Origin of the sequence: Kitasatospora sp. NPDC051984 (assembly GCF_044593455.1) — a bacterium.
GTDB lineage: Bacteria > Actinomycetota > Actinomycetes > Streptomycetales > Streptomycetaceae > Kitasatospora.
Map to the genome: position 1 here is coordinate 51618 of NZ_JBIUCB010000001.1, position 113396 is coordinate 165013.

The following is a 113396-nucleotide window of genomic DNA, read 5'->3' on the forward strand; positions in this document are numbered from 1 at the left end:
CCCCGGGGGCGCGCGCGGCGAGGGGCCCGCGGGGCCCGCCCCCGCGCCCCCCCGGCGCCCCCCCCCCCCGGCCCCCCCCCCCCCGCGGGGGGGGGGGGGGGGGGGGGGCCCCCCCCCCCCGCCCCTGGTTGTGCTCTCCCTGGTTGTCTCTCCTCAGCATCGATAATGGGTCGTATGAGCGAAAACCTCCCTGGCCTGCCCGTCCTGGACCGTTGTGCGGTGATGGGGGTGGTGAATGTCACGCCGGATTCGTTCTCGGACGGGGGGATGTGGCTGGATCCGGCGAAGGCGATCGCGCATGGGCTGGAGCTGGTGGCGCAGGGGGCTGACCTGGTGGACGTGGGTGGGGAGTCGACCCGGCCGGGGGCGTTGCGGGTGACGGAGGAGGAGGAGCTGCGCCGGGTGGTGCCGGTGGTGGCCGAGCTGGCCCGGGCGGGGGTGGTGGTGTCGGTGGACACCATGCGGGCGGGGGTGGCGCGGGCCGCGGTGGAGGCGGGGGCGAAGATCGTCAACGACGTGTCCGGAGGACTCGCGGACGCGGAGATGGCCCGGGTGGTCGCCGAGACCGGCGCGCCGTTCGTGGTGATGCACTGGCGCGGGCAGTCGGCGGACATGGACGCGCTGGCGGTGTACGAGGACGTGGTCGCGGACGTGGTGCGGGAGCTGACCGTCCGGGTGGAGGACCTGCTCGCGGCGGGGGTGAAGGAGGATCAGCTGATCCTGGACCCGGGCCTGGGGTTCGCCAAGACCAGTGCGCACAACTGGGCGCTGCTGGGCCGGCTGGACGCGCTGACGGCGCTGGGGCGGCCGGTGCTGGTCGCGGCTTCGCGCAAGCGCTTCCTGGGTACGCTGCTGGCCAACCCGGAAACCGGGGAGCTGCGCCCGGCGCGGCAGCGGGACGACGCCACGGCGGCGGTCTCGGTGCTGTCGGCGAAGGCGGGTGCCTGGGCGGTCCGGGTGCATGACGTGTCCGGCACGGCTGACGCCGTACGAGTCGTCGCGGCCTGGGAGCAGGCGGAGCAGAGGGGGTAGGCGTGGCGGAGGCAGTGAGCGGCAACGACCGGGCAGCGGCGCTGGAACCGGACGAGGAGGCCGTGCTGGCGGCCAATCAGACGCTGTACGAGGCCCTGGAGAACGGGGACTTGGACGCCGTCGAGTCGATCTGGCTGGGGCCGGGCGAGGCGGACGACAAGGGCGGGGTGTTCTGCGTGCACCCGGGCTGGCCGATGCTGGTCGGCCGGGCCCAGGTGACGCGTTCGTACATGCTGATCATGGCGAACACCGAGTACATCCAGTTCTTCCTGACGGATGTGGAGGTGGACGTGCAGGGAGATGTGGCGCTCGTCACCTGCACGGAGAACATTCTGTCCGGCGGGGAGCCCGAGGAGGAGGGCGAACTGGGGCCGCTGGTCGGCGGAAAGGTCGTGTCGACGAACCTGTTCCGGCGTACTTCGGACGGCTGGAAGCTGTGGTCGCACCACGGTTCGCCGGTTCTCACCAGCGGCGACGACGAGGACGACGAGGAGGAGTGAGGGCCGTCCGTCAAGGGCCGCGGTGGCCGGTCCGATCGGGTGGGCAGCCGGGGAGGCGGTCCGGGGCGGTCAGCACTCGAAGGTAGATTCGAGGGGCGGCGGGCGACGGTGCCCGCCGGTCCCCGCCGCGGCGGGGCCGTCAGCTGGGAGCAGTGATTCTTTTGCTGGACCGCGTCACTCTGCGTGGGCTCCGTGCCCGCGGCCATCACGGCGTGTTCGAACGGGAGCGGATCGAGGGGCAGACCTTCGTCGTCGATCTGACGCTGTTCCTGGACACCCGTCCGGCCGCCGCGAGTGACGACCTGACCCGCACCGCGCACTACGGCGTGATCGCGGAGGAGGTCACCGCGGCGATCGCGGGCGACCCGGTCGACCTGATCGAGACGCTGGCCCAGCGGATCGCCGACCAGTGCCTGCGGCACGAGGTGGTCGAGGAGGTCGAGGTCGTCGTGCACAAGCCCGACGCCCCGATCGCCGTCCCGTTCGACGACGTCACCATCACGATCCGCCGGAGCCGCGCCTGATGGCGTCCGGTGGAGCCCGAGTGGAGGGAACTCCCATGGCCACCACAGACCCGACCGCCACGCGGACCACGTTCGACCTGCAGGGCAAGGTGGACCGCGTGGAGTCCACCCTGCACGAGTCGCGGACCGCCGCGGTCGCGCTCGGCAGCAACCTGGGCAACCGTCTGGAGACCCTGCAGGGCGCGGTCGACGCGCTGGAGGACACCCCCGGTGTCCGGGTGACCGCGCTGTCCGCGGTGTACGAGACCGACGCCGTGGGCGGGCCCGCCGGCCAGCCCAACTACTTCAACGCCGTCGCGGTGCTGCGCACCTCGCTGCCACCGCGGGACCTGCTGGAGCGGGCCAACGCCGTGGAGGACGCGTTCGGCCGGGAACGCACCGTCCGCTGGGGTTCCCGCACCCTGGACGTCGACATCCTCACCTACGAGGGCGTGCTCAGCGACGACCCGCAGCTGACCCTGCCGCACCCGCGCGCCCACGAGCGGGCGTTCGTGCTGGCGCCGTGGCAGGACGCCGACCCGCAGGCCGAGGTGCCCGGGCACGGGCCGGTCTCGGAGCTGCTGGCGGGCCTCGGCGGGGCCGAGGGCCAGGGCGTGCGGCTGCGCGCCGACCTGCAGCTGCGACTGCCGGAGTGAGCGGCCCGGGAACTTCCGGCGGGGTGCGGGCGTAGCTCCCTGCGGGTGCGGCCCGGCCGGTACGGTGGGCTGGTCGCCGTGACCCGCCGGACCTCCGGGCCGTGAAGAGGCCGGGACGAACCACTGGGAAGGAAGCCCGTCCGCGTGAAGCCGCTCCGTCTCCGCCTGCTGCTCGGCATCACCGCCATCACGGGGCTGCTGTCCTGGGGCGGCGCCCGGCTGTGGGACTCGCTGGGCACACTGCCCGGGGTACCCGCGTACGCGCCGTTCGTGCTGGCGGCGATCGCCGTGGTGCTGCTGGCCGTGGCGATCTCGCTGCGGTCGCGGCTGAAGGCGATCCGGGAGCGGCAGCCGGGCGCGAAGCGGGTCGATCCGCTGCACGCGGCGCGGGCGCTGGTGCTGGGCCAGGCCAGTGCGCTGGTGTCGGCGGTGGTGACCGGGGTGTACGCGGGCGTCGGGGTGTTCCTGCTCGGCTCGCTGGAGGTCGCCGCTCGCCGGGCGCAGGCCGCGACGGCGCTGTTCTCGGTGCTGGCCGGCGCGGCGGTGATCGCGGTGGCGCTGTGGCTGCAGCACATCTGCAAGCTTCCCGAGGACCACGACGACCCGGACCACCCGCGCGGCACGGCCGCGTCCTCGCGCTGATCTCCCCGCGGATCCGGTCGCGCTGCGTGGTGGGACGTACGCGGCCCGTGTTTCTGTCGGCGTGTCAAGGGCGGAATGGGGGCCGAGGCTGACAGCGCCTCGATTCGCACGCTAGTTTCTAGCCATGTCTCGCGGACGCCACCGTCATTCCTCCGTCCTTGGCCGGTCGCTGCCACCGGTCGCCTCCGGTGTGCTCGTGGTCGCGGCGGTGGCCGCGCTGGTGGCCAGTCCGGATCAGATCGTGGCCCGCTCGGTCGGGGTCGCCGCGGTGGTCGCGGTGGTCGGCCTGGCGCTGGTGCTGCGGCAGCGCGACCGGGCCGCCCGGAACGCCGCCGAGGTCGCCATGGTGCGCCGGCTGCGCGCCGAGGAGAGCTACGAGGAGCAGATCGCCGAGGCCGAGTACGCGGCCGAGGTCGCCGAGGAGCGGGCCACCCGCTTCGGGCGGCGCCTGACCGCGGAGAAGTCCCGGCTGGCGAAGGCGGAGACCGAGATCGCCCGGCTGCTGCGCGAGCGCGCCGTGCTGGTCGCCGAGCAGGCGCTGAAGGAGGCCGAGGCGGCCCGCCGGGCGCTCGAGGCGACCCGGCCCAAGAACCCGGCCACCCCGGCCGCGTTCGTCCGCGCACAGGCCGCGCTGCGGCACCTGGAGCGGCAGGCCGTGACGGCCGAGGCGCGTCGCGCGGTCGACGAGCGGGCCCAGGTCGAGCTGCGGCCGCGGATGCCCGAGCCGGTGCCGGCCACCGGTTCGGCGGCGCTGCGCCCGGTCGGCCCGGCGCTGCCCGCCCCGCGCCCGCAGGACGTCGAGCAGGCGGCCCCGGCGGCCCCGCAGCGGCCGCGGGCGGCGGCGTTCAGCTTCTTCGGCCGGCCGGGCGCCGGCCGGGCCGCGCTGCGGGCGGCCGCGCCGGCCCCGGCGGTCGGCGACCTGGCGGACGTGGTGGGCGACGAGGCGATGGCCGACAGCGAGCGCTACGCGGTGCTGGACGCCGCGCCGGTGGACGCCGCGCAGCCCGCGCACCGCGCGGTCGAGCAGCCGCCGAGCCACCAGCACGCGGAGTCCGACACCGAGCCCGTCGAGGTGGTCGACCTGACCGTGCACGACGAGACCGAGGTGCTGGAGCTGCCCGAGCTGCGGGCCGGCCGCTCCTAGGTCCGCCCCCTGACGACGCGAAAGGGCCCCCGCTCCGGACGGAGCGGGGGCCCTTTTCACGGGCCGGCGGCTGCTCAGACGTTGACGCCGAAGTCCTGGGCGATGCCGGCCAGGCCGGAGGCGTAGCCCTGGCCGATGGCGCGGAACTTCCACTCGGCGCCGTTGCGGTACAGCTCGCCGAAGACCATGGCGGTCTCGGTGGCGGCGTCCTCGGAGAGGTCGTAGCGGGCGATCTCGGCGCCGCCGGCCTGGTTGAGCACCCGGATGTAGGCGTTGCGGACCTGGCCGAAGCTCTGGCCGCGGGTGTTGCCGTCGTAGATCGACACCGGGAAGGCGATCCGGGTGACGTCGGCGGGCAGCGCGGCCAGGTTGACGTTGATCGACTCGTCGTCGCCCGCGCCCTCGCCGGTGCGGTTGTCGCCGGTGTGCACGACGGTGCTGTCCGGGGTGCTGGTGTTGTTGAAGAAGACGAAGTGGCGGTCGGAGTAGACCCGGCCCTCGCCGTTCAGCACGATCGCGCTGGCGTCCAGGTCGAACTCGGTGCCGGTGGTGGTGCGCACGTCCCAGCCGAGGCCGACGGTGACCGCGGTCAGGCCGGGGGCTTCCTTGGTCAGCGAGACGTTGCCACCCTTGGAGAGGCTCACGGGCATGGTCTGTGGTGTCCCTTCGGTCGGTTTTGACCGGAGAACGTGGGACGGGCGGCCGTTGGTTCCACCGCTCCGTGAACGGACGGATTTCTCCCCCGATCGGCCGCCCGGTGCCGGGTCAGATGCGCGGGTACCGGCCCTGCACGGTCCAGATGTTCGGATTGTCGGCCAGGTCCTCGTGCAGCTCGAACAGGTCGGCCAGCACGTCCTGCAGGAAGTCCCGGGCCTCCCGGCGCAGTTCGGCGTGCCGGACCACCAGCGGCTCGTCGTCCGGCCGCCAGGTGGCGGTGATCTCCACCCAGCCGAACCGGCGGGCGAAGCGCAGCAGTTCGGTGTTCTGGGTGAAGTCCAGGTCCTCGGTGCGCACCCGGGCCTCCCGGCTGCCGCGCGGGTCCTCGTCCAGGCGCTCGACGATGTCGCACAGCGCCCAGGCGAAGTCCAGCACCGGCACCCAGCTCCAGCGGGTCTCCACGCCGGCGCCGTCGTCGGTCTCCAGGTAGACGTCCCCGGCGAACAGGTCGTGCCGCAGCGCGCGGACCGGCGCGGTGCGGTAGTCGGTCTGCGGGGGGTCGGGGAAGCGGTTGGACAGGGAGTAGCCGAGCTCGATCACGCCCGCCATTGTGCCGGGTTAATCGGGTGACGGCCGCCGGGCCCGGGCGGGATGATGGCGGTATGACTGAGCCCGTGCGCGTACGGGGTTCGGTGGTCGTCCCCGACGCCGAGCTCGTCTGGCGCTTCTCCCGTTCCTCCGGCCCCGGCGGCCAGCACGTCAACACCTCGGACAGCAAGGTCGAGCTGCGCTGGGACCTGGCGGCCTCCGACGCGCTGCCGCAGGTGTGGAAGGACCGCGCCCTGGAGCGGCTGGCCTCCCGGCTGGTCGACGGGGTGCTGGTGGTGCGTGCCTCCGAGCACCGCTCGCAGTGGCGCAACCGCGAGATCGCGGCCGCCCGGCTGGCCTCGCTGCTCGGCGAGGCCACCGCGCCGCCGCCGAAGGCCCGGCGGGCCACCAAGCCGAGCCGGGGCATGGTCGAGCGGCGGCTGGAGAACAAGCGGCACCGCGCCACGCTGAAGCAGGGGCGGGGCCGGATCAAGCCGGAGTGACGGCCGGGGCCTGCCCCGGTCAGCCCAGGTGGCGGTAGCCGGCCCGGAAGTACACCAGCGGCTTCTCGGCGGGGGCGGGCACCCGGGCGGCCAGCACGCGGCCGAGCACCAGGGTGTGGTCGCCGGCCGGGATGCGCCGCTCGGTGCGGCACTCGACGGTGGCGAGCGCGCCGTCGATCAGCGGGGCGCCGGAGTGCGGGCCGCGCTGCCAGGCGGCGTCGGCGAACAGCAGGCGGTCGCTGAGCCGGCCCTTCATGGCGAACCGGGAGGCCAGCGTGCGGTGCTCCTCGCCGAGCAGCGACACCGCCCAGGTCTCGGCCCGGGTGAGCAGGTCGTCCATCCGGGAGTCCTCGCGCACCGAGATCAGCACCAGCGGTGGCTCCAGCGACACCGACAGGAACGAGGTGGCGGTCATGCCCGCGTCCTCGTCCTCCTCGGGGTCGTGCACGGTCACCAGCGAGACGCCGGCCGCCAGTTGGCCGAGGGCGGCGCGGAACTCCTCGGGAGTGGCGCCGGCATCCGCGACGGGGGCGGTGGGGGAGGTGGGGGACTGGGGGGAGCTGTACACGTACCGCACGGTAGTCGCCGGGCGGTCGTGCCGGTATCGGGCCCTGGTCGTAGGTCGGCTCGGTCGCTGGGCCGAGCGCACGGGAGGCGCGTCGCTGGAAGTCGCCTGGCGGGCGTCCTGTCGTTCCCTGCCGTTTCCGAATACGATCATCACTTCATCATTATGTGATTTGAGTCACACTGACAGCCTATTGCTGACCGAGCGTGCCTATCGGAGTGCTCGCTGTGATTCAGTTCTTCTGGCAATCGGACGACAACCTTTCAAGACCATCCGAAGCAGCCGGGGAGCCCCCGCATGGAAGCCGAGTCGGAGCCCTACGTCCGCCTCGCGACCCTCCGCACCTTGCACCGGGTCGTGGCGGACCTCAACGCTGCCCGGAGCCTGGCGGGAACCCTGCAGGCCGTCGTCGAGGGAGCGGTCCACGGACTCGGATTCGACGCCGCCGCGGTCAGCCTGGTGCGGCCCGACGGCGACCTGGTGATCGCCGCCGTCTGGGAGATCGAGGAGAGCACCTTCGGCGGCCCCGCCGTCCTGCTCGGCCAGGCCGCTTCCCGCGAATCCTGGGACCGGATGCTCCAGGTCGCCGACCACTGGGGCACCCTGCGCTTCCTCCCGCACGACCGCGGCTGGGCCATCGGCGCCGACATCCCCACCTGGATCGGCGACGGCCCGATGCCCGTCTACGACAACGACTGGCACCCCGCCGACGTCCTGCTCGCCCCCATGTACAGCGCCGGCGGCGACCTGCTCGGCATCCTCTCGGTGGACCGCCCGCGCAGCGGCAAACGCCCCGGCGCGTGGACCCGCGAAGCGCTGGAGATGTTCTCCCTCCAGGCCTCCATAGCCATCGGCAACGCCCGGCTGCGGGCCGAGATGCAGCGCGCCCTGGCCCGGCTGGAGAAGGAGCAGCAGGCCCTGCGGGCCAGCGAGGAATCCTTCCGGCAGGCCTTCGAGTACGCCCCCAGCGGCATGGCCATCACCGAACTGCACGGCGACGGCACCGGCCAGCTCACCCGCGTCAACGACGCCCTGTGCCGCCTGCTCGGCCGCCCCCGGGCCACCCTGCGCCAGCAGCGCTTCGTCGACCTGGTCCACCCCGACGACCTGGAGCTGCTGCTGCGCACCAGCGCCGAGGGCGGCCGGGCCGAACTGCGGCTGTCCCGGCGCGACGGCGGCTACCAGTGGGTGTGCCTGCGCAACTCGGTGGTCGCCGACGCCACCGAGGGGCCCAGCTTCCTGCTCACCCACGTCGAGGACATCGAGGACCGCAAGCGGCACGAGCTCCAGCTTGCCCACCGGGCCAGCCACGACGCCCTCACCGGCCTGCCCAACGGCGCCGAGCTGCGGGCCCGGCTGGCCCGCCGGCTCTGTTCCCGCCCCCCGCTGCCCGCCCCCGGCCCGCACGGACAGGCACTGCCGCCCGGCCACGCCCTCCAGGACGGCCCGCAGGTGCCCGCGGCCCCCGTCCCCCTCGCGCACGGCTACGCGCCGCCCGACGGCGCCCTGGACCGCGCCCGGCAGGCCTTCGCGGCCGGCGAGGCGTTCCACGAGGACGGCGCCCCCGCGCACCACGTGCACGCCGTCGTCCCCGCCGACCCGCCCGGCGGCGAACTCTGGCACGGCCACCGCCGCCCCGGCCCCGACAAGGGGCTCGCCGTCCTCTACTGCGACCTCGACGGCTTCAAGCTGGTCAACGACCGCTACGGCCACAACGCCGGCGACGCCGTGCTGATCGAGATCGCCCGCCGGCTCCAGCAGGTCGTCCGGGAGGGAGACACGGTGGCCCGGATGAGCGGCGACGAGTTCGTGGTGCTGGCCGACGCCATCGGCCGCGAGGAGGCCAAGGAGCTCGCCGGGCGGCTGCGCAGCGCCATCCTGCCGCCGATGCGGATCGACAACCGGGCCGTCCGGGTCGGCGTCAGCCTCGGCATCGGCTGGGCCGGCTGCGGCATGAGCATCGACGAGGTCCTGCACTCCGCGGACGAGCGGATGTACGACGAGAAGCGCACCCGCGGCGGCGCGGCCCGCGGCTCGCGCGGCGAGCGCTCGCACCGCCGGGCGGGCTGAACCGCTTACACCGTGTTCGAGCACGGCAGGTAGGGTGCCCTGGGTACGAGAGCATCCAGTCCTGGGGAGTTGACCGTGACGACGGCCGGCAGCAACGACGGCGCGGACGAGGACGACCCGTTCGCGTACCTCTACCGCCCCGCCGAGGGCGAGGAGCCCGCGCCCGAGCGGCCCCGGACCGGCTACAGCCGCCCGATGGAGGTCGGCCGCGCCAACTACGGCGAGCGCCCCGTCCACCCGCAGGCCCCGCCGCCCCCCGGCTACCCGCAGGCCGCGCCCGGGCAGGAGACCACCGCGCTGCCGCCGCAGCAGTCCCGGTACGCGGAGCGTTCCCGGCCCCGGCCCGGCGAGGACCGGCCGGCCGGCCGCGGCAAGGCCGCCGTGATCGGCGCCGTCGCGGTGGTCGCCGCGATCGCCATCGGCGCGGGCGTCGCGTTGTCCACCGGCGACCCGGACGGCGGCAAGAACCAGGCCGGCGGCGCCACGCACAGCCCGTCCGCCCCGGCCGAGCCCACCTCGTCGGCGCCGCCGTCCAGCGCGGCGCCCAGCCCGAGCACGCTCTCCGGCGGTACGGACGTCGTCGACGCCGCCGGCCTGAAGCTCAGCGGAGGCAGCACGGCCGCGAACCAGGTGGCGGGCGCGAAGGCGGCCGGCGGCAAGTACGTCGACGGCCTCGGCGCGGTCGGCGCGTCGGTCTCCTGGGACGTCGACATGCCCGCCGCCGGACAGTTCCAGATCTGGCTGCGCTTCAACAACAGCGGCCAGAACGCCACCGCGACGGTCGCGGTCGACGGCCAGCCCACCTACACCCCTATAAAGCTGAACAACTACAGCCCCGGCCTGCCGCCGGACAGCTCCTGGTACTCGTCCTGGGTCAGCGGAACGGTCGCCCAGCCCGGCCACCACACCATCTCGGTGTCCTGCCAGGCCGGCAACCAGTGCGGCTTCCTGCTCGACCAGATCGCCGTCACCCCGAACGGGACCTCCAAGCCCCAGGGCTGGTGATCCGGCCCGACCATGGGCCGGCCGCGGCCCGGGCCTCCGTGCAGGTCCGGGCCGCAGCGGGTGTCGTCAGGCCGAGGTGTCGACCACCCGGGCCAGTTGTTCGACGGTGCGGGTCATCGCGTCGCGGGCGGCGGTGAGGTACTTGCGGGGGTCGGTGACGGTGGGGTGGGCCGTCAGGTGTTCGCGGACGGCGGCGGTGTAGGACAGGTTGAGCGCCGTGCCGATGTTGATCTTCACCATGCCGGCCGCGACCGCCGCCGTGAGCTGCTCGTCGGGGACGCCGGAGCTGCCGTGCAGGACCAGCGGGACGGGGACGGCGGCGGCCAGCTCGCGGATCAGGGCGAGGTCGAGGTCGGCGGTGCGCGAGGTCATCGCGTGCGAGGAGCCGACGGCGACGGCCAGTGCGTCCACGGCGGTGTCGGCGACGTAGCGGGCGGCCTCCGCCGGGTCGGTGCGGGCGCCGGGGGCGTGCGCGGACAGCGGCGGTTCGCCGTCCTTGCCGCCGACCTTGCCGAGTTCGGCCTCCAGGTGCAAGCCGTGGCGGTGCGCCCAGGCGGCGGCCTCGGCGGTGGCCTTGACGTTCTCGTCGTGCGGCAGCGCGGAGGCGTCGAACATCGCCGAGGAGAAGCCGGCGGCGGGGGCCGCGCGCAGCAGGTCGAAGTCCTCGCAGTGGTCGAGGTGCAGCGAGACGGGGACGCGGGCGGCGGCGGCGATCTCCGCGCAGGCCCGGGCGATCGGCAGCAGGCGGCCGCCGCGGTAGGCGATCGCGTTCTGGCTGAGCTGGAGCACGACGGGCGTGCCGGCGGCTTCGGCGCCGGCGGCGATCGCCTCGGCGTGCTCCAGGGTGATCACGTTGAAGGCGGGCAGTCCGCGCCGGTCGGCGGCGGCGGAGGCGAGCAGGTCGGAGGTAGGGGCGAGCGGCAAGGGGGTCTCCCGGGTGGGGTGAGCAACGAGGCGCAGGTTCCGCTGCTCACCCTCCCCGTGGCGGGAGCGACCGGGGGCGAACCCCAGTCGGGTCAGGCCGGGTTGCCGGCCCTGGTGAAGCGGTCCGCGCCGACGATCCACTCACCGCGGCGCATCACCGCGGCGAGCTCGTAGGTGTCGGAGTCGAGGACGACCAGGTCGGCGTTCTTGCCTGCCTCCAGGGAGCCGAGGGTGTCGGCCAGGCCCATCAGCCGGGCCGGGACGGTGGACAGCGAGGTGACGGCCTGGTCCAGGGACAGGCCGAGCACGGTGACGGCGCGCCGGAAGGCGACGTCCAGGGTGAGGGTGGAGCCGGCGATGGAGCCGCCCTCGACGAGGCGGGCGACGCCGTTCTCGACCCGGACCTGGAGCGGGCCGAGCGGGTACATGCCGTCGCCCATGCCGGCCGCGCCCATCGCGTCGGTGATCAGCGCGACCCGCTCGGCACCGGCGGTGCCGTAGGCGAGTTCGAGCACCGAGGGGTGCAGGTGGATGCCGTCGTTGATCAGCTCGACGGTGACCCGCTCGTCCTCCAGCAGCGCGACGATCGGGCCGGGGGCGCGGTGCTGGATGCCCGGCATCGCGTTGAACAGGTGGGTGGCGACGGTGGCCCCGGCGTCGATCGCCTCCAGGGTGACCGCGTAGTCGGAGTCGGTGTGGCCGACGGCGGCGATGATGCCCCGGTCGGCGAGCATCCGGACGGACTCCAGGCCGCCGGGCAGCTCCGGGGCGAGGGTGAACATCTTCGCGTGGCCGCGGGCGGCGTCGGCGAGCTTGCGCACCAGCGCCGGGTCGGGGTCTCGCAGCAGGTCGGGGCGGTGGGCGCCGCACCGGTTGTGGGAGATGAACGGGCCCTCGAAGTGGATGCCGGCCAGGACGCCGTCCTCGACGAGTTCGGAGAGCACGGCCGCCTGGCGGCAGACCTCGTCGATCTCGCCGGTGACGGTGGAGGCCATCGTCGTGGTGGTGCCGTGTTCCAGGTGCGTGCGGGCGGCGGTGAGGGCTTCCTCGGCCACGCCGGACGCGTACGAGGCGCCGCCGCCGCCGTGCACGTGCAGGTCGACGAAGCCGGGGACGACGGTGTACCCGGTCAGGTCGAGGTCGCCGGGTGCCCGCTCGCCGCCGAGGTCCGCGATGCGCGGCCCCTCGACCGTGAGCCGGCCGCCTTCGATCACCCCGCCGGGAACGACGAGTCGGGCTCCGGCCAGTGCAGTACGGTCCGCGGTCACGCGGTCACCTCCATGGAGAGCAGATCCCAGGCGAGCAAACCGGCGCCCAGGGACGCGGCGGTGTCTTTGAGCATGGCCGGAACGACCTTCGGGGGCATCTGGAAGGTCAGGCGCTCGGTCACCGCCGCGCGCAGCGGCGTGAAGAGGGTGTCACCGGCCTCCGCCAGCCCGCCGCCGACGATCACCGTCGACGGGTCGAGCAGGCTCTGCGCGATCACGATGCCGTCGGCGAGCGCGTCCACCGCGTCCTGCCAGACCACCAGGGCCGCCGGGTCGCCGGCGTCGACGGCCAGCGCGCAGGCGGCGGCGTCGGCCTCGGGGTCGCCGGTGGCCTCGGCCCAGGCCCGGGACACCGCGGAGGCGGAGGCCAGGGTCTCCAGGCAGCCGCGGGCGCCGCAGCCGCACTGCGGGCCGCCGGGGCGGACCACCACGTGCCCGATCTCGCCGCCGTAGCCGTGGGCGCCGGCCTCGATCGTGCCGTGGATGCCGATCGCGCCGGCGATGCCGGTGCCGAGCGCGATGAACAGGAAGCGGTCGACTCCGCGCCCGGCCCCGATCCGGCCCTCGGCGAGCCCGCCGGAGCGGACGTCGTGGCCGAGGGCGACGGGAATGTTGCCGAGGCGCTCGCCGAGCAGCTTGCGCATCGGCAGGTCCCGCCAGCCGAGGTTGGCGGAGAAGACCGCGATCCCGTTCCTCTCGTCGATCGTTCCCGGCACGGCGACGCCTGCCGCGAGGGGGGCGGCACCGAAGCGGGTGCGGCCCTCCTGCGCCAGGTCGGCGGCGAAGTCGAGGATGGTGGCGACGACGGCGTCCGTGCCGTGCTCCCGCCCGGTCGGTCGGCGTGCCTCGTACAGCACGGAGCCGTCCTGGGCGACCAGCGCGGCCTTCATGCCGGTGCCGCCTACATCGAGTGCGATGACGTGCTTCACGGGGGACAGTTTCCCTTGGCCAGGTCGAAGAGGTCTAGTCCAGTTGCTCGATTGGTCTGGTCCTGAGAGGTGAGCTTTGTCGCTCTTTGCCGACTCCTGGGGGTTTTCGGGGGCTTGGCGGACGGTCAGGTCAGGATGATCGAACGGGTCAGGTTGCGCGGCTCGTCCGGGTTCAGACCGCGGTGCGCGGCCAGCGCGACGGCCAGCTTGTGCACCCGGACCAGGTCGGCCAGCGGGTCCAGACCGCCCGCGCCCGAGTCGGCCACCAGCCGGCCGCCGACCGCCGCCACCTCGTCCGCCAGACCGGCCGGCAGCGCGCCGAACGCCCAGGCGGCGCGGCCCGGAGCGGTGATCGAGATCGGGCCGTGCCGGTATTCCATCGCCGGGTACGCCTCGGTCCAGGCCAGCGCGGCCTCGCGCATCTTCAGACCGGCCTCCTGGGCCAGGCCGTTGGTCCAGCCCGCGCCGAGGAAGGAGATCTGCTCCAGCTCGACCAGCTCCTGCGGCACCTGCCAGGCGACGGCACGCTCGGCGTCCGCGGCGGCCTCGGCGACGGTGGCGACGCCCACCGGGCGGGCCTCCTCCAGCTCCAGGTGGGCGCGGAGCAGGGCCAGCACGGTGGTGGCGAAGCGGGTCTGCACCACCGAGCGCTCGTCGGCGAAGCCCAGGTCGATCAGGTGGCCGGCGTCCGCGGCCACCGGCTTGTCCGGGCAGGCGGTGATCGCGGTGCTCGGCAGGTCGGTGTCGGCGAGCAGCCGCAGCACCTCGGTGGTGGTGCCGGAGCGGGTGATCGCCAGCACCCGGTCGTAGCGGCGGCCGTGCGGGAACTCGGAGGCGGCGAAGGCGTCGGTCTCGCCGTGGCCGCCGGACTCGCGCAGCGTGGCGTAGGCCTGCGCCATGAACCACGAGGTGCCGCAGCCGACCACGGCCACGCGCTCGCCGCGCTGCGGCAGGCCGGCCGGGCCGCTCGCCGCCAGCGCCGCGGCGGTGCGCCAGTTCTCGGGCTGGGTGGCGATCTCCTCGCCGGTCAGGGACGGGTGCGGCATGGGTGCGGACTCCTTCGGCTGTCACCGGACGGCGGCGTTCCCGCGGCGCATTCCTGCGAGCGGGCGAGCTGTGCGCAAATCTGATTGTTTTATAGCTGTTTCGCGCAGCATTGCGCAATGCATCCGCCGTGACTGCGGTGTGCGAAGCTGTCCCGACCGAGCCGCGGGGCGCGCGGTGGCGAGCGCGGAAGGAGCGGAACGGTGTCCAGGTACGAACGGTGGAACGCGCTGCTGGAACTGCTGGCCGAGCACGGCAAGTTGGACGTCGAGGAGGCGGCCGGCGCGCTGAATGTCTCGGCCGCGACCATCCGGCGCGACCTCGACCAGCTGGCCCGCCAGCAGATGGTCACCCGCACCCGGGGCGGCGCGGTGGCGCACAGCGTCTCCTACGATCTGCCGCTGCGCTACAAGACCGCCCGCAACGCCGACGCCAAGCAGCGGATCGGCGCCCTGGTGGCCGGCCTGATCGCGCCCGGCGAAGTGGTCGGCCTGAACGGCGGCACCACCACCACCGAGGTGGCCCGCGCCCTCGCCGTCCGCCCCGACCTGGCCGAGCACCCCGAGAACGGGCAGAGCCTCACCGTGGTCACCAACGCGCTCAACATCGCCAACGAGCTGACGGTCCGCCCGCAGGTGAAGATCGTGGTCACCGGCGGCGTCGCCCGCCCACAGTCGTACGAGCTGATCGGCCCGCTGGCCGCCCAGGTGCTCGGCGAACTCACCCTGGACACCACGGTGCTGGGCGTGGACGCGATCGACGCCGAGCACGGCGCCACCGCCCACCACGAGGGCGAGGCGGCGGTCAACCGGCTGCTCGCCGAGCGGGCCCGCCGGGTGGTGGTGGCCGCCGACTCCTCCAAGCTGGGCCATCGCGCCTTCGCCCGGATCTGCGGCCTGGACCGGGTGGACATCCTGGTCACCGACGACCAGGTCCCCGACCCGGTGGCGGCCGCCTTCGCCGACGCAGGGGTCACCGTTCTGAAGGCGTGAACGTCCTATAATCGGACAGTTTCTGATGGTCCGTCACACTGAGCGCAACTGGATGTGACACTTCGTTAACTCCGTTCCGACAGGCCTGGACCGGGCCGTCGGACGCCTGTCAGGGTCACGCTGTAACCCTTACGAAGGCGGTCCATCCGTGAAGCGATCAGCGCTGCTCCCCCTGCCCATCGTCGGATCCCTGCTGCTCACCGGCTGCGGAGTCCTGGACATGTCGGGGGGTGTCACGCTCAACCTGGTCGCAGCCGACTACGGCGACAACGAGGCCAACTCCAGCTCGGTCTACTGGAACGACCTGGCCCGCCGCTTCGAGGCCGCCAACGCCGGCATCAAGGTCAAGGTCGACGTGGTCAGCTGGAACGACATCGACAAGCACCTCGCCGACCTGATCGCCAAGGGCAACACCCCCGACATCGCGCAGACCGGCGGCTACGCCGAGCAGGTCGCCGCCAACCGCCTCTACCCGGCCGGCGACGTGCTCTCCAACCGCACCCAGGTCAACCTGCTCGACTCCTTCGCCAAGGCCGGCCAGGTGCTCGGAAGCCAGTACGGCATCCCGTTCATCTCCTCCAGCCGGGTCTTCTTCTACAACAAGGACATCTTCGCCAAGGCCGGCATCGCCAACCCGCCCGTCACCTGGGACGACGTCCGCCGCGACGCCGAACTGATCAAGTCCAAGGTCCCCGGCGTCATCCCGTACGCGCTGCCGCTCGGCCCCGAGGAGGCCCAGGGCGAGGCGATGATCTGGACCATGAGCGGTGGCGGCGGACTCTCCGACGTCGCCGGCAACTACACCATCGACAGCCAGGCGAACCGCGCCACCTTCAACTGGCTGCGCACCAACCTGGTCGAGAAGCGCCTCACCTACGACGACCCGGCCAAGGTCGACCGCAAGGCCGCGTTCGCGGACTTCGGGGCCGGCAAGGCCGCCATGCTCAACGGCCACCCCGGGCTGATCAGCAAGGCCGTCGCGGGGAACATCCAGTACGGCACCGCGGTGATCCCGCGCAAGGACACCGGCGTCAAGCCCTCGACCCTCGGCGTCGCCGACTGGGTGATGGCGTTCAAGGCGAACGGCCACCGGGCGGAGATCAAGAAGTTCCTCGACTTCGCCTACACGAAGGAGAACACCATCAAGTTCGACGAGCAGTACAACATGCTGCCCGTCACCCAGGACACCCTCGAGGAGATGTCCGCCAACCCCGGGCACAAGGACCTCAACGAGTTCCTCAACGCGCTGCCGAGCGCCAACTTCTACCCGCTCGGCGACCCGTCCTGGGACAAGGTCTCCAGCATGCTCAAGCAGCGCATCGGCGAGGCCGTGCGGCCCGGCACGACGGACGTGCTCGGCGACCTCCAGTCCGCCGCCGCGGCCGAGGCGTCGCGGGCCCGCAAGGGCTGACGGCCGCGGCGCGGCGCCCGGCCGGGGGCTGACGGTCCTGGTGCTTAGCCTGGACGCATGGCCGAACTGACCGACCGCGACCGGGCGGTACTCGAACTGGAAGCACGCGGGTGGCGGACCGCCGGCGCCAAGGAGCAGGCGATCCGGCAGGAACTCGGCATCTCCGCCACCCGCTACTACCAGCTGCTCAACGCCCTGCTCGACCGGCCGGAGGCACTCGCCCACGCACCCGTCCTGGTCAACCGGCTGCGGCGGGTGCGGCAGGGGCGGCGTGACGCCCGGTAGTGACGCGATCAGGGCCCGCCGGGGGCCCCGGCCGGGTAGCGTCGGGGCCATGGGAATTGCTGAGCAGATCACGTCCCAGGCAGGGCGGACCGGACTGGCGGGCCTGCTCGCCGACCCGCGCTCCGCGGTCGTGGGACTCGACTTCGACGGCACGCTCGCCCCGATCGTGGCCGACCCCGAGAGGGCCCGCGCCCACCCCGGCGTCGTCCCCGCCCTCACCGCGCTCGCCCCGCTGGTCGGCTCGGTCGTCATCGTCACCGGTCGGCCCGCGGCGACCGCGGCCGCGTACGGCGGCTTCGGGGCTGTCGCCGGGCTCGAGCACCTCACCGTCCTCGGCCACTACGGCGCGGAACGCTGGGACGCGCGGACCGGTGCCGTCACGGCGGCGCCGGCGCCGCCGGGGGTTGCTGCCGTCCGGGGTGAACTGCCTTCGCTGCTGGGGGAGTTGAAGGCTGCCGGCGGCGTGTCCGTGGAGGACAAGGGACGGGCGCTGGCGGTGCACACCCGGCGGGCGGACGACCCCGACGGTGAACTCGCGCGCCTGCGCGCCCCGTTGGCCGAACTGGCCTCGCGGCACGGCCTGGTGGTCGAACCCGGCCGGATGGTCCTCGAACTGCGTCCGCCCGGCGTCGACAAGGGCGTCGCCCTGCGGAAGTTCCTCGCCGAACGGGAGGCCGGGCCGGTGCTGTTCGCGGGCGACGATCTCGGGGACGTCGCCGCGTACGAGGAGGTCGAGTCGCGCCGGAAGGACGGCCATCCCGGCCTGCTGGTGTGCAGCGGCCCCGTCACCGGCGAGGCCCCCGTCCGCGAGCTGGCCGATCGCGCGGACCTGGTGGTGGCGGGGCCGGCGGGGGTGGTGGACCTGCTCGGTGAGCTGGCGGAGCTGTTGGGCGCGTAAGCGGGGGTGTGACAAGCGCAAGCCCGCTTACGCGCCCAACCGCTCCTACAGCGCGTGGAGCTGGTCCAGGAACCACTGCTGCGGAGGCAGTGCCGTCGCCGCGGACGCCAGGCGCTTGGTGTGGTCGGCGCGGTCGGCGGGGGGCATGGTGAGGGCCTGGGCCAGGGCGTCGGCGGTGGCGATGACGTCGAAGGGGTTGATGGTGATCGCGTCGTCGGCGAGTTCCGCGTAGGCGCCGGCCTCGCGGGAGAGGACCAGGGCGCAGCCGTGGTCGGAGACGACGGGGACTTCCTTGGCGACCAGGTTCATGCCGTCGCGGACGGGGTTGACCAGGGCGACGTCGGCGAGCCGGTACGCGGCGAGGGAGCGCGGGAAGTCGTCGTCGACGTGCAGGATGAGCGGCTGCCAGTCGGCGGTGGCGAACTCGGCGTTGATCTCCTCGGCGAGCCGCTGCACTTCGGCGGTGTACTCGCGGTACTCGGCGAGGTCGGTGCGCGAGGGGTAGGCGAAGGCGATGTGGACGACCCGGTCGTGCCATTCGGGGCGGGCGCGCAGCAGGTGCCGGTAGGCGAGCAGGCCGCGGACGATGTTCTTGCTGAGTTCGGTGCGGTCGACCCGGACGATGGTGCGCCGGTCGCCGACGGCTTCGCGCAGGGCGGCGAGGCGTTCGTCGACGTCGGGCCGGTGGGCGCGTTCGCGCAGGAACTCGGCGTCGGCGCCGAGGCCGTGGACGCCGAGCCGGGTGGTGCGGCCGGCGTACGTGACGGCGAGGACATCGCGGTCGACGCTCGCGCCGAGGACGGCTTCGCAGCAGTCGGCGAAGGCGAGGGCCCAGCGGCGGGTGAGGAAGGCGGCGCGGTCGGCGCCGAGAATGCCGCGGAGGACTTCGGCGGCGACGTCGTCGGGCAGCAGCCGGTAGTACTCGGGCGGCGCCCAGGGGGTGTGCGAGAAGTGGCCGATGCGCAGGTCGGGGCGGAGTTCGCGGAGCAGCGCGGGGGTCAGTGAGAGGTGGTAGTCCTGCACCAGGACGGCGGCGCCGGGGGCGGCCTCGGCGGCGAGGGCCTCGGCGAAGGCGGTGTTGTAGGCCCGGTAGGCGGCCCATTCGGTGCGGAAGCCGGCGTCGAAGGCGGGTTTGGTGGGGATGTCGTACAGCAGGTGGTGGACGAACCACAGGGTGGAGTTGGCGACGCCGTTGTAGGCGAGGGCGAAGGTCTCCGGATCGATGTCCAGCATCCGGACGGCCTGTCCGCCGACGTCGTGGCCGGCCCGGTCGAGGCGCCCGTCGGGGGCCTGCCGGGCGGCGGTGCGGTCGGCGTCGGAGAGGGCGGCGCAGACCCAGACGGCGTTCGGGTCGTCGATCGCGGAGAGCCCGGAGACCAGGCCGCCGCCGCCTCTGCGGAGGCTCAGCGTGCCATCGTCCTCCGTGCGGAAGGACACCGGGCCGCGGTTGGAGGCCACCAGGATCGGGGCGGCTCCGGACTGCGTGGGGCGTTCGGACGCGTGATCGGCCATACAGCCAACCTTGCCGTGCGACCAGCCGACCAAACCACCCGGCGCGGCCCGCGACGGGTGAACAGCGGGCGTCAGCCGCGATGGTCGGTCGGCGGGCCGGAGTCGCGGGCGGGCAGGAAGTCGGGCAGCCACGGCGGGCGGCCGTCCGGGCACTTCCCGGGCAGGTACCACCCGCGCGGCGGGGTGAGGTTGTGCTCCAGGTCGACGGCGGCGACGGCGAGTGCGGTGAGCAGGGCGGCGAAGGCCGCGGCGAGCGCCCGGGTGAGCAGACCGGGGGAGCGGCGGGCGAGGTACAGGGCGAGCAGGACGGCGAGGGGCGGCAGGAACAGGTAGCTGCACTCGTACGAGTTGAGCAGGTTGAACCGGGCGTCGTCGGTCAGGTCGTAGGTGACCTGCCAGGCCATGTTCAGGCAGCCGGACCAGGTGTCCTCGATCAGCCGCAGCACCCGGGACTCGACCAGGAGGCCGAGGACGGGCGCGAGCAGCAGGGCGAGACAGCCGATGCCGACGTTGGCACCGGTGCTTCCGGGCGCGGGAGCGGACGCGGGGCCGGATCCGGCTTCGGCGTCGAGTCCGGCCTCGGCTTCGGCGTCGGGTCCGGCCTCGGCTTCGGCGTCGGGTCCGGCCTCGGCTTCGGCGTCGGGTTCGGCTTCCGGGGAGAGGGCCATGCCGGGACGGACGCGGGTCGTCGGTCAGCGGTTGCGGTACTCGGGGACGGTGATCATCGGGGGGCGTTCGGCGGCGGGGACGGGGTGGGTGCGGGGGGTGAAGCCGGTGGCGGTGCGGGTGTACTGGGTGAGCAGGGGGCGGACCAGGTCGGGGTCGGCCTTGAGGCGGTGGGCGCGGTCGAGGCGTTCCAGGGCGGTGCGGTAGATGGTGGCGGCCATCCGGCCGAGGGCCTGGCCGTCCTGGTGGCGGTGGTGCCGGACGCCGACGTCGACCTGGGCCAGCGCGTCGAGCCCGACCAGTTCCAACGCGTCGACCAGCAGGCCGAGTTCGACGCCGTAGCCGGTCGGGAAGGGCAGCTGTTCGAGCAGGCTGCGGCGGGCCGCGTACTCGCCGCCGAGCGGCTGGACGAAGCCGGCCAGCTGCGGCCAGTGCAGGTTGAGCAGGGGGCGGGCGACCAGTTCGGTGACCCGGCCGCCGCCGGCCGGGACGACGGCGCCGTCGGCCTCGAACGGGCGGTCGTACATGGCCTTGACCAGGTGCAGGTCGGGGTCGGTGAGCAGGGGGCCGATGATGCCGGAGACGAACGCCGGGTCGAATTCGCGCAGGTCGGCGTCGATGTAGCAGACGATCGCGCCGCTGCTGGCGAGCAGTGAGCGCCACAGCACCTCGCCCTTGCCGGGGGCGGCGGGCAGCCGGGGCAGGATGGCGTCGCGGTGCACCACCCGGGCGCCGGCGGCGGCCGCGGCGGCGGCGGTGCCGTCGACCGAGCCGGAGTCGACCACCAGCAGTTCGTCGACCAGCGGGACGCGTTCCATCAGTTCGGTGCGGATGGTGGTGACGATCTCGCCGACGGTGGGTTCCTCGTCCAGGGCGGGCAGCACCACGCTGACGGTGCCGGCCGGGCCGGCGGCGCGTTTGGCGGCGAGCAGCCGGTCGAGCGGCCGGTCGGTGGCCGTCCAGGACCGGCGGCGCAGCCAGTCGGCCACTTCCGGCAGTATCCCGGGCTCGGGCTGCTCGGCCAAGATCTCGCTCCCTGTCTCGCTCTGTCTCGGTTGTCGGACGGTGGGGTTCGACCGCACCGGCCTTCCGTTACAGTCTTCGTACTGCGCTCGGACCTTCGCACGCCGGGGTCGCTCGCAGCGTACGACCACAACTTCATACAGCTCATCCAGAGGGACTGAGGGAACGGCCCGTTGAAGTCCCGGCAACCCTCCCGCGCGGCCCAGCAGGCCCGGCGGGACAGGTGCCAATTCCGGCCCGGGCGCGACCGCGTCCCGGGGAAGATGAGGAGAAAGGGCCTCGCCATCATGGCTGTTGACACCCCCGCACCTGCCGCCGTAGACCTCGGTCCGGCCACCGCACTGTCCTGTCGCGAGTGCGGCACCCGCTTCCCGCTCGGCCCGAGCTTCGCGTGCCTGGAGTGCTTCGGCCCGCTGGAGATCGCCTACGACTACGCCGGCTACGACGCCGAGGAACTGCGCAAGCGGATCGAGGCCGGCCCGGCGTCGATCTGGCGCTACGCCCCGCTGCTGCCCGTCCCCGCCGACGTCGCGGGCAAGCCGAACCTGAACCCGGGCTGGACCCCGCTGGTGAAGGCCGACAACCTGGGCCGCGAGCTGGGCTTCACCGCGCAGCTGCACATCAAGGACGACTCCGGCAACCCCACCCACTCGTTCAAGGACCGGGTGGTGGCCTGCGCGATCGAGGCCGCCCGCGCCTTCGGGTTCACCACGCTGTCCTGCTCGTCCACCGGCAACCTGGCGGGCGCGGTGGGCGCCGCCGCGGCCCGGGCCGGCTTCAAGTCCTGTGTGTTCATCCCGCACGACCTGGAGCAGGGCAAGGTCGTGATGGCCGGGGTGTACGGCGGCGAGCTGGTCGGCATCGACGGCAACTACGACGACGTGAACCGGTTCTGCTCGGAGCTGATCGGCGACCCGGCCGGCGAGGGCTGGGGCTTCGTCAACGTCAACCTGCGCCCGTACTACGGCGAGGGCTCCAAGACCCTGGCGTACGAGATCTGCGAGCAGCTCGGCTGGCGGCTGCCCGAGCAGATCGTCATTCCGATCGCCTCCGGCTCCCAGCTCACCAAGATCGACAAGGGTCTGCAGGAGCTGATCAAGCTCGGCCTGGTCGAGGACCGCCCCTACAAGATCTTCGGCGCCCAGGCCGAGGGCTGCTCCCCGGTCTCCGCCGCCTTCAAGGCCGGCCGCGACGTGATCAAGCCGGTCAAGCCGGACACCATCGCCAAGTCGCTGGCGATCGGCAACCCCGCCGACGGCCCGTACGTGCTCGACATCGCCCGCCGCACCGGCGGTGCCGTCGAGGACGTCACCGACGCGCAGGTGGTCGAGGCGATCAAGCTGCTGGCCCGCACCGAGGGCATCTTCGCCGAGACCGCGGGCGGCGTCACCGTCGGCGTGCTGAAGAAGCTGGTCGAGACCGGGCAGCTCGACCCGAGCAAGGAGACCGTCGCGATCAACACCGGCGACGGCCTGAAGACCCTCGACGCGGTCGCCGACTCCGGCATGACCGCGGTGATCCGCCCGACGCTGGAGTCCTTCCGCGCCGCCGGTCTCGTCTCCGCCTGATCCCCCCAAAACTTTCTTCTAGGAGCACCCCCATGAGCGCCACCGTCCGCATCCCCACCATCCTCCGCACCTACACCGGCGGTGCCGCCGAGGTGACCGCCGAGGGCGCCACCCTGGCCGCCGTCATCGCCGACCTGGAGGCGAACCACGCCGGCATCGCCGCCCGCCTGCTGGACGACACCGGCAAGCTGCGCCGCTTCGTGAACGTGTACGTCAACGACGACGACGTGCGCTTCGCCGAGGGCCTGGAGACCGAGATCAAGGACGGCGCCTCGGTGTCGATCATTCCGGCGGTGGCCGGCGGCTGCTGAGGCAGCTCCGGGCGGCCGGTGGGGCCGCCCCGCGTATTCGTTCCGCCGCCGTCGGGCGCGGGCTCGGAATTCGATTTCCGAGCCGCCCGGCGGCGGCTTCGCACATCGGCCGGGCGCGCGGGCAGCGGTGATTCCGGCCTGGCGGGTCGCTGGAATTCCCGCGTTCGCGGGGGAGTAGAGTGCCGGTGGAGCCGTTCCCCGCCACGGCCCGTTCCAATCCTCGATTTTTCCCGCAGCGCACCTCGCGCCGGCGCCGTCCCGTCCCGCGCTCTGAGACATGCGCCGGACCGTTCACCGCCCGACCTGTCAGGCCGCCGTCAGAATTCTTTCGACGATTTGCGGCGACACGTCCGTTATGTCCGGTGGCAATTGTCGGGCCATACACCTTTCGACCCGTCATATCCGATGTGGGGTGCGGACTTTCCGCGAAATTAGGGCCTGTTGCAGAGGGCGCATATCCGGATACATTCAGCCGCGACACGAGGCTGCGCCGTGCGGGGGGGAGTCCCCACAGGCCGGCCTTCCAGACCTCCGGGTCCGCGTCCCGCGGATCTCTGAAGGGCCAGCACAGCACAAGGGGAGTTCGGAATGGCTCAGGGCACCGTCAAGTGGTTCAACGCCGAGAAGGGCTACGGCTTCATCGCGGTCGACGGTGGAGCGGACGTGTTCGTCCACTACAGCGCGATCCAGATGGACGGCTACCGCACCCTGGAAGAGGGCCAGCGGGTCGAGTTCGAGATCTCGCAGGGTCAGAAGGGTCCGCAGGCCGACATGGTCCGCGCCGCCGGCGCCTGACGGCCCGGTAGACCGCACACACCACAGCTATGACCCGGCAGGTCCGGCCCCGGCGCGACGCGTCCGGGTCCGGGCCTGTCGGCGTTCCCGGACCTGCCTGCGGGTTTCCCGGGAGGGGTATCGGAGCGCGGCGAATGGGCTTGCACTCGACACCCCCGAGTGCTAATCATTGGCGTTAGCACTCACAGCGTGAGAGTGACAACGGACCGGGCCGGTGAGGCCCCGGAAGCGGTAGGGGACGAGACCCCCGCTCTCCTGGGCCGTCCGTCGCGGGCACCCCCTTGGTCCGAGCAGTCGACCGTGTCCCGGAGGACCACTTCTAATGGCCAAGATCATCGCCTTTGACGAGGAAGCCCGCCGCGGCCTTGAGCGTGGCATGAACCAGCTTGCCGACGCCGTGAAGGTCACGCTCGGCCCCAAGGGTCGCAACGTCGTTCTGGAGAAGAAGTGGGGCGCCCCCACCATCACCAACGACGGTGTCTCCATCGCCAAGGAGATCGAGCTCGAGGACCCGTACGAGAAGATCGGTGCCGAGCTCGTCAAGGAGGTCGCCAAGAAGACCGACGACGTCGCGGGTGACGGCACCACCACCGCCACCGTGCTGGCCCAGGCGCTCGTCCGCGAGGGTCTGCGCAACGTCGCCGCCGGCGCCAACCCGATGGCCCTGAAGCGCGGTATCGAGAAGGCCGTCGCCGCCGTCTCCGACCAGCTGCTGGCCCAGGCCAAGGACGTGGAGACCAAGGAGCAGATCGCCTCCACCGCCTCCATCTCGGCCGCCGACACCCAGATCGGCGAGCTCATCGCCGAGGCCATGGACAAGGTCGGCAAGGAAGGCGTCATCACCGTCGAGGAGAGCAACACCTTCGGCCTGGAGCTCGAGCTCACCGAGGGCATGCGCTTCGACAAGGGCTACATCTCCGCCTACTTCGCCACCGACCTGGAGCGCATGGAGACGAGCTTCGAGGACCCGTACATCCTCATCGCCAACTCCAAGATCTCCTCGGTCAAGGACCTGCTCCCGCTGCTGGAGAAGGTCATGCAGAGCGGCAAGCCGCTCGTCATCATCGCCGAGGACGTCGAGGGCGAGGCCCTGTCGACCCTGGTCGTGAACAAGATCCGCGGCACCTTCAAGTCCGTCGCCGTCAAGGCCCCGGGCTTCGGCGACCGCCGCAAGGCCATGCTGGGCGACATCGCCATCCTGACCGGCGGCACCGTGATCTCCGAGGAGGTCGGCCTCAAGCTCGAGAACGCCGGCGTCGACCTGCTGGGCACCGCCCGCAAGGTCGTCATCACCAAGGACGAGACCACCATCGTCGACGGTGGCGGCGACAGCGACCAGGTTGCCGGTCGCGTCAACCAGATCCGCGCCGAGATCGAGAACTCCGACTCGGACTACGACCGCGAGAAGCTCCAGGAGCGCCTCGCCAAGCTGGCCGGCGGCGTGGCCGTCATCAAGGCCGGCGCGGCCACCGAGGTCGAGCTCAAGGAGCGCAAGCACCGCATCGAGGACGCGGTGCGCAACGCCAAGGCCGCCGTCGAGGAGGGCATCGTCGCCGGTGGTGGCGTCGCCCTGCTGCAGGCCGGTGTCGCGTTCGAGAAGCTGGAGCTGGACGGCGACGAGGCCACCGGTGCCAACATCGTCCGCGTGGCGCTCGAGGCCCCGATCAAGCAGATCGCCACCAACGCCGGCCTCGAGGGCGGCGTCGTGGTCGAGAAGGTTCGCAACCTGCCCGCCGGCCACGGCCTGAACGCCGCGACCAACGAGTACGTCGACCTGATCGCCTCCGGCATCATCGACCCCGCCAAGGTCACCCGCTCCGCCCTGCAGAACGCCGCCTCCATCGCGGCGCTGTTCCTCACCACCGAGGCCGTCATCGCCGACAAGCCGGAGAAGGCCTCCGCGGCCGCCGGCGGCGGCATGCCGGGCGGTGACATGGACTTCTGATCCGACCTCACCGGTTGGATCGGTCAGTCTCACGCCGTGAGGGCGGTCTCCTTCGGGAGGCCGCCCTTGCGGCGTTTCCGGGTTGTGGCGGCGGTTTGGGACAATGGGCGGATGTCCAGCAACGAGATCGAAGCCGCCCTGCACAGCGCCCGCGCGCTGATCCTCGCCGACCTCACCGCGCGGGACGTCGCCGACGCCGCGATCGTCTCGCTGGTCGAGGACGCCGTCACCCACCGTCGCTGGTGGCTCGAACAGTGGCCGGACGGCTGCGAGTTCGTGCTCGGGCTGATCGCGCAGGACGTGCAGGACGCGCTGCTGGAGTCGTACGGGCGGTGGCCGTTGTGCGCGGCTTGTGCGGCGGAGGACGACCCGCACGCGCTGGGCGTGGAGCCGGAGTTGGGGGCGGATCCGCACTGGGTGTGCGGCAAGAAGGGTCTGATCGTCGCGGCGGTGGGGGAGCTGGACTGACAGCAGGCGTTTCGCACCCGCTCGCGTCCCTGGTTGTGCTCTCTCCGGCCTCAGCCCCCGAGCTCGTTGAGCTCGTGCTGCATGTTCGCCCGCGCCTGCGCGTCGTAGCGGGCGTAGGCCTCGGGGGTGCGGTAGAGGGCGGGGAGGGCGAGGAGGTGGTGGAGGATCGCGGTGCGGCCCTCGCGGAAGGCGTTCGGGGGGACGAAGGAGTATTCGTCGCGGATGGCGGCGGTGTAGGCCGCGTAGCGGTCGGGGGGTGAGCCGAGGACGGCGAGGTCGGCGTCGCAGAGGACTTCGCCGTTGTGGTCGCCGGGCGCGGGGTGGTGGGTGACGGTGAGTCGGACCAGGCGGTCGACCTCGTGGACCAGGGGTTCGGGCAGGCCCGCCTCGCGCAGGGCGCGGCAGGCGAGGGCGGCGCTGCGTTCTTCGTTCTCGGAGCGGTCGGGCCGGTAGACGGCGTCGTGGAACCAGGCGGCCAGCCGGACGGCGTCCGGGTTCTCGGCGTGGTCGGCGAGTTCGTCGATCCGGTCCAGGACGGCCCGCAGGTGGTCGGTGGTGTGGTAGCGGCGCTGCGGTTCGGCCCAGCGGGCGAGCAGGTCGCGGGCGTAGGGCTCCGGGTCGACGGTGGCGCCGCAGCGCGTGAGCAGGGCGTGCCAGCGCTCGGACAGCGATGCGGTCATGACGGTCATTCTGCTCCCTGCCGGTGGTGCGGTGGCATGGTTCGGCCCGCGATGTGATCCAGACTATATGTAGTTCACCGACTTATGACGCAGACTTGAGTAGTCGTCGCTCGAAGGCTATACATACTCGGTATGCAAGACGTTCCGCTGTTCCGAGGGGGAGCCATGACCGGATCGAGCGCGCAGGCCGTGCTGCGCCTGGAGGGAGTCGGCCGGGTGCACGGCCGGGGCGAGGCCCAGGTGCACGCCCTGCACCCGATCGACCTGGAAGTGCGGGCCGGGGAGTTCCTGGCCGTGATGGGGCCGTCCGGCTCCGGGAAGTCCACGCTGCTCGCTCTGGCCGGCGGCCTGGACCGCCCGTCGGCCGGCCGGGTGCTGGTCGAGGGCACCCCGCTGGAGGGGCTGAGCCGGGCCAAGCTGGCCGATGTGCGTCGCCGCTCGGTCGGCTACGTGTTCCAGTCGTACAACCTGATTCCGTCGCTGACGGCGGCCGAGAACATCTCGCTGCCAAGGGAGTTGGACGGCGTCTCCGCCCGGACCGCCCGCGCGGAGGCACTGGTCGCGCTGGAGGAGCTGGGGATCGCCCAACTCGCCGACCGGTTCCCGGAGGACATGTCCGGCGGCCAGCAGCAGCGGGTCGCGATCGGCCGGGCGCTGGCGGGTGAGCGCCGGCTGGTGCTCGCCGACGAGCCGACCGGCGCGCTCGACTCGGCCACCGGCGAGGCCGTGCTGCAGGTGCTGCGTTCGCGCTGCGACGCCGGCGCCGCCGCCATGATGGTCACCCACGACCCCACGCATGCGGCCTGGGCGGACCGGGTGGTGTTCCTCCGGGACGGCCGGTACCTCCGCGAGGCGGCGCAGCGCACCGGGGCCGGCCGATGAGCGCCTGGCGGGCGGTGCTGCGGATGGCGCGCCGCGACGCCCTGCGGGCCAAGGGCCGCAGCGCCCTGGTGGTCGCGATGATCGCGCTGCCGGTGCTCGGCGCGACCGGCGTGGACGTGGTGCACCGCAGCGGGCAGCTCAGCGCCGCCGAGCGCTCCGACCGGCTGATGGGCCGTTCCGACGCGCTGATCGGCGCCTACGACCCGGGCCGGAGCATCGAGCAGGCGGTGTTTCCGGCCGACGGCGTCCGCACCCTGCCGGTGCGCCCGGACAACCAGACGCCCGAGCAGAAGCGCGCCGTCGGCACCGAACCGACCGTGCTGCTCGGCGAGTTGCTCCCGAAGGGCAGCACCCTGATCCCGGCCCGCACCGGCCCGGTGGCGTCCGTGCAGACCCACGACGGCCTGGCCCCCGTCGACACCTTCGAGGCCGATCTGACCGGCGAGCTCTGGCAGGGCCGGCTGAACCTGGTCTCCGGCCGGGCCCCCGCCGCCGCCCACGAGGCCGCCGCCACCCGGGCGTTCCTCACCGGCACCGGCCTGCGGATCGGCGACCGGGTCACCGTCCGCGGCCTGGAGTCCACCCCGTTCACGCTGACCGGCACCGTCGAACTCCCCGGTGACCTGAACAAGTCCGAACTGGTCGCCCGCCCCGGCGAGTTGTACCAGCAGCTGGACGCCGCGCAGGTCACCGCCGGACTCGCCCCGCAGAACCCGGGCGCCGAGCAGGCCGCCGCCAACAAGGCCGCCTGGCTGGTCCGGCTGCCCGCCGGGGCGAGCCTCGGCTGGGAGCAGGTCCGCGAACTCAACCGCTACGGCTACACCCTGGCGAGCCGCCAGGTCGCCGCCCACCCGCCGGCCGACGTGCCGGCCGTGGAGGAGGCCGTCGGCGCGCAGGACGCCCGCGAACGCCGGTTGATGACGGTCGCCACCACCGCCGCGATGGCCCTGTTGGAGGTCGCGCTGCTGGCCGGCCCCGCCTTCGCGGTCGGCGCCCGGCGCGCCCGCCGCCAGCTCGCCCTGTTCGGCGCGGCCGGCGGCCGCCCCGGACACGTCCGGGCCGTGGTGCTCGGCGGCGGACTGGTGCTCGGCGCGGCCGGCGCGGTGCTCGGCACCGTGGTCGGCGCCGCCCTGGTCGCCGTGCTGCGCACCCGGATCGAGGAGTGGGGCGGCAGCCGGTTCGGCGGGCTCACCCTGAACCCGTCCGACCTGCTGGGGATCGCCGCCGTCGGCATGGTCACCGCCCTGCTGGCCGCCCTGCTGCCCGCCCTGCAGGCCGGACGCCGCGAGGTGCTCGACGGCCTGACGGACCGTGACCCGGTGCGCCGCTCCGCCCGCTGGACGCCACTGCTCGGCCTGGCGGTCGTGCTGGCCGGCATCGGACTCGCGCTGTACGGCGCGGTGGCCGCCCCGACCGGCGGGATGCCGGTGGTCGCCGGACTGTCGACGCGCACCCTGTCGGTGCTGGGCGGCGCCACGCTCGCCGAACTAGGCCTGCTGCTGTTCACCCCGCTGCTGCTCGCCCTGCTCGGCAGGCTCGCCCGCCTGCTGCCCGTCGGCCCGCGGCTCGCGCTGCGCGACACCGCCCGGCACCGCTCCCGCACCGGGCCCGCGGTCGCCGCCGTGCTGGCCGCCGTCGCCGGAGCCGTCGCGGTCGGCGTGCACACCGCGGGTGCCGAGGCCCAGGACCGCGCCTCCTACCGGCTCGAACAGCCCGTCGGCGCCGTCAGGCTCACCCTGCACGGCGACGCCGACACCATGCCCCAGCTGCGCACCGCCATCGTCCAGGACCTGCCGGACCTCGGTGAACGCGCCGACCTGTACGAGGCCAACTACGTGTTCTGCGAGGGCTGCTCCAGCGTGGTGACCGCGGAGGGCGGGCAGCGCTACGGCCGGGACGTCACCAGGTCGGTCGTGGTCGGCGACGCCAAGGTGCTGCGCAACCTGCTGGCGGTGCGCGACCAGGCCGCCGAGACGGCGCTGCTCGACGGGAAGGCCGTGGTCACCGACCCGTCCTACCTGCACGACGGCAAGGCCGTGCTGCGGATGCTGGGCAACAACATGGAGCCCAAGGACGTCACCGTCGACGCCGTCCTGCTCGAACGGCCCGCCGCGCAGCGCTACGCACCGCTGGTGATCTCGCCCGACACGATCCGCGGACTCGGTCTGAAGGTCGTGCCGGCCGGGGCGATCTGGCTGCCCACCACGCCCGTCACCGACCGGGCCCAACAGCGGGCCGCCGCCACCGTCGCCCGACTCGCCCCGCACTCCGAGTTCGGCGTGGAACGCGGCTTCCGGCCGCAGAGCAGCGTGGTGCAGGTCGCGCTCAGCGGCTTCGCCGCCCTGGTGGTGCTCGGCGCGGCCGTGGTCTCCACCGCGCTGGCCGCCGACGACGCCCGCCGCGAACGCGTCCTGCTGTCCGCGATCGGCGCCCGGCCGCGCACCCGGCGCACCGTCGCCGGGCTCCAGGCCGGACTGATCTCGCTGCTCGGCGCCCTGCTCGGCACCATCAGCGGCTTCGTCCCCGCGTACGCCCTGCTGCGCTCCCGGGTGGCCGGGGAGATGGGCGCACCCCCCGTGCTGAACCCAGCCGACGTCCCGTGGGCCACCATCGCGCTGTTCGCCCTGGCGCTGCCGGTGCTGGCCGGCCTGCTCGGCGCGCTGCGCCGGGACGACCCCGCGGGATGGCGCGGATAGGCAGGTCGGCGATATATGTAGTCGTATGACTGAACGCGCCATGCAGGAACCCACCCTGCTGCTGCTCACCGCCCTCGCGGACGCCCCCCGGCACGGATACGCGCTGATCCAGGAAGTCGACGCGATCTCCGGGGGGCGGGTGAAGCTCCGCACCGGAACCCTGTACGGCGCCCTCGACCGGCTGCTCCAGCAGGGCCTGATCGAGGTCGCCGCCGAGGAGATCGTCGACGGCCGGGCCCGCCGCACCTACTCCCTCACCGAATCCGGCCGCGGCGTCCTGGCCACCGAGGCCGAACGGCTGCGCACCGTCGCCGCCGAGGCGCAGCGCCGCCTCGGCGGCGCCGTCCGTCCGCGGGGGGCGACCGCATGAACATGGCCCTGCGCACCGCCCTCGCGCTCTACCCCGCCCGCTACCGCCGCGACCGGGGCGCCGAACTCGCCGAGGTGTTCGCCGACACCACCGCCGGCTCCGGCCGCCTCGCCACCGCCCGCGAGGCCCTCGACCTCGCCACCTACGGCCTGCGGCTGCGCACCGGCCTGACCGAGACCGCGCTCCCCGGCCGCCTGCTGGTCGCCGCCGTCCCGCTGCTGGCCGGTACCGTGCTCGGCCTCGGCACCCTGCCCGGCACCGGCGACTGGCGGGAGTACGGGATCACCGGCGCCGCCCACGCCGGAACGGACCTCCCGTGGGCCCAACTGGTGGAGAACCTCGCCGTGCTGGGCCTCGTCGTCGTCCCGGTGCTGCTGGCCGCCGCCGCCGTGTTCGGCGCCTGGCGGGCCGTCCGACTGCTCGGCGCCGTGGTGGCGCTGCTCGGCACCGTCCGGATCGGGTACGCCGCGCTGGACCTGTTCGGCCCGCAACCCGGCATCGGATGGTTCTTCCTGTACTCCGCCACCGTCCTGCTGCCCTACCTGCTGGGCGGCCTGCTGCTGGCCGTCGCACCGACCGGCCCGGGCGACTCCCGCGGCCGGGCCGACCGGCTGCTGGTCCTGGCCGGCGCGGCCGCCGGATTCGCCCTGACCCGGGCCCAGGGCTACTACGACACCCGCTACCTGATGGACGGCTGGTGGCCGACCGCGCTGCTGCTGCTCCCGCTGCTGCTGATGCTGTTCGCCGCCCGCGACCGGCTGCTGCCCGCCGCGCTCGGCGTCGCGCTGCTGCCGCTGACCGCCGCGTTCAGCCTGTTCTCGCTCTGGGAGCAGCTCGGCGGAGTGTGGCGGGCCGCGCCCTACGCGCTCGCGACCGGGCTGGCGCTGCTGGCGGCGTTCCGACTGCTCGCCTCCACCCGTCCGACGGAGCGTCAGATCGCTGCCCCGCTGGGCTGAACGGGGGGGAAGCGGGCGAACGGGGCGCCGGCGGGGAGCGAACGGAGGAGGACGCGGGGCCGAACGGACGAGGGGGGTCGCCCGGGGCGGACCGATGTGGCAGGCTATCGGATATGTCTAGACCAATGTTCGAAGTGATCGCGCTGACCGCCCAGGACGCCAGGGCCGCCGAGTCGGGCGGCGCGGACCGCCTCGAACTGGTCACCGACATGGCCGCCGACGGGCTCACCCCCACCGTCCAGGACTTCGCCGCGATCCGCGCCGCCGTCTCGCTCCCGCTCCGGGTCATGCTCCGCATCCGCGACGGCTTCACCCCCGGCGACCTCGACCTGCTGCTGACCCGGACCGCCGCGCTGCGCGCCGAGGGCGCGGACGAGTTCGTCTTCGGCTTCCTCACCCCCGATGGTGCGGTGGATCTGGACGCGACCCGAACCGTCGCCGACGCCGTCACCGGCTGCCGCTGGACGTTCCACCGGGCCATCGACCACAGCACCGACCGCTCCGAGGTCCGCGCCGCCGTCGCCGACCTGCCCGGACTCGACACCTTCCTCACCTCCGGCGCCCCGGCGGGCGTCGACGCCGGGCGGGAAGTCCTCCTCGGCGAACTCGCCAAGTCCGGCAACCCCGGCTACCGCCAGCAGATCCTGGTCGGCGGCGGCCTCCGCGCCGAGCACGTTCCCGAACTGCGTGCGGCCGGCTTCGACGCGTTCCACATCGGTGGCGCGGCGCGAACTGGTGGCTGGGCGGGGGCGGTGGACGCGGCACGGGTCGCTGAATGGCGGGAGCTCATCGGGGAGTAGTGAGGTGCACAACCAGGGGCGCGGGGAACTGCGCGACAAGCGCAGGCCCGTCCGTAAGGTCGCGATCAAGTGCAGGTCACTGTCCTGCGTCGCGATCTTGCGGTTGTGGTCTTCCGCTTCGCGCAGTTCTCCCCCAGCCCTAGGGGGCTGGGAGGTGCCCCCACGCGCCCCTGTCTTCGTTTCCCTTATCCGAGCTCGTCGGGCATCGGGTCCGTGTGGAGCACCGTCAGCCCCGAGACCGCGCGCGTCAATGACACGTAGAGGCGGCGCAGCCCCGTGCGGTGGTCGGGTTCGCCGGCGATGATCGCGGTGGGTTCGTCGAGGACGACGTAGTCGTATTCGAGGCCCTTGGCGAGGGAGGCGGGGACGAGGGTCAGCCGGGCGTCGGCGGTGGTTTCGGTGCCGGGTTCCAGGCAGGGCAGCCCTGCGGCTCCGAGCATCTCGGTGAGGGCGGGGATGCGCGCGTCGGCGGCGATCAGGCCGACGGAGCCCTCGTGGCGGAGGGCGTCCTGGCAGGCGGCGAGGACGGCTTCGTCGCGCCCGGCGGGGACGTGGCGGATGGTGAGGGAGCCGGGGGTGTCGCGGACGGAGGTCGCGGGGGCCAGGCCGGGGGCGATCGCGGGGAGGAGGCGGGAGGCGTAGGCGATGACCTCGCCGGGGACGCGGAAGCCCTGGGTGAGTTCCTCGATGTGGGCGCCGTCCTTGCCGAGGTGGTGCAGGGCTTCCTGCCAGCTGTCGGTGGCCCAGGGGGTGGTGCCCTGGGCGAGGTCGCCGAGGACGGTCGCGGAGCCGGTGGTGCAGCGGCGGCCGACGGCCCGGTACTGCATGGGGGAGAGGTCCTGGGCCTCGTCGACGACCACGTGGCCGAGCGAGGCGGTGCGGTGGACGAGGTCGGTGGTCTCGTCGATCAGGACGGCGTCGGCGGCGGACCAGGGTGCGGTGCGGGCGGAGCGCGGCGCCTTGGCCCACAGGATGGTGGCCTGTTCGTCGGCGTCCAGGATGCCGTCTGCCGCGGCGGCCAGGAATTCGGCGTCGCTCAGCAGGCGGTGCACCAGTTTCACCGGGTCGACGGCGGGCCAGCTGGCTTTGACGACGGCCTTGACGGCGGTGTTGCGGGCCACCGCGTCCTGCACCCGGTCGTCGGGGGCCTCGCCGCCGTGTTCCATCTTGACCAGGACGGCGTGCGCGATCCGCTGCGGGAGGGCCTCGGCGGCAGCCCCGTAGCGGATGTCGCGGTCCATCAACTCGCGGACGATTTCCTCGAGTTCGTAGGCCGGCACGCGCCAGCGGCGGGAGCCGCGGACCACCACGCAGGGCTCGGTGGGGACGGTGATCCCGGCCCGGACGGCGTTGCGCAGGACCTGGGCCATTCGGGCGTCGCCCTTGATCCGGGCGGTGTCGGCGGTGTCGGTGCCGCGCACCTCGACGTGGCCGACGAGTTCCTGCACGGTGGCCTGGGCGACGTCCAACTCGCCGAGGGCGGGCAGGACTTGCTCGATGTACTGGAGGAAGGACCGGTTCGGGCCGACCACCAGGGTGCCGGTGCGGGCGAGCCGCTCGCGGTGCGCGTACAGCAGGTAGGCGACACGGTGCAGGCCGACGGCGGTCTTCCCGGTGCCGGGGGCGCCCTGGACGCAGACGGTGCCGGTGATGTCGGCGCGGACGATCTCGTCCTGCTCGGGCTGGATGGTGGCGACGATGTCGCGCATCGGGCCGACGCGGGGCTTCTCGATCTCCGCGGCGAGCAGCGCGGAGCGGGTGTCGCCCTCGTCGGGGTCGGACAGGTTCTCGTCCTCGTAGGCCGTCAACTCGCCACCGGTGTAACCGAATCGGCGGCGCTTGGCGACGTCCAGCGGGTCCTTGCGGCTGGCCCGGTAGAACGGCTGGGAGACCGGGGCGCGCCAGTCGATCACCATCGGGTCGCCGTCGGCGTCGTGGACGTGCCGGCGTCCGATGTAGAACTGCTCGCCGCCGCTGCCCTCGGACTCGGCCTCGCTGATCGCGTGCAGGTAGTCCAGCCGGCCGAAGAACAGCGGGGTGTGCGCGAGGTCGGCGAGCGCCTTGATGCGGTCGTCGATCTGCCTCTGCAGCACCCGCGCGGACACCCAGGTGCCGGTGACGTCACGCAGGTCGAGCGCCTCGACGTCCTCGCGCATCGCCTTCAGCGCGGCCCGGGAGGCGGCCAGGTGGGAGCGTTCGCGGCCCAGCGGGTCGGTGTCGGCGGCGAACGTGTCGGTGGGGGTGGGGGAGTGCACGGCGGACCTTCCCGGCCGCCCGGCATCCAGGGGCGGCGGACTCGTCTTGGCTCACGGTGAAGGACACCGGCCGGTTTCCGAGCGGCCGGCACCTCCCACGGCTGCCGACGCGGCACCACGGTTCGGGAGGGGCAGACGGACGATCCTAGACCCGCCGCTGCCCGGGAGCGAATCCGTTTTCTCAGGGACGACCCTCCCCCCACCCCTGGGGGATCACCCCCTGACAGGCGTAGGGGTCGGTCCACCTTCAGGACGACCAACCGCCCGCCAGGTACGGCCTTCCGGTTGATGCCCGCCGACCGCCCCCGGACCCACCATGGAGACATGACGAACGAACGAATGAACCCGCAGGTCAACGGCGCCCACAGTGCCTCGGAGCGCCGCCGGGGCCCGGTGGCCGCCGCCTTCCGCAACGTCGGCATCGTCCTCGACACCGCCGCGCGCGTCCTCTTCCTCGGGCGCGACGGCGTCAAGATGTAGCCCCTCGCCTACAGGTCGTCGGCGTCGACGATCCGGTACGCGTAGCCCTGCTCGGCGAGGAACCGCTGGCGGTGCGCCGCGAAGTCCTGGTCCACGGTGTCCCGGGCGACCACCGAGTAGAAGTGCGCCGCGTGCCCGTCCGCCTTCGGCCGCAGCACCCGGCCCAGCCGCTGCGCCTCCTCCTGGCGGGAGCCGAACGTGCCCGACACCTGGATGGCCACGGTGGCCTCCGGCAGGTCGATCGAGAAGTTCGCGACCTTGGAGACCACCAGCACACTGATCTCCTTCGACCGGAACGCCTCGAACAGCTTCTCGCGCTGCGCGTTCGAGGTCTCACCCTTGATCACCGGGGCGTTCAGCGCCTCGCCCAACTCGTCCAGCTGGTCGATGTACTGGCCGATGATCAGCGTCTGGTCGCCCTTGTGCTTCTCCACCAGCCGCTCCACCACCCGGCGCTTGGTCACCGTGGTCGAACAGAACCGGTACTTCTCCTCCGGCTCGGCGGTCGCGTACATCAGCCGCTCCGAGTCGGACAGCGTCACCCGCACCTCGCAGCAGTCGGCGGGCGCGATGTAGCCCTGCGCCTCGATCTCCTTCCACGGGGCGTCGAAGCGCTTCGGGCCGATCAGCGAGAACACGTCGCCCTCGCGGCCGTCCTCGCGCACCAGCGTCGCCGTCAGACCGAGCCGGCGGCGCGCCTGCAGGTCGGCGGTGAACTTGAACACCGGCGCGGGCAGCAGGTGCACCTCGTCGTACACCACCAGGCCCCAGTTGCGGGCGTCGAACAGCTCCAGGTGCGCGTACACGCCCTTCCGCTTGGTGGTCATCACCTGGTAGGTGGCGATGGTCACCGGGCGGATCTCCTTGCGGGCGCCGCTGTACTCGCCGATCTCGTCCTCGGTCAGCGAGGTCCGCTTGATCAGCTCGTGCTTCCACTGCCGGGCCGAGACGGTGTTGGTCACCAGGATCAGCGTCGTCGACTTGGCCTCCGCCATCGCCGCCGCACCCACCAGCGTCTTGCCGGCGCCGCACGGCAGCACCACGACGCCGGAGCCGCCGTGCCAGAACCCGTCCACCGCGTGCCGCTGGTACGGGCGCAGCTCCCAGCCGTCCTCCTCCAGGTGGATCGGGTGCGCCTCGCCGTCCACGTACCCGGCGTGGTCCTCGGCCGGCCAGCCCAGCTTCAGCAGCACCTGCTTGATCTGGCCGCGCTCCGACGGGTGCACCACCACCGTGTCCGGGTCCACCCGGGCCCCGACCAGCGGCGCGATCTTCTTCGACCGCAGCACCTCCTCCAGCACCGGCCGGTCCGTGGTGGACAGCACCAGCCCGTGCACCGGGTGCTTCTGCAACTGGAGCCGCCCGTACCGCGCCATGGTGTCCGCGACGTCCACCAGCAGCGCGTGCGGCACCGGGTAGCGCGAGTACGTCACCAGCGCGTCCACCACCTGCTCGGCGTCATGTCCCGCCGCCCGCGCGTTCCACAGCCCCAGCGGCGTCACCCGATAGGTGTGAATGTGCTCCGGCGCCCGCTCCAGCTCGGCGAACGGCGCGATCACCCGCCGGCACTCCGCCGCCTGCGGATGGTCGATCTCCAACAGCAGCGTCTTGTCGCTCTGCACGATCAGCGGTCCGTTCACGCCTGTGCATCCCTTCCGCGCGGGGCCAAACCTCCAGTGTGCCGCATCGGGTGAGGCTGGTCGTACGGATGATTCTCTGCGGATTTGTCAGCACTGAGTGTCCGCGTACGGGTGAACCCCCTAGAGATGCGCCCAGAGAGCTTGTATCGTCACTTTTTGACGTGAGAGGCATCTACAAAGCATGCCTGGATGCATGTGGAGGTTGTCGTGCTGCTTCGGTTTCGAGTGGCCAACCATGCTTCACTGCGTGATGAGCAAGAACTCTCCCTGATTGCGGCGGATCGTCACCCCGAACGGGCGGAGCGTGGCGTCGAAGGCGCGGGCGGTTTCCGGGTGGTTCCGGTGGCTGCCATCTACGGAACGAATGCTTCGGGCAAGTCGAACGTCATCGATGCCATCGGCTGGATGCGCTCGGCTGTCCTCTCGTCCTTCCGGAGCTGGGACCCGGAAGGCGGCGTTCCCCGTCGTCCTTTCGCCCTGCGTCCCGACACTGCGTCCTGGCCCTCGACCTTCAGCGTGGACTTTGTGGTGCACGGGGTTCGTCACGAGTTCGGCTTCTCCGTCGACGACGAGAAGATCCTGGAGGAGTGGCTCTACTACTACCCGGAGCGCAAGGCCAATCGCCTGTACGAACGCAAAGCGGACGGCACTGTCGTGTTCGGGCGTTCGCTTACCGGGCGAAAGAAGATCATCTCTGAGCTGTTGCGTCCGAACAGCCTCTACCTTTCCGTCGCTGCTGCCCAGAACCACTCCCAGCTCGGGGAGATCTTCCGGTGGTTCCGATCGGGTCTGCAACTGGCGACCGATGGAAACTATCGAGCGAGGATGGACAGCACCGTCCGGCTGCTACTCGATGATGAAGCGGGCGGCGGCACTTCGTCGCCCGTCATGCAACTGCTCAAGTATGCGGACCTCGGGGTCTCCGGACTCGCGGTCGAGGAACCCGACGAATCCGTGATGGACGAGTACCGGCGGCTCCGTCAGGTCATGCGGGACGTTCTGGGCGATCGGGTCCGGGTCGAGTCTCCGGGCCTGCACACGGTGCGTGTGGAGCACCGGACGGACGGCGGCGTCTTCCCGTTGGACCTGAACGAGGAGTCGAGCGGGACGAAGACCTGGATCGGGCTGATAGGGCCGATCCTCGGCGTCCTGTCCGCAGGATCGGTCCTCTGCGTGGACGAGCTCGACGCGCGCCTGCACCCGTACCTCGTGGACGCACTGGTGGGGATGTTCCAGTCACCCGAAGTGAACAGGACTGGGGCGCAGCTCATTTTCAGCACGCACGAGGCCGCGCTGCTGGGGAAGAACGTACGCACGGAGCTCTACCGCGATCAGGTCTGGTTCACCGAGAAGAGTCACGAAACGCTCTCGACCAGGATTTTCCCACTGACGGAATTTCATGTGCGGGACTCCATCGAAAATCTGGAGAAGCGCTATCTTTCCGGGCGATATGGTGCCGTTCCATCCCTGGACGACGAATTGTTGGGCAAAATTGGGCGAAGCATCGTCGTCGGCGGGAACGCATGAGGCGCGGCAAGTCGCTCCAGCGAGGGAAGAGCACGCGTGCCGAACAGCGCCGGTTCCTGATCTACTGCGAGGGCGAGTGCACGGAGTCCATTTACTTCAAGGGGCTCAGGAACGACCTCAAGTCCCTTCCTGTGACAATATGCCTGGGTGCGGACCACGGCGAGCCGAAGTCCTTAATCCGGGCGGCGATCAGCCACAAGGAGCGGGCCCCGTTCACAGCGGCCGACCGGCACACGGCCTACGACGAGGTCTGGTGTGTGGTGGACGTGGAGGCACCCAAAGCACACCCGTCCCTTGACGAGGCACTCGTGCTGGCCCGGCGAGCAGGCGTCAAGGTGGCCTTGACCAATCCGTGCTTCGAACTCTGGCTCTTGCTGCACCTCTGCAACTTGACGTCCTACCAGACGACCGCAGCCGCGCAGGCCGCCCTGGAAAAGGCCGGCACGTGCGGCTACAGCGCCCAGCGGAAACACCTGGACTACGTCGGCCTCCGGGGCCCGGACGACGAGCGGTATCTGAAGGCGCGGGAGCGTGCCGGCCTGCTTCGGGCACGTAGCGAGGACGCACATCGCACCAACCCGTGGACGAACGTCGACGAGTTGGTGGAACGACTGCGGGACGCGCGCGGCGTGTGACATTCCGGGACCTGAATCGGTCAGCCGAGGAAGAAGTTGTGGCCGACGTCCGGGGGGATGACCTCCTGGTACGGGGTGGAGCCGGGGCCGGGGAGGTGGGTGCCGGGGACAGGGTCAGTGCCGGTGTGCCGCAGCAGGGTGACGCCGTCCTGGTCGAACAGCTCCTGGTAGCCGTGGGCGAGCAGGAAGGCGCGGTAGGCGGCCTGGTCCGGGTCCTTCTGGAACGGGAAGGCGCGCTGGGTGTACCGCAGGATGACGTACTCCTGGCCGCGCGGGGTGCCGTCGGCCAGCATCACGTGGGTGCGGTTGGTCAGCCGCGGCGCGACCTGGTTGTCGGCCTCCACCGTGGCGCCGTCCGGGATCAGCTTCGCCGCCCGGGCCAACGCCGCCGTCGGGGCCTTCGGCTGCCACTCGTACGGGAGGACCAGGTGGTACAGGCCGAGGGCGCCGGATGCGGCGAGGGTCAGCACGGCGGCGGTGGCGCCCAGGCGGCGGGCCTGCCGGTGTCGGCCGCGGGCCCACAGAACGCCCAGGGTCTCGATCGCGGCGGTGACCAGGATCGGCCACAGGAACGCGTCGTAGTGCCGGGCGATCGACCAGTGGTTCGGATTGTCGGACAGGATCCGCTCCGCCAGCAGCGGCAACGCGACCAGCATGGTCGCCGAGCGGAACGGCAGAGCCGCCGTGGTGAGCACCAGCCAGCCGAGCAGCATCGGCTTCAGCGGACTGGAGAACGCCGACTCCACCAGCAGCCACGGATTGCCGAGCACGTGCCGCAGCGCCTCGCCGCCGTCCGCACCGAGCTGCCCGTAGTTCCAGTAGTAGCCCGGCTCGCCACCCATCGCCGGTATCACGTACGCGATCTCCACCGCCGCAGCCAGCGGACCGCACACCAGCAGCGACCAGCCCAGCACCTTCGCCCACCGGTCCGTGCCGCCGCGCTCACGCCACAGCAGCACCGCGCCGAACGCCCCGACCGCCAGCCCCAGGTCCTCCTTGGTCGCACACAGCAGCAGCGCCGCGAGCGCCGCCCACCCCCAGCGCCGCGCCCCCGCCCGTTCGAACAGCAGCAGGAACAGCGGGACGGCGAACCCCACCTCGTGGAACCCGCCGCGCGAGGAGATCAGCAGCGGCCAGCCCAGCCCGTACACCAGCGCCGCGACGTCCATCACCCGGGTACGGACCCGCGCGTCGGCGCCCGCGAACGCCCGGCTCGCGATCCGGCGCACCAGCGGAACACCCGCCGCGAACAGCGCCGCCTGCCCGACCAGCAGCATCCGCGGGTCGTCCCACACCCAGTACAGCGGCGCGAGCAGCGCCAGCACTGGCGAGAAGTGGTCGCCCAGCAACGAGAAGCCCGGCGGGAACTCGTGGTGCACGCTCTTCAACGTCGACACCGGCAGCCCGAAATGCGCGTAGCCGCGCACGCCCTGGTCGAAGATCCCCAGGTCGAAACCGCCCAGCTGGAGCGAGGTCCACTGCTGGACGCCCAGCGCCAGGCAGACCGCGAAACTCAGCAGGGTGAACAGGGCCGTCCGGCGCCGGCGGGTCAGCCGGACCCCGGACATGCGGCCGGTCGCCGCACGGGCGACCGAGGTCTGCAGAGCGGAGGAAATGGTTACGGCTCCGGTCCTGTCGGGGGCCGGCGAAGGCCCGGTTCCGGCGCGGGTGAACCCTCCCACCCCCGGCCGCTCCGCAGTCTAACGGCCACCCGTGAGACGCCCGGCGCAGATCGTCAAGCGGAGCCCGGCCCCCCACAACAGTGACCCGCACGCGGTCGGATCGTTGGGCAGGCCATGACCATGCGCAACCGATTCCTGGCCGGCCTGGCGCTCTCCGGCGCGGCCCTCGCCACCACCCTCGGGGCGGCCCCCGCGAGCGCCGCCGGCGAGTCCCCGGCCCTCGACCAGGTCGCCGACGTCGGCCAGCCCGGCGGCCTGCTCGGCACCCTCGCCTTCACCGGCACCGGCCTGCTCACAGGCGTGGAGCCGAAGATGCCGGACCCGCACGCGATCATGGAAGAGGCGAAGAAGCAGAAGGCGGACGAGGACGCGAAGCAGCACAGGTCGGCGGACGACGAGGCGAAGAAGCAGAAGGTGGAGGGGGACGTGGCGAAGCAGTACGTCTAGCTGGCTGGTAGGCGAGCGGGCGCGAAGCCGCGCGTCCGCGCAGTCTTCGCGCCCTTCAGTCGTCGACCTCGGCCACGCCGGTGATCCGGTGGAGGGCGAAGGTGCGGACCTCGTCGGAGAGGTGGTCGTAGGCGGTGACGAAGCCGCCCTCGACCTTGACGGGGTCGATGACGCGCTGGGAGGAGAGGCCTTCCGCGTTGAGGTAGCCGATCCACATGCGTTCGCCGAGGAGGACGGCGGTCTGCAGGGAGGCGAGGGTGTCGGCGGCGGCGGTGCGCGGGACGACCGCGTTCGCGGGGCCCGCGACAGCGTCCTTGCGGGGGGCGGTCGCGGCGCGGTCGCCGGCCCGGATGGCGCGGACGGCGGCGGTGAGCAGGGTGTCGTCGGGGCGGGCGGGGCCGTCGGGGACGGGCGTGGGCGCGGCACGTGGCGGGGTGCGGCGGGCATCGGGGCGGGTGATCACGACGTCGCCTTCGGCGGACTCTGCGGCGGGCGCGTAGCCCATGGTGCGCAGCACGGTGAGCAGGGTGTCCGGCGGGGCCTGGGCGGCGAGCACGGTGGGGGCGAGCAGGCGTAGGCGCAGCTCGGCGGCGCGCCGGTCGGCGAGGACTTCGCCGAGCAGTTGGGGGTCGTCGCAGCGCAGGTAGGAGGAGGCGGCGCCGACCCGCAGGACGCCGTGGCGGCGGGCGACGTCGTCGATCAGGTAGGCGAGCGGCTGCGGGACGGGCGTACGGGAGTGCCGGCCGAGGAAGCCTTGCAGGTCGGCGGCGGTGCGTCCGGCGTCGAGGGCGCGGCGGATCGTTTCGGGGGTGAAGCGGTAGACGGTCGCGCCGCCCTTGGACTCGATGTCGGCGCAGAGTGCGAGTGCCTGGGCGAGCGGGGTGAGCAGCGGGCCGGGGGCGATCGCGGTGAGGTCGGGCTGCAGGATGACGTGGTCGAGGGGTTCGGGCAGCAGCGGGGCGAGGACGGCGGTGGGATCTGCGCCGGCGAGCAGGGCGCGGGCGGGGGCGGCGAGCGCGCCGCGGCCGGTGATGCCGAGCAGTTCGGCCTCGTGCAGGGTCCAGCCGGTGAGGGTCTCGCGCAGGTCGTGGCCGTCGGGGCCGGTGGGGCCGCCGCGCAGGGGGCGGTGCCAGCGCAGGGCGGGCAGGACGGCGTCGGCGCCGGCGGCGGTGCCGGGGGGCTGTTCGGCGAGCCGGGTGAGGGTGGCGCGGCGGACGGACGGGGCGAGGGTGCGGTCGAGTTCGGGGCCGAGGGCGGCGCGCGGCCGGCCCTTGCTGTCGGGGGTGCCGGTCAGGCGGCCGACGCGGGTGGCGGTGAGCCAGGTGCGGGCGAGCAGGGTCCAGCGTTCGGCGGTGTCCTGCTGCGGCCACTGGTCGTACGCGGGGGTCGGCGCCCACACTTCGTCGATCTCGCCGTCGGGGGCCAACAGGCCTGCGGTGTAGGCGAGTTCGAGCCAGAACGCGGCGTCGGACTCGGAGCTTTCGAGCAGGGTCGCGGCGCGCTTGAGGTCGCGGATGCCGAGGCCGCCGGCCCGCAGGGTGGGCGGCGGGGTGACGCTCCAGGCTTCGAGGAGCTCTTCGAGGGTGCGGACGGCGGTGGCGGCCTGTCCGGCGGCGGTGCGGTCGACCATCGCGGGGTCGCGGGTGACGACGGGGGCGACGGCGGGCGGGGCGGGTTCGACGGTGCGGTGGGTGCGGCCGCCGCGCAGGTGCAGGGCGAGTTCGCGGGGCAGCACCACGGAAGTGGGGCTGGACGGCAGCAGCAGGCCGCGGGCGAGCAGCCATTCGACGGGGCCGCGCGCGTCGTCGGCGGTGACCTGCCGGGCGGCGTCCGGGACGGTGCCGGTGGGCGGCCCCCAGACCAGGCGTTCCAGCAGGCCGACGGCGGCGGGCGGGGCCTGGTCGAGCAGCGCGGTCAGGCGCTTGCGGTCGCCGAGCAGGGCGGTGAGCGCGGCGACGGCGGTGACCGGGTCGGGGGTGGGCGGCAGTCCGGCGCCGGCCAGCAGCTGCTGGAGGCGGGCGGGCGACATGCCGACGGTGGCCTCGGCGAGGGTCGGGCCGAGACCGGTGCGGCCCGGGTTGGCGGCGCTCGGGGCGAGTGCCTCGCGGACGGCGAGGACCAGCCGCAGTGACGAGTCCGGGCCCCAGATCAGGGCCTGTTCGCGCAGCCGGGCGAGCGCGCCGGGGAGCGCGGCGGTGACGGCGGCGCGGTCCACCGGCTCGGCGCCGGGGTGCGGCTTGACCCGGGCGGGCCCGGCCAGCAGGTTGCGCACCGCGGTCTCGGACGCGCCCTCTGGGGCGGCGGCCAGCGCCTCGACGGTCTGCAGGGTGAAGCGGTCGAGCCGTTCCAGCGCGCGCAGCACGGACGCCCGGCTGGAGAGCCGGGCGGACAGCTGGGTGAGGTCGGTCGGCACCGGGTTCAGCAGGTCGGGACGGGCCCGGAGCAGCGCGGCGACAGCGTCGTCCTCCCGGCCGCGGAGTTCCTCGGCCAGCGTGCGGGGGGCGCCTGTGCGGGCGGCGCGCGGTGCGGTCATCCGGTCCAGCCTAGTCAACGCCCCCGGCCGAGGCCCAGAACGGCGGAAGAACTCCCGGCGAAACCGGGGCAGTCCGGGCCCGACGGCCAGTGGAGCGGGCTCGCTTCGGGCGGCCGCGGGTGGGTACCGTCTCGATGCGGCGGGAAGTGCGACGTGAGGGCGGGTGGCGGGGCGATGGCGGGCGGCTCGTGGTGGCGCGAGGGCGGGTCGGCGGAGGGTTCGGACGGCGGGGACAGCGTGTACGTGCCCGCGCAGGCGGCGGAGCCGCCGCCGGTACCGGCCGTCCCGCCGATGCCTGCGGCACCCCCGCCGCGGCGCCCCGTCGAGTTCGACAAGCCGGTGCCGCCCCCCGTCGAGTTCGAGCTGCCGCCCGGGCCGTCCGCGGACGAGGTGGAGCGGGCCGCGCACTGGGCGGAGGGACGCGGCCGCGCCGACGTCACCTCGGTGTTCCCCGGCTGGACGGAGGTGTACTTCGACCTGCCGGCGGAGCCGGAACCCGAACCGGAGCCGAAGGCCACGCCCGAGCCGGAGCCCGAACCCGAACCCGAGCCCCCGGCCGAACCGCACCCGGGGCTGGCGATGCGTGCCCTGCGCGCCCTGTTCGGCAAGCCGCAGCCCGCACCCGCGCCGGAGGCCGCCCCCGCCGAGGCCCCGGCGACGGGCGGCGGGGCCCGGCGGCCCGCGCCGCTGCTGGTGCTCGGCGCGGTGCTGCTGGTGGCCGGCGCCGTGACGGGTTCGCTGCTGGTGATGCTGGCGGGCTGGGGCGTGGCCTACCTGTCGAGCGGCCTGTCCGACCTGCTGAAGAAGTTCGCCGTCCTGGGCATCCCGCTGATCACGGTGACCGGTCTGACGATATGGAACTGGGGCCGCGAGAAGGGCCGTTGGGGCACCCCCCTGACCCCGGGCACCGACGCCGGCCACGCCACCTGGGCAGCCGCCCCGGACGTCCTGCGGGCGGCGGCGGTACTGACGGCGCTGTTCCTGCTGGCGGTGACGCTGCGCCGCCGCAAGGCCTAGCGGCGAGGTGCCCGCGCGGTGATCCGTCCGGGGTCCGACTGTCGTATCGGCCGGCAGGCGTCTCAGCTCGCGCCGAGCAGGTGGAGCAGTTCGGCGATCAGGAAGTGCGCACCGGTGTAGCCGATGCCCTGGAACCAGAGCTGGTCGTTCACCGGGAAGGCCCGGTGTGCGCGGACGGCGCCGAGGGACTGCCAGGCGGGGGAGGCGAGGGCGGCGCCCAGTCCGTTGCGGTCGGGGTGGCCGTAGCCGGAGTAGAACAGCAGGTCGCCGTCGGCGGCGGAGAGCTGGTCGGGGGCGGTCTCGACGGCGAACTGGTCGGTGTTCTGCGGGTCGGGCCGGGGCAGTCCGAGGTCGGTGAGGACGCTGCCGGGGAAGTTCTGCCGGGCGTACAGGCGGACGGTGGGGGAGTCCTCGACGAATCGGACCAGGCTGACGCGCTGCCCGGTGAGGCCGGCGGAGGCGAGCGCCCGGGTGGCCTGGTCGAGGTGGCGGGCGTAGGCGGCGACCACGGCGGCGGCCTGTTCGTGGCGGTAGAGGGCGGCGGCGTGCAGCTGGAAGTTCTCCTTCCAGGGCGCGCCGGTGGTCTGCGTGAGCACGGTCGGGGCGAGGCCGCGCAGGGTGTCGAGGTGGGCGGCGTCGCGGGTGCGGTTGGAGAGGATCAGCTGCGGGCGCAGCTGGGCGATGGCCGCCGGGACGGGCGGGTCGCCGATGTCGCCGACCACGGCGATCCGGGCCAGCCAGGAGGGCGGCCAGTAGTCGGGCAGGCCGGGGTCGAGCGGGGCCTTGGCGGCGCCGACGGGCGGGATGCCGAGGGTGATCGCGGAGTCCAGTTCGGCGGTGTCGAGGGCGATCACCCGGGTCGCCCCGCCGGGGACGGCGACCGCCCCGTCCGCGCCGTTGACGGTGACACTGGGCGTCGGGCTGGGCGTGGGCGAGGGCGGCGCGGAGCCGGTGGCGGTCTGCGGCGGCGGCCCGGCGGGCAGGGCGTGCGGGCCGCAGCCGGTGAGCAGGGCGGCGCCGAGCCCGGTGAGGGCGGCGCGGCGGGACAGGGGCGGCACCAGGGACCTCCGGTGGGGAGCTCGGCAGTATGTCCGCAATGTAGCCGTACATCCGGTTTTTCCGGCCGGAAGCGGCGGCTGGTTACGCTGGAGCGCATGGCTCTCACCGTCGGCTTCGACCTCGACATGACACTCCTCGACACCCGCCCGGGCATCAAGGACACCTACGACGTGCTCTCTGCCGAGACCGGCACCTTCATCGACTCCCGGCTGGCGGCGAGCCGGCTGGGTCCGCCGCTGGCGCAGGAGCTGGCGCACTGGTTCCCGGCGGAGCAGCTGGACGCGATGGTCGCCCGCTACCGGGAGCTGTACGTGGAGCACGCGGTGCCCGTGGCGCTGGAGCTGCCCGGCGCGCTGGCGGCGGTCGCGGCGGTGCGGGCGGTCGGCGGCCGGGTGCTGGTGATCACCGGCAAGTGGGAGCCGAACGCGCGCCGGCACCTGGACGGCATGGGGCTGGAGGTGGACGTGCTGCTCGGCGACCTGTGGGCGGAGGGCAAGGGCGAGGCGCTGCGCGCGCACGGCGCGAACGTCTACGTCGGCGACCACCTGGGCGACATCCGGGGCGCCCGGGCCGCCGAGGCCGTCGCGGTGGGCGTGGCCACCGGCCCGTACAGCGCCGCCGAACTGGCCGCGGCGGGCGCGGACGTGGTGCTGGGCGACCTCACCGAGTTCCCCGGCTGGCTGTCCGCGCACCTGGCCTGACGGGCCGGTCAGCGCGCGGCGGCGGCCTCCCGGGCGGCGCGGCGGCGGCGGGACTCGGCGCGGGCGGTGACGAACAGCCCGACCAGCGTCACCAGCAGCCCGAACGGCATCATCATGGACAGGCCCCAGGCGATGGACGGCAGGCGCGGCAGGTCCAGGACGTACGGCACGAAGGTGGCGATGACGGCGAGCATGCCGAGGACGAACACCACTCCGCCGACGCGGACCAGGGTGTCGCCGGCGTCGCGGGACTGACGGGTCACTTCTGCACTCCTTCGTGCGGTCTTTTGTGCCAGTTTCCCACGTTCGCCCCCGCCGATCGGCGGGGGCGTGACGGTTCGCGCTCCACCTGAACGCTCAGGGTTCCCAGGAAACTCTCAGGCATTCTGATCCTCCGGGGGGAAAACGGCGGGGAGCGAGGTCGCGCGCGGTTATGGGTCTTACCAGTCACAAGGTGCTTGCGCTGTCGGCACTTTTCTCCGCACTGATGATCGCGGGCACCGTCTGGTTGTGGCCCCGACTGGCCAAGAAGAGCTGGCAGGCGGTGCTGGGCCGGCTGGGCACCATCATCGGCACCCAGCTTGCCGTGATGTGCACCCTGGGTCTGGTGGCCAACAACTACTTCGCCTTCTACAGCAGCTGGGCCGACCTGCTGGGCACCAACGACGACGGCCCGGTGACCATCCAGAACCAGATGCTGGGCCGCACCAAGGGTGTGGAGAAGATCAGCTCGGAGAACGTCCGCGACACCGGCGCGATGGGCCGCGACCCGGCGCAGGTCGGCCGGCTGGAGAAGGTCCGGCTGCCCGGCGCGGCCACCGGCCTGTCCACCGAGGGCTACGTGTACCTGCCGCCGCAGTACTTCCAGCCCGCCTTCCGGGACAAGCACTTCCCGGCGGCGATCGCCATCACCGGCTTCCCCGGCGACGCCAAGAACCTGATCACCAAGCTGAACTACCCGGCGGTGCAGCTGAAGCTCAGCACCGAGGGCAAGGCCAAGCCGACGGTCCTGGTGCTGATGCGCCCGTCCCCGGCGATGCCCCGCGACACCGAGTGCGAGGACGTGCCGGGCGGCCCGCAGTCCGACCGCTACTTCAGCGCCGATGTGCCGGCCGCGCTGCGATCGTCGTACCGGATCGCGGAGGGCCCGGGCAGCCTGGGCGTGATCGGCAACTCCACCGGCGGGTACTGCGCGCTGAAGCTGGCGATGCGCCACCCGGAGGTGTTCTCCGCAGCGGTGTCGCTGTCCGGCTACTACAAGGCCGCCGACGACCCGACCACCGGCGACCTGTTCGGCGGCGACCAGCAGCGCCGCGAGGAGGCCGACCTGAACTGGCGCCTCGCGCACCTGCCCGCGCCGGGCACCGCGCTGCTGGTCGGCGGCAGCCGCGAGGGCGACGGCGACTACTTCTCCGAGACGGAGCGGTTCCGGGCCGCCGCCAAGGGCACCGCGACCACCGTCAGTGCGATCACGCTGGACACCGGCGGGCACAATTTCAACACCTGGTCGCGGATGCTCCCGGCCTCGCTCGGCTGGCTCGGCGACCACCTGGCCAACCCCTCCTGACCGGCCCGGCGTCACTGCGCGCAACTCGGTGCGCGCGAAGAGTTTCGACCCTCGTCGGGGCCGGGTATGCAGCCATCGCGCGGGCGGACCAGCGGCTGGTCCACGAGTAACCCGCCCGGAACCGATGGGGGGTGTGGACCGATGGAGGGCGCGACAGGCGCGAGGCACGGCCGCACCCCGGTCCGGAATCCCGTCGCCGCTGAGGCGCACGCTGAGGGATCATTGCCGCACTGAGTGGCACCGGCCGCCAGTCCCGGCAGCCGAGCCGCACATCCATCCGCGACCCGACGAGGTCGCTCGCACCCGACACCGAGGACTTTTCGAGATGCCCACCGGCCAGGTCAAGTGGTTCAACGAGACGAAGGGCTACGGCTTCCTGTCGCGCGACGACGGCGGCGAGGTCTTCGTCCACACCAAGGCGCTGCCCGCGGGCGTCACCACCCTGAGGCCGGGGCAGCGCGTCGAGTTCGGCATCGCCGCGGGGCACCGCGGCGACCAGGCGATGAGTGTGACGCTGCTGGACGCGCTGCCGTCGCTGGCCGTGGCCAACCGCAAGAGCGCCGACGACATGGCCCCGATCGTGCAGGACCTGATCACCAAGCTGGACAGCGTCCTGCCCGGCCTGCAGCGCGGCCGCTACCCCAGCAAGCCGGAGGGCCAGAAGATCGCCATGGTGCTGCGCGCGATCGCCGACCAGTTCGACGTGTGACGCAGGCTCAGGGGAACGCCAGCGCGCCCGGGTCGACGGCGGGGACGAGTCCCTGTTCGGCGGCCCGGGTGAGCAGGCCGCGCACCGCCGCGTAGCCGTCCTCGCCGAGGTCGGCGGTGAACTCGTTGACGTACAGGCCGATGTGCTGCTCGGCGACGGCCGGGTCCATCTCCTGGGCGTGCGCCAGCACGTACTCCCGGGAGGCCGCCGGGTCCGCCCAGGCCTGCCGGACCGAGGAGCGCACGGTGGCGGCGAGTTCGCGCAGCCGCTCGGCGCCCAGCGAGCGCCGGGCCACGATCGCGCCCAGCGGGATCGGCAGCCCGGTTGCCGCCTCCCACGCCTCGCCCATGTCGGCCAGGCAGTGCAGGCCGTACTGCTGGTACGTGAACCGGGCCTCGTGGATCACCAGCCCGGCGTCCACCCGGCCGTCCCGGACGGCCGGCATGATCTCGTGGAACGGCAGCACCACGATCTCGCCGAACCCGCCCGGCACCGCCTCGGCCGCCCACAGCCGGAACAGCAGGTACGCGGTCGAACGCTCGCTCGGCACCGCCACCCGCCGCCCGGCCAGCCCGGCCGCGTCGACGGGCCCGGCGGTCAGCACCAGCGGCCCGCAGCCCCGGCCGAGCGCCCCGCCGCACGGCAGCAGCGCGTACTCGTCCAGCACCCACGGCAGCTGGCCGTAGGAGATCTTCAGGACGTCCAGTTCGCCGCGCTCGGCCAGCCCGTTGGTGATGTCGATGTCCGCGAACCGCACCTCGGGGGCGTCCGCGCCGGCGACCTGGCCGTGCGCCCAGGCGTGGAAGACGAAGGTGTCGTTCGGGCAGGGCGAGTAGGCGACACTCAGCGGCTCGGCCATGGGGTCAGACCTCCTGGAGCAGACGGGACACCGGCAGCGCCGCGAAGGCCCGCTCCAGGGCCGCCAGCGCCTCACCGATCCGCCACGCCGCGCGGTCGCGCGGCCCGACGGCGTTGGACACGGCCCGCAGCTCCCCCGCCGCGAGCCCGAAACGGGCGGCCGCCTCGGCCACCCCGAACCCCTCCATGGCCTCGGCCAGCGCCCGCGGATGACGTGCCCTCAGCTGCTCGGCGCGCGCCGCCGAACCCGTCACCGTGGAGACCGTCAGCACCTCGCCGACCGCACCGCCGGTGGCCGCCGCGACCAGCTTCACCACACCGCCCGGAACCGCGTGCCGCACCGTGCCGAAGCCCAGCTCGGTGACGTCGGCGAAGCCGTCCGGCGTCTCGGCACCCAGATCGGCCGCCACCAGGGCGTCCGCCACCACCAGCGACCCGGTCGGCGCGGCGGGCGCGAAACCGCCCGCGATGCCCGCCGACAGCACCAGCCGGAACCGGCCGCGGGCCAGCGCCACCGCCGTACCGGCCGCCGCGGCGGCCGGGCCGACGCCCGCCGCCAGCACCTCGACCGGCGCGCTCTCGCCCAGCCCCCGGCGGACCGCCTCGGCCTCCGCGGGCACGGCAACAACGACGAGCAGTCCGGCGGCGGGGCCGGACTGCTCGTCGGGACGCTCAGCGGTCATCGACCGGAGATTCAGCTCTTCTGGTTGTTCATGTTGAAGAACCACACCGCGTAGTACTCGTTGGTGTCCTTGTCGACCGCGGCGACCGTCACCATGGTCGTCTCGTCGCTGGTCATCAGACCGGAGGCCGACACCGAACCGGAGTAGGTCCGGCCGCTGGCGTCGGTGATGATCGGGGCGCGGTTCTGGCCCGAGCCGGTGAACGCGTACCAGCCCTTGTCCGCCAGGTCCTTCGGCACGCCCACGCCGACGCGGTCGCTCGCGCGCACGTCCAGGCTGGTGAGCTTCTTCTGCTCGGAGTCCTTCGAGGCCTGCTGGGCACACTTGGCGAGGTCGGCGTCGGAGATCGCCTTGCCGCCGTTGTAGCAGGTCGGCTCCGCCCGGACCGACGAGGTGCCGACGACCAGCGTGGCCTCGTTCTTGGGCGGCTTGCCGTTGTCCACGGCCTGGTAGACGCCGAAACCGACGAGGCCGGCACCGACGACGGTGGCGGCTGCGAGTCCGGCGGTGACGCTGGTGCTGAGGCTCATGCGCAAGAGGCTACTCGCCTTCCGTGATCACGTAACAGCGGGGTGGCCGAGTCGCGCGAGGTTACGCCACGCGCGGACGGGCCGCCGACCGGTGCGGCCCGATCCGCAGCAGCGACCGGAACGTCCACAGCAGCATCGCCGCCGTCACCCCCGCCGCCAGCCACAGGCCCAGCTCCGCGTTCAACGGCAGCGAGATGCCCACCACGCCGCCCACCACCCAGCTCAGCTGAAGCGCCGTCTCCGAGCGGGCGAACGCCGACGTGCGCACCGCCTCCGGCACATCACGCTGGATCAGCGCGTCCAGCGCCAGCTTCGCCAGCGACGCCGCCATGCCCGCCGTCGCCGCCACCACCGTCACCGTCACGATGCCGTACCAGAGCGCCGCCGCACCCGCCGCCAGCGTCGCCAGCGCCAGCATCACCGTCACCGTCACCTCGGAACCGCGGGTGCGCAGCCACGAACCCAGCACCGAACCCAGCGCGTTGCCCAGACCCGCCGCCGCCGCGACCGCGCCCAGCGCCACCGTCTCCGGCAGCCCGCCCGGCGGGTTCTTGCGGATCAGGAACGCCAGGAACATCACCAGGAACCCGACCAGCCAGCGCAGCCCCGCCACCCCGCGCAGCGCCATGATCACCGACGGCCCGACCGCCCGCAGCACCCCCTTCGGACGCGGCTCGGACGGCTCCGCGAGCAACTCCGCCCGCTGCTCGCCCTTCGCCGAATCCACCTGGTGCGGCAGGTGAAACGCCATCAGGGTGCCGATCACGAACACCACGAACGCCCCGCGGAGCGGCCAGTCCGGCCCGATCAGGTGCAGCAGCCCGCCCACCCCGCCCGCCACCAGCGTCGCCACCAGACCCGCCAGCGTGACCCGCGAGTTCGCCTTCACCAACGACAACTGGGCCGGCAACAGCCGCGGCACCACCACGCTGCGCACCACCCCGTACGCCTTCGACGCCACCAGCACACCCAGCGCCGTCGGATACAGCGCCAGCCCGCCGCCGGGCACCAGACCCGCCATCACCCAGGCCAGCACCGCCCGGGCCAGCATCGCCATCGCCATCGCGGAACGCCGGCCGTTCGGCAACCGGTCCAGCAGCGGGCCGATCACCGGGGCCAGCACCGCGAACGGCGCCATCGTGATCACCAGGTAGAGCGCCACCCGGCCGCGGGCCTCGCCGGTCGGCACCGAGAAGAAGATGGTCGACGCCAACGCCACCGTGATCAGCATGTCGCCGAACGAATTCAGCGCGTGCAGCTCGATCAGCTTCGCCAGGCCCGACTCGCCCGCGCCCTCCGCCGACGTCGCCCGCCGGATCCGCCGCCCCGTGCCGTGCACCACCCGCCCCGTGCGCGCCCCCGCCGCCGACGCGCCACGCGCCCACACCCCGCGCGGCTTCACCGTCGGAGGTTCCTTCGCGTCCTCCTGGCGCGCGGTCGGGCGTGGCTCGTCCGCCTCCGGCTCGCCGGGGGCTACGGGATGCTGCCGCGGCGCGTTCGACGGCTCCGGCCGGCTCTCGTCCTGCCCGGGGCGCAGTCCGTGCTGCGGGGGGTTCTCCTCCGCCACAAGCCCATCCTGCCCGACAAACGCACGCCGTACGAGTGATTGCCACGGGCGCGGCGCGCCCGTCCCCGCGGCCCCGGACTGTGCTCCACCGCCGACCGGCGGGTAGCCTGCACTACGCGCCTGCCCGGCCTGCGCAGGGGGTGGCCGACCGGGGCGGCGCGGCCCGGCCACGGAGCGGTCCCCGGTCGAGCAGAATAGATCGGTCCCGCGTCAGCGGGGGTTGCTCTGGTGACGTGGCAGCGGCAACCGGCGCGAGCCCGCCCTGTGCGGGGGCCGTCTCGGGACAGACCGCAGGATGACAGGACTGGGAGAGAACCGACGCCGTGAGTGCTGCGATGCGAAGCCGTACCCCTGACCGGCTCTGTGCCGAGGCCGTCGAGCTCGCCCGCCAGGCAGCCGTGGAGAGCGTCGGAGAGTCCGTCGTCGGCTCCCACGTGAAGGCCAACGCCGACGCCGAGCGCCTGGTCACCCACACCTTCGAGTGCCTCGACCCCGCCTACCGGGGCTGGCACTGGGCGGTGACCGTGGCCCGCGCCCCGCGCGCCAAGAACGTCACGCTCGACGAGATCGCACTGCTGCCCGGCCCCGACGCCGTCCTCGCCCCCCAGTGGGTGCCGTGGAGCGAGCGCCTGCTGCCCGGCGACCTCGGCCCCGGCGACCTGCTGCCCACCGGCGCGGACGACCTGCGCCTGGAGCCCGGCTGGACCGGCGAGGACGAGCCCGCCCCGAACTCGGTGCTGGTCGAAGCCGCCGAGGACGACCTGGTGATCACCGAGGCCGGGATCCAGCCGCCGCCGGCCCGCGCCGAGATCGGTGCCGTGGCCGACGAGCTGGGCTTCGGCCGCCCCCGCGTGCTCTCCCGGAGGGGCCTGCACCAGGCCGCCGAACGCTGGGAGACCGCGTACGGACCGCAGACGCCGATGGCGCAGTCCGCACCCGCCTCCTGCAGCACCTGCGGCTTCCTGGTGCCGATCGGCGGCTCGCTCGGGCAGGCGTTCGGCGTCTGCGGCAACGAGTTCAGTCCTGCCGACGGCCAGGTCGTCTCGCTCGCGTACGGCTGCGGCGCGCACTCCGAGGCCGCGGTGCTGCCGGCTCCGCCGGTGCCGTCCGAGCTGATCCTCGACGAGACGGTGGTCGAGCCGCTGCACATCCACGCGGACCGCGACTCGGGCTCCGTCGAGCCGGACGCTCCCGCCGAGGAGCTCGGGCACTCGTAGCGGGCGCGAGAACCAGGGAGAGCACAACCGGGGGCGCGGGGAACTGCGCGAAGGGGAACGCACCCGACCGCAAGATCGCGGCGCAGGACGATGACTTGCACTTGATCGCGACCTAACGGACGTGGTGTGCGTTTGTCGCGCAGTTCCCCGCGCCCCTGGCTTGTCGCCTGGCCCTGGCAGAATGCCGAGTCGTTACGCAGACCACGCGAAGGGCGGCTCGGCACGTGGAGTCTCGGATCATCGGCAGCGCGGCGGCACCCGAGGGGCCGGATGTGTTCGACACGGCTCGGCTGCGGCACACCGTGGTGGCTGCGTGGACGGCCGCGCCGGCGAGATTCCGGGAGGATGCGAACGCCGAGGAGGAGCTGGCGCTCGGGGGGTACCGGGATCGGCTGGTCGTTGAGCTGGCGCAGAACGCCGCCGATGCGGCGGCCCGTGCGGGGGTGGCCGGGCGGCTTCGGCTGACGTTGCGGGACGGGGTGCTGGCGGCGGCCAACACGGGGGCGCCGCTGGACGCGGAGGCGGTGGAGTCGTTGTCCACGCTGCGGGCGTCCGCGAAGCGTGGGGACGAGCGGCCGGTGGTCGGGCGGTTCGGCGTGGGGTTCTCCGCGGTGCTCGCCGTCAGTGACGAGCCGGCGGTGCTGAGCCACTCCGGTGGGGTGCGCTGGTCGCTCGTCGAGGCGCGGGCGCTGGTCGCGCAACGGCCGGAGCTGGCCGAGGAGTTGACGCGGCGGGAAGGACACGTGCCGCTGTTGCGGCTGCCGTTCCCGGCGCAGGGGCAGGCCCCGGAGGGCTATGACACGGTGGTGGTGCTGCCGCTGCGCGACAGTGCCGCCGAGGACCTGACGGGCCGGCTGCTGGCGGCGATCGACGACGCGCTGCTGCTGACCCTGCCGGGCCTGGCCGAGGTGGTGGTGGAGACCGCCGAGGGCGTGCGGACGCTGACCCGCGGTGAGCGGGCGCCGCGGCCCGAGCAGCTGCCGGTCGTCACCGTCACCGACGGGGAGCGGAGCACCGGCTGGCAGATCGTCAGCGCGTCCGGGACGGCCTCGGCGGAGCTGCTGGCCGACCGCACCACCGAGGAGCGGGCCCGGCCGCAGTGGACGCTGACCTGGGCCGTCCCGGTGGACGGGCAGGGCCGGCCGCAGCGGCCCGGCACCGCGGCCGTGGTGCACGCCCCGACGCCGAGCGACGAGCCGCTCGGGGTGCCCGCGCTGCTGATCGCCTCGTTCCCGCTCGACCCGACCCGCCGGCACGTCGCGCCCGGCCCGCTGACCGACTTCCTGGTCGAGCGCGCCGCCGAGGCCTTCGTCGAGCTGCTGCGGGCCCGCGGCGCCGACGCGCACTCGCTGGACCTGGTGCCGTCCCCGCTCGGCGGGAGCGCGCTCGACAACGCGCTGCGCACCGCGATCCTGGACCGCCTGCCCGGCACGCCGTTCCTGCCGCACCCGCGCGGCACCGAGGAGGGCACCCCGGCACTGCGTCCGCGCGACGCGCTGGTGCTGGAGGGCGCCGACCACTCGGTGGTGGAGGCGCTCGCCCCGATCTTCCCCGGCCTGCTGCCGGCCGGCCTGGAGCGCCGCACCGAGCTGCGCACGCTGGGGGTGCGCCGGGTGCCGCTGGCCGAGGTGGTCGACCAGCTGGGCGGCCTGGAGCGGGATCCGGCCTGGTGGCGGAGCCTGTACGCGGCGCTGGCCGGCGCCGACCCGGAGGCGCTCGGCGCGCTGCCCGTCCCGCTGGCCGACGGCCGTACGGTGACCGGCCCGCGCCGGGTCCTGCTGCCGTCCGACGCCGCCGACTGGGCCGGCTTCGAGGGCTACCCCGAGTCGCTGGCCGAGGCCCTGGACCTGCTCGACCTGCGCCTCGCCCACCCCGAGGCCGCGCACCCGCTGCTGGCCAAGCTCGGCGCCGCCACCGCCACCCCCGGCGGCCTGCTGGAGACCCCCGAACTGCGCGCGGCCGTTGCTCGTTCGCTGGAGCTCGGCGAGGACGACTACGACGCCGCGGTGGACCTCGCGGACGCCGTGCTGGCCGTGGTGAAGGCCGCCGCGCCGGCCCCCGGCGAGTACCCGTGGCTGGCCCGGCTGGCGCTGCCCGACGACGAGGGCGAACTCGCCCGGGCTGGCGAACTGCTGCTCCCCGAAAGCCCGTTGGCGAACCTGGCGGGCGAGGACGACGCCGCGTTCGTGGACGAGGACCTGCTGGAGCGCTGGGGCCCGGAGGTGCTGGCCGCGGCCGGTGTGCTCACCACGTTCACCCTGGTGCGCGCCGAGGACGTCGTGCTCGACCCCGACGACCTGGAGCGCCTCGACCCCACCGCCCCCGCCGACCGCGCGGCCGGCGGCGCCCCCACCGGCCTGATCGACGAGGCCCCCGACGGCCTCGCCGACTGGTGCGAGGACGCCCTGGAGGCCCTGCACGCCGACGAGGCGGGCGAGTTGGGTGTCCCGCCGGTGGCCGCCGAACTGCTCGCCGTCCGCGACCTCGACCTGGTCGCCGACGACGCCTGGCCCGAGGCGCTCGCGCTGCTCGCCCGCCCCCCGTACCGGGACGCCGTCGTCACGCCGGTGCGCACCCTGCTGCCCGACGGCACCTACACCGACCTGCCGTCGTACACCGCCTGGTGGCTGCGCGACCACCCCGTGCTGGACGGCCGGGAGCCCGCCGGCCTGCGCGCGGCCGGCGCCGACCCGCTGCTGCGCGGCCTGTACGACGAGGCCCGGACGAGCCTGGACCCGCAGTTCCTGCACGCCCTCGGGGTGCGCACCACGCTGGCCGCGCTGCTCGCCGAACCGCACGGCCCCGAGGAACTGATCGACCGCCTCACCGACCCGCTGTCCGACGTCACCCACCGCCAACTGCACGGCGTCTACAGCGCGTTGGCGGCTCTTCCGGCCGAGCGGGTGGAGGGCCTGGACGTGGTGCGGGCACTGGCCCCGCTGGACGGCGGCACCGGCCGCCGGGACGACCGCACGGTGATCGTCGACGCCACCGCCGCGGTCGTCGCCGACGCCCCCGACCTGGTCGAGCTGCTGCACGACCACCCGGTGCTGCCCGTCCACCCCGCGCTCGCCCCCGCGCTCGCCGAGCGGCTGCACGTCTCGCTCGCCAGTGAGGTGGCCGGCGGCCGGGTGCTCTCCGAGGGCACCCTGCACCGCACCCCCGCCGTGGTCCGCGAACTGCTCCCCGGCTGCCCCGCCGTGTACGAGGAGCACGAGGAACTGCTGGTCGTCGGCCCCGACGGCGAGGACGCCCGGGTGGACTGGCGCTGGGACACCGACGCCACCGCCCCCGAGCTGCCCTACGACCCCGAGGACGCGGAGGAGGCCGACGAGAACGACGAGTTCGAGGTGCCGGCCGTGCCCGGACTGCTGCACGCCTCGACGCCCGAGGGCCTGGCCGCTGGCCTCGCCTGGTCCGTCCAGCAGTGGCACCGCCGGTTCGAGATCCTGGCCGCGCTCACCGAGCCCGACCGGGCGTACGAGCTGCTGGCGGCCCGCGACTACGAGTGACGCCCCGGGAGGAGGCCTACGCCGCGTGGGCCTCCTCCTTCTTCTTCTCGACGAACACCCGCGAGGTGATCTCCAGCAGACACCCGGCGACCGCCGCGATCGCGACGCCGATCAGGGGGTCGCGCCAGCCGACCAGCTGGAGCTGGAAGAAGTCGGACAGCCACGGCACCACCAGCACCAGCGCGAACGCGCCGGACATGGCGCCGATCAGCAGCAGCCGCCACCAGGTGTAGGGGCGGGCGACGATCGCCAGCACCCAGATCGCGGAGATGAACAGCGTCAGGGTGGCGACCGAGGTGTCCGCCTTCAGCTCGGTGGCGTGGTCGGCGCGGGCCAGCGCGTAGGCGACGAACGTGGCGGTGCCGCAGATGATGCCGCCCGGGATCGCCAGCCGCAGCACCCGTCGCACGAACCCGGTCCGGGCCCGCTCGTTGTTCGGGGCCAGGGCCAGGAAGAACGCCGGGATGCCGATGGTCAGCGAGGACAGCACCGTCGAGTGCCGGGGCAGGAACGGGTACGGGACCTGGGTGAACACCACCAGCAGTGCCAGCAGCACCGAGTAGACGGTCTTCACCAGGAACAGCCCGGCCACCCGCTCGATGTTGCCGATCACCCGGCGGCCCTCGGCGACCACCGACGGCAGGGTGGCGAACCGGTCGTCCAGCAGCACGATCTGCGCGACCGCCCGGGTCGCGTCCGAGCCGGTGCCCATCGCCACGCCGATGTCGGCGTCCTTCAGCGCCAGCACGTCGTTCACGCCGTCGCCGGTCATCGCGACCGTGTGGCCCTTCGACTGCAACGCGCCGACCAGCGCCCGCTTCTGCTGCGGGGTGACCCGGCCGAACACCGCGGTGCGCTCGGCGACCTCGGCCAGCTGCTCGGGGTCGGTGGGCAGCTTGCGGGCGTCCGTCGCGGTCTCCGCGCCGGGCAGGCCCAGGTGGGCGGCGACCGCGCCGACCGAGACCGCGCTGTCGCCGGAGATCACCTTCGCCCGGACGTCCTGCGAGCGGAAGTAGCGCAGGGTGTCCGCGGCGTCCTCGCGCACTCGCTGCTGGAGCACCAGCAGGGCGAGCGGCTCCAGCCGGCCCGCTGGGTCGGGGTCGTCCAGCGGCAGCGGGCTGCGGCCCAGCAGCAGCACCCGCAGGCCCTTCGCGCCGAGCTCGTCGACCTCGGCCAGCGCCGGATGCCCGGTCGGCAGCAGCACGTCGGGGGCGCCCAGCAGCCAGCTGCCCTCGGTGCCGCCCGGCTCCAGCAGCTGCACGCCGCTCCACTTGCGGGCCGAGGAGAACGGGATCGCCTCCAGCAGCCGCCAGCGGCCCTCCTCCGGCGGCCCGTACGCGTCGATGACGGCCCGCATGCTCGGGTTCGGGCGGGTGTCGGCCGCGCCGATCGCGCCGAGCGCCTCGGCGATCCGGGCCTTGTCGGCGGCGCCGATCGGGCGCAGGTCGATCAGGTCCATGCCGCCCTCGGTGAGGGTGCCGGTCTTGTCCAGGCAGACCGTGTCGACCCGGGCCAGGCCCTCGATCGCGGGCAGCTCCTGCACCAGGCACTGCTTGCGGCCCAGCCGGATCACGCCGATCGCGAAGGCCACCGAGGTCAGCAGCACCAGGCCCTCCGGGACCATCGGCACGATGCCGGCCACCATCCGGCGGACGGCCTCCTGCCAGTCGTTGCGCTGCACCGCGAGCTGGCTGATGATCAGGCCCAGCGCGGTCGGGATCAGCAGGTACGTGATGATCCGCAGGATCTGGTCGATGCCGGTGCGCAGCTCCGACTTGACCAGCGTGAACTTGCTGGCTTCCTCGGCGAGCTTGGCGGCGTACGCCTCCCGGCCGACCTTGGTCGCGGTGAACGCGCCCGCGCCGGCCACCACGAACGAGCCCGACATCACGTGGTCGCCCGGGTGCTTGTGCACCGGGTCCGGCTCGCCGGTCAGCAGCGACTCGTCGATCTCCAGGCCGTCCGCCTCGGTGACCGTGCCGTCCACCACGACCTTGTCGCCGACGCCGAGCAGCACGGTGTCGTCCAGCACGATCTCGCTGGTGGCGACCTGGACGGCCGCGCCTTCGCGACGCACCTGCGGGCGGGCCTCGCCGATCAGCGCCAGGCTGTCCAGGGTCTTCTTGGCGCGCAGCTCCTGCACGATGCCGATCGCCGTGTTGGCGACGATGACCAGGCCGAACAGGCCGTCCTGGATCGGGCCGACCACCAGGATGATGCCGAACATCACGCCGATGATCGCGTTGAACCGGGTGAACACATTGGCCCGGACGATCTCCCGCACCGAGCGGCTGGAACGCGCCGGCACGTCGTTGACCTGCCCGCGGGCGACCCGCTCCGCCACCTCGGCCGCCGTCAGGCCGGGTCGGTACGACCCGCCCGCGCCGGAGGGGTGCGCGCCGGGGCTCGCAGGTGCCGTGCCTTCCGCTGGGTGCGTCATGGCACCGACTCTAGGTGGGTGATTTGGGCGCTGCGCCCCGCCTCGGCCGTTTCGTGCCGGACGAGTGCAGCGTCACACCTTCTGGTCGGAGTTCTCCGCCGCCTCGGCGGCACGGGCGCGGCGGATCGCGTCCCGGCGGGCCCGGCAGTACTTCAGGCCGATCAGGCCGAGCAGGCCGCCGGACAGGCAGATCCACGGCCAGCTGCCGTGGTCGTGGTCGGACAGCCAGCCCTGGAACGGCAGCAGCACCACGAAACCGACGAACCACAGCACCGTGCCGGCGCCGACAATGGCGACGTCGTTCGCCTCGAGCGGCGGGGGAGCGGAGCGCAGCGCGGTCTTGGGCATGCGCCTAGCCTACGGGGCGGGCCCGGGCGGGCGGCGGGGTCCGGCGGGTGCGCCGCTGTTTCGTATTCGACCGATGCTGATCGCAAGGGGGTTGCGGGGGGATCGTAAGGGCCTCGCTCTACGCGCGAAGATGGCGCGTCCACGACGGGGATCGCCATACTTGACACTCCCCCCACCCTTGCCTCACCCGATCGAGGACGCCCGAATGTCTCAGGCCCAGTCGACCACCGCGTCGCCCGAGCCCACCCAGCCTGCGCCGCAGCCCTCGTCCGGCGCGCTGGATCGTTACTTCAGAATCTCCGAGCGCGGCTCCACGCTGCCCCGCGAGATCCGCGGTGGTGTCGCCACGTTCTTCACCATGGCGTACATCCTGGTGCTCAACCCGATCATCCTGGCCTCGGCCACGGACATGAACGGCACCCACCTCAACAGCGCCCAGCTGGTCACCGCGACCGCGCTCACCGCCGGTCTGACCACCCTGCTGATGGGCGTCATCGGCAACGTCCCGATCGGTCTCGCCGCGGGCCTGGGCGTCAACACCATCGTGGCGCTCCAGCTCGCCCCCAAGATGACCTGGCCCGACGCCATGGGCATGGTGGTGCTGGCCGGTATCGCGATCATGCTGCTGGTCGCCACCGGTCTGCGCGAGCGCGTCATGAACGCCGTCCCGCTCGGGCTGCGCAAGGCCATCGCCATCGGCATCGGCCTGTTCATCGCGCTGGTCGGCCTGGTCGACTCCGGCTTTGTCTCCCGCATCCCGGACGCCGCCCACACCACCGTCCCGCTGCAGCTCGGCGTCGGCGGCCACCTGCACGGCTGGCCGGTCCTGATCTTCATCATCGGCCTGCTGCTCACCATGGCGCTGGTCGTGCGCAAGGTTCCCGGCGCGATCCTGATCTCGATCGCCGTGATGACCGCCGCCGCGGTGATCATCCAGCAGTTCGCGAACCTCGCCCCCGAGCACTGGGGCCTCACCGTCCCGGCCTGGCCCGGCAACCCCGTCGCCACCCCCGACTTCGGTCTGGTCGGCCAGGTCAGCCTGTTCGGCGGCTTCTCCAAGGTCGGCGTGCTGACCGGCATCCTGTTCGTCTTCACCGTGCTGATGAGCTGCTTCTTCGACGCGATGGGCACCATCCTCGGCGTCGCCGACGAGGCCCACCTGCTCGACGAGAAGGGCGACCTGCCCGGCATCAACAAGGTCCTGATGATCGACGGCATCGCGACCGCCGCCGGTGGCGCGACCTCGTCCTCCGCGAACACCTGCTTCGTCGAGTCCACCGCCGGCGTCGGCGAGGGCGCCCGCACCGGCTTCGCGTCCGTCGTCACCGGCGCGCTCTTCATGATCGCGCTCTTCCTCACCCCGCTGGCGACCATGGTCCCCGCCCAGGCCGCCACGCCCGCGCTGGTCACCGTCGGTTTCCTGATCCTGGCGAACTCGATCAAGGACATCGACTGGACCGACTACACCATCGCGATGCCGGCCTTCCTCACCATCGCGATGATGCCGTTCACCTACTCGATCACCAACGGCATCGGCTTCGGCTTCATCGCCTTCTGCCTCCTCCGCGTGGTCGCCGGCCGCGCCCGCACCGTCCCGATCCCGATGTACGCGGTTGCCGCGGTCTTCGCGTTCTACTACCTGATGCCGGCCCTCGGCCTGCTCTGACCTCAGGTCGTACGACGGCCCTGTGCTCCTCGGAGCACGGGGCCGTTTTGATATCGAGCGTGGCCCTGGGTTGATATCGTTATCTTGTTGCTGCCTGCGGAAGGAACAGCCATGGCACGGACTGTGATCGACATCGATGACGACCTCCTGGCCGAGGCCCAGCGCCTGTTCGGCACGACCACCAAGGTCGCCACGGTCAATGCGGCGCTGCTGGAGGCCGTGAAGCTGGCCAGGCGGATAGAGCTTGCCGACGCCATCGCCAGTGGGGAGTTCGACCTCCTCGAAACGTCGGGCAAGTCGGCGGCGGCGTGAGCCGAGAGCGCTTCCTGATCGACAAGTCGGCCCTGGCGCGCTGGGGAAAGCCGACAGTGCGGCCTGTCCTCGACGACCTGTCGCAGCGTGGCCTGCTGGCGGTGAGCGCGGCAGTCGAGATGGAGGTTCTGCACAGCGCCCGCAGTGCGGCGGAAGCCGACCGCTTGAGCCATCTGCTCAGAGGGTTCGACTACTTGGCGAGCACCGACGAGGTCTGGGACCGGGCGAAGGACATCCAGCGCCGTGCCCTGTTCCGGGGCAACCACCGGGCTCTGTCGATGGCCGACATGCTGATCGCCGCCACGGCCGAACGGCACGGCGCCACGATCCTGCACTACGACGGCGACTACGACATGATCGCCGCCATCACCGGGCAGCCGACCCGCTGGGTCGTGCCCGCCGGAACCGCTAACTGAGTTTCCGGACCCGCTGTTGGCCCTTCCCCGCGAGTGCTGCGGGGGAGGGCCGTTTGTCTGTTCCGGGCGGGGTCGGCGGGGGTCAGGCGGTGGTGCGGGTGACCAGGTCTTCGAGGGTTTGGGCGGGGCGGAGGGTTTCGAAGTGGACGGTGCCGGAGTCGTCGGTGCGGGCGCCGTATACGGGGGGTTCGGGGAGTGAGTTGTAGCTGAAGTGGTGGGAGGCGTAGTAGGCGCCGGTGTCGAGGAGGCAGACCAGGTCGCCGGGTTCGAGGAGGGGGAGGGGGCGGTTGCGGGCGACCAGGTCGCCGGCGAAGCAGCAGGGGCCGGCGATGTCCTGCGGGACGGTCTCGCCGTGCTTGGCGGCGCCGGACGGGGTGTGGGCGGTGAGGCGCAGGGGCCAGCTGTCGGGCATGAAGACGGTGCGGGTGGCGACCTGGGCGCCGGCGTGGCCGACGGCGATGGCGCGGCCGCCGGCCTGCTTGGTGTATTCGATGTAGGAGGCGGTGAAGCCGGCCTTGGCGAGTACGGAGCGGCCGAATTCGGTGACGAGCCGGTAGCCGCCGTCGAAGAGCGCGGGGGCGTGCCGGCGCAGTTCGTCGACGTAGGTGTCCCAGCCGGGGGTGATCCGGTCGTCGGTGAAGTTGACGGGGAGGCCGCCGCCGAGGTCGATGCCGGTGATCTGGCGGCGGCCGAGCTCGCGGTTGACGCGTTCGGCGAAGTCGACGGTCGCGCCGACGCCGGCGGCCATCAGGGAGAGGTCGATGCCCTGCGAGCCGATGTGGCAGTGCAGCCAGGTCAGCCAGGGGCGGGCGCGGAAGGCGTCGATCAGGCGTTCCGCGTTGCCGGGGTCGGCGAGCGGGATGCCGAACTTGGAGGTGGCGGTCGCGGTGCTCATCGCCGCGATGCTGCCGCCGCCCACCTGCGGGTTGACCCGGACGCCGATCCGGGAGGTGGTGGGGCGGCGGGTGAGCAGGTCGTCGACGCGGGTGAGTTCCTGCCAGTTGTCGATGTTGACGGCGACGCCGAGGTCGAGCGCGAGGGTCAGCTCGCGGCGGGTCTTGGCGGGGGAGTCGAGCACGATCCGGTCCGGCGTGAAGCCGGCGGCCAGGGCCTGGGCGAATTCGCCGGGGCTGGCGACCTCGCAGCCCATGCCGAGGCCGCGGAGTCGGCGCAGTACCGGTCCGAGCGGGTTGGCCTTGGCGGCGAAGGCGTGCAGCACGTCGAGCCGGGCGGGGAACGCGGCGTGCAGGGCGGCGACGGTCCCGGTGACGGCGTCGAGGTCGAGGAAGGCGGCGAGCGGGGTGTCCTCCGGGTCGAGCAGGCCGTGCTGGACAGCCGCGCGGAGGACGAGTTCACGGCGTTCGGCGCCGATCAGGGGCTGGTGGTCGGTCATGGGGCACGCTCCGCGCGAGGTCGGCAGGAAGGGGGACCGGGCCCGGTCGTGGTTCCGGGCCGTGGCTCCAGCGTGCGGTTCGGGGTGCCTTGGTGTCTGTGCCCGCCGCGCCGGGTTCCGGCGGGTGCGGCAGGGTGCGTGCACCGCCGGAGGCGTCCGTTCGGGTGAGGCCGGTGCGGGGCGGCGGTTCGGGCGGGCCGGGGGTGCGCGGGCGGACGCGCGGCGGGCGGGCGGAGGGCGGAGTGGTGTCCGGGCACCGGTTCGGCGGCCCGATGCGGTGTCAGGGCGTGGTGGGGTCGTCCAGCAGCCGGAGTTGGAGGTGGGCGAGCAGGCGGGCATCGGAGTTGGAGACGTCCAGGCCGGAGATCTTCAGGACCTTGTTGTGGAACCGGTTGGCGAAGGTGGTGCGGGCCACGCCCAGGGTGTCGGCGGCGCGGCCGAGTTCGCGTGAGTGGTCGAGGTAGGCGCGCAGGGCGTCCAGCGGGGTGCGGTCGCCCTTCTGCTCGGCGTGCTCGACCAGCCGGGAGACCGAGGTGCGGACGGGGAGCGGCAGGTCGCGCAGGGCTTCGACGATGTGTCGCAGGGCGACCGCGTCGGCGACCTGGTCGACGGTGGCGCTGCTGAGCTCGCCCCGGCCGAACAGCAGCCCGCTGAGGGCGAGTTCGGCGGATTCGCGGGAGCGGGAGGCGTGGTCGAGGCGGTCCTGGACCGGGCCGAGGCCGGCCAGGACGCGGGCCTTCAGGTGAGCGGACAGGTCGGCGGTCAGCCGTCGGCCGTAGTCGGCGACCTGGAGTTCGGCGGTGGGCAGGTCGGCGGCGAGGCCGGCCAGCAGGATCAGCACGCCGCGTTCGCCGGGGAGCAGCAGGGAGCTGCGGCCGGGGTCGGCGGGGTGCCAGCCGGCGTGCCGGGCGAGCCGGACCCGCAGGTCGTCGTCGAGGGGGCCGGCGACGCCGACGGCGAGGACGGCGCAGTGGGTTTCGGCGGGCAGGCCGCTGTGCCGGGCGAGCAGGGTGCCGGAGCCCCGGCCGTCCAGGACGGCGCGGGTGGCTTCGGTGAGCAGTTCGCTGCGGCCGTGGTGCCGGGAGTGGTGGTGCAACAGGTGGGCGGCGGCCAGTCGGGCGGCGACCCGCAGGGCTTCGACGGCACTGTCCTGGAGGGTGTGTCCGTTCAGTGCGGCGACCCAGATCGAGCCGAGGCGTTCGCCGCCGGCCTGGACCGCCACCGCCATCCGTTCCGGGATGTCGCCGGCGGCGCGGCGGTGCAACACCTGTTCGGTGGACCAGAGTTCTTTGAAGAAGCCGTCCTCGGTCATCGCCCGGCGGCGTTCCTCGGGGACCTGGCCGGTGGAGATGGTGAGGATCCGGATCGGGTCGAGGGCGGCGCTCTGCGCGTAGTGCGCGAGGACCCGGGAGTCCGGGTCCTCGATGGTCACGGCGCCCTGTACCTGGACGGCGATCAGGCGGGCCAGTCCGCCGAGGTCGCCGAGCGGCACGTTGGCGCTGTCGGGGACGGGGCCGATCGCGGCGGCGGCTTCCAGGGTGCCGATCAGCCGCGGCCAGTTCATCCACGCGGCGCGGAACAGCAGTGCCGTACCGGCCTGTTCGGCGAGCGCCCGCAGTTCCTGCTTGCGGTCGAGGTTGCGGGCCTCGCGCAGCACCACGCCCGCCGCGCCGGCCGCTCCGGCCGTGCGCAGCAGGTCCTCGGCCTCGGTGCTGTGCGAGTCGAGGCCGGCGGCGACCACCAGGTCGCCCCGGCCGATCGGCCGGTCGAGCGGGTCGTGCACCACCAGCTGCCGGACGGTCGTCTGCGCCCGGGGCAGTGCCGCCACCTCGATCCGGGAGCCGACCAGGTCGATCAGCCCTTCCAGGGTCTGCGGCCGCACCATCGGCCGGTCCCACGCGTCCTCGCCCATCGGACGACCTCCCCAGCTGCGCGTATCGCCGTTCGGCCTTCAACTCCCCCTGGTTTCAGCCGAGTCGGGCCATCCTAGGTTGCTCTGGCGTCGGCGGTGCGGAAAACCGGAAGCGTCGCAGGTGGGCGGGCCGCTAGTGTGGGCGCGTCCTAGGGCGGCTGTTTACCGCTCTATTCGTGGCGCGAACAACGCGCCCGCAACCCAGGGAGTTGCTGATCATGGTACGTACCCTCGTCGGCGAGCTGCCGTCCGCACTGGACGGGACAGTGACGGTCAAGGGGTGGGTGAACACGCTGCGACTGCAGAGCAGGATGCAGTTCGTGGTGGTGCGGGACCACACCGGCATGGTGCAGGTGACCCACCGGCGCGGGGGTGACGGAGACCAACTCGACGAGATCCTGCGGGGGTTGACGCCGGAGTCGGCGGTGGAGATCACCGGCAAGGTGGTCGCCAACCCGGTGGTGAAGCTCGGCGGGCTGGAGATCCTGCCGGAGCGGATCGAGGTGGTGTCGGCCGCCGAACCGGGCCTGCCGATCACCGCGGAGACCGGCCCGGAACAGCGCCTGAACTGGCGTTTCCTGGACTTGCGGCGCCCCGAGCGGCGGCTGGTGTTCGAGGTGCAGACCACCGTCGAGCAGGCGATGCGGGAGGTCGCCGCCGAGGAGGGCTTCACCGAGCTGCACACGCCGAAACTGATGGGCACGGCCTCCGAGTCGGGCGCCGAGGTGTTCAAGGTCGGGTACTTCGACCGGACGGCTTACCTCGCGCAGTCGCCGCAGTTCTACAAGCAGATGGCGATCGCCAGTGGCATCGACCGGGTCTTCGAGATCGGCCCGGTGTTCCGTGCGGAGCCTTCGTTCACCTCCCGGCACGCCACCGAATTCACCGGCGTGGACGTCGAGTTGGCCTGGATCGACAGCGTCGAGGACGTGATGTCCTTCCAGGAGCGGATGCTGCACCGGGTGCTGGCCCGGGTCGCCGAACGGCACGGCGAACAGATCGAGCAGCACGGGGACACCCGCGTCGTGGTGCCCGAACTCCCCTTCCCCCGGCTGACGATGGCCGAGGCCACGGCGAAGCTCCGGGCCGCCGGCTGGGACCAGGAGGGCGTGCGGGAGGACCTCGACCCGGAGGGCGAGCGGCTGCTCAGCGCGCTGGTGGCCGAGGAGAACGGGCACGAGTTCGTGTTCGTCACCCGATTCCCGGCCTCGGTGCGGCCGTTCTACCACCACCGGCCCGCCGACGACCCGACCGTCACCGAGTCCTACGACCTGCTGTGGAAGGGCGTGGAGATCACCACCGGCGCCCAGCGCGAGCACCGGCACGGCCAACTCGTCGCGCAGGCGCGGGAGAAGGGCATGGACGCGAGCCCCGAAGGCCCGCTCGGCCGCTACCTGGACTGCTTCCGCTACGGGATGCCCCCGCACGGCGGCTTCGGCCTGGGCCTCGGCCGGATGCTGATGCTGGCCCTCGGGCTGTCCTCGATCCGGGACGCGGTCTTCCTGTTCCGCGGGCCGAACCGGCTGGAGCCGTAAGGCAGTTCAACTTCCGGTGCGGGCCGACCCGGCCGGCCAGAGCACGTACACCGGCACCCCGGCGGCCCGGGCGGTGGCGACCATGTCGGCCGTCCCGCCCGGGCCGTTGCCCGGCCCGCCGTCCCAGACAGCGACCAACTCGTCTGTCAGCGCGAGCAGTTCGGTGTTCGCAGCGACGTAGGCGGCATCGTCGAGCGCGGCCGCGGGTAGCACCAGCACCCGGTCGGCGGCGGCGCGCAGCCGGGCGAAGTCGGCTGCGGCGGCCGCGGGTTGTGGGCCGGGGTAGGACGGGCTCGGCAGCACGGCGACCAGGCGGCCGCCGCGGGCCAGTACGGCGTCCGCGAACAGCGTGTCCGCGCCCGGGGCGAGGCACGACAGCCCCGTCAACTCCCCGGCGGGGTAAGGCGCGAGGAGCGCGTCGAGGGCGGCGCGCACCGCGCGGGTGGTGGTCGGGGTGAGGTCCATGTGCCCGGTCACGGCGATCACGGCCATGTCGGCGCTCCCTCGTGCGGCGGATCGTGCTGCACCGGATCCTGCCAGGGCTTCGTTGCCGGGCCTGCGAGTTGACGGGGATTTCGCCGAATGGCGCACGGTGGGGGCGCAGTTGAGGACTGCGCAGATCAGGGGCGCGCCGCACGCTGGACAGCCGCGCCCCACCCGGCCGACAATCGCGCCATGAGCGCTCAGGAGTTCGGCACCGAGCTGGCCCGCCCCTCGCAGGGCGAGCGGGACAGCGCGCTGGAAGTGCTGCGGGACGGCGTCGGCAGCGGTCGGCTCTCCCACGACACCTTCATCCGCCGGATGGAACTGGTCCTCACCGCCCGTAGTCGCGCCGAACTCGCCGAGGTGGTCGCCGATCTGCGCACCTACGGCCCGGTCTCCCGGCTGCTGCTGCGCACCGTCGCCAAGGTCTCCTCGCTCAACGTCCGGCTGCGGCAGACCTGGCAGGCCGAGCAGCTCACCCGGCTCCAGCTCCCCGCCCCGGCCGTCGGCCGCCTGCTGATCGGCCGGATGACCGGCTCCGGCCTGCGCCTCGGCGACGCGACGGTCTCCCGCCGGCACGCCGAGCTGCGCTTCGAGGGCGGCGACTGGGTCCTCTACGACCTCGGCTCCAGCAACGGCACCTTCGTCAACGACCGCCGCCTGGCCGGCGGCACCGTCGTCCGCCCCGGCGACCGCCTGCGCTTCGGTCGGCTGGGTTTCCAGCTCAGCGCGGACTGAGTCTGCCGGGCCTCGGGCAGGGTTGATCGAAATCCAATTTTCTTTAGCTTTGGTAATGACGTAAGCTAAGGACATGCCCGAGATGTCCGAGGACGACCTGGTGGCGATCAGCCAGCTGAGGTCGTCCGCGATGCGTTTGGCCCGACGGTTGCGACACCAACGGGTCGAGGAGTCGCTGAGCCCCACCGAAATGGGGGTGCTCGGCACGCTTGCCCGCTGTGGCAAAGCGACGCCCGGTGAGCTGGCGCGCAAGGAGCACGTCCAGCCGCCCTCCATGACCAGGATCATCGCGATGCTGGAGGAGAAGGGCCTGGTGCGGCGCGAGCCGCACCCCGAGGACCGCCGGCAGGTGGTGGTCAGCAGTACCGAACAGGCCGAGCAGATCCTCAACGAGTCCCGCAGGCGGCGCAACGCCTGGCTGGCGGAGCTCGCCCACGGCCTCGACGAGGAGGAGTGGGAGCGGCTGAGAGATGCCGCGCCCGTGCTCTACAAACTGGCCCACCTCTAAGCGTTTTCAGACCGACTCGGACCGCCTCAGGGCAAACGAAGGGGCTCACCGCATCACCGCAACAACCACCAGTGCCACACACCGCGCCGCGGCCGTCGAAACGGCCGCGGCGCGTCGAGGGGAGACAACTGTGACACCGCCGGCCGCCCGCGCCGCCGCGATCCGCACCGCGACCATCCGCACCGACCTCCGAACCGACCCCCGACGCATCAGCGCCCGCCCCGCCGGGCAGCGCACCGACGAACCGTTCGCCGACGAGACGGCCGCAAACGAACCCGCGCCCACCGGCGCCCCCGCCGCGCAGAGCCAGGCACCCGCCCCCACGGGCCTGCCGGGCAGCGGCGACGACGACCCCGAGGAACGCACCGCGGCGGAGATCCCCGCCGCTTCGCCGGGCCGGTTCACCCGCCCGGGAGGGATGTTCTCGTCCCTGCGCATCCGCAACTACCGGTACTACTTCGCCGGTCAGGTCGTCTCGAACACCGGCACCTGGATGCAGCGCATCGCCCAGGACTGGCTGGTCCTCAGCCTCACCGGCAGCCCCTTCGCGGTCGGCATCACCACCGCCATGCAGTTCCTGCCCATGCTGCTGCTCGGCCTGTGGGGCGGCGTCCTCGCCGACCGGCTGCCCAAGCGCCGCCTGCTGATCGCCACCCAGGGCGCGATGGGCCTGCTCGCCGCCGGCCTCGCCCTGCTCACCATCACCGGCACCGTCACGCCCGTCGTGGTCTACCTGTTCGCGTTGCTGCTCGGCCTGGTCACGGTGGTCGACAACCCGACCCGGCAGGCCTTCGTCAGCGAGATGGTGCCCCCGCGCGACCTCGCCAACGCCGTCAGCCTGAACGCCGCCAACTTCCAGACCGCCCGGCTGGTCGGCCCCGCCGTGGCCGGTGCGCTGATTGCCGCGGTCGGCAGCGGCTGGGCGTTCGCCGTCAACGCGCTGTCCTTCGCCGCGGTCATCGGCGGCCTGCTCGCCATGCGCAGCAGCGAACTGCGCCCCGTCGAGCGGATCGCCCGCGAACGCGGACAGCTCCGCGAAGGACTGCGCTACGTCCGGGAACGCCCCGAACTGCTGTGGCCGATGGTGCTGGCCGGCTTCATCGGCACCTTCGGGTTCAACTTCCCGACCCTGCTCTCCGGCTTCGCCCGCGACACCTTCCACGTCGGCGCGGGCGCGTACGGCCTGCTCAACACCGCGATGGCGGTCGGCTCGCTGGCCGGCGCACTGCTCGCCGCACGGCGCGGCGCGCCCCGGCTGCGCCGCCTGGTCTTCGCCGCGCTGGCGTTCGGCGCACTGGAGATCATGGCCGCGTTCGCGCCCGGCTACTGGACGTTCGCGCTGCTGCTCACCCTGATCGGCATCTTCGGCCTGACCTTCAACACCTCGGTCAACTCGGCGCTCCAGCTCGGCACCGACCCCGAGATGCGCGGCCGGGTCATGGGCCTGCTGGTCCTGGTCTTCACCGGCGGCACCCCGATCGGCGCCCCGCTGGTCGGCTGGATCACCGCCGAGTACGGCCCCCGCCTCGGCCTGCTCGCCTGCGGACTGGTCTCCGCCGCGGCCGCCGGCGTGGTCGCCCTGGTGCTCGGCCGGATCAGCGGCCTGCGGCTCCGGTTCGACCTGCACCCGGTGCGGACCCGCGGGCGGGTGTTCTCGGTGGTGCAGAAGAGCGACCTGGCGACTGCCTGCTAGTCGCGCGGGACGCGCTGTTCGAGCACCTGGCCCGGCCACGGGCCGCTCGGCTGGTCGAGGGTGAACGTGGCGGTCCGGGTGAACCCGAGCCGCTCGTACTGCTCGACCAGCCGGCCGTCACCGCCCGCGTAGCAGTCCACCCGCAGCAGGTCGATGCCGCGGCCCCGGGCCTCCCGCAGCGCGTCCGCGATCAGCGCGGAACCGATGCCGGAACCACTGTGCACGCGGTCGGTGACCAGCCAGCGCACGTACAACTCCCGCTCCGGCGCCGGCGGCGCGTACGACGGCGCATCCTCCGAGAGGACGCTGATGCCCAGCGCGTCGCCCCCGCCCGCGGCCCGCTCGGCGACCCGCACCAACTGCTCGCGGCACGCCTGCTCGGCCCGCGCCACCGACTCCGGACGCTGCGACCACGGCACCGACCCCCACTGCCCGGTACGGCCCTGCGCGGTCAGCCAGGCGACCGCGCCGTCGATGAGGGAGAGCAGAGCGGGAGCGGAGTCGGGACCTCCGGTGCGGATGCGCATGGCCTCCTTTCTATCCGGTGGCGGCCGTCGGGCGGTAGGGCACGATGGCGGAATGAGGCTCTTCGTCGCCGTGAACCCGCCGGCCCGCGCCATCCAGGAACTCGCCGACGCGACATCTGCTCTACGAGAACTCCCCGGGGCGGACCGGCTGCGCTGGAGCGAGACGGCCGGGTGGCACCTCACCCTGGCCTTCCTGGGGGACGTCCCGGCGGACGAAGTGCCTTCGCTGTGCCAGAAGTTGGCGGTCGTCGCGGCTGAGCACCCCCGCCACCGCCTGCGGCTGGCCGGCGGCGGGACCTTCGGGGACCGGGTGCTCTGGTGCGGCGTTCAGGGCGGGACGGCTGCCCTGCGACGACTCGCGGACGCGGTCCGCGACGCGCTCGACGTCACGGACGACCATCCGTTCCACCCCCACCTCACCCTCGCCCGCAGCCGTTTCAGGGCGGGCGGGATGCGGGCGATGGCAGACGCGATCAATCACTTCCGGGGGGCGGAGTGGGAGGCCGGGCGGGTCCACCTGATGCGCAGCGAGACGGGGTTCGGGCCTGCGAGGTACACCGAGGTCGAGAGCTGGCGGCTGCGGAGTTAGAGGCGCGGGGAGACTTGCGCGAGCTGGCGGGCGACCGATCAGGGGCGCTGGGGGTACGCCCAGCGAAGCGAGGGGGCGGAACTGCGCGACAAGCGCAAGGCCCGTCCGCAAGGTCGCGATCAAGTGCAGGTCATTGTCCTGCGTCGCGATCTTGCGGTTCGGGTCTTCCGCCTCGCGCAGTTCCCCGCGCCCCTGGGTTACCCGAGTTCGGGGGCCTCGCGAAGCTCGATGCGCTTGGGCGCCGCCTGTCCCAGTTCCAGCAGGGTGAGCGTGTTGGTGCCCTCGTGGAGCAGGGGCTGGGGGCAGTAGAGGGTGACCTGGGGGCCGCGGCGGTCGTAGCGGCCGAGGAGGAAGCCGTTGATCCACAGGTAGCCGTGGTCGCCGTCGGGGACGGCGAGGAAGGTGTCGCCGGTGGTGTCGAGGTCGAAGGTGCCGCGGGCGAGCGTCTCGGGGGCGGGCTCGCCGGGGGTGTAGCCGGCGGTGGGGAGGGGGTCGAGGGCGAGGGGCTGTGCGTGCCAGCCGTGCAGGTACTGGCGTTCGTGGCGGACGCCGGTGATGCCCTTGGTTTCGCCGACCTGGGGGCCGTAGTTGACCCGGCCGAGCGATTCGACGAGCAGGGTGAGTTGGTCGCCGCCCGTGGCGGTGACGTCCGGTGGGGTGACGCCGCGTTCGAGCGTGGCGGCGTGCTTGCCGTTGATGTGGAGGGCGGCCCGGTCGCGCAGGTTCTCGACGGTGACCGGCTGGTCGGAGCTGATCGTGGGCACCGTCGTGGTGTAGCGGATCAGGCCGTGTTCCAGCCCGAGGTCTTCGAACAGCGGCGGTACGGGCGAGGCGACGGCGTCCCCGAACGGCAGTTCGGCGATCTCGTTGAGCGCGACCTCGCGAGCGGCCAACACCGGTACAGCGGGCGGCAGTTCGGCGACCCGGTCGTCCAAGTAGTGCACCAGTGACGGGTTTTCGGCGGCGAAGTCGGCGATGACCTGCTGGAAGGCGTGGAACTTGGGGCTGGGCAGGCCGCGTTCGTCGAGGGCGGCGTCGTAGTCGTAGGAGGTGGTGGTCGGCTGGTACGGGGAGTGCGTCCAGTCGGTGGAGTTGAACGGCGCGTCCTCGTGGTTGGCGCCGGCGGTGGTGCCGAAGTTGGTGCCGCCGTGGGCCATGTACAGGTTGACGGAGCCGCCGGCGGCGAGGATGCGGCGCAGCGAGTCGGCGGCGTCGGCGGCGTCGCGGGTGTGGTGGGGCTTCGCCCAGTGGTCGAACCAGCCGTTCCAGAACTCCATGCAGAACGGCGGGTCCTGGGGGCGGTGGCGGCGCAGCGTCTCGAACGCGGTCTCCGGGTCGGAGCCGAAGTTGACGGTGGCCAGGATGCCGGGGACGGTGCCACCGCCGAGCATGTGGTCCTCGGGGCCGTCGGAGGTGAACAGCGGGACGGTGATGCCGCGCTCGCGCAGGCCGCGGGCCAGGTGGTCGAGGTACAGGTGGTCGCTGCCGAACGAGCCGTACTCGTTCTCGACCTGGACCATCAGCACGGTGCCGCCGGGCCGCCCCCACTGGCGTTCGACGACCTGCGGCAGCAGCACGTCGAAGAACGCGTCGACGGCGGCCAGGTACTCCGGGTCGCTGGTGCGGGCGCGGCGCCCGACCTTGGCGGTCAGCCAGCCGGGGAGGCCGCCGTTGTCCCACTCGGCGCAGATGTAGGGGCCGGGCCGGACGATCGTCCACAGGCCCTGGCGGTGCGCCTCGTCGAGGAACGCGCCGAGTTCGTCCAGGCGCTCGAAGCGGCCGGGGGAGGGTTCGTGCAGGTTCCACGGCACGTACGTCTCGACGGTGTTCAGCCCCATCGCGCGCAGCGCGGCAAGGCGGGCGGGCCACTGCTCGGGGCGGGTGCGGAAGTAGTGCATCGCGCCGGAGAGGATGCGCAGCGGGCGGCCGTCGAGGCGGAAGCCGGTCGAGTCGTAGGTGAGCATGCGTCCTAGCCTGCTGGAACGCACCGGCCCGGACCATGGACAAAGCCCGGCGGCGTGTTGGACTTGTCCGGGAGGAAATCCGCGGACGGAGGACGATGGAGCGCTGGTGGCACTACCTGACGCCGGGGCCGGCGCAGTTGGGCACCGGCCTGGCGTGCCTGGGCGTGGGCCTGCAGCGCGGGCGGCTGCCGGTGGTCGGGCCGCGGGTGCTGGACCACTGGGTGGCGGTGGTGGTCGGTTCGGGGCGCGGCTGGTACGCGCTGCCGGGCGGCCGGCGGCTGCCGGTGGTGGCGCCCGCGGTGCTGTGGCTGCGGCCGGGGGTGCCGCACCACTACGGGCCGGACGCGGACGGCTGGGCGGAGTCCTTCGTGGACTTCACCGGCGCGGGCACCGCCGGGTACGCCGAGCTGGGCCTGCTGCCGGAGGCCGAGGTGGTGCCGCTGGATTCCGCGGAGACCGCGCTGCGGGTGATCGCCCGGATCGCGGCGGTCTGCCGCCGGGGCGGGCCGACGGCCGGCCCGGAGGCGTCGGCGGCGGTCCACGAGCTGCTGGTGGAGCTGCACCGGCACCGGGCCGACCTGGGCCCGGAGGGCGCCCCGGTGATGGAGGTGCTGCGCCGGGACGCCTGCCTGCCGCTGTCGGTGGCCGAGCACGCCCGGCGGGTCGGCATGGGCGTGGAGGAGCTGCGCCGCGCGGTGCGCGCGCAGGGCGCGACCAGCCCGAAGGAGTACCTGCTCACCGTCCGTCTGAACGAGGCCAAGCACCTGCTGGCGGCCAGCGAACTGCCCGTCTCCGCGGTGGCCCGCCGGGTCGGCTACCAGGACCCGGCGTACTTCACCCGCTTGTTCACCCGCCGCGTCGGCGTCGCCCCGACGGTCTTCCGCCAGCGCGAGTACCGCGGCGGTGCCCTGCCCGCGAAGCAGGGGCCGGAGCCCGGGTAGGTCGGGCGACCGACTAGTCTCGAAGCGTGGACCCGAAGACCCGTATGCGGATCGTCACCGGCGCGTTCGTCCTGCTGCTCGCCGTAGTGATCATCAGCGCCCTCGTGCAGAAGTAGCCCCCAGGCCGTTCCGGCGTTGGGGGCCGGTTCGCGGGCGGTCGATCCGTAGGGTGGGGCGCGGCGCGGGCCCGGCCGTGGGGCCTGCCGCGACGCAGGGGGCTTCCATGGAGTACACCCGCGTACGCGATCGGCGACCTGGCCGACCTGCCGGAGGCCGACATGGCGGGCTTCGCCGTGCAGCACGCCGAGGTGGTGGCGAAGAACATCTCCGCACATCTCCGCGCAGCTGCGCGACGAGCCGTCGACCGAGGCCTACCGTCCGCTCGGCCACCCGATGATCCTGCTGCCGCTGGGCAGCGGCGGCGGCGTGGGCCAGTTGCCCTCGCCGGACGGCCCGTTCGCCGCGCCGGCCGCGATGGTCGCCGAGTTCAAGGGCGCCGGCCTGTCCGCCGGCCGCTTCCTCGGCCAGTTCGGCCCCAACGCGGCATGAACGAAGGCCCTGGTCCGCGGACCAGGGCCTTCGAGGGCGACGGGGTGTCAGTCGTTCAGGTGCTCGACCACGTAGTCGATCGCGCCGGTGAGCTTCTCGACGTCCGCCGGGTCGATCGCCGGGAACATCGCGATGCGCAGCTGGTTGCGGCCGAGCTTGCGGTACGGCTCGGTGTCCACGATGCCGTTGGCACGCAGTGCCTTGGCGACCGCGGCGGCGTCCACCGACTCGTCGAAGTCGATGGTGCCGACGACCTGCGAGCGCTCCTCCGCCTTGGCGACGAAGGGCTGCGCGTAGGGGGACTTCTCGGCCCACGCGTACAGGATCGAGGACGACTCGGCGGTGCGGGACACCGCCCAGTCCAGGCCGCCCTGGCCGTTCATCCACTCCAGCTGGTCGGCCAGCAGGAAGAGGGTGGAGAGGGCCGGGGTGTTGTACGTCTGGTCCTTCGAGGAGTTGTCGATCGCGGTCGGCAGGTCGAAGAACGGCGGGATGTACCGGCCGGAGCCGGCGATCTCCGCGGCGCGCTCCAGGGCGGCCGGGGAGAAGGTGGCCAGCCACAGGCCGCCCTCGGAGGCGAAGGACTTCTGCGGGGCGAAATAGTAGACGTCCGTCTCGCGGATGTCGACGGGCAGGCCGCCGGCGCCGGAGGTGGCGTCGACCAGCACCAGCGAGCCGGCGTCCGCGCCCTCGGGGCGGCGGATCGGCATGGCGACACCGGTGGAGGTCTCGTTGTGGGTGAGCGCGTAGACGTCCACCCCCGCCTCGGCGACCGGCAGCGGGTGGGTGCCCGGCTCGGTCTTGATGACGGTCGGTTCGGCCAGCCACGGGGCGGCCTTCACGGAGGAGGCGAACTTGGAGGAGAACTCGCCGAAGTTCAGGTGCTGCGACTTCTCGCGCACCAGGCCGAACGCGGCGATGTCCCAGAACGCGGTGGAGCCACCGTTGCCGAGCACGACCTCGTAGCCCTCGGGCAGCGAGAACAGTTCGGCGACGCCCTGGCGGACGCGCTTCACGATGTTCTTGACCGGGGCCTGACGGTGGGAGGTGCCCAGCAGGGAGGTTCCGGTGGCGGCGAGGGCACTCAAGGCCTCGGGGCGCACCTTGGAGGGGCCGCAGCCGAAGCGGCCGTCGTTGGGCAGATTGTCGGCGGGGATCTGAATCTGAGCCACACCCGCACCCTATCGCCCCGAATTGCCCGGCTGTACGGCCGTCCGGCGGCTGAGACGCGATCTTCGTGGCACCGGACAGCGCTCACCGGGGCGCGCGCCGCCCCTGGTCAGGGGTGGTGCGCGCGCCCGGGGGCGGTGTCACGGATGCTGACGGGCCGTCAGGTGTTCACCTGATCGGGTGTCAGCGGGCGATCTGGTCCCAGCCCTCGATCTCCTGCGGCGTGCGGGAGCCGGGGCCGATGTAGCGGGCGGCCGGGCGGACCAGCCGGCCGGTGCGCTTCTGCTCCAGGATGTGCGCGGACCAGCCGGCGGTGCGGGCGCAGGTGAACATCGAGGTGAACATGTGCGCCGGGACCTCGGCGAAGTCCAGCATGATGGCGGCCCAGAACTCGACGTTGGTGGCCAGCACGCGGTCGGGGCGGCGGTTGTGCAGCTCCTCCAGCGCGGCCTTCTCCAACGCCTCGGCGATCTCGAAGCGCGGCGCGCCGAGCTCCTTGGCGGTGCGGCGCAGCACTCGGGCGCGCGGGTCCTCGGCGCGGTAGACACGGTGGCCGAAGCCCATCAGGCGCTCGCCCTTGTCGAGGGCCTTCTTCACGTAGCCGGCCGCGTCGCCGGTGCGCTCGATCTCCTCGATCATGCCGAGCACCCGGGACGGCGCGCCGCCGTGCAGCGGGCCGGACATCGCGCCGACCGCGCCGGACAGCGCCGCGGCGACGTCGGCACCGGTGGAGGCGATCACCCGGGCGGTGAAGGTGGAGGCGTTCATGCCGTGCTCGGCGGCGGACGTCCAGTAGGCGTCGACGGCCTTGACGTGCTTCGGGTCCGGCTCGCCGCGCCAGCGGATCATGAACCGCTCGACGATGGTCTCGGCCTTGTCGATCTCGCGCTGCGGCACCATCGGCAGGCCCTGGCCGCGGGCGGACTGGGCGACGTAGGACAGCGCCATCACGGCGGCCCGGGCGAGGTCGTCGCGGGCCTGCTCGGCGGAGATGTCCAGCAGCGGCTTGAGGCCCCAGACCGGGGCGAGCATGGCGAGCGCCGACTGCACGTCGACCCGGATGTCGCCGGAGTGGACCGGGATCGGGAACGGCTCGGCCGCCGGCAGCCCGGGGGCGAACCGGCCGTCCACCAGCAGGCCCCAGACGTGACCGAAGGAGACCTGGCCGACCAGGTCCTCAATGTCCACCCCGCGGTAGCGGAGCGCGCCGCCCTCGCGGTCGGGTTCGGCGATCTCGCTCTCGAAGGCGACGACACCCTCAAGGCCGGGTACGAAGTCCGACATGTAGAACGGCTCCTTCAGTGATCCGACACGACGTGCGGCCGTGGTGGGGCGGCACGCCGGTGACCGATGGTGGTTGGCACTCGGTGTCAGAGTGGCAGGCACGGAGTGCATTGCGCCATACACCACGACGGTGATGTTTCCCCCACGCGCCGCTCGAACCCCTGCCGCCCCGCGCGTTGTCGGCGGATTTTCCGGGACACTCCTGCCGAAATCCGGACGATTCACCGGGCGGTGGCGGCCGCGCATCCCGACTCCGGGTGTTTGCGCGGACGTAGCGGCGCTCGGCGCTTGTCGTACGGGATGATGTTGGCGTGCCTACCGCGGAACGCCACAGTCACCCGAACGCCCTGTCCACGCCGGCCGGGGAGCGGCCCGTGCCGGACCTGACCGTGATGCGCAAGCATTACCAGCACGAGGGCCTGGCCGAGGACCAGTTGGCCGAGGACCCGTTCCGGCAGTTCGCCCGCTGGTTCCACGAGGCCGTCGAGGCGGGCGTGGTCGAACCCAACGCGATGGTGGTCTCCACCGCCGACGCCGACGGCCTGCCGTCCTCCCGCACCGTGCTGCTCAAGGGCTACGACCCGCGCGGCTTCGTGTTCTTCACCAACTACGGCTCCCGCAAGGGCACCGACCTGGCCGCCAACCCGAACGCCTCGCTGCTCTTCCCCTGGATCGGACTGGCGCGCCAGGTGGTGATCGGCGGCCGGGTGGAGAAGGTCGGCCGGGACGAGACCGCCGCCTACTTCCGGACCCGCCCGCACGGCTCCCAGCTCGGCGCCTGGGCCAGCGAACAGTCCAGCCCGGTGGCCGGCCGCGAGGTGCTGGAGCGGCGCTACGCCGACCTCGCGGCCCGCTACCCCGAGGGCGAGGGCGTCCCCGTCCCGCCGTTCTGGGGCGGCTACCGGGTCGTCCCGCGCACCGTCGAGTTCTGGCAGGGCCGCGAGAACCGCCTCCACGACCGCCTCCGCTTCGTCGCCGAGGGCCCCGGGGGCGCGGAGGGCGGCGGGTGGCGGGTGGAGCGGCTCTGTCCCTGACGGAGTGTCAAGTTTGCTGCCCCGCAAGTCAACCAGGTGGAGTAACCTGCCCCTCTGACGGGCTAAAAAACTAGTGGTTTGGACCACTGAAAGCTGGGTAGCGGCGTTAGAGTCGCTCCGGGTGAAATTCTCGGCACAGGACGCCGAGGCCTGTCTCGCGCCGACAGGCGCAGAAACGAGTCATCATGGTCGCCGCCACCAAGCCCGCCGACAGCGCGCGCGTCGAGGAGTCTCCCTCGCTGGCAGCTCTGGCCTCCATCGGTGCCGAAGAGCTCACCGCCGAGCTCTATCGTGCCCTCCCGGGCGGTGAGTCCGGCCAGGTGGCCGTCGCCGCCTTCAACTCATCCATCTGACCGGCCGACCGAGCGCAATCCGACGCGACGTCACCCCGATACCCGTGCCGCGCCCGCTGGTGCCGTTCTCGCAGTTCGTGATCAAGATGCACGCCCGTTGCGATCTTGCCTGCGACCACTGCTACGTGTACGAACACGCCGACACCAGCTGGCGCGGCAAGGCCCGCGCCAGTCATGAGGCGGTGCTCGCCCGTACCGCCGAACGGATCGCCGAACACGCCCGCACCCACCGGCTCGCCGCCGTCCACGTGGTGCTGCACGGCGGCGAACCGCTGCTAGCCGGACCCGCCCTGCTCGGCCGCGCCGCCGAACTGCTGCGCGCCGCCCTGCCCGCCGACTGCGCCCTCGACCTGCGCATCCACACCAACGGCGTGCTGCTCTCCCCCCGCTTCCTCGACCTGTTCGCCACCCACGGCATCAAGGTCGGCATCTCACTGGACGGCGACAAGGCCGCCAACGACCGGCACCGCCGGTTCGCCGACGGCCGCAGCAGCCACGCCAAGGTGCTCGCCGCCGTCGAACTGCTGCGCCGCCCCGCCTACCGGCACCTGTACGCGGGCCTGCTGTGCACCATCGACGTGGAGAACGACCCCGTCGCGGTGCTGGACGCACTGGTCGCCCTGGAGCCGCCCCGGGTGGACTTCCTCCTGCCGCACGCCACCTGGGAGCAGCCGCCGAAACGGCCCGAAGGCCTCGGCGAAACCCCTTACGCCGACTGGCTGTTGGCGGTCTACCGGCGCTGGGAGGAACTCGGTCGGCCCGTCCCGGTGCGCACCTTCGACTCGGTGCACCGCACACTGCGCGGCCGCTCCAGCCTCACCGAGTCGCTCGGCCTCGACCCCGCCGACCTGGTGGTGGTGGAGACCGACGGCAGTTTCGAGCAGGCCGACAGCCTGAAGACCGCCTACGACGGGGCGCCGGAGACGGGGTTCACGGTGTTCGACAACACCCTGGACCAGGTCGCCGAACACCCCGGCATGGTCGAACGACAGTCCGGGCTGGCCGGGCTCGCCGAGGAGTGCCGCGGCTGCCCCGTGGTCCGCTCCTGCGGCGGCGGCCTGTACGCCCACCGCTACCGGGGCGACGGCTCCGGCTTCCGCAATCCCTCCGTCTACTGCGGTGACCTGATGCGACTGATCACCACCATCCGCGACCGGATGGCCCCCGCCGTTGTCGTCCCCGCCCAGGACGCGCCCGGTGCGACGCTGACCGACGGCCAGCTCGACGAACTCGCCGCCGGGTACGGCGGCGCCGACACCGTCCGCGCCCTGGCCCGCGCCCAACTCGGCCTCACCCGGCGACTGGTGGCCGCCGTCGGGACCGGCTCCCCGGCCTGGGCGCTGGTCACCTCACTGGACGGCGGCGACACCCCGGCACTGGACGCCGTGCTCGCCCACCCGTACACCCGGGCCTGGGCGGTGCGCTGCCTGCAGGGCGACACCGCGCGCGCCGACCTCGGCGGGATGGCCGAGGTGGCCGCCGCCGCCTCGGTGCGCGCCGGGCGCGCCTTCGAACTGGCGCTGCCGGTGCGCGGCGGCGCCGTCCACCTGCCCACCCTCGGGCGGGTGCTGGTCGGCGGCGCGGGCGAGCGCGTGGTGACCGGCGACGCGGAGGGCTTCACCGTCGGCGGCCGGCGGATCGGCCCCGACACCCCCGCCGACGCGCACTGGCAGCCGGTGCGGCGGATCGCGCTCGCCGACGGCTGGACGCCGGCCCTGGAGGACACCGACCCGCAGCGCGACAGCCACCAGTGGCCGGTCGAGGACCGGCTGGCGGACGCCGAGTACCTGGCCTGGGGCGGGGCGCTGCGCGAGGCCTGGGAGCTGATCGGCCGCGACCTGCCCGGCCACGCGCCCGGCATCCGGGCCGGCCTGTCCACCCTCACCCCGCTGCGGCCCGGCCCGGCCGGCCGCGACGTGTCCGCCGCCGCCCGGCAGGCGTTCGGGGCGGTCGGCATCGCCCGGCCCGCCACCGCACCCACCCTCGCGCTGCTGATCGCGCACGAGTTCCAGCACGTCAAGCTGGGCGCGGTACTGGACTTCCACGACCTGTACGACCGGACCGACGAGCGGCTGTTCCACGCCCCGTGGCGGCCCGACCCGCGCCCGCTGGAGGGCCTGTTCCAGGGCACCTACGCGCACCTCGCGGTGACCGAGTTCTGGGCCACCCGGGTGCGGGCCTACGACGGGCTGCGCAACGGCCCCGCCCAGCACGCCCGGGTCCAACTCGCCACCTGGCGGGCACACACCGCCGCCTCCATCGCCACCCTCGCCGACTCCGGCGCCCTCACCCCCCTCGGCGCCCGCTTCACCGACCGCATGCGCACCGCCGTCGAACCCTGGCTCACCGTCCCGGTCGGCGCCGCCGCCGAGACCGCGGCCCGGGAGGCCGCCGCCGAGAACCTGGCCCAGTGGCAGGCCCGCACGGCCGCAGCGGGGCCGCGCTGAACCTGCGCCGATTCGAGAATGGCCGAAATGCTTTGCCCCAGTGGCCGGTTGGGGCGCGTGCGGCGCCCCTCCCGGTGCGAGAGTGGGGGCATGAGCGACTACACCGAAGTGACGCTGCCCGACGGTACGGCCGTGCTGCTGCAGGTGTTCGATCTGCGGCGGGCCGACCAGGAGTCCGGCGATCCCGACCTTCCCGACGGCAGCGGTGACGTGGTGCCGGTCGGCCGGGTGCGTGACGCGGCCCGGACCACGGGCGAGGCGCTGCGTGAAGCGTTGCAGCCGCTCGGCGGTGTGCTCGACCTGGTGCACGGCGCGGTGCGGTCCGCGATCAAGCCGCCGGACGAGGTCGAGGTCGAGTTCGGCGTGAAGCTCTCCAAGGACCTGCGGCTGGGGATCGTCTCGGCGGGTGGCGAGGCCGCGCTGAAGGTCCGGGCCAAGTGGCAGACCGGTCGGGCGGCGGAGATCCCAGCGCAGCCGGACGGGGAGACCGAGCAGGAAGCGGCGGCTGCGGCCGCACGCTGAAGCAGGAGCTGCGGGGGCGGTTTTGGGACGACAGACAGTTCGCCGGTGGTCGTCGGCCGGGGCCGACCCCGATGCGGCGGCCAAGGCCGCACACGTCGCCGTGTACCGGGAGGGCGACCCGCGCGCCTACGGCGGCGGCCTGCTGCTTCCCGACGGCCGGGTGCTGACCTGTGCCCATGTGGTCAACCAGGCGCTCGGGCGCGGTGGGCACGAGCAGGGGCGGCCCGCCGAACGCGAAGGCGCCGTGGACGGTCTGCTGCTCGCGCTGCCCGGCCTGGCCCCCGGCCGCAGGTTCCGGGCGGTGCTGGAGCACTGGCTGCCGGCAGGCCACGGATCCGGTGGGCCCGCCCGGGCCGGTGACCGCGAGTGGGCCGCGGACCTGGCGGTCCTGGTGCTGGTCGAACCGCCCCCGGCCGGCCCGGCCGTCGCGCCGCTGGGCCATCACCGCACCGGGCCGTCCGCGTTCGCCTGGTTCGGCAGCGGCAACGCCAGTACCGTCGCCGCCGTCACCGTCCAGGGCACCACCGAGCACTGGCTGGTGCTGGACACGCCCGACTCCGCGCAGCCCCTGGTCGAGGGGTACAGCGGCTCGCCGCTGTGGGACCGCGAACAGGGTCGGGTGGTCGGCCTGGTCGTCAGCCGCCGGGACAGCCGCGCGTTCGCCATCCCCACCCGGGCGATCGTCGAGCACCTGCCCTGGCTGTCCGTGCCCGATCCCTTCGTGCCCTCCTCCGAACAGGCCTGGCTGTGGGCGCGGTTGGTCGATGCGGTCGGCCGCGCCCTTCCCGACCCGGTTCTTCGGGGCGGCCCCGCGCGGCGGCTGGCCGGGGAGCTCGGCACCGTCCTGCCCGCCGGCGCCCCGCCGGTGCCCGAGTGGTTCGTGCGGACCGCGCTGGCCGCCGATCACGGCGTGGTCACCCTGATGGCGTTGCTCGCCGATCTCGCGCCCACCCCGGAGCAGCGCCGTGACCTGCAGACCGAGGCACTGTTCGCCGTCCCCGAGGAGTTGCTCACCGCCGTCGAGCACCGGGAACTGCTCGAACTGCTGGCGCACCACCCGGCCGGACCGGGGGGAGTGGTCGCGCGCGCACTGCCGCTGATCAGCGTGCCGGAGGACGTCGACTGGCCGACGCTGGTGCGCTTCCTCGAAGGGCACCGGCCGCGGCAGGGCAAGGTGCCCGGGCTGCTGCGCACCGTCGAGTTCGCCGCCCACGAGACGGTGGACGCCCACGCGGCCGCGGCGCTGCGGGCCTGGTCGGACGGGGTGGCGGAGCGGCTCGGGGTGGCCGCCGGTCTGGCCGAACACCGCGCCCAGGCCCGGGAGTCGGGGGCCGTGGACGGCGACGGGCCGCCGCTGGTGCAGGTCCAGCTGTGGCGGTCCGGCGGGGCCGATCGGTTCGGCTGGAGCTTCGAGGGCCGCTTTGCCGACGGCACCGTGTTCCACCGCAGCATTCAGGACGTCCCGGCCGGCCGGGAGGAACTGCTCGCCCGACTCGCCGAACTGCTGTCCCGGGCCGCCAGTCAGAGCCCGTCCGGGGTGCTGCCCCGAGTCGAATTCTTCGTCCCGCGCGACGAGTTGAACCTCGACATCGACCAGTGGGTGTACCGGCAGGACGAGCTGTTCCCGGCCGTTCTCGGCCAGGACTTCCTGGTCGTGCTGCGCTGCCCGGAACTGCGCCGGCCCGAGTACCTGCCGGAGCTGCGCTACCGGTGGCAGGCCAGGCGCAGTGCCGAGGTGCTCGTCCAGGAGCGCCGTGAGCCGGCCGTCCAGGAACGCGGCCGGCCCCGGCCGGTCGGCGGGGTGGCACTGTGCTGTCCGCCGGCCGAGACCGCGATGCTGCGGGCGATCGCGGCGGCCGTGGGAGTGCCCGGGATCGTCTGGCCGAGACCGACCGCCTCCCACCGTGATGTCGCACAACTGCGGGACTTGGCAGCCGGGTTGACGTCCGCACAACTGCCCAGGGCGGTGTACCGGGCGCGCGTCCGGTCCGGCGAGGACGGCATCGGCCGGCACCTGGCGCTGGTGTACGACGGCCCGGACGACATACCGGCCACGCTGACCCTCGCCGACCCCTCATGACCGAACGGCAGAACGCCTGGAAGGACACCCCGGTGACCGACGGAACGAGCAACTGGCAGCTGTACCGCGGGGACGGGGAACCGCACCCGGTGGAGCGGATGCCCGAGCCGCCTCCCTGGCGCAGGTTTCCCGCCCAGGGGGCCGAACGGCGGGCCCGCACCTACCGGATCACGCCCGACGAGGTGCGGATCGTCAACGCCGCGCTGCACCTGCGCAGGCCGCTGCTGGTCACCGGGCCGCCGGGCACCGGGAAGTCCTCGCTCGCCTACTCCATCGCCCACGAACTCGGCCTCGGCGAGCCGCTGCGCTGGGACATCAACAGCCGCACCGTGCTGGCCGACGGCCTGTACCGCTACGACGCGGTCGGCCGGCTGCGGGACGCCCGACTCGGCGGTGACCGCCCGCAGGAGGACGAGTCCGACATCGGCGGCTACCTGCAACTCGGCGCGCTGGGCACCGCGCTGGCCACCAGCAGGCCCGACCGGCCGCGGGTGCTGCTGGTCGACGAACTCGACAAGGGCGACATCGACCTGCCCAACGACCTGCTGGTGGTCTTCGAGGAGGGCGAGTTCCGGATCCCGGAGCTGGCCCGGCTCGGTGAGCGCCACCCGGAGGTCGCCGTCATGGTCGAAGGCGGCCGGGAACGGCACACCGTCCGACACGGCCTGGTCGCCTGCCCCGAGTTCCCGATCGTCGTACTCACCAGCAACGGCGAACGCGACTTCCCACCCGCCTTCCTGCGCCGCTGCCTGCGCCTGGACCTCAAGCCGCCGACCGGCGAGCAACTGCGGGACATCGTCCGGGCCCACCTCGGCGACGGCGGGGCCGACGTCGACACCCTGATCGACCGCTTCCTGACCCGCCGCGACACCGGGCAGGCCGTCCTCGCCACCGATCAGCTGCTGAACGCCGTCCACCTGCTGTCGGGAGTGGACCTGGACGACGCCCTGCTCGACGAAGTCCTGCGGTCGATCGACGGCGGGCAGTTGCCGTGACCGGAGCGCGGCCGCTGGAGCTGCTGCAGCAGGCGCTGGCCGCCGCCGGGGCGGACCTGACGGCCCGTGAACTCGCCGAGGCCGTCTGGCTCGCCGACCGGCTGCCGCCACGCCCCGCACCCACCGACGATCCGGATCCGGGCGGGCGGCCGGGCCCGCGCACCGACGGCCGCCCGCCCGGCACCGACCCCGGCGGCCACGCGCCGCCACCGCCGTCCTCCCAGGGCACGGACGTGTACGCGGCGGCAGGTGACGTCGCCGACGGCGCCGCCGCCCTGCCGGTGCTGGTGCCCGACGGCAGGGCGTTGCCCGCGGGGCCGGCGCTGGCCCGTTCGCTGCGGCCGCTGCGGCAGCGGATGCCGTCCCGCCGCGGGTTCGAGCTGGACGAGCGGGCCACCGCGGACCTGGCCGCCGACACCGGCATCCTCGACCCGGTGCTGCGGCCGCGCCCGGAACGCCGCTTCGAACTCGCCCTCGTCGTCGACGACGGCCTGTCGATGCACCTGTGGCAGGAACTCTCGTCCGAGCTGCGGACGCTCCTCGGGCGCTCCGGGGCGTTCCGGCGGATGCGCAGCTACGGCCTGGACAGCCGCCACCCCGACGGCCCGCGGCTGCGCGCCCGGCCGTTCGCGCCGGCCGCGCCCGTGGTGCCGTCCGGCGCGCTCTGCCCGGCGGACGGCCGCGGGCTGGTCCTGGTGCTCTCGGACACCGTGGGCGCGCACTGGCGCGGCGGCGGCATGGGCGGCCTGCTGGGCGGCTGGGCCCGGCGCTGCCCCACCGCCGTGCTGCAGCCGCTGCCGCAGCGGCTGTGGCCGGGCACCGGGCTGCGCACCGAACCGAAGACGCTGCGGGCGGGCGGCCGGCCCGGTGTCCCCAACTCGGCGTGGCAGGTGGCGGATCCGATCCTGCCGCCCGGCCTGGTGTCGTTCACCGGACTCCCGGTCCCGGTGCTGGAGTTGAGCGCCGCCGCCCTCGCCGAGTGGACCGGATTCCTGGTCGGCGGCGGCGAACTCACCGTGCGAGTGGCCGGAACCGCCGCCGAACGGCCCGGTGCCTTCACTCCGGCTCCCGCTGCTGCCGCAGTGGACATGCGGGCGCGGCTGGCGGCGTTCCGGGCGGCCGCCTCGCCGGAGGCCTTCGTGCTGGCCGGGCATCTGGCGGCGGTCCGGCCGCTGACGCTGCCGGTGATGCGGCTGGTCCAGCAGGCGGTGCTGCGCGGGCGGGGCAGCCCCGCGCACCTGGCCGAGGTGCTGCTCGGCGGCCTGGTGCGACGGGCACCGGCCGTCGGCCCCGAGACCGCGCTCCCGTCCCGGTACGACTTCCGGCCCGGGCTGCGCGAACTCCTGCTGGAGACCCTTCCGGCCCGGGCCGCGCTCGACACCGCCGCCATGGTCACGGGCCTGGTCCGCGGCGGTGACGGCGCCGGACGGTACGTGCCGGCCCTGCGCGCCGTGACGACCGGTACGGCGGCACTGCCCCCGGGGGCGACGGCCTTCGCCGAGGCCGACACCCCGCTGTTCCGGCACTTCGCACCGGCCGCCGCCGCCGGTGAACGGGTCCGGGACGTGCACCTCGGCGCGCTGGCGGCCCGCGACCCCGAGCTGACCGCGCTGGTCGTCGCGCTGCGGTGGCAGCAGGCGGTGGAACGCGGTGAGCAGGTGCTGGAGGAGCTGCTGGGCGCGCTGGGGCCGGATCATCCGGAGGTCCTCGGCGGGCGCTTCGACCTCGCCGGATGGATCGGCGAGGCGGGATCCCCGCAGACCGCGCTGCGGCTGTGCCGGGAACTGCTCGCCGAGTTCGGCACCCGGCTGGGCGACACCCACCCGCGCACCCTCACCCTGCGCGCCAGGATCGCGCACTGGAGCGGCCGGGCGGGCGACCCGGCCGCCGCGCTGGCCGGCTACCGGGCGCTGCTTCCCGACCAGGAGCGGGTCCTCGGCGAGGACCACCCCGAATGCCTGTACAGCCGCCACCAGAGCGCCTTCTGGCTGGGCATCTGCGGTGACCAGCAGGCCGCCCTGGAGGTCCATCTCGACCTGTTGCCCCGGCAGCGGCGGGTCTACGGGGAGGAACACCGGGAGACCTTGCGGACCCGGGCCAACATCGCGTCCTTCACCGGCCTGACCGGGCACGCGGACGAGTCCCTGGCGCTGTGGCAGGCGCTGCTGCCGGATCTGCGCCGGGCGCTCGGCCCGGACGACCCGCTGATACTGACCACCGAGGCGGAGGTCGCGTACTGGGGTTCGGTCAACGGAGACCTGGCCGGCGTGCTGCGCCTGGTCCCGCCGCTGATCCCGCGGCTGGCCGCGGTGTTCGGGCCGCACCACCCCACCCCGTACGGATTCCGCCAACGGGTGGCCCAGGCCACCGGTGAACTCGGCGATCCGGCCGGTGCGGTCGCCCTGTTGCGGGAGCTGCTGGCCGATCTCGGGCGCTGGCTGACGCCGGAGGACCCGGTGTTCCTCGGCGCCCGGGCCGATCACGCCTATTGGACGGCCCTGGCCGGTGACGTCGCCACGGGGCTGAGACAACTGCGCGACCTGCTGCCCGAACTGGAGGGGATCCTCGGAGCCGACCATCCGTACACTCGCCGGGTCGAAGAATCGATCGCCTATTTGCAGAACGTGAACTGACGTGCGATCACCAGTCGGACGGCGGAATTCCGGATACGTACCATGCCTTGCCGGCGACTATTGTGGGGCCGTCGATGAACGTCGCTCCGCTGGAGGACCTGTTGCACTCCGTGGCGGAGCTGACCGGCGACCTCCGCGCACTCGGCGTCGATGAGGGTGAGACGCTCCTGGTGCAGGCCGCCACCCGGTCCATCGGCCCGGTCGACGGCCGGTCCGCCGGAGTCGTGGCGGCGCTGCGCGAGGTGCTCGGCCCCGCCGGCACCCTGGTGGCGTACACGGCGACGCCGGAGAACTCCGAGACCTCCCAGCTGTACCGGGACGCCATCGCCCCGCTCGATCCGGCGGGAGTCCGGGCCCACCGGGCGACCATGCCGCCGTTCGACCGGGACGCCACTCCGGCCTCGCCCACCATGGGGCGGCTGTCCGAGGAGATCCGCACCACCGAGGGAGCGCTGCGCAGCGCGCACCCGCAGACCTCGTTCGCCGCCCTGGGGCCGCTCGCCGGGTGGCTGACCGAACGGCACGACCTGAACTCCCACCTCGGCGAGGGGTCGCCGGTGCAGCGGCTGCTGGAGGCCGACGGCCGGGTGCTGCTGGTCAATGTGCCGTGGACCTGCTGCACGGTGTTCCACCTGGCGGAGTACCGCCAGGACGCGCCGCCCCTGCAGCAGTACGGCTGCGTGATGGCCGGCGCAGGGGGCGCACGACAGTGGGTACGGTTCACCGCGCCCGCCGTTACCACCGCGCATTTCCTGGACGTCGCCGAAACTGTCCTGCGTGACAGCGGGAAGGTGGCCCGGGGGCGCCTCGGCCATGCGCCGTGCTTCCTGCTCCCGATCCGGGAAGCGGTTGATTTCGCCGATAAATGGCTGAGAAACAAGCAGGACTGACGATCCGTCGGCCAGAGGCCCTATTCCATTTCGGTGGCGGCTCTTCCTACACTTGAGTCCCTTTCGGGGAACAGGTGACAGGCGGGCTCGGGGGAGGCGCGTGTGAACAGCCCAGCGGGCCGGGGGAAGGAAGCACCGAGGCCGTACTTCTTCCTCAGCTACGCGCACACCCCGCGGGTGAACTCCAGAGGCGCCGCGGATCCGAACCTCTGGGTGGCGAAGCTCTACCAGGACCTGTGCGAGGCGATACTGCAGATCACCGACCTGCCGGCGGGGCATCCGATCGGGTTCATGGACCGGTCCATGCACCAGGGGCAGAAGTGGGCCGAGCGGCTGTCGCGGGAGCTCTCCAGCTGCCGGGTGTTCGTGCCGCTGTACTCGCCGCGCTACTTCAAGTCCGAGGCGTGCGGCCGGGAGTGGCACCTGTTCACCCGCCGGTCGGTGTACCAGCGCCGCCCGACGGCCGAGCGGATGACCGGGATAGTGCCGGCGCTGTGGGTGCCGATGGACCACTACCCGCTGCCCCGGGTGGCCGGCGAACTGCAGTTCAACCACGACAGTTTCGGCGACGACTACGCCGCCGAGGGCCTGTACGCGCTGATGAAGATCGCCGCGTTCAGCTCGCAGTACCACCAGGCGGTGTGGCGGCTAGCCCAGCGGATCGTCGACGTCGCCGAGCAGACCGTCATCCCGGCCGGCCAGGTCTTCGACTTCGAGTCCCAGCCGTCCGCGTTCGACCAGCCGGACGTCGCCGACAAGGTGCGGATCTCGGTGTTCTCCTACAACCAACCGGAGTTGCCGCCGCAGCGCAGCGGCGCCTGGTACGGCGAGCTGCGCACCGACTGGCAGCCGTTCCGGCCGGACTCCAGCCGGCCGCTCGCGCAGGACGCCGCGGACGTCGCCCGGAACATGGGATTCCAGCCCACCGTACGGGAGTTCGAGGAGGAGTCGGAGCAACTGCTGACCGGCGAACGCCCGTCCGCGCCGTGCGTGCTGCTGGTCGACCGGTGGGCGTTCCTGGACGTGCAGCGGGTCGAGGCGGTGCGCCGGCTGGACCGGCGCAACCTCGGCTCGGTGGCCATCATCGAACCCTGGAACCGCGAGGACCAGCAGAGTCGCGACCACGAACGGATGCTCAACGACATCGGCGACAGCGTGCTGGCCGTCAGCCGCGGCGCCCTGCAGAAGCCCAGCCTGCGCGACGACGCCGCGGCCGGCGCCCCCGGCAGCCTCGAGGAGTTCCGCGGCGAGATGGAACGCGCCGTCATGCGCGCCTGCACCGCCCATGAACAGCACCACCGCGACCGGCCGGACGACGGCCCCACGGACCGCAGACCCAGCATCGGACCCTAGGAGCTGGGAGCGGGTGACAGCAGGACGCCGGACGGTCGGAACTCCGTTCGGCGGTACGGCGTGCGGGAACACGACGGGCACCAAGGGCCCGGGGGAGGGAACGTCATGACCGAGAGGCCGGCGAAGGGCCCGCAGATCCAGGCGCGCCGTCGCGACGCCACCGTGGAGAACCGTCACGGACGGATCGTCACCTTCTACTCGTACAAGGGCGGCACCGGCCGCACCATGGCGCTGGCCAACACCGCCTGGATCATGGCCGCCAACGGCTACCGGGTGCTGGTCGTCGACTGGGACCTGGAAGCCCCCGGGCTGAGCCAGTTCTTCCGGCCGTTCCTCAACCCCGAGATCGTCGCCGCCACCACCGGCATCATGGACCTGTTCGCCGACTACATCGAAGAGGCCCGGCGCCCGGTCGACCGCGACCCCGACTGGATCGAGGACTTCGCCCGGATCCACCCGCACGCGCTCTCCCTCGCCTGGCCGCACTTCCCCGGCGGCGGCCGGATCGACCTCGTCCCGGCCGGCCAGCAGAACCGCGACTACTCCGTCACCCGCCTCGACTGGGACCTGCTCTACGAGCGCTACCAGGGCCGGCGGTTCATCCAGTCGCTGCGCGCCGACATGAAGCGCCGCTACGACTACGTGCTGATCGACAGCCGCACCGGCCTCACCGACACCGCCGACATCTGCACCGTCGAGATGCCCGACGACCTGGTGGTCTGCTTCACCCTCAGCGACCAGTCCATCGACGGAGCCTCCCGGATCGCCCGGGTCATCGAGGACCGCTACGGCGACCGCGACATCCGCATCCTGCCCGTCCCGATGCGCATCGACGAGGGCGAGAAGGAGAAGGCCGACGCCGGCCGGGCGCTCGCCCGGATCAAGTTCGGCGGACTGCCCGCCGGCTTCGGCGAACCCGACCTGGCCCGCTACTGGGCCGGCGTCGAGATCCCCTACCGGCCGTTCTACGCGTACGAGGAGATCCTCGCCCCGTTCGGCGACCAGCCCGGCCTGCCCGGATCCATGCTCGCCGCCAACGAACGACTCACCCGGGAGATCACCCAGGGCCGGGTCGCCGGACTCCCGCCGATGCCCGAGGACCTGCGGCTGCGCCACCTCGACGGCTTCGCCCGCCGCCGCCCCACCGCCCCCGCCGACCTGTACCTCAGCTACGTGCCCGAGGACCGCGCCTGGGCGGACTGGATCTCCGCGCTGCTCACCGACGCCGGCTACCGCGTCGTGCCCCGCGACCTCGGCGCCGGCGCCAACCCGCGCGAGGCCACCGGCCGCGGCATCGACTCCGCGTACCGCACCGTCGCCCTGCTGTCCGCCGCCTACCTGCAGTCCCCGCAGGCCCAGGCGCTGTGGGACCGGACCGTGCTCGCCGACCCGGCCGGCGCCCGCCGCCAGCTCATCCCCGTCCGGGTCTCCGACGTGCGCCTCAACGCGCCCTACAACAGCCGCAACCCGGTCGATCTGATCGGGCGCGACGAACAGGCCGCCGCCACCGTCCTGCTGCGCGCCCTCGGCCGCACCGAGACCGACCTGCCCGACCGCACCCCCGGGGCGCCCCGCTTCCCCGGCACCAAGCCCACCTACTGGGAAGTCCCGCAGCGCAACCACTCGTTCACCGGCCGGGTCAAGGTCCTCGACGACCTGCGGGCCCAACTCGCCGGCGGCACCACCGCCGTGCTGCCGCCGCCGCAGACCCTGTACGGCCTCGGCGGAGTCGGCAAGACCCAGGTCGCGCTGGAGTACGCGCACCGGTACATGTCGCACTACGACCTGGTGTGGTGGATCGACGCCGAGCAGAGCGAGAACGTGGTCGTCGACCTGGCGGAGCTGGCCGGCCGGCTCGGGCTGCGGGTCGGCGACAACGTGAACGAGGCCGCCCAGGCGGCCCGCGACGCGCTGCGGCAGGGGCTGCCCACGCCCAACTGGCTGCTGATCTTCGACAACGCCGACGAGCCGGGCGAGATCCGCCGGTTCTTCCCCGACGGCCCCGGCCACATCCTGGTCACCTCCCGCAACCAGGGCTGGTCCGGGCAGGCCGGCGTGCTCAACGTCGACGTGTTCGACCGGACCGAGTCCGTCGACCACCTCACCCGCCGGGTCCGCGGCCTGACCCGCGCCGACGCCGACCGGGTCGCCGAGGCCGTCGGCGACCTGCCGCTCGCCGTCGAGGTCGCCGCCGCCTGGCTGGAGACCACCCGCACCCCCGTCGAGACCTACGTCAACCAGCTCAAGGCCGAGGCCACCAAGGTGCTCGCGGCCGGCGAGACCCCCGTCGACTACCCCACCCCGGTCGGCCTGACCTGGAACGTCTCCATCACCCGGCTGCGCGAACAGTCGCCCGCCGCCGTCCGGCTGCTGGAACTGTGCGCCTTCTTCGCGCCCGAGCCGATCTCGCTCAAGCAGTTCTTCTTCTCCGAGCAGATGCGCCTCGCGCTCTACCCCTACGACGAGGAACTCACCGACACCTTCCTGCTCGGCAAGGTGCTGCGCGCCGTCAGCCGGTACGCCCTCGCCAAGACCGACGCCGGCTCCGACTCCTTCCAGGTCCACCGGCTGGTCCAGGCCGTCGTCCGCAGCGGCATGGACGAGAACGACCGCAACATCGCCATGCACCAGGTGCATCGCATCCTGGTCAACGCCCGCCCGCCCCGCGGTGACACCGACGACCCCGCCAACTGGCCCACCCTGGAAGCCATTTGGCCGCACCTCGCGCCGTCCAGGGCGCAGGACTGCGACGAACGCGAAGTCCGCGAACTGCTCATCGACCGCGTCCGCTACCTGTGGAAGCGCGTCGACCTCGACCAGGCCCTGCAGCTCGGCCGGCAGCTCGACGAGGCGTGGACCGCGCGCGCCCGGTCCGAACCCGACCCGATGGAACAGCGGCTGTGGCGCCGCCAGATCTACAGCCTCCGGCTGCAGGTCGCCAACGTGCTGCGCTCCCAGGGCTCGTACAACGAATCGCTCGCCCTGAACCAGGAGACCCTGAGCGGTCAGCGCGAACTCCTCGGCGAACACCACCCGTACGCGCTGATGACCGCCAACTCGATGGCCGCCGACCTGCGCTACCTCAACCGCTTCCAGGAAGCGCTGGTCCTCGACCAGGACACCTACAACCAGTTCGTCGAACTCTTCGGGGAGGACGACCCGCGCACCCTGTCGGTCGCCAACAACCTCGCCATCGACCACCGCCTGGTCGGCAACAGCGTCGCCGCCCGCGACCTCGACCAGGACACCGTCGAACGCCGCTCCGCCGTCCTCGGCCCGCTTCACCCCTACACCCTCGGCTCCAAGTCGAACCTGGCCCGCGACCTGCGGGAAATGGGCGACTACAAGGGATCCGTCGAGCTGCTGCGCGAGGTCACCGAGGCCTTCACCGACGTCGAAGCCCCGGGCCTGCCCGAGGAACTGCGCAACGCCAAGTCGCTCGCCGTCTCCCTGCGCCGGGCCGGCAGCTACGGGGAGGCCCGCGAACTCACCGAACGCACCTACGAGCGCTACGTCGCCCTCTACGGCCCCGACTTCGCGGAGGCGCTCGCCTGCCGGCTCAACCTCGCCGCCGACTTCAGCGCCGCCGGCGACAAGGAGACCGCCCGGGACATCGCCAACGACGCCTACGAGGGACACCGGCGCCTGCTCGGCGACGACCACCCGTTCACGTTCGCCTGCGAGAACAACCTGGCCATCTACCTGCGCGGGTCCGGTGACCTGGTCGGGGCGGTCAGGCACGGCCGCGCCGCCGTCGAAGGACTCACCCGGGTGCTCGACGAAGGCCACCCGTTCGTCCTCAACGCCGTGATCAACCTCGCGAACTCCCTCGCGGAGAAGAACGAGCTGGCGGAGGCGGAGGAACTCGCCAGGGCCGCGTACGACGGCCTTGCCGTCCGGTACGGGGCCAGCCACCCGGATGCCCTGGTCTGCCAGGTCAACCTCGCCATCACGCTCCGCTCGGCGGGGCGGCGCAGCGAGGCCGAGAGCCTGCGCATGCAGGCCATCGCCACGCTGGTCGAACTCTTCGGCGAGGAGCACCCGTCGGTGGTGTCCGCCCGCGCCTGGCAGCGCATCAACCGGGACCTGGAGCCGCAGCCGCTGTAGGCGGGGCCGGCGGCGGTAGGCCGGGGGCGGGCGGATTCGCCGCCCCCGGCCACCCACCGGTCAGCGCGGCCCGTGGGCCGCCCAGCGGATGGCGTCCGTCATCTCCTTCAGGGAGCCGAAGTGCGCCGCGCCGGGTTCCAGGTAGAGCTGGGCGGTGGCGATGTGGTCGGCGAGCCAGGAGGAGTGGCCGACCGGCGAGAACTTGTCGTCCGCGCCGTGCCAGATGCGGACCGGGACGCGGATGGTGTCGACGGCGAAGCCCCAGTTGGCGATGAAGGCGAGTACGTCGTCGATCCAGCCGTCGGCGCCGTAGCGGAAGGCTTGGCGGTAGGTGGACTGGAGCATGCGGCGGATGCCGATGTCGGCGACCACGGTGCGGTCGGGCGGGGTGAGTTCGGGGACCAGGTTGCGGATGAGCTGGGCGGGGTCGCGGCGGATCACCTGGGAGCGGACCTGGAACGGGCCGGCGATCCGGGGCTGGCCCAACTCGGCCTGGCGGTAGGCGCGTTCGTTGGACGGGGTCATGCCGTCGAACCAGTCGAGGCCGTCCGCGTCGCGGGGGGCGAGGGAGACCTGGGTGGCGGCCCGGACCACCCGGTCGGGGAGCAGGGCGGCGCAGGCGAGCGCGTGCGGGCCGCCGCCGGAGCGGCCGACGACGGCGAAGCGGTCGAGGCCGAGGGCGTCGGCGATGGTGGTGACGTCCTCGGCGGCGGCGCGGACCCGGCGGCCGGGCAGCCGGGTGGACTCGCCGTAGCCGGGGCGGTCGAAGGAGATCAGCCGGACCCGCATCCGGGCCAGGACGGCGCTGCGCGGGGCGGGGCCGACCCGGCTGCCGGGGGTGCCGTGGAGCAGGAACACCGGCCTGCCGGTGGGGTCTCCGGACATCTCGACCGCGAGGATGCCCCCGTCCGGTGTGTCGATCCTGCGGGTGGCCACGCGGCGCCTCCAGGTCAGGTGGGGATGTCCAGGCTGCGCACCTCGCGGCGCGCCTGCCAGGTGGTGTGTTCCCGGGAGATGGCGTCCTCGGCGTCCCGGGCGAGTCGCGCCCAGTTCTCCTCGGCGTCCGGGGCGGACAGGTCGACGGCCGCCAACTGGGCTTCGACCTTGGAGAGTTCGGCGGCGGCGAGGGTGTAGGCGGCAGCCTGCGGACGGTACTGGCGCAGCTGGGCCCAGGCCGAGATGGAGGCGGCGACGGCGGAGATCGCGCCGAGCGCGTCGAAGGTGAATTCGCCGAGGGCACGCAGGACGGCGAGGACCAGGCCGGCGGCGGGCAGCACGATGGCGAGCCGGCCGACCCGGCGGGTGGCGTTGCGGCACTGGATGGCCTTGGCCTGGTACCACTCGCGCTGGCTGTGCACCCGTTCACGCAGGTAGATCTCGCGGCGGACCGGCAGCGGCTGGTCGCGCAGCCGTTCCATGGTCTCGGTGATCTGCGGGTGCCGGGCCGGGGCGCGCCAGCTGCGCAGTTCCTCGGCGAGCCCCGGGGTGAGCCGTTCGGTGTCGAACTCGCCGAGGATGTCGGTGAGTTGCATGCCGTACAGGCGTTCGGCGTCGGGGAGTTTGCGAGGCGGCGGCCGGTAGGAGTCGGCGCGCACCGCGTACTTCCACACCAGGGTCTTGACCGATTCGGCGATCGCCCGGCCGTCGTACCAGAGCCGCTGCGGGTTCTGCCAGGCGACGGTGACGGCGATGAACAGCGCGCCGAGGTAGGCGACGGCGGCCAGCCAGGCGTACAGCGGGCCGTCGGCGGAGCCGGCGAAGGCCGCGCCGACCAGCAGCAGCAACTCCCAGCGGGACAGCGCCACCGCCCGGGCCTGACCTTGCAGGGACGCGCCGTCGGCGGCCCAGAACAGCCGCGGCAGCAGGTCCTGCTCCCGTACGAAGCCGATCGAACGCCCCGCTCCAGTTGCCATTTTTGCCCCCGCAGCGCCGTCTCACCGGTCTCGGGAGTCCTTCCCAGCGCCGGTCGAACTTACGCGACCGGTACCGGAGTTGGCCGAATGCGCGGGGTTGCGCCGGGGGCGCGGGGCGGTCAGCGGGAGGTCAGCGGAGGCCGCCCGGCGGTCACCAGGCGTAGAAGATGCGGTCCGCGTTGTCAGCGATCACCTTGTTGTTCCACTCGGTGCCGCCGTCCACGTTGCCGGAGCGGAACAGCGGCGGGGTGACGCCGCGGTCGGCGAGCTTGGCGGTGGCGGAGGCCATCACGGACTGCATCAGCGCGCTGGTGACGATGGTGGAGACCGAACCGAACGGGGCGCCCGCGCCGGGGTGGTCGAGTTCGCCGTCGCCGGGGGCGATCTTGCTGTCCAGCACCAGGTCGCAGTTGTCCTTGAGGTACGTGCCGGACGGGTGGTTGGAGCTCACCGCGGCCGGATACGCCAGCGAGGTCACGCCGATCACCCTCATGCCGCGGTCGCGGGCGTGCCGGGCGAGTTCGACCGGCATCACCTGGCGGCCGGACAGCGAGATCAGGAACAGCAGGTCGCCGCTGCGGGCGGGCGTGAGGTCGAGGGTGGTGGTGGCCAGCCCGGAGACCCGCTCCAGCGCGCTGCCGAGGTGTGCGGGCATCACGTTCACGCCGGTCATGCCGGGCACGTTGAGCAGGTTCATCACCACCAGGCCGCCGGCCCGGTAGACCACGTCCTGGGCGGCCAGCGAGGAGTGCCCGGCACCGAATGCGAAGATCCGGCGCCCGTGCTCGACGGCCTCGGCCAGCAGCTCGGCGGCGGCGTCGATGTTCTCGCCCTCCTCGGCGCGGATCCGCTCCAGGTGGGCCACGGCGGCATCCAGGTAACGGCCGACCAGTTCGGTCATCTCGTGCTCCGTCCGAGCGCGCGGGCGGTCCGGGGGGCCGGGCCGCATGGGGACAGCTACGGCGTGCACGGTGGCCCCTGCCGCGCCCGGCTGTCAACCGTCGCGCAGGGCGTCCGGCAGCCGGGCACAACGACGGAGCGCACCGGGTTGTCACCTTCGTACGTCAGAATTGGCGGTGAGGACACCGAAGAACGGAGCCAGGGGCGATGTCAGGGCTGATCGACACCACTGAGATGTACCTCCGCACCATCCTGGAGCTGGAGGAGGAAGGCATCACCCCGATGCGCGCCCGGATCGCCGAGCGGCTGGAGCAGTCCGGCCCGACGGTGAGCCAGACGGTGGGCCGGATGGAACGCGACGGCCTGCTCCAGGTCGCCGAGGACCGGCACCTCGAACTCACCGTGGAGGGCCGCCGGCTGGCGGTGCGGGTGATGCGCAAGCACCGCATCGCCGAGTGCCTGCTGGTGGACGTGATCGGCCTGGAGTGGGAGCAGGTCCACGAGGAGGCCTGCCGCTGGGAGCACGTGATGAGCGAGACGGTCGAGCGCAAGGTGCTCGCCATGCTCGGCCACCCCACCCAGTCCCCGTACGGCAACCCGATCCCGGGCCTGGACGAGCTCGGCGACACCAAGGCCGAGGGCGAGGGCTTCGACGCCGGGCTGGTGACGCTGGAGTCGGTGGCCGGCAAGGACGGCGCGGACGTGGTGGTGCGGCGGATCGGCGAGCCGATCCAGACCGACGGCGAACTGATGCGCACCCTGCGCCGCGCGGGCGTCCGCCCCGGCGCGACGGTGCGGGTCGCCCCGGCGGCCGGCGGCGTGCTGGTCGGCACCGGTGACGGCGCGGCCGAACTGGGCAAGGAGATCGCGGCGCACGTGTTCGTCGCGCAGCCGTAGCGGGAGGCGCTGCTGGGCCGGGCAGGCCCGGGGCCTCGGAACACGCGGGGGCCCGCGCTTCGGGGCACACGCTTCGGGGCACACGCTTCGGGGCCCGGTGTCCCCGCACCGGGCCCCGCCGCGCCTCCCTCCCCCGACTCCCTCCCTGATCCCCTCCGGTCCCTCCCTGATCCCCTCCAGCCCCTCCTGCTGCCGCACTCGGCTTCCCCGACCGAACGCCCTCCCGGCAGTCCCCCACGCTCTCGGCCCGCCCGCTCCTTCCGTTTCTTCGACCCCGTGCCGACGCTGAGAATGATCCCCTCGGTCGACGCCGCCAATCCTTGAGCGCTGTCACCCGATCGGTTGGCTTGTCCCGCTGACCTGCGGGTATGACGACTTGTTTCCGGAAGATCGCGTTCCGAGCGGTCGGAGGCGTGGCGCGCGGTCGCTCAGTGCACCGCGGCGGCCTCCCGCTGCGCGGGGCGCGGGGCCGAGGGGTCGCGCCGGCAGGCGTACGCCAGCGGGCTGACCAGATCCACCACGTCCGGCAGCCACCGGTTCTGGGCCGTCGGCGGCCGGGCCCAGATCGCCGTCCCGCCGCGGCCGGAGAACCGGGACGGCGGGGCCACCATCCAATCGCCCTCGCCGCGCGCCACCAGGTCCAGCCCGCCCGAGGTGCAGCCGATCTGCCGCAGCAGCTCCGGCAGTTTGGCGACCGCGCCGGGCATCACCAGGAAGTGCAGCCGCCGCCCGCGCCGCCCCGCCGCGGCCGGCACCGAGACCACCGGGCCGAGCGGCAGCCCCATCCGCTCCATCCGGGCCAGCGCCAGGCAGCCCGCCACCTCCGGCACGTCCAGCACGTCGAACGCCCGCCCGGTGGGCAGCAGAATCGATGCTTCAGGGTGCTCCGCCCACCACCCGCGGACCACCGCGGACCCGACGGTGGCCAGCAGCCCCCAGTCGGCGCCGACGGGGTGTGCGCCGGGGAGCGCACAGCGCGGATCGCCGCAGGAGCAGCGGGTGAAACCGTCGTCATCGACCAGCCACGCCCCGGGGACCACCTCCCAGTGGCGGACCTCGGCACAGCGGACGGCTTCGGCCAGTAGCGACGGCGAGTCGGGTTCGGGGGATTGGGAGGCGTTGTCCACGTGGAGCACAACTACCGTCCGTGAGTGGGGGTTACGGGCCGCCGCCGAACGATTCGAACGGGGCGCACGTTGTCACCCGGGACGGTGATCCTGGTCGGAACCCCCCGGCGCGACAGGGGCGGTAACGGGCGCAGTGGGGGCGCACAGGGGCATTCAGCAGGGCGCGTGGGGAGTGGGTACGTCACCGTGGGTATTCCGCATGGTGTTGCACAGTCGTCGCCCTCCGGTCGGGTCCGGACGGCGTTGGGGAGGCGGAAAAATCCCATGGCCGCGAGACCGCTCGTCGCACGAGAGCCGAACGAACGTCTGCAGCAGCTGATCCAGGAGGCAGGCTGCTCCAACGCGGGCCTGGCCCGCCGGGTCAACCTCTGCGGAGCCGAGCACGGGCTCGACCTGCGATACGACAAAACGTCCGTCGCCCGCTGGCTGCGCGGGCAACAACCACGCGGGCAGGCGCCCGCCGTCATCGCCGAGGCCCTCGGCCGCAAACTCGGCCGCGGTGTCACCGTGGACGAGATCGGCATGGCCGACGGCAAGAGCCTCAGCTCCGCCGTCGGACTCCAGTTCGCGCCCAGCCTGGCCACCGCGCTGGAGCAGATCTGCGAACTGTGGCGCAGCGACGTCGGCAAGCGCGACTTCCTGGCCGGCACCACCGTCGCCGCGTCCGCCCTGGTCGAACCCAGCCGGGACTGGCTGATCACCCCGCCCGACCCGGTGGTCGCGCGGACCGGCGGCACCCGGGTCGGCCTCGCCGACGTGGCGGCGATCCGCGCCACCACCCAGATGCTGGTCGACCTCGACCACCGCTTCGGCAGCGGCCACGTCCGCCCCGTCGTGGTGCACTACCTCAACAGCGTGGTCTCCGGCTTCCTCGGCGGCTCCTACCGGGACGAGACGGGCCGTCAACTCTTCGGCGCCGTCGCCCGGCTGACGGAGCTGGCCGGCTACATGGCGGTCGACACCGGCCAGTCCGGCCTCGCCCAGCGCTACTACATCCAGGCGCTGCGCCTCGCCCAGGCCGCCGACGACCGCGGCTACGGCGGCTACGTGCTGGCCGCCTCGATGAGCCACCTCGCGGCGACCCTCGGCAACCCCCGGGAGATCGCCCAACTCGCCCGCGCCGCCCAGGAAGGCGCCCGCACGGTGGCCACCCCCACCGCGATGGCGATGTTCTACGCCGCCGAGGCCCGCGGCCACGCCCTGCTCGGCGACGCGTACGCCTGCGAGGCGGTCGCCGCGAAGGCGCTCGCCTCGATGGAACGCCGCAACCCCGCAGACGACCCGGACTGGATCGTGCACTTCGACGAGGCCTACCTGGCCGACGAGTTGGCGCACTGTCACCGGGACCTCCAGCAGGGCGAGCGGGCCGAGCACTACGCCCGCACCGCGCTCGAACTGCACCCCGCGCACCGGGTCCGCCGGCGCGCCGTCGACCTGGTGCTGCTCGCCACCGCCCAACTCCAGCAGCGCGACCTCGAACGCGCCTGCGAGACCGGCACCGAGGCGGTCCGGCTGCTCAGCGGGCTGCGCTCGAACCGGGGCGTGGAGTACCTGGACGACTTCCGCAGCCGGCTGGAGCCGTACCGGAGCCACCGGGCGGTACGCGAGTTCCACGCCCGGATGGACGGGGAGGCCGCGTAGCAGGTGGGGTGGCCGCGCAGCAGGTGGGGCGGGGTCGGCCGGTACAGGTGGGGACGATCGGGCTTCGTGAAGCAATAGCACAGAACAGCAGCCCACGTAGTCACCTGTGCCGGTGAACCGGTAGCGTGGCCTCGCAGTTGTGGTCCGTCGTCAGCAACCCGGCGGGGCAACCGAAAGGCCCGGGATCCCGGTGCCGTGCACAGGTGAGGTAATCGCGTTGAGCCAGCGCCGCTCGTATCCGAACTCCGGCGACTTCAATCTGGACGACCTGTTCCGGCCGGAACCCGCCACGGACGGTCAGGGCACCGGTACCCCGGTGCAGGCCGCCTCGCAGCCCCCGTACGCCCAGCCGCAGAACCCCGTTCCGCAGCAGCAGTCCGCCCCGCCGCTGGGGCAGAGCGGCAGCCCCGAGTACTGGGGCGGGCCGCAGCAGGCCGCGCCGGTCGCCCCGCAGGGGGACGTCGGGGCCACCCAGTACCTGCCGCCCTACCCGGCGGGCGACCCGTCCGTGGCGGCCGCGTCGAACGCGCAGACGCAGATCGGATTCCCGCAACAGGGCTACGCCGGCGGGACGTTCGGCGGGCAGCAGCAGTACGCGGCGCCCGCGCCCGCTCCCGCGCAGCCGAGCTACGGGGGTGCGTACGGGGCGGTCCCGCCGCAGCAGCAGGCGTACCAGGCCGCGCCGGAGGCCGGGTTTGGTGGATCGGGGAACGGCGGGTCGGGGAACGGCGGTGGCCGCAAGCCCAACACCAAGGTGCTGATCGGTGCGGGCGTGGCCGGTGTCGCGGTGATCGCGGTGCTGATCGGTGTGTTCGCCAGTGGTGGCGGCGACGACACCAAGAAGAGCCAGGCCAAGACCAAGAGTTCGAGCAGCCAGTCACCGTCCGCGCAGGCCGGTGGCGGCGGCGCGGACGGCGCCGTCGGCCCCGAGACCAAGGCGCAGGCGCAGGCGATGTCCGACCTGCTCGGCACCGCGAGCGCGAGCCGCACCTCGGTGGTCAACGCGGTTTCCGCCGTTGGCAAGTGCCAGGGTCTGCCGGACGCGCAGGCCGCGCTGACCGCGGCCGCCGCGCAGCGGCAGGACCTGCTGAAGAAGCTCGGCGACCTGAAGGTGGACCAGCTCACCGACGGTGGCAAGCTGGTCGAGCAGCTGCAGAAGGCCTGGCAGGCGTCCTCCACCGCCGACTCCGAATACGCCCTGTGGGCCGGGGACATGGTCGCGGGCTGCGACGGGGGCAAGGCGAAGGACAACGACCACTACCGCAACGGCAACACCGCGAGTGGCTCCGCCACGACGGCGAAGGAGCAGGCCTCGAAGCTGTGGGGCGCGATCGCGTCGAAGACGGGGCTGGCGGAGAAGGGCGCGACGGAGCTGTAGGGCGAGGGAAACCAGGGGCGCGGGGAACTGCGCGACAAGCGCAGGCCCGTCCGTTAGGTCGCGATCAAGTGCAGGTCATTGTCCTGCGTCGCGATCTTGCGGTCGGGTCCTTCCGCTTCGCGCAGTTCTCCCCCAGCCCTAGGGGGCTGGGAGGTGCCCCCACGCGCCCCTGCTTTCGCACCCGCCTGTTGCGCTGGGCCTATCCGGCCAGGATGTTGCGGACGTTGGTGAAGCCCTGGTGCTGTTCGACCAGGCGGCCGTTCTGGACCTGCTGGAAGGTGACGGAGGTGTTCACCAGGCGGGGGGAGTCGGCGGTGGGGAGCATGTTGGTGACGCCCCAGCCGAGGGGTGGGGTGGTGCCGGCGGTGTCGATGGGGTCGCCGCTGTCGAGGACGGTCTGCAGGGCCTTCGCGGTGAGTGGCCGGGTGGGGTCGATGCGGCCGGCGGCCTGGCGGAGGACGGTGTAGGCGACCCAGGTGGTCTGGACGCCGGGGTCGGTGACGTCGATGGTGGTGCCGTTGCCGTAGGTGCGGGCGGTGGCGCGCAGGTTGTCCCAGACGGGGGAGCTCTCGGCGGGGAACCAGCCGGTGGCGTACGCGCCGCGGAGCGGGCCGTTGTCGCCGCCGGTGGAGTCGACCACGGACTGCTGGAAGGAGCCGATGACCGAGGCGAGTTGGGTGTTCTTGGGGTTGGCGCGGCGGTAGGGGTCGAGCAGGTTGCCGGTGGGTTCGGCGCCGAGTGCGGAGAGTACGCAGTTGCCGGGGCGGTCGTCGCCGATGGCCCGCCGGGCGTAGGGGGCGTAGTCGGGGGACTTTTCGGGGGCCTTGATGTCGGTGACCTTGATGCTGGTCTGCTTGACGGCGGTGTTGAGGTAGCTGACCAGGGCGTCGCCGGCCCGGGTGTCGGGGCGGATCAGGGCGATCTGCTTGCAGCCGGCGTCGATCAGTTGGCGTCCGCTGCCGGCGACGAGGGCGGGGGTGCCGCCGTTGACCGGGTAGGACAGCGGGCTGCTGAACTCGGGGGTGGAGAGGCCGTATCCGCCGATGAAGGGGATGCCGGCGGCTTCCAGGACGGGGATGAAGTTGCTGCCGTACTGACTGGCGGAGCCGACCACGGCGACGGCGTGTGCGCCGACGGCCTGGTTGGCGCAGGCGGTGGCGCCGTCGGTGGTGTCGTGCTCGTTGCAGGTGAGGACGGTGACCTTGCGGCCGTTCAGGCCGCCGTGCGCGTTGAGGTCGCGGCCGATGGCTTCGGCGAGGGCCGTCATGCCGGGGCGGTCGGCGGCGCCGGTGCCGGACGGGGCGAAGGTCATCACGGTGACGTCCCGGCCGGTGGCGTCGGCGGCGGCGGGGCCTCCGCAGGCCGTGGTGGAGAGCAGGGCGGGCAGCGCCAGGCCGGCGGCGAGGGCGGCGGTGGTGCGGTGGTGGCGGCCGCTGACGGCGGGTTTCGGGCGGGGGGTTCCGTTCCGCGTCATGGTGCTCTGTTCCTCCCTGGAGATGCTGCGGGGACTGACCCGTGCTTCTTTGCGCAGGTTCGGCGCGTCCAGCGTGGTGGGGGCTGCGCACGGCGAGAGGGACGTGATGTGAACGGTCCGTCAACGGGGGAGGAACACGGGGTGCGCGGGTGTGATGACGTCGCGTGTGGAGGGCGACCGGCCGGGGAACGTACGATCATCTCCCGTGTCCGACAGCGTGGATTCTCCGTACCGTTCTGCCCGAAACTCTTCTCGAACGGGCGGCCGCTCCAGCACGATGGGCGTCATGCCCCTGACTGACGTGCCCTGGTGGCGCTGGCGCGCCCGGATCCGTTCGGCGTTGCACATGCTTTCCGACCCCGGCTTCCAGCGGATGGCCTGGCTGGAGGGGCAGGGCGACTACGGGGATCTCCACGACGCGGTGTACCGGCTGGTCGAGGACAGCTGGCTGGACCGGTGGAAGGCGGCGGAGAAGTACGTCGGCTCGGTGTTCCGGGACTCCGCGGAGGCGGTCGCGGTGGACGCGGCGGTGCTGCGGGTGCTGCGGATCGTGAGCCAGGTCGGCGAGTATGCCCCGGCGGCCGTCTACCTCGGGCACCCGGACTGGCCGGAGGCGGTGCGGGCGGCGCGTGAGGCGCACCACCTGCTGGCCGTCAACGACGGTACGGACCCCGACCTGCCGCCGTCCACGCCGGCCGAGCTGCGGCAACTGACCGCGCACCGCTGAGCGGTGGGGGTGGCGCGCAGTCTCGGGTGGCGGGCGGTGGCCGCAAGGCGGGCGGATTTGTGCCAGGCTGGGCGATCCGTCCGCACCAGAGCCGAGAAACGGGACCCCGCGACATGGAAGAGACCGCCCACTCCCAGTACGTTCTGACGCTGTCCTGTCCCGACAAGCAGGGCATCGTGCACGCGGTCTCCAGCTATCTGTTCATGACGGGCTGCAACATCATCGACAGCCAGCAGTTCGGCGACGCCGGTACCGGGCTGTTCTTCATGCGGGTGCACTTCTCGGCCGAGCAGCCGGTGACGGCGGAGAAGCTGCGGGCGTCGTTCGCGGCGGTCGGCGCCTCGTTCCGGATGGACTGGCAGATCCACGAGTCCGCGGAGCGGATGCGGGTGCTGTTGATGGTCTCGAAGTTCGGCCACTGCCTGAACGACCTGCTGTTCCGCACCCGGATCGGGGCGCTGCCGGTGGACATCGTCGGGGTGGTGTCCAACCACACCGACTTCCGCGAGCTGACCGAGTCCTACGGCGTCCCGTTCCACCACCTGCCGGTCACCAAGGACACCAAGGAGCAGGCCGAGCAGCAGCTGCTGGACCTGGTCGAGCAGGAGCGGGTCGAACTGGTGGTGCTGGCCCGCTACATGCAGGTGCTGTCGGACGGGTTGTGCAAGGAGTTGTCCGGCCGGGTGATCAACATCCACCACTCGTTCCTGCCGAGCTTCAAGGGCGCCCGGCCCTACCACCAGGCGCACGCCCGCGGTGTGAAGCTGATCGGCGCGACCGCGCACTACGTCACCGCCGACCTGGACGAGGGTCCGATCATCGAGCAGGAGGTCGCCCGGGTCACCCACGACGTGACGCCGGAGCAGTTGGTGGCGCTCGGCCGGGACGTCGAGTGCCAGGCGCTGGCCCGTGCGGTGAAGTGGCACAGCGAGCGGCGGGTGCTGCTGAACGGCACCCGTACCGTGGTGTTCGCCTGACGAATGCTCGGCGGGCGCCGTTCGAGCGCCCGCTGGACATTTGTGGGAAGGGTGGTTCGCTCGTGGCGGCCCGGTGATGACGGGGCGTGGGGAGTACGGTCGGGAGTACCCGCGGTGGCGGTGCCGCCGACCGGTCGTGCGAACCCCGGCAGGGTGAGCGGGACAGTATGCACCGAGACATCCCCCGAACGCTGGAATATGCCCGAAGCTCTTGCTGCGACCCGGTCCCGGAATCATTCTGGGGCGTATTCGTGTCGATGCCATGGGCAGTGCGGATCGGCGGCCTCCACGAGGCGCGGCCGACCGGACCGGCGGGATCAAGCGGGCCGAATACCGAGTGCGGGTGGTGGAACGGTGCAGGTACTTCAGGTACAGCTGGCGGTCCAGGCGGACCCGGCGGAGGTCTCACGAGCCCGGCGCTGGGTGCGGGCCCGGTTGGAGGCCGGCGGTCTCGACCCGGACTCGCCGGTTGCCGAGACGCTGGTGCTGGTGGTCTCCGAACTGGTCACCAACGCGGTGGTGCACACCGGTTGTCCGGCGGTGCTGCGCCTGCTGATGCCGGCCGGTCCGGACGCCCCGCCGGGGGTCCGGGTGGAGGTCGCGGACGCCAGCTGCGCCGCCCCCGCCCCCCGGCACGCCGGGGCCGACGCGGAGGCCACCAACGGGCGCGGCCTGGAGCTGGTGGAGCTGCTGTGCGAGCGCTGGGGCTGGTACCCGGACGGCTCCGGCAAGCGGGTGTGGTGCGAGATCGGCCCGGTGGCGGCGGTGTGCGAACGGGCGGCGCAGCCGGTCGCTTCGGCGCGCTGAACGCCTGTCGGCGGGTCCGGGCGCGCCACGCGTGCGCTGTCCGCGCTCCGGGTGATCCATCTGAATTTCGGACAACCCATTGACGTGACGTATCCGACTGATCACTCTTGGGTGCGGCGTTCCGTTGCGAGGGGACGCCGAGGGAGCCCGGGCGGTGCCGACACTCAGGGGGTCGTTGGCCGCATCCGCCCGGAACCTCGGCGAAATCGGGACGCCCGGCGTCACGGCTTCAGGGCCCGGACGCAGACCCGGACGACAGCCCGCGGTGCCGTGCTCGGGGCGCGCACGGCGGGCTGTCGTCCGGTCAGTTGCCGGTCGGACGCCGCATCGTGATCCAAAAGCACTGGCAAACGGTGGTGGTCTACACCAAAACTGTGGGTCGTGACCGCACCAGAACTCGATACTGCCTCCACCGCGCGCGTCAGTACCCCCGCCGAACCCGCCATCTGGTCGGGCAATTTCCGGCTCTACTTCACCGCCCGCTCGGCCGGCCTGCTGAGCGACGCGATGCTCCCCGTGGCCGTCACCACCGGACTGCTGACCAGCGGGCACTCGGCCTCCACGGTCGGCTACGCGATGGCCTTCCTGCTCGCCCCGTTCGCCGGCCTGGTCCTGATCGGCGGCGTCCTCGCGGACCGCTTCACCGCCCGGCGGCTGATGATCTCCGCCGACCTGCTCAACCTCACCACCCGGGTGCTGCTCGCGGTGCTGTTCTTCCGCGGCGTCGACCAGCTCTGGCAGCTCTACCTGCTGCTCGCGCTGGCCGGCACCGCCGCCGCGATGTTCCAGCCGGGCGCCGCCTCCACCGTCCCGCTGGTGGCCCGCGACGTGCAGGGCGCCAACGGCATCCTGCGGATCTCCGAGGCGCTCACCGTCCTCGCCGGGCCGCCGCTGGCCGGCCTGCTGGCCGCCGCCTCCACCGGCTGGGTGATGGTCATCGCCGGCGTGATGTACGCGATCAGCGCCAGCTCGCTGCTGGTGCTGCGGCTCGGCCCCGTCCCCGCGCCGCCGCCCGGCGACAGCCTGTGGAAGAACCTGGTCGAGGGCTGGCACGAGTTCCGCTCCCGCAGCTGGATGTGGGGCGTCATCGTGATCTGGATGATCTTCACGGTGCTCTCCTGGGGTCCGCTCACCCCGCTGCTCGGCTCGCTGGTGGTGCCCGCGCACGGCGGCACCGTGTTCGGCATCCTGAACGGCATGTTCGGCGCCGGCACCGTGATCGGCGGACTGATCGCGATTCGGGTCAAGCCCGTCCGTCCGCTCGCCGCCGGTGCGTTCGCCCTCCTGGCCTTCCCGCTCCAGCAGTTCGCCCTCGCCTTCGACCTGCCCTGGCCGGTGCTCGGCGCGGCGATGCTGATCTCCGGCATCGGCATCAGCTTCTGGGGCGTCATGTGGGCCACCAGCGTGCAGACCCAGGTGCCCGGCGAGGTGCTCAACCGCATCCACGCGTACGAAGTGGCCGGCTCCGTCTGCATGTTCCCGCTCGGCTCCGCGCTCGCCGGACCCGCGATGGAGACCTTCGGCGCGCAGCGCGTCCTGGTGGTCGGCGGCATCGTCACCGTACTGACCGCCACCGCCCTGCTGCTCAGCCCGCCCATCCACGGCCTGCGCAGGGTCCCCGACGGCGGGCCGGTCGCCGGCGGGCACTGACGTCGCGGCCGCCCGGACGGCGGCTCTCGGGTCGTCCGGAGCTCGACGGGAGTCGTCCGGATCTCGATGGGAGATGGCAGCAAACCCCGTCGTGCGGGCGGGGCCGGGAACCGCAGACTCGGCGGGTGAACGAACTCACCACCACGCCCGTCGCCGACCCGGCCCCGCCACGGCCCGCCCCGCGCCTGCACTACGCCTGGATCGTCGCAGCCGTCTCGCTGGTCGTCCTGGTCGGCTCCGCCGGATTCCGCTCCGCGCCAGGCCTGATGATGGACGCCCTGCACAACGAGTTCGGCTGGTCGCACGCCACCATCTCCAGCGCCGTCTCCGTCAACCTCACCCTCTACGGCCTCACCGCCCCGTTCGCCGCCGCCCTGATGGACCGCTTCGGCGTCCGGCTGGTGGTGGTCTGCGCACTGCTCACCATCTCCGTCGGCGCCGGACTCACCGTCCTGATGACCGCCTCCTGGCAGCTGATCCTCTGCTGGGGCGTCCTGGTCGGACTCGGCAGCGGCTCGATGGCCGGCGCGTTCGCCACCACGATTTCCGGACGGTGGTTCCAGGCGCGGCAGGGACTGGTGACCGGCGTGCTGACCGCCGCCGGCGCGGCGGGCAACCTGATCTTCATGCCGGTGCTCGCCGCGCTCGTCGAACACCAGGGCTGGCGGACGGCGGTGGTGGTCGTTTCGCTCGCCGCCACGGCCGTCGCCGTCCCCGTACTGATCCTGATGCGCGAACGCCCCGCGGACCTCGGGCTGCTGCCGTACGGGGCCACCGAGGCTCCCGCGCCGCCGGTGGTCGACGGCTCGGCGATCGCCCGCTCCCTGCGAGTGCTGCGCGGGGCCACCCGCAGCCGGGCGTTCTGGCTGCTCGCCGCCTCCTTCGCGATATGCGGTGCGACCACCGCCGGTCTGGTCGGCACCCACTTCATCCCCGCCGCCCACGACCACGGCATGCCCGTCACCACCGGGGCCTCGCTGCTGGCGCTGATCGGGGTCTTCGACGTGGTCGGGACGATCGCGAGCGGGTGGTTCACGGACCGGTTCGACTCCACGCGGCTGCTGATCGCCTATTACGGTCTGCGGGGTCTCTCGCTGGTGCTGCTGCCGTCGCTGTTCGGGGAGAGCCTGCGGCCGCCGATTCTCGCCTTCGTCGTTTTTTACGGGCTGGACTGGGTGGCGACCGTGCCGCCGACCGTTGCGCTGTGCCGGCGGCACTTCGGGGCGGATGCGCCGATCGTTTTCGGGTGGGTGCTGGCGGCGCACCAGGTGGGGGCGGCGATCGTTGCCGGGCTGGCCGGGTTGGCTCGGGACAGCTTCGGGAACTACGACGCGACTTGGTACGCGGCGGGGGTGTTGTGTGTGGTGGCGGTGGGGTGCTGTCTGGCGCTTGCAGGGCGGACATTCAGGGGCTCGGGGAACGGCGAGGCCGAGCTGCGAGTGGTCGGGGACAGCGGGGGGTCGTGACTGCGGCGGGCCTCAGGCCCTGGCGGGGCTCCCTCTGCGCTTGAAAGATGTGAGGTCGTGCTTCACTGGGAGGGCCATTACCCCCTCGTGCCCTGTGGTGCGACCCGGCAGTGAAGGACGATCCCCGGTGAGCAGCAAGATCAACGCGACGCTCCGCTACACCTCGCTGCGGGCGAGCATCTTTCTGGCCTGCCTGCTGGTCGCGTTGCTGCTGGCCCATTTCGGGGTGATTCCGGTGGTCGGTGACCTCGGGCTGATCCTGCTGTTCGCGCTGGCGATGGTGGCGTCCTCGGCGATCAGCTACGTGGTGCTGAGCAAGCAGCGGGACGAGATGTCGGCGCAGATCGCGAACCGGATCGACAACCGCAAGGCCCGCTCCGTCGTCCGGGACGCCGCCGAGGACGAGGCGGACGACGCGGCCCGGGCCGCTGCCGCCCGGCAGGCGCAGGCCGGCTGACCGGCGTGTCGGACTCCGGGTCCGGCGAGGGGGCGCGGCGGCGGCCGACCGGGCGGGACGTGGCCCGGCTGGCGGGGGTGTCGCAGGCGACGGTCTCGCTGGTGTTCTCCGGCAGCGCCGGGCACCGGGTCTCGGACGCCACCCGTCAGCGGATCACCGATGCCGCCCGGGAGCTGGGCTATCGCCCGCAGGCGGCCGGCCGGCAGTTGCGGTTGGGCCGCAGCGGCATGGTGCTGCTGACGGTGCCGAACCTGCTCGGCCCGTTCTTCGGCCGGGTGCTGACGGGCGTGCACGAGGAGGCGGCCCGGCACGGTCTTTCGGTGGTGGTCTCCAGCGGCTGGGACGCGGCGACGCTCGCCGAGGCCGCGGCCGCGGGCCGCTTCGACGGCATGCTGATCTGCTCCCCGGACGACAAGCAGCTCGGGGGGCTGCCCGCCGACACGGCGGCGGTGTTCCTGGACGCCGACCCGGCGGCCAACCCCGGCCGCCCCACCGTCGAACTGGACCTGACCGCGGGCATGCGGGCCGCCGTCGACCACCTGGCGGCGCTGGGGCACCGGCGGATCGGCTACCTGCGTTCGGTGCACTCGGCGTACACCTTCCGGGTCCGGCAGGCGGCGTTCGCGGCGGCGGCCGTGGAGCTGGACGTGCAGGAGCGGGCGGTCAGCCTGAACGAGGGCAACCGGGAGGCGGCGCGGGCGGCCCGGGAGCTGCTGGCCGGGCCGGACCGGCCGCGCGCCGTGGTGTGCGACGACGACGTGGTGGCGTCCGGGCTGTACCAGGCGGCGAACGAGCTGGGGCTGCGGATCCCCGGCGACCTGTCGGTGGTCGGCATGGACAACATTCCGGTGGCGGAGCTGCTCAGCCCGCCGCTGACCACCGTCGATCTGCCGGGGGAACAGCTCGGCCGGACCGGCCTGGCCACCCTGGTGGCCCTGCTGGGCGGTGAACTGCCGTCACCGGCCGACCCGTTGGCGACCACGCTGGTGGTGCGGCGGTCCACGGCGCCGGCCTGAGCGGCTACTGCTCGCCGAGCACCATCCACTTCTCCGGTAGCGCGAGCGGGTTGAACCCGACCTTGGCGTACACCTCGTGCGCGTCCCGGGTGGCCAGCATCAGGCGGCGCAGTCCGAGTGCGGCCAGCTCGTCGCGGACGGCGGCGGTCAGCGCGGTGCCCAGGCCCAGGCCGCGGGCCGGCGGGGCGATGTACACGTCGCACAGCCAGGCGAATGTGGCCTGGTCGGTGACCACCCGGGCGTAGCCCACCTGGGCGCCGGAAGTCTCTTCGTACAGGCCGAAGTTGAGGGAGTGGTCGATCGCCCGGTCCTGCTTCTCGCGGGGCCGGCCGAGGGCCCAGTAGGCGTCCTCGGAGAGCCATTGGTGCACCGACTCCCGGTCGAGGAGCGCCGGATCGGTGGAGACCGTGTAGCCCGCGGGCAGCTGGAAGTTCGTCATGCGGCGCATCCAAGCAGGCCGCGGGCGGTGCGGGCGAGCGGTTTCAGGCGGCCAGCGCGACCTGGGCGGGGCGCAGCCGGTGGCGGGTGGTGAGGAGCAGCAGGCCGCCGAGGGCGGAGCCGGCGACGGCGCAGAGGGCGACGGCGCGCAGGGAGGTGTCGACCAGTGCGCCGGAGACGGCGTAGCCGGCCGCGTTGCCGGTGGCGAACAGGGTGATCAGCCAGGCGAACGCCTCGGTGACGGTGCCGGCCGGGGCGAGTTCGGCGACCAGGATGAACGCGGCGGCCAGCAGCGGGGCCAGGCCGAGGCCGGAGAGGAACGCGAGCGCGGCCATCGGCAGGGGGCCGGGCAGGAGCAGCAGCGGCAGGTAGCCGAGGGCCATGCCGAGCGCGAGTATCCAGGTGCGGGTGGCGGTGTCGGCCTTCCAGGTGGCGGCGCCGTAGCCGAGCGCGCCGAGCAGGCCGGCCAGTGCGGCCAGTGCCAGCAGGGTGCCGGCGCCGCCGGGCAGGCCGCCCGGGTGGCGTTCGGCGTAGGCGATGAACAGCACGTTCTGCGCGCCGACCGCCCAGCCGGTGCCGGCCAGGCCGAGCAGCAGGAGGACCAGGCCGGGGGAGCGCAGCGGGCCGAGCAGTCCGGCGGATTCGGCGCGCGGCGGGGCCTGCCAGTGGCGGGCGGGGGCGGTGGTGGCGACCACCAGCGAGCCGAGCAGGCCGAGCGCGGCGGCCGTCCACAGGGCTGTGGACGGCGAGAACGCGGCGGCCAGCCCGGCGACGGCCAGCGGTCCGGCGACGTACAGGATCTGCTGGGAGGCGGAGTCGAAGGCGTACGCGGTGTCGAGCTGCTTCTCCTCGACGACGTCGGGCCAGAGGGAGCGCAGGCAGGGTTCCAGCGGCGGCATGCACAGGCCGGCGATCGCGGCGCCGAGCGGGGCGGCGACGGGGGAGCCCGGGGCGAGTGCGAGCAGCGCGTAGCCGCCGCCGGCCAGGGTGGCGGAGACGAGCAGGACGCGGGGCTGGCCGGTGAGGTCGACGATCCGGCCGAGGACGGGGCCGCCGATCGCGGCGGCGATCGCGTACGCGGCGGTGGCCAGGCCGATCCGGCTGTACGGGGTGCCGGCCTCGCGCAGGGCGAGGGCGATCACCAGTGCGGTCATGCCGGCGGGGAGTCGTCCGATCAGGGTGCCGACCAGCAGCCGGGTGACGTGCGGGGCGCGGAGCAGTGCGGCGTAGCCCATGGGCGTCCTTCTGGCGAGGTCTCGGTGAAGCCTCAAGTTATACGTATAACCAGAGGGGCGTCAAAGCTGCAGGCCGTGGGCCGTTCGGGCTGATGATCCGTCAGTGAAGGGTGGTTCGAGAACGATCTCAAACAAGTACTTTGAACATCTCAAAGGTTTGTTGCTAATCTACGGGGCATGACCACCGCAGACGCCGCGCGCCAGACCGGGACGAGCACCCCGCTCATGTCCCGCTGCCCGCGTCTGCCCGGTGCCGTGGACGGCCCGTGCCGCTGTCGCTCCGGCGGCTGTATGCGGGCGGCACGCCGCTCCTGACGCGCTGACAGCTCCGCTGTCGGCTCCCGGGTCTCCCCACCCGGCCCGCGTCCGGCGTGCCGCCGCCTCCGCCCCTCACCCCACCCCCGCACCTCACCGGAGTCGCACACCCATGTCCACCGCGCCCGCGCCCGCGCCCACCCTGCTGGGACGCATCCGACGCACCCCGTTCTGGGTCCAGATCGTCGGCGGCCTCGTCCTCGGCCTGCTGCTCGGCTGGATCGCCCGGTCCGGCGACGTGTCCTGGCTGAAGACCACCCTCGACACCATCGGCAAGACCTTCGTCCAGCTGCTCAAGCTGGCCGTCCCGCCGCTGGTCTTCACCGCGATCATCGTCTCGGTCGCCAACCTGCGGAACGTCACCAACGCCGCCCGGCTCGCCGTCCGCACGCTGTTCTGGTTCCTCGCCACCTCGCTGATCGCGGTCGCCGTCGGCCTCGGCCTCGGCCTGCTCACCGACCCCGGCAAGGGCGCCAACCTCTCCACCGCCGGCGTCAAGGGCGTGGAGAAGGGCGGCAGCTGGGTCGACTTCCTGACCGGCATCATCCCGACCAACATCGCCGACGCCTTCCTGAAGGTGAACGTCCTTCAGATCGTCTTCCTCGGCGTGGTCGTCGGCGCGGCCCTGCTCAAGCTCGGCGACAAGGCCGAGCCGGTCCGCAAGCTCTCCGAGGCGATCCTCGAACTCGTCCAGACCGCCCTGTGGTGGGTCATCCGGCTCGCCCCGCTCGGCACCCTCGGCCTGATCGGCAAGTCCGTTGCCGTCTACGGCTGGGACCTGCTTAAGCCCTTCTCCACCCTGACCATCGACGTCTACGTCGGCTGCGCGATCGTCATGTTCGGCGTCTACTCGCTGCTGCTGCGCTTCGTCGCCGGTCTCAACCCGCTGAACTTCTTCAAGGGCGCCTGGCCCGCGATCCAGCTGGCCTTCGTCTCCCGCTCCTCCGTCGGCACCCTGCCGGTCACCCGCCGCGTCACCGAGCGCCTCGGGGTCCCGTCCGAGTACGCGTCGTTCGCCGCGCCGTTCGGCGCGACCACCAAGATGGACGGCTGCGCCGCGATCTACCCGTCGCTCGCCGCGATCTTCGTCGCCCAGGTGTACGGCATCGACCTCGGCATCAAGGACTACCTGCTGATCGCCTTCGTCTCGGTGATCGGCTCCGCGGCCACCGCCGGCCTCACCGGCGCG

General features: G+C 73.0%; 101 protein-coding genes and 1 riboswitch (1 of these 102 only partly in view). Of the genes, 64 read left to right on the top strand and 37 right to left on the bottom strand.

The annotated features are described in order from the left end of the window. The first annotated feature begins 165 nt into the window (after positions 1 to 165). From folP to ACIHEI_RS00290, 6 genes are all read left to right on the top strand, one after another. Entirely contained in the window at positions 166 to 1032 is an 867-nt protein-coding gene (gene folP / locus ACIHEI_RS00265; protein WP_387638697.1) for a dihydropteroate synthase, read from the top strand. A 2-nt stretch (positions 1033 to 1034) separates the two neighbouring features. Beyond that, on the top strand, positions 1035 to 1532 hold the full coding sequence (locus ACIHEI_RS00270; protein ID WP_387638694.1) for a nuclear transport factor 2 family protein: 498 nt from the start codon (positions 1035 to 1037) through the stop codon (positions 1530 to 1532). A gap of 164 nt (positions 1533 to 1696) precedes the next feature. Next, entirely contained in the window at positions 1697 to 2056 is a 360-nt protein-coding gene (folB, locus tag ACIHEI_RS00275; RefSeq protein WP_392947220.1) for a dihydroneopterin aldolase, read from the top strand. A gap of 35 nt (positions 2057 to 2091) precedes the next feature. Continuing rightward, entirely contained in the window at positions 2092 to 2691 is a 600-nt protein-coding gene (folK, locus tag ACIHEI_RS00280) for a 2-amino-4-hydroxy-6-hydroxymethyldihydropteridine diphosphokinase (protein WP_396605103.1), read from the top strand. Between the two features lie 144 nt (positions 2692 to 2835). Next, a complete protein-coding gene (locus ACIHEI_RS00285; protein WP_387638690.1) occupies positions 2836 to 3333 on the top strand; it encodes a DUF3180 domain-containing protein in 498 nt (165 codons plus the stop codon). Between the two features lie 124 nt (positions 3334 to 3457). Beyond that, complete coding sequence (locus ACIHEI_RS00290; RefSeq protein ID WP_396605104.1) at positions 3458 to 4477, top strand: hypothetical protein; 1020 nt, start codon at positions 3458 to 3460, stop codon at positions 4475 to 4477. A gap of 74 nt (positions 4478 to 4551) precedes the next feature. Here the strand turns inward: ACIHEI_RS00290 and ACIHEI_RS00295 are convergent, their stop codons facing one another. After that, the gene (locus ACIHEI_RS00295) at positions 4552 to 5127 is read right to left on the bottom strand and encodes a TerD family protein (protein ID WP_387638684.1); all 576 of its coding nucleotides are present in this window, start codon (positions 5125 to 5127) and stop codon (positions 4552 to 4554) included. Positions 5128 to 5242: 115 nt separating this feature from the next. After that, positions 5243 to 5734 carry a hypothetical protein gene (locus tag ACIHEI_RS00300; RefSeq protein WP_387638682.1) on the bottom strand — a complete coding sequence of 164 codons (492 nt, stop codon included), beginning with the start codon at positions 5732 to 5734 and terminating at the stop codon, positions 5243 to 5245. Between the two features lie 62 nt (positions 5735 to 5796). Here ACIHEI_RS00300 and arfB point away from each other — a divergent pair, with 62 nt between their 5' ends. Then, positions 5797 to 6225, top strand: coding sequence for an alternative ribosome rescue aminoacyl-tRNA hydrolase ArfB (gene arfB, locus ACIHEI_RS00305; RefSeq protein ID WP_387638680.1), 429 nt, complete (start codon positions 5797 to 5799; stop codon positions 6223 to 6225). A gap of 19 nt (positions 6226 to 6244) precedes the next feature. Here arfB and ACIHEI_RS00310 read toward each other — a convergent pair whose 3' ends face one another. Continuing rightward, positions 6245 to 6793: a flavin reductase family protein gene (locus ACIHEI_RS00310; RefSeq protein WP_392946608.1), complete on the bottom strand. Its 549-nt coding sequence runs from the start codon at positions 6791 to 6793 to the stop codon at positions 6245 to 6247. Positions 6794 to 7087: 294 nt separating this feature from the next. Here ACIHEI_RS00310 and ACIHEI_RS00315 point away from each other — a divergent pair, with 294 nt between their 5' ends. Together ACIHEI_RS00315 and ACIHEI_RS00320 are read left to right on the top strand one after the other, a co-directional pair. Further along, the gene (locus tag ACIHEI_RS00315) at positions 7088 to 8860 is read left to right on the top strand and encodes a diguanylate cyclase domain-containing protein (protein ID WP_396605105.1); all 1773 of its coding nucleotides are present in this window, start codon (positions 7088 to 7090) and stop codon (positions 8858 to 8860) included. Positions 8861 to 8935: 75 nt separating this feature from the next. Then, positions 8936 to 9865, top strand: a complete 930-nt coding sequence (locus tag ACIHEI_RS00320) for a hypothetical protein (RefSeq protein WP_396605106.1) — start codon at positions 8936 to 8938, stop codon at positions 9863 to 9865. Positions 9866 to 9931: 66 nt separating this feature from the next. On the opposite strand, the gene ACIHEI_RS00325 is transcribed toward ACIHEI_RS00320, so the two are convergent. The 4 genes from ACIHEI_RS00325 to ACIHEI_RS00340 form a co-directional block, all read right to left on the bottom strand. Further along, on the bottom strand, positions 9932 to 10789 hold the full coding sequence (locus ACIHEI_RS00325) for a ketose-bisphosphate aldolase (protein ID WP_396605107.1): 858 nt from the start codon (positions 10787 to 10789) through the stop codon (positions 9932 to 9934). Positions 10790 to 10881: 92 nt separating this feature from the next. Beyond that, positions 10882 to 12057 carry an N-acetylglucosamine-6-phosphate deacetylase gene (gene nagA / locus ACIHEI_RS00330; RefSeq protein WP_387638666.1) on the bottom strand — a complete coding sequence of 392 codons (1176 nt, stop codon included), beginning with the start codon at positions 12055 to 12057 and terminating at the stop codon, positions 10882 to 10884. Beyond that, positions 12054 to 12986, bottom strand: coding sequence for an ROK family protein (locus ACIHEI_RS00335; protein ID WP_387638663.1), 933 nt, complete (start codon positions 12984 to 12986; stop codon positions 12054 to 12056). The genes nagA and ACIHEI_RS00335 overlap by 4 nt, the downstream gene beginning before the upstream one ends. 125 nt (positions 12987 to 13111) lie before the next feature. Further along, on the bottom strand, positions 13112 to 14032 hold the full coding sequence (locus tag ACIHEI_RS00340) for an SIS domain-containing protein (protein ID WP_387638660.1): 921 nt from the start codon (positions 14030 to 14032) through the stop codon (positions 13112 to 13114). 201 nt (positions 14033 to 14233) lie between these two features. On the opposite strand from ACIHEI_RS00340, the gene ACIHEI_RS00345 reads away from it, so the two are divergent. The 4 genes from ACIHEI_RS00345 (at position 14234) to otsB (ending at position 17616) form a co-directional block, all read left to right on the top strand. Continuing rightward, positions 14234 to 15022, top strand: a complete 789-nt coding sequence (locus ACIHEI_RS00345; protein WP_387638658.1) for a DeoR/GlpR family DNA-binding transcription regulator — start codon at positions 14234 to 14236, stop codon at positions 15020 to 15022. A 148-nt stretch (positions 15023 to 15170) separates the two neighbouring features. Further along, on the top strand, positions 15171 to 16433 hold the full coding sequence (locus ACIHEI_RS00350) for an extracellular solute-binding protein (protein WP_392946622.1): 1263 nt from the start codon (positions 15171 to 15173) through the stop codon (positions 16431 to 16433). A 57-nt stretch (positions 16434 to 16490) separates the two neighbouring features. Next, entirely contained in the window at positions 16491 to 16718 is a 228-nt protein-coding gene (locus ACIHEI_RS00355; RefSeq protein ID WP_387638653.1) for a DUF3263 domain-containing protein, read from the top strand. A gap of 49 nt (positions 16719 to 16767) precedes the next feature. Further along, positions 16768 to 17616: a trehalose-phosphatase gene (otsB, locus tag ACIHEI_RS00360; protein WP_396605108.1), complete on the top strand. Its 849-nt coding sequence runs from the start codon at positions 16768 to 16770 to the stop codon at positions 17614 to 17616. A 45-nt stretch (positions 17617 to 17661) separates the two neighbouring features. Here otsB and ACIHEI_RS00365 read toward each other — a convergent pair whose 3' ends face one another. The 3 genes from ACIHEI_RS00365 to ACIHEI_RS00375 form a co-directional block, all read right to left on the bottom strand. Further along, the gene (locus ACIHEI_RS00365) at positions 17662 to 19128 is read right to left on the bottom strand and encodes a trehalose-6-phosphate synthase (protein ID WP_396605109.1); all 1467 of its coding nucleotides are present in this window, start codon (positions 19126 to 19128) and stop codon (positions 17662 to 17664) included. Positions 19129 to 19199: 71 nt separating this feature from the next. Beyond that, a complete protein-coding gene (locus ACIHEI_RS00370; RefSeq protein WP_396605110.1) occupies positions 19200 to 19796 on the bottom strand; it encodes a hypothetical protein in 597 nt (198 codons plus the stop codon). A 24-nt stretch (positions 19797 to 19820) separates the two neighbouring features. Next, positions 19821 to 20795, bottom strand: a complete 975-nt coding sequence (locus tag ACIHEI_RS00375) for a glucosyl-3-phosphoglycerate synthase (RefSeq protein ID WP_387638905.1) — start codon at positions 20793 to 20795, stop codon at positions 19821 to 19823. A gap of 163 nt (positions 20796 to 20958) precedes the next feature. Further along, a riboswitch (SAM riboswitch) is annotated at positions 20959 to 21087 on the top strand. A 17-nt stretch (positions 21088 to 21104) separates the two neighbouring features. Here ACIHEI_RS00375 and thrC point away from each other — a divergent pair. The 5 genes from thrC to ACIHEI_RS00400 all read left to right on the top strand — a co-directional run bounded on the left by thrC (position 21105) and on the right by ACIHEI_RS00400 (position 25904). Continuing rightward, positions 21105 to 22385: a threonine synthase gene (gene thrC, locus ACIHEI_RS00380; RefSeq protein ID WP_387865816.1), complete on the top strand. Its 1281-nt coding sequence runs from the start codon at positions 21105 to 21107 to the stop codon at positions 22383 to 22385. A gap of 32 nt (positions 22386 to 22417) precedes the next feature. After that, complete coding sequence (locus tag ACIHEI_RS00385) at positions 22418 to 22696, top strand: MoaD/ThiS family protein (protein WP_073811567.1); 279 nt, start codon at positions 22418 to 22420, stop codon at positions 22694 to 22696. A 588-nt stretch (positions 22697 to 23284) separates the two neighbouring features. Then, a complete protein-coding gene (locus ACIHEI_RS00390; protein WP_014137493.1) occupies positions 23285 to 23491 on the top strand; it encodes a cold-shock protein in 207 nt (68 codons plus the stop codon). A 322-nt stretch (positions 23492 to 23813) separates the two neighbouring features. Continuing rightward, positions 23814 to 25436 carry a chaperonin GroEL gene (groL, locus tag ACIHEI_RS00395; protein ID WP_387638638.1) on the top strand — a complete coding sequence of 541 codons (1623 nt, stop codon included), beginning with the start codon at positions 23814 to 23816 and terminating at the stop codon, positions 25434 to 25436. A gap of 111 nt (positions 25437 to 25547) precedes the next feature. Then, a complete protein-coding gene (locus ACIHEI_RS00400; protein WP_387638636.1) occupies positions 25548 to 25904 on the top strand; it encodes a hypothetical protein in 357 nt (118 codons plus the stop codon). A gap of 50 nt (positions 25905 to 25954) precedes the next feature. Here the strand turns inward: ACIHEI_RS00400 and ACIHEI_RS00405 are convergent, their stop codons facing one another. After that, positions 25955 to 26584 carry a hypothetical protein gene (locus tag ACIHEI_RS00405; protein WP_396605111.1) on the bottom strand — a complete coding sequence of 210 codons (630 nt, stop codon included), beginning with the start codon at positions 26582 to 26584 and terminating at the stop codon, positions 25955 to 25957. Positions 26585 to 26749: 165 nt separating this feature from the next. Between ACIHEI_RS00405 and ACIHEI_RS00410 the strand changes: the two genes are divergently transcribed. From ACIHEI_RS00410 to ACIHEI_RS00430, 5 genes are all read left to right on the top strand, one after another. After that, positions 26750 to 27466: an ABC transporter ATP-binding protein gene (locus ACIHEI_RS00410; protein ID WP_392946638.1), complete on the top strand. Its 717-nt coding sequence runs from the start codon at positions 26750 to 26752 to the stop codon at positions 27464 to 27466. Next, complete coding sequence (locus tag ACIHEI_RS00415; protein ID WP_396605112.1) at positions 27463 to 30162, top strand: ABC transporter permease; 2700 nt, start codon at positions 27463 to 27465, stop codon at positions 30160 to 30162. The genes ACIHEI_RS00410 and ACIHEI_RS00415 overlap by 4 nt, the downstream gene beginning before the upstream one ends. A gap of 25 nt (positions 30163 to 30187) precedes the next feature. Continuing rightward, complete coding sequence (locus ACIHEI_RS00420) at positions 30188 to 30532, top strand: PadR family transcriptional regulator (RefSeq protein WP_387638625.1); 345 nt, start codon at positions 30188 to 30190, stop codon at positions 30530 to 30532. Next, complete coding sequence (locus ACIHEI_RS00425) at positions 30529 to 31488, top strand: hypothetical protein (protein WP_396605113.1); 960 nt, start codon at positions 30529 to 30531, stop codon at positions 31486 to 31488. The genes ACIHEI_RS00420 and ACIHEI_RS00425 overlap by 4 nt, the downstream gene beginning before the upstream one ends. Positions 31489 to 31601: 113 nt before the next feature. After that, positions 31602 to 32288 (top strand): copper homeostasis protein CutC, encoded by a 687-nt coding sequence (locus tag ACIHEI_RS00430; protein WP_396605114.1) that lies wholly within the window; start codon positions 31602 to 31604, stop codon positions 32286 to 32288. Positions 32289 to 32473: 185 nt separating this feature from the next. Here ACIHEI_RS00430 and ACIHEI_RS00435 read toward each other — a convergent pair whose 3' ends face one another. Then, positions 32474 to 34543 carry a HelD family protein gene (locus tag ACIHEI_RS00435; protein WP_396605115.1) on the bottom strand — a complete coding sequence of 690 codons (2070 nt, stop codon included), beginning with the start codon at positions 34541 to 34543 and terminating at the stop codon, positions 32474 to 32476. A 324-nt stretch (positions 34544 to 34867) separates the two neighbouring features. On the opposite strand from ACIHEI_RS00435, the gene ACIHEI_RS00440 reads away from it, so the two are divergent. After that, positions 34868 to 35023 carry a hypothetical protein gene (locus ACIHEI_RS00440; RefSeq protein ID WP_396605116.1) on the top strand — a complete coding sequence of 52 codons (156 nt, stop codon included), beginning with the start codon at positions 34868 to 34870 and terminating at the stop codon, positions 35021 to 35023. A gap of 8 nt (positions 35024 to 35031) precedes the next feature. Here the strand turns inward: ACIHEI_RS00440 and ACIHEI_RS00445 are convergent, their stop codons facing one another. Next, positions 35032 to 36663 (bottom strand): DNA repair helicase XPB, encoded by a 1632-nt coding sequence (locus tag ACIHEI_RS00445; protein ID WP_392946651.1) that lies wholly within the window; start codon positions 36661 to 36663, stop codon positions 35032 to 35034. A gap of 189 nt (positions 36664 to 36852) precedes the next feature. On the opposite strand from ACIHEI_RS00445, the gene ACIHEI_RS00450 reads away from it, so the two are divergent. Continuing rightward, positions 36853 to 38190, top strand: coding sequence for an ATP/GTP-binding protein (locus ACIHEI_RS00450; RefSeq protein ID WP_396605117.1), 1338 nt, complete (start codon positions 36853 to 36855; stop codon positions 38188 to 38190). Then, on the top strand, positions 38187 to 38825 hold the full coding sequence (locus tag ACIHEI_RS00455) for an RloB family protein (protein WP_396605118.1): 639 nt from the start codon (positions 38187 to 38189) through the stop codon (positions 38823 to 38825). The genes ACIHEI_RS00450 and ACIHEI_RS00455 overlap by 4 nt, the downstream gene beginning before the upstream one ends. Positions 38826 to 38845: 20 nt before the next feature. Here ACIHEI_RS00455 and ACIHEI_RS00460 read toward each other — a convergent pair whose 3' ends face one another. Then, a complete protein-coding gene (locus ACIHEI_RS00460; RefSeq protein ID WP_396605119.1) occupies positions 38846 to 40393 on the bottom strand; it encodes a DUF2079 domain-containing protein in 1548 nt (515 codons plus the stop codon). Between the two features lie 234 nt (positions 40394 to 40627). Between ACIHEI_RS00460 and ACIHEI_RS00465 the strand changes: the two genes are divergently transcribed. Beyond that, complete coding sequence (locus ACIHEI_RS00465) at positions 40628 to 40954, top strand: hypothetical protein (RefSeq protein ID WP_396605120.1); 327 nt, start codon at positions 40628 to 40630, stop codon at positions 40952 to 40954. Positions 40955 to 41009: 55 nt separating this feature from the next. Here the strand turns inward: ACIHEI_RS00465 and ACIHEI_RS00470 are convergent, their stop codons facing one another. Next, on the bottom strand, positions 41010 to 43487 hold the full coding sequence (locus ACIHEI_RS00470; protein ID WP_396605121.1) for a helicase-associated domain-containing protein: 2478 nt from the start codon (positions 43485 to 43487) through the stop codon (positions 41010 to 41012). Between the two features lie 174 nt (positions 43488 to 43661). Here ACIHEI_RS00470 and ACIHEI_RS00475 point away from each other — a divergent pair, with 174 nt between their 5' ends. Next, entirely contained in the window at positions 43662 to 44504 is an 843-nt protein-coding gene (locus ACIHEI_RS00475; RefSeq protein WP_396605122.1) for a hypothetical protein, read from the top strand. Between the two features lie 62 nt (positions 44505 to 44566). On the opposite strand, the gene ACIHEI_RS00480 is transcribed toward ACIHEI_RS00475, so the two are convergent. Next, positions 44567 to 45562, bottom strand: coding sequence for an ABC transporter substrate-binding protein (locus tag ACIHEI_RS00480; RefSeq protein WP_392946671.1), 996 nt, complete (start codon positions 45560 to 45562; stop codon positions 44567 to 44569). A 96-nt stretch (positions 45563 to 45658) separates the two neighbouring features. On the opposite strand from ACIHEI_RS00480, the gene ACIHEI_RS00485 reads away from it, so the two are divergent. Continuing rightward, positions 45659 to 46264: an HAD family hydrolase gene (locus tag ACIHEI_RS00485; protein ID WP_396605123.1), complete on the top strand. Its 606-nt coding sequence runs from the start codon at positions 45659 to 45661 to the stop codon at positions 46262 to 46264. Positions 46265 to 46272: 8 nt separating this feature from the next. On the opposite strand, the gene ACIHEI_RS00490 is transcribed toward ACIHEI_RS00485, so the two are convergent. Continuing rightward, complete coding sequence (locus tag ACIHEI_RS00490; RefSeq protein ID WP_396605124.1) at positions 46273 to 46527, bottom strand: hypothetical protein; 255 nt, start codon at positions 46525 to 46527, stop codon at positions 46273 to 46275. Between the two features lie 191 nt (positions 46528 to 46718). Here ACIHEI_RS00490 and ACIHEI_RS00495 point away from each other — a divergent pair, with 191 nt between their 5' ends. Further along, a complete protein-coding gene (locus tag ACIHEI_RS00495; protein ID WP_392946677.1) occupies positions 46719 to 47831 on the top strand; it encodes an alpha/beta hydrolase in 1113 nt (370 codons plus the stop codon). A 325-nt stretch (positions 47832 to 48156) separates the two neighbouring features. Next, the gene (locus tag ACIHEI_RS00500; protein ID WP_387638587.1) at positions 48157 to 48540 is read left to right on the top strand and encodes a cold-shock protein; all 384 of its coding nucleotides are present in this window, start codon (positions 48157 to 48159) and stop codon (positions 48538 to 48540) included. Positions 48541 to 48547: 7 nt separating this feature from the next. Here the strand turns inward: ACIHEI_RS00500 and ACIHEI_RS00505 are convergent, their stop codons facing one another. The 4 genes from ACIHEI_RS00505 to ACIHEI_RS00520 all read right to left on the bottom strand — a co-directional run bounded on the left by ACIHEI_RS00505 (position 48548) and on the right by ACIHEI_RS00520 (position 52013). Further along, entirely contained in the window at positions 48548 to 49399 is an 852-nt protein-coding gene (locus ACIHEI_RS00505) for a 1,4-dihydroxy-6-naphthoate synthase (protein WP_392946680.1), read from the bottom strand. Positions 49400 to 49403: 4 nt separating this feature from the next. After that, complete coding sequence (locus ACIHEI_RS00510; protein WP_396605125.1) at positions 49404 to 50081, bottom strand: futalosine hydrolase; 678 nt, start codon at positions 50079 to 50081, stop codon at positions 49404 to 49406. An 11-nt stretch (positions 50082 to 50092) separates the two neighbouring features. Further along, positions 50093 to 50611, bottom strand: coding sequence for a hypothetical protein (locus ACIHEI_RS00515; RefSeq protein ID WP_392946685.1), 519 nt, complete (start codon positions 50609 to 50611; stop codon positions 50093 to 50095). Positions 50612 to 50672: 61 nt separating this feature from the next. Further along, on the bottom strand, positions 50673 to 52013 hold the full coding sequence (locus ACIHEI_RS00520) for an MFS transporter (protein WP_396605481.1): 1341 nt from the start codon (positions 52011 to 52013) through the stop codon (positions 50673 to 50675). Between the two features lie 500 nt (positions 52014 to 52513). Between ACIHEI_RS00520 and ACIHEI_RS00525 the strand changes: the two genes are divergently transcribed. Together ACIHEI_RS00525 and ACIHEI_RS00530 are read left to right on the top strand one after the other, a co-directional pair. Further along, positions 52514 to 53395 carry a DUF3027 domain-containing protein gene (locus ACIHEI_RS00525; protein ID WP_387638576.1) on the top strand — a complete coding sequence of 294 codons (882 nt, stop codon included), beginning with the start codon at positions 52514 to 52516 and terminating at the stop codon, positions 53393 to 53395. A gap of 224 nt (positions 53396 to 53619) precedes the next feature. Further along, a complete protein-coding gene (locus ACIHEI_RS00530; protein ID WP_396605126.1) occupies positions 53620 to 56907 on the top strand; it encodes a sacsin N-terminal ATP-binding-like domain-containing protein in 3288 nt (1095 codons plus the stop codon). Between the two features lie 16 nt (positions 56908 to 56923). On the opposite strand, the gene ACIHEI_RS00535 is transcribed toward ACIHEI_RS00530, so the two are convergent. Then, the gene (locus ACIHEI_RS00535; protein ID WP_396605127.1) at positions 56924 to 59347 is read right to left on the bottom strand and encodes an HAD-IC family P-type ATPase; all 2424 of its coding nucleotides are present in this window, start codon (positions 59345 to 59347) and stop codon (positions 56924 to 56926) included. 72 nt (positions 59348 to 59419) lie between these two features. Further along, entirely contained in the window at positions 59420 to 59695 is a 276-nt protein-coding gene (locus ACIHEI_RS00540; RefSeq protein ID WP_387638567.1) for a DUF2530 domain-containing protein, read from the bottom strand. A 205-nt stretch (positions 59696 to 59900) separates the two neighbouring features. On the opposite strand from ACIHEI_RS00540, the gene ACIHEI_RS00545 reads away from it, so the two are divergent. From ACIHEI_RS00545 to ACIHEI_RS00555, 3 genes are all read left to right on the top strand, one after another. Continuing rightward, positions 59901 to 61361, top strand: a complete 1461-nt coding sequence (locus tag ACIHEI_RS00545) for an NCS2 family permease (protein WP_396605128.1) — start codon at positions 59901 to 59903, stop codon at positions 61359 to 61361. A 111-nt stretch (positions 61362 to 61472) separates the two neighbouring features. After that, entirely contained in the window at positions 61473 to 61673 is a 201-nt protein-coding gene (locus tag ACIHEI_RS00550; protein WP_392946695.1) for a type II toxin-antitoxin system VapB family antitoxin, read from the top strand. Beyond that, on the top strand, positions 61670 to 62089 hold the full coding sequence (locus tag ACIHEI_RS00555; protein ID WP_396605129.1) for a PIN domain nuclease: 420 nt from the start codon (positions 61670 to 61672) through the stop codon (positions 62087 to 62089). The genes ACIHEI_RS00550 and ACIHEI_RS00555 overlap by 4 nt, the downstream gene beginning before the upstream one ends. An 82-nt stretch (positions 62090 to 62171) precedes the next feature. On the opposite strand, the gene ACIHEI_RS00560 is transcribed toward ACIHEI_RS00555, so the two are convergent. Further along, positions 62172 to 63482 (bottom strand): diaminopimelate decarboxylase, encoded by a 1311-nt coding sequence (locus ACIHEI_RS00560; RefSeq protein ID WP_396605130.1) that lies wholly within the window; start codon positions 63480 to 63482, stop codon positions 62172 to 62174. Positions 63483 to 63762: 280 nt separating this feature from the next. Further along, entirely contained in the window at positions 63763 to 65394 is a 1632-nt protein-coding gene (locus ACIHEI_RS00565; RefSeq protein ID WP_396605131.1) for a helix-turn-helix domain-containing protein, read from the bottom strand. A gap of 218 nt (positions 65395 to 65612) precedes the next feature. Here ACIHEI_RS00565 and aspS point away from each other — a divergent pair, with 218 nt between their 5' ends. Further along, a complete protein-coding gene (aspS, locus tag ACIHEI_RS00570) occupies positions 65613 to 66929 on the top strand; it encodes an aspartate--tRNA(Asn) ligase (protein ID WP_396605132.1) in 1317 nt (438 codons plus the stop codon). A 6-nt stretch (positions 66930 to 66935) separates the two neighbouring features. Here aspS and ACIHEI_RS00575 read toward each other — a convergent pair whose 3' ends face one another. Beyond that, a complete protein-coding gene (locus ACIHEI_RS00575; protein ID WP_396605133.1) occupies positions 66936 to 67421 on the bottom strand; it encodes a hypothetical protein in 486 nt (161 codons plus the stop codon). 183 nt (positions 67422 to 67604) lie between these two features. On the opposite strand from ACIHEI_RS00575, the gene ACIHEI_RS00580 reads away from it, so the two are divergent. The 3 genes from ACIHEI_RS00580 (at position 67605) to ACIHEI_RS00590 (ending at position 70351) form a co-directional block, all read left to right on the top strand. Further along, complete coding sequence (locus tag ACIHEI_RS00580; RefSeq protein WP_396605134.1) at positions 67605 to 68150, top strand: FHA domain-containing protein; 546 nt, start codon at positions 67605 to 67607, stop codon at positions 68148 to 68150. 73 nt (positions 68151 to 68223) lie between these two features. After that, entirely contained in the window at positions 68224 to 68658 is a 435-nt protein-coding gene (locus ACIHEI_RS00585) for a MarR family winged helix-turn-helix transcriptional regulator (protein ID WP_387638549.1), read from the top strand. A gap of 418 nt (positions 68659 to 69076) precedes the next feature. Beyond that, positions 69077 to 70351, top strand: a complete 1275-nt coding sequence (locus ACIHEI_RS00590; RefSeq protein ID WP_387638900.1) for an MFS transporter — start codon at positions 69077 to 69079, stop codon at positions 70349 to 70351. Here the strand turns inward: ACIHEI_RS00590 and ACIHEI_RS00595 are convergent. Then, positions 70348 to 70878, bottom strand: coding sequence for a GNAT family N-acetyltransferase (locus tag ACIHEI_RS00595; protein WP_396605135.1), 531 nt, complete (start codon positions 70876 to 70878; stop codon positions 70348 to 70350). The two genes, ACIHEI_RS00590 and ACIHEI_RS00595, sit on opposite strands and share 4 nt — an antisense overlap. A 52-nt stretch (positions 70879 to 70930) precedes the next feature. On the opposite strand from ACIHEI_RS00595, the gene thpR reads away from it, so the two are divergent. After that, positions 70931 to 71467: an RNA 2',3'-cyclic phosphodiesterase gene (thpR, locus tag ACIHEI_RS00600; protein WP_392946711.1), complete on the top strand. Its 537-nt coding sequence runs from the start codon at positions 70931 to 70933 to the stop codon at positions 71465 to 71467. A 197-nt stretch (positions 71468 to 71664) separates the two neighbouring features. Here thpR and ACIHEI_RS00605 read toward each other — a convergent pair whose 3' ends face one another. Continuing rightward, entirely contained in the window at positions 71665 to 73431 is a 1767-nt protein-coding gene (locus ACIHEI_RS00605) for a glycoside hydrolase family 35 protein (protein ID WP_396605136.1), read from the bottom strand. A 95-nt stretch (positions 73432 to 73526) separates the two neighbouring features. Here ACIHEI_RS00605 and ACIHEI_RS00610 point away from each other — a divergent pair, with 95 nt between their 5' ends. Together ACIHEI_RS00610 and ACIHEI_RS00615 are read left to right on the top strand one after the other, a co-directional pair. After that, positions 73527 to 74372, top strand: coding sequence for an AraC family transcriptional regulator (locus ACIHEI_RS00610; protein ID WP_387638538.1), 846 nt, complete (start codon positions 73527 to 73529; stop codon positions 74370 to 74372). A 393-nt stretch (positions 74373 to 74765) separates the two neighbouring features. After that, positions 74766 to 74921, top strand: a complete 156-nt coding sequence (locus ACIHEI_RS00615) for a hypothetical protein (protein WP_396605137.1) — start codon at positions 74766 to 74768, stop codon at positions 74919 to 74921. Between the two features lie 47 nt (positions 74922 to 74968). On the opposite strand, the gene serC is transcribed toward ACIHEI_RS00615, so the two are convergent. Both serC and ACIHEI_RS00625 read right to left on the bottom strand, forming a co-directional pair. Beyond that, a complete protein-coding gene (gene serC, locus ACIHEI_RS00620; RefSeq protein ID WP_387638532.1) occupies positions 74969 to 76093 on the bottom strand; it encodes a phosphoserine transaminase in 1125 nt (374 codons plus the stop codon). Between the two features lie 181 nt (positions 76094 to 76274). Next, the gene (locus ACIHEI_RS00625) at positions 76275 to 77375 is read right to left on the bottom strand and encodes a citrate synthase 2 (RefSeq protein ID WP_387638529.1); all 1101 of its coding nucleotides are present in this window, start codon (positions 77373 to 77375) and stop codon (positions 76275 to 76277) included. A 392-nt stretch (positions 77376 to 77767) separates the two neighbouring features. On the opposite strand from ACIHEI_RS00625, the gene pdxH reads away from it, so the two are divergent. The 10 genes from pdxH (at position 77768) to fxsT (ending at position 93789) form a co-directional block, all read left to right on the top strand. Next, on the top strand, positions 77768 to 78409 hold the full coding sequence (gene pdxH, locus ACIHEI_RS00630) for a pyridoxamine 5'-phosphate oxidase (RefSeq protein ID WP_392947228.1): 642 nt from the start codon (positions 77768 to 77770) through the stop codon (positions 78407 to 78409). Between the two features lie 185 nt (positions 78410 to 78594). Beyond that, on the top strand, positions 78595 to 78762 hold the full coding sequence (locus ACIHEI_RS00635) for a hypothetical protein (protein WP_387638526.1): 168 nt from the start codon (positions 78595 to 78597) through the stop codon (positions 78760 to 78762). A gap of 86 nt (positions 78763 to 78848) precedes the next feature. Continuing rightward, positions 78849 to 81209: an FxsB family cyclophane-forming radical SAM/SPASM peptide maturase gene (locus tag ACIHEI_RS00640; protein ID WP_396605482.1), complete on the top strand. Its 2361-nt coding sequence runs from the start codon at positions 78849 to 78851 to the stop codon at positions 81207 to 81209. A gap of 90 nt (positions 81210 to 81299) precedes the next feature. Next, positions 81300 to 81731 (top strand): CU044_2847 family protein, encoded by a 432-nt coding sequence (locus tag ACIHEI_RS00645; protein WP_396605138.1) that lies wholly within the window; start codon positions 81300 to 81302, stop codon positions 81729 to 81731. 22 nt (positions 81732 to 81753) lie between these two features. Next, complete coding sequence (locus tag ACIHEI_RS00650) at positions 81754 to 83811, top strand: trypsin-like peptidase domain-containing protein (RefSeq protein WP_396605139.1); 2058 nt, start codon at positions 81754 to 81756, stop codon at positions 83809 to 83811. Continuing rightward, the gene (locus ACIHEI_RS00655) at positions 83808 to 84806 is read left to right on the top strand and encodes an AAA family ATPase (protein WP_396605140.1); all 999 of its coding nucleotides are present in this window, start codon (positions 83808 to 83810) and stop codon (positions 84804 to 84806) included. The genes ACIHEI_RS00650 and ACIHEI_RS00655 overlap by 4 nt, the downstream gene beginning before the upstream one ends. Beyond that, entirely contained in the window at positions 84803 to 87439 is a 2637-nt protein-coding gene (locus ACIHEI_RS00660; protein ID WP_396605141.1) for an SAV_2336 N-terminal domain-related protein, read from the top strand. Before ACIHEI_RS00655 ends, ACIHEI_RS00660 begins: the two co-directional genes overlap by 4 nt. 74 nt (positions 87440 to 87513) lie before the next feature. Next, positions 87514 to 88329: an aminoglycoside N(3)-acetyltransferase gene (locus ACIHEI_RS00665; RefSeq protein ID WP_396605142.1), complete on the top strand. Its 816-nt coding sequence runs from the start codon at positions 87514 to 87516 to the stop codon at positions 88327 to 88329. Between the two features lie 102 nt (positions 88330 to 88431). Then, entirely contained in the window at positions 88432 to 89682 is a 1251-nt protein-coding gene (locus tag ACIHEI_RS00670; RefSeq protein ID WP_387638511.1) for a TIR-like protein FxsC, read from the top strand. Positions 89683 to 89787: 105 nt separating this feature from the next. Beyond that, complete coding sequence (gene fxsT, locus ACIHEI_RS00675) at positions 89788 to 93789, top strand: FxSxx-COOH system tetratricopeptide repeat protein (protein ID WP_396605143.1); 4002 nt, start codon at positions 89788 to 89790, stop codon at positions 93787 to 93789. Positions 93790 to 93849: 60 nt separating this feature from the next. Here the strand turns inward: fxsT and ACIHEI_RS00680 are convergent, their stop codons facing one another. The 3 genes from ACIHEI_RS00680 to ACIHEI_RS00690 all read right to left on the bottom strand — a co-directional run bounded on the left by ACIHEI_RS00680 (position 93850) and on the right by ACIHEI_RS00690 (position 96603). Further along, entirely contained in the window at positions 93850 to 94674 is an 825-nt protein-coding gene (locus ACIHEI_RS00680; protein WP_396605483.1) for an alpha/beta fold hydrolase, read from the bottom strand. 65 nt (positions 94675 to 94739) lie between these two features. Continuing rightward, positions 94740 to 95702, bottom strand: coding sequence for a DUF4231 domain-containing protein (locus ACIHEI_RS00685; RefSeq protein ID WP_396605144.1), 963 nt, complete (start codon positions 95700 to 95702; stop codon positions 94740 to 94742). 151 nt (positions 95703 to 95853) lie between these two features. Continuing rightward, the gene (locus ACIHEI_RS00690; protein ID WP_396605145.1) at positions 95854 to 96603 is read right to left on the bottom strand and encodes a sugar isomerase domain-containing protein; all 750 of its coding nucleotides are present in this window, start codon (positions 96601 to 96603) and stop codon (positions 95854 to 95856) included. 206 nt (positions 96604 to 96809) lie between these two features. Here ACIHEI_RS00690 and ACIHEI_RS00695 point away from each other — a divergent pair, with 206 nt between their 5' ends. Further along, complete coding sequence (locus tag ACIHEI_RS00695; RefSeq protein ID WP_387638500.1) at positions 96810 to 97499, top strand: metal-dependent transcriptional regulator; 690 nt, start codon at positions 96810 to 96812, stop codon at positions 97497 to 97499. 428 nt (positions 97500 to 97927) lie between these two features. Here the strand turns inward: ACIHEI_RS00695 and ACIHEI_RS00700 are convergent, their stop codons facing one another. Then, on the bottom strand, positions 97928 to 98635 hold the full coding sequence (locus ACIHEI_RS00700; protein ID WP_392946740.1) for a bifunctional DNA primase/polymerase: 708 nt from the start codon (positions 98633 to 98635) through the stop codon (positions 97928 to 97930). Positions 98636 to 98890: 255 nt separating this feature from the next. On the opposite strand from ACIHEI_RS00700, the gene ACIHEI_RS00705 reads away from it, so the two are divergent. After that, positions 98891 to 100267, top strand: coding sequence for a transcriptional regulator (locus ACIHEI_RS00705; RefSeq protein WP_387638495.1), 1377 nt, complete (start codon positions 98891 to 98893; stop codon positions 100265 to 100267). Positions 100268 to 100484: 217 nt separating this feature from the next. Next, the gene (locus ACIHEI_RS00710; protein ID WP_396605146.1) at positions 100485 to 101645 is read left to right on the top strand and encodes a hypothetical protein; all 1161 of its coding nucleotides are present in this window, start codon (positions 100485 to 100487) and stop codon (positions 101643 to 101645) included. A gap of 199 nt (positions 101646 to 101844) precedes the next feature. On the opposite strand, the gene ACIHEI_RS00715 is transcribed toward ACIHEI_RS00710, so the two are convergent. Beyond that, positions 101845 to 103119 carry an ABC transporter substrate-binding protein gene (locus tag ACIHEI_RS00715; RefSeq protein ID WP_396605147.1) on the bottom strand — a complete coding sequence of 425 codons (1275 nt, stop codon included), beginning with the start codon at positions 103117 to 103119 and terminating at the stop codon, positions 101845 to 101847. A 286-nt stretch (positions 103120 to 103405) separates the two neighbouring features. On the opposite strand from ACIHEI_RS00715, the gene ACIHEI_RS00720 reads away from it, so the two are divergent. The 7 genes from ACIHEI_RS00720 to ACIHEI_RS00750 all read left to right on the top strand — a co-directional run bounded on the left by ACIHEI_RS00720 (position 103406) and on the right by ACIHEI_RS00750 (position 110219). Then, complete coding sequence (locus ACIHEI_RS00720; RefSeq protein WP_387638487.1) at positions 103406 to 103846, top strand: hypothetical protein; 441 nt, start codon at positions 103406 to 103408, stop codon at positions 103844 to 103846. A 113-nt stretch (positions 103847 to 103959) separates the two neighbouring features. Next, positions 103960 to 104823, top strand: a complete 864-nt coding sequence (gene purU, locus ACIHEI_RS00725; RefSeq protein ID WP_387638485.1) for a formyltetrahydrofolate deformylase — start codon at positions 103960 to 103962, stop codon at positions 104821 to 104823. Between the two features lie 354 nt (positions 104824 to 105177). Continuing rightward, positions 105178 to 105630, top strand: a complete 453-nt coding sequence (locus ACIHEI_RS00730) for an ATP-binding protein (RefSeq protein ID WP_387638482.1) — start codon at positions 105178 to 105180, stop codon at positions 105628 to 105630. Positions 105631 to 106011: 381 nt separating this feature from the next. After that, on the top strand, positions 106012 to 107280 hold the full coding sequence (locus tag ACIHEI_RS00735; protein ID WP_396605148.1) for an MFS transporter: 1269 nt from the start codon (positions 106012 to 106014) through the stop codon (positions 107278 to 107280). Positions 107281 to 107405: 125 nt separating this feature from the next. Beyond that, entirely contained in the window at positions 107406 to 108746 is a 1341-nt protein-coding gene (locus ACIHEI_RS00740) for an MFS transporter (protein ID WP_387865725.1), read from the top strand. A gap of 127 nt (positions 108747 to 108873) precedes the next feature. After that, positions 108874 to 109203 carry a DUF4229 domain-containing protein gene (locus ACIHEI_RS00745; RefSeq protein ID WP_387638475.1) on the top strand — a complete coding sequence of 110 codons (330 nt, stop codon included), beginning with the start codon at positions 108874 to 108876 and terminating at the stop codon, positions 109201 to 109203. A gap of 5 nt (positions 109204 to 109208) precedes the next feature. Beyond that, positions 109209 to 110219: a LacI family DNA-binding transcriptional regulator gene (locus tag ACIHEI_RS00750; RefSeq protein WP_396605149.1), complete on the top strand. Its 1011-nt coding sequence runs from the start codon at positions 109209 to 109211 to the stop codon at positions 110217 to 110219. Between the two features lie 4 nt (positions 110220 to 110223). Here the strand turns inward: ACIHEI_RS00750 and ACIHEI_RS00755 are convergent, their stop codons facing one another. Beyond that, on the bottom strand, positions 110224 to 110658 hold the full coding sequence (locus ACIHEI_RS00755; protein ID WP_396605150.1) for a GNAT family N-acetyltransferase: 435 nt from the start codon (positions 110656 to 110658) through the stop codon (positions 110224 to 110226). A 43-nt stretch (positions 110659 to 110701) separates the two neighbouring features. Beyond that, a complete protein-coding gene (locus ACIHEI_RS00760) occupies positions 110702 to 111892 on the bottom strand; it encodes an MFS transporter (protein ID WP_396605151.1) in 1191 nt (396 codons plus the stop codon). A 427-nt stretch (positions 111893 to 112319) separates the two neighbouring features. Here ACIHEI_RS00760 and ACIHEI_RS00765 point away from each other — a divergent pair, with 427 nt between their 5' ends. Beyond that, on the top strand, positions 112320 to 113396 hold the 5' portion of the coding sequence (locus ACIHEI_RS00765) for a dicarboxylate/amino acid:cation symporter (protein ID WP_396605152.1). Its footprint extends 240 nt past the window's final position; 1077 of the gene's 1317 nt are visible here — the first part of the coding sequence; the start codon lies at positions 112320 to 112322; its stop codon lies off the right edge, out of view.

Bases quoted from the DNA above. Each gene is read 5' to 3' on its own strand.
- folP (WP_387638697.1), top strand. From the start codon at position 166: ATGGGTCGTATGAGCGAAAACCTCCCTGGCCTGCCCGTCCTGGACCGT.
- folK (WP_396605103.1), top strand. From the start codon at position 2,092: ATGGCCACCACAGACCCGACCGCCACGCGGACCACGTTCGACCTGCAG.
- ACIHEI_RS00290 (WP_396605104.1), top strand. From the start codon at position 3,458: ATGTCTCGCGGACGCCACCGTCATTCCTCCGTCCTTGGCCGGTCGCTG.
- ACIHEI_RS00295 (WP_387638684.1), bottom strand. From the start codon at position 5,127: ATGCCCGTGAGCCTCTCCAAGGGTGGCAACGTCTCGCTGACCAAGGAA.
- arfB (WP_387638680.1), top strand. From the start codon at position 5,797: ATGACTGAGCCCGTGCGCGTACGGGGTTCGGTGGTCGTCCCCGACGCC.
- ACIHEI_RS00315 (WP_396605105.1), top strand. From the start codon at position 7,088: ATGGAAGCCGAGTCGGAGCCCTACGTCCGCCTCGCGACCCTCCGCACC.
- ACIHEI_RS00340 (WP_387638660.1), bottom strand. From the start codon at position 14,032: ATGCCGCACCCGTCCCTGACCGGCGAGGAGATCGCCACCCAGCCCGAG.
- ACIHEI_RS00355 (WP_387638653.1), top strand. From the start codon at position 16,491: ATGGCCGAACTGACCGACCGCGACCGGGCGGTACTCGAACTGGAAGCA.
- otsB (WP_396605108.1), top strand. From the start codon at position 16,768: ATGGGAATTGCTGAGCAGATCACGTCCCAGGCAGGGCGGACCGGACTG.
- ACIHEI_RS00365 (WP_396605109.1), bottom strand. From the start codon at position 19,128: ATGGCCGATCACGCGTCCGAACGCCCCACGCAGTCCGGAGCCGCCCCG.
- ACIHEI_RS00370 (WP_396605110.1), bottom strand. From the start codon at position 19,796: ATGGCCCTCTCCCCGGAAGCCGAACCCGACGCCGAAGCCGAGGCCGGA.
- thrC (WP_387865816.1), top strand. From the start codon at position 21,105: ATGGCTGTTGACACCCCCGCACCTGCCGCCGTAGACCTCGGTCCGGCC.
- ACIHEI_RS00385 (WP_073811567.1), top strand. From the start codon at position 22,418: ATGAGCGCCACCGTCCGCATCCCCACCATCCTCCGCACCTACACCGGC.
- ACIHEI_RS00390 (WP_014137493.1), top strand. From the start codon at position 23,285: ATGGCTCAGGGCACCGTCAAGTGGTTCAACGCCGAGAAGGGCTACGGC.
- groL (WP_387638638.1), top strand. From the start codon at position 23,814: ATGGCCAAGATCATCGCCTTTGACGAGGAAGCCCGCCGCGGCCTTGAG.
- ACIHEI_RS00400 (WP_387638636.1), top strand. From the start codon at position 25,548: ATGTCCAGCAACGAGATCGAAGCCGCCCTGCACAGCGCCCGCGCGCTG.
- ACIHEI_RS00405 (WP_396605111.1), bottom strand. From the start codon at position 26,584: ATGACCGCATCGCTGTCCGAGCGCTGGCACGCCCTGCTCACGCGCTGC.
- ACIHEI_RS00410 (WP_392946638.1), top strand. From the start codon at position 26,750: ATGACCGGATCGAGCGCGCAGGCCGTGCTGCGCCTGGAGGGAGTCGGC.
- ACIHEI_RS00415 (WP_396605112.1), top strand. From the start codon at position 27,463: ATGAGCGCCTGGCGGGCGGTGCTGCGGATGGCGCGCCGCGACGCCCTG.
- ACIHEI_RS00420 (WP_387638625.1), top strand. From the start codon at position 30,188: ATGACTGAACGCGCCATGCAGGAACCCACCCTGCTGCTGCTCACCGCC.
- ACIHEI_RS00425 (WP_396605113.1), top strand. From the start codon at position 30,529: ATGAACATGGCCCTGCGCACCGCCCTCGCGCTCTACCCCGCCCGCTAC.
- ACIHEI_RS00430 (WP_396605114.1), top strand. From the start codon at position 31,602: ATGTCTAGACCAATGTTCGAAGTGATCGCGCTGACCGCCCAGGACGCC.
- ACIHEI_RS00440 (WP_396605116.1), top strand. From the start codon at position 34,868: ATGACGAACGAACGAATGAACCCGCAGGTCAACGGCGCCCACAGTGCC.
- ACIHEI_RS00450 (WP_396605117.1), top strand. From the start codon at position 36,853: ATGCATGTGGAGGTTGTCGTGCTGCTTCGGTTTCGAGTGGCCAACCAT.
- ACIHEI_RS00455 (WP_396605118.1), top strand. From the start codon at position 38,187: ATGAGGCGCGGCAAGTCGCTCCAGCGAGGGAAGAGCACGCGTGCCGAA.
- ACIHEI_RS00460 (WP_396605119.1), bottom strand. From the start codon at position 40,393: ATGTCCGGGGTCCGGCTGACCCGCCGGCGCCGGACGGCCCTGTTCACC.
- ACIHEI_RS00465 (WP_396605120.1), top strand. From the start codon at position 40,628: ATGCGCAACCGATTCCTGGCCGGCCTGGCGCTCTCCGGCGCGGCCCTC.
- ACIHEI_RS00470 (WP_396605121.1), bottom strand. From the start codon at position 43,487: ATGACCGCACCGCGCGCCGCCCGCACAGGCGCCCCCCGCACGCTGGCC.
- ACIHEI_RS00475 (WP_396605122.1), top strand. From the start codon at position 43,662: ATGGCGGGCGGCTCGTGGTGGCGCGAGGGCGGGTCGGCGGAGGGTTCG.
- ACIHEI_RS00485 (WP_396605123.1), top strand. From the start codon at position 45,659: ATGGCTCTCACCGTCGGCTTCGACCTCGACATGACACTCCTCGACACC.
- ACIHEI_RS00500 (WP_387638587.1), top strand. From the start codon at position 48,157: ATGCCCACCGGCCAGGTCAAGTGGTTCAACGAGACGAAGGGCTACGGC.
- ACIHEI_RS00505 (WP_392946680.1), bottom strand. From the start codon at position 49,399: ATGGCCGAGCCGCTGAGTGTCGCCTACTCGCCCTGCCCGAACGACACC.
- ACIHEI_RS00510 (WP_396605125.1), bottom strand. From the start codon at position 50,081: ATGACCGCTGAGCGTCCCGACGAGCAGTCCGGCCCCGCCGCCGGACTG.
- ACIHEI_RS00515 (WP_392946685.1), bottom strand. From the start codon at position 50,611: ATGAGCCTCAGCACCAGCGTCACCGCCGGACTCGCAGCCGCCACCGTC.
- ACIHEI_RS00525 (WP_387638576.1), top strand. From the start codon at position 52,514: ATGCGAAGCCGTACCCCTGACCGGCTCTGTGCCGAGGCCGTCGAGCTC.
- ACIHEI_RS00535 (WP_396605127.1), bottom strand. From the start codon at position 59,347: ATGACGCACCCAGCGGAAGGCACGGCACCTGCGAGCCCCGGCGCGCAC.
- ACIHEI_RS00540 (WP_387638567.1), bottom strand. From the start codon at position 59,695: ATGCCCAAGACCGCGCTGCGCTCCGCTCCCCCGCCGCTCGAGGCGAAC.
- ACIHEI_RS00545 (WP_396605128.1), top strand. From the start codon at position 59,901: ATGTCTCAGGCCCAGTCGACCACCGCGTCGCCCGAGCCCACCCAGCCT.
- ACIHEI_RS00550 (WP_392946695.1), top strand. From the start codon at position 61,473: ATGGCACGGACTGTGATCGACATCGATGACGACCTCCTGGCCGAGGCC.
- ACIHEI_RS00560 (WP_396605130.1), bottom strand. From the start codon at position 63,482: ATGACCGACCACCAGCCCCTGATCGGCGCCGAACGCCGTGAACTCGTC.
- ACIHEI_RS00565 (WP_396605131.1), bottom strand. From the start codon at position 65,394: ATGGGCGAGGACGCGTGGGACCGGCCGATGGTGCGGCCGCAGACCCTG.
- aspS (WP_396605132.1), top strand. From the start codon at position 65,613: ATGGTACGTACCCTCGTCGGCGAGCTGCCGTCCGCACTGGACGGGACA.
- ACIHEI_RS00575 (WP_396605133.1), bottom strand. From the start codon at position 67,421: ATGGCCGTGATCGCCGTGACCGGGCACATGGACCTCACCCCGACCACC.
- ACIHEI_RS00580 (WP_396605134.1), top strand. From the start codon at position 67,605: ATGAGCGCTCAGGAGTTCGGCACCGAGCTGGCCCGCCCCTCGCAGGGC.
- ACIHEI_RS00585 (WP_387638549.1), top strand. From the start codon at position 68,224: ATGCCCGAGATGTCCGAGGACGACCTGGTGGCGATCAGCCAGCTGAGG.
- ACIHEI_RS00590 (WP_387638900.1), top strand. From the start codon at position 69,077: ATGTTCTCGTCCCTGCGCATCCGCAACTACCGGTACTACTTCGCCGGT.
- ACIHEI_RS00595 (WP_396605135.1), bottom strand. From the start codon at position 70,878: ATGCGCATCCGCACCGGAGGTCCCGACTCCGCTCCCGCTCTGCTCTCC.
- thpR (WP_392946711.1), top strand. From the start codon at position 70,931: ATGAGGCTCTTCGTCGCCGTGAACCCGCCGGCCCGCGCCATCCAGGAA.
- ACIHEI_RS00605 (WP_396605136.1), bottom strand. From the start codon at position 73,431: ATGCTCACCTACGACTCGACCGGCTTCCGCCTCGACGGCCGCCCGCTG.
- ACIHEI_RS00610 (WP_387638538.1), top strand. From the start codon at position 73,527: ATGGAGCGCTGGTGGCACTACCTGACGCCGGGGCCGGCGCAGTTGGGC.
- ACIHEI_RS00615 (WP_396605137.1), top strand. From the start codon at position 74,766: ATGATCCTGCTGCCGCTGGGCAGCGGCGGCGGCGTGGGCCAGTTGCCC.
- ACIHEI_RS00625 (WP_387638529.1), bottom strand. From the start codon at position 77,375: ATGTCGGACTTCGTACCCGGCCTTGAGGGTGTCGTCGCCTTCGAGAGC.
- pdxH (WP_392947228.1), top strand. From the start codon at position 77,768: ATGCGCAAGCATTACCAGCACGAGGGCCTGGCCGAGGACCAGTTGGCC.
- ACIHEI_RS00635 (WP_387638526.1), top strand. From the start codon at position 78,595: ATGGTCGCCGCCACCAAGCCCGCCGACAGCGCGCGCGTCGAGGAGTCT.
- ACIHEI_RS00640 (WP_396605482.1), top strand. From the start codon at position 78,849: ATGCACGCCCGTTGCGATCTTGCCTGCGACCACTGCTACGTGTACGAA.
- ACIHEI_RS00645 (WP_396605138.1), top strand. From the start codon at position 81,300: ATGAGCGACTACACCGAAGTGACGCTGCCCGACGGTACGGCCGTGCTG.
- ACIHEI_RS00655 (WP_396605140.1), top strand. From the start codon at position 83,808: ATGACCGAACGGCAGAACGCCTGGAAGGACACCCCGGTGACCGACGGA.
- ACIHEI_RS00665 (WP_396605142.1), top strand. From the start codon at position 87,514: ATGAACGTCGCTCCGCTGGAGGACCTGTTGCACTCCGTGGCGGAGCTG.
- fxsT (WP_396605143.1), top strand. From the start codon at position 89,788: ATGACCGAGAGGCCGGCGAAGGGCCCGCAGATCCAGGCGCGCCGTCGC.
- ACIHEI_RS00680 (WP_396605483.1), bottom strand. From the start codon at position 94,674: ATGTCCGGAGACCCCACCGGCAGGCCGGTGTTCCTGCTCCACGGCACC.
- ACIHEI_RS00685 (WP_396605144.1), bottom strand. From the start codon at position 95,702: ATGGCAACTGGAGCGGGGCGTTCGATCGGCTTCGTACGGGAGCAGGAC.
- ACIHEI_RS00690 (WP_396605145.1), bottom strand. From the start codon at position 96,603: ATGACCGAACTGGTCGGCCGTTACCTGGATGCCGCCGTGGCCCACCTG.
- ACIHEI_RS00695 (WP_387638500.1), top strand. From the start codon at position 96,810: ATGTCAGGGCTGATCGACACCACTGAGATGTACCTCCGCACCATCCTG.
- ACIHEI_RS00705 (WP_387638495.1), top strand. From the start codon at position 98,891: ATGGCCGCGAGACCGCTCGTCGCACGAGAGCCGAACGAACGTCTGCAG.
- ACIHEI_RS00715 (WP_396605147.1), bottom strand. From the start codon at position 103,119: ATGACGCGGAACGGAACCCCCCGCCCGAAACCCGCCGTCAGCGGCCGC.
- ACIHEI_RS00720 (WP_387638487.1), top strand. From the start codon at position 103,406: ATGCCCCTGACTGACGTGCCCTGGTGGCGCTGGCGCGCCCGGATCCGT.
- purU (WP_387638485.1), top strand. From the start codon at position 103,960: ATGGAAGAGACCGCCCACTCCCAGTACGTTCTGACGCTGTCCTGTCCC.
- ACIHEI_RS00755 (WP_396605150.1), bottom strand. From the start codon at position 110,658: ATGACGAACTTCCAGCTGCCCGCGGGCTACACGGTCTCCACCGATCCG.
- ACIHEI_RS00760 (WP_396605151.1), bottom strand. From the start codon at position 111,892: ATGGGCTACGCCGCACTGCTCCGCGCCCCGCACGTCACCCGGCTGCTG.